General features: G+C 66.2%; 110 protein-coding genes, 3 tRNA genes, 1 pseudogene and 1 riboswitch (2 of these 115 running past the window's edge). Of the genes and pseudogenes, 41 read left to right on the top strand and 73 right to left on the bottom strand.

Annotated features, from left to right (window positions below; genetic code table 11):
* The 5 genes from LFT49_RS03360 to LFT49_RS03340 all read right to left on the bottom strand — a co-directional run.
* On the bottom strand, positions 1 to 736 hold the 5' portion of the coding sequence (locus LFT49_RS03360; RefSeq protein ID WP_237429744.1) for a hypothetical protein. The gene continues 212 nt to the left of window position 1, outside the view; 736 of the gene's 948 nt are visible here — the first part of the coding sequence; the start codon lies at positions 734 to 736; its stop codon lies off the left edge, out of view.
* The gene (locus LFT49_RS03355) at positions 733 to 1,284 is read right to left on the bottom strand and encodes an RNA polymerase sigma factor (protein ID WP_237429743.1); all 552 of its coding nucleotides are present in this window, start codon (positions 1,282 to 1,284) and stop codon (positions 733 to 735) included. Before LFT49_RS03355 ends, LFT49_RS03360 begins: the two co-directional genes overlap by 4 nt.
* A 134-nt stretch (positions 1,285 to 1,418) precedes the next feature.
* Positions 1,419 to 1,658 (bottom strand): hypothetical protein, encoded by a 240-nt coding sequence (locus tag LFT49_RS03350; protein WP_237429742.1) that lies wholly within the window; start codon positions 1,656 to 1,658, stop codon positions 1,419 to 1,421.
* A 173-nt stretch (positions 1,659 to 1,831) separates the two neighbouring features.
* Entirely contained in the window at positions 1,832 to 3,121 is a 1,290-nt protein-coding gene (locus LFT49_RS03345; RefSeq protein ID WP_142131297.1) for an adenylosuccinate synthase, read from the bottom strand.
* A 247-nt stretch (positions 3,122 to 3,368) separates the two neighbouring features.
* Complete coding sequence (locus LFT49_RS03340; RefSeq protein ID WP_237429741.1) at positions 3,369 to 4,451, bottom strand: M14 family zinc carboxypeptidase; 1,083 nt, start codon at positions 4,449 to 4,451, stop codon at positions 3,369 to 3,371.
* A gap of 216 nt (positions 4,452 to 4,667) precedes the next feature.
* Positions 4,668 to 4,772, top strand: a riboswitch (SAM riboswitch).
* 13 nt (positions 4,773 to 4,785) lie between these two features.
* Here LFT49_RS03340 and LFT49_RS03335 point away from each other — a divergent pair.
* A complete protein-coding gene (locus LFT49_RS03335) occupies positions 4,786 to 5,994 on the top strand; it encodes a cobalamin-independent methionine synthase II family protein (RefSeq protein ID WP_236800911.1) in 1,209 nt (402 codons plus the stop codon).
* Positions 5,995 to 6,198: 204 nt separating this feature from the next.
* Entirely contained in the window at positions 6,199 to 6,828 is a 630-nt protein-coding gene (locus tag LFT49_RS03330) for a uracil-DNA glycosylase (protein ID WP_236800910.1), read from the top strand.
* A gap of 11 nt (positions 6,829 to 6,839) precedes the next feature.
* Here LFT49_RS03330 and LFT49_RS03325 read toward each other — a convergent pair whose 3' ends face one another.
* The 5 genes from LFT49_RS03325 to LFT49_RS03305 form a co-directional block, all read right to left on the bottom strand.
* Positions 6,840 to 6,980, bottom strand: coding sequence for a hypothetical protein (locus LFT49_RS03325; protein ID WP_236800908.1), 141 nt, complete (start codon positions 6,978 to 6,980; stop codon positions 6,840 to 6,842).
* Between the two features lie 156 nt (positions 6,981 to 7,136).
* Complete coding sequence (locus LFT49_RS03320; protein ID WP_237429740.1) at positions 7,137 to 7,559, bottom strand: DUF3151 domain-containing protein; 423 nt, start codon at positions 7,557 to 7,559, stop codon at positions 7,137 to 7,139.
* The gene (gene fbaA / locus LFT49_RS03315) at positions 7,560 to 8,579 is read right to left on the bottom strand and encodes a class II fructose-bisphosphate aldolase (protein WP_237429739.1); all 1,020 of its coding nucleotides are present in this window, start codon (positions 8,577 to 8,579) and stop codon (positions 7,560 to 7,562) included.
* A gap of 186 nt (positions 8,580 to 8,765) precedes the next feature.
* A complete protein-coding gene (locus LFT49_RS03310; protein WP_237429738.1) occupies positions 8,766 to 9,527 on the bottom strand; it encodes a hypothetical protein in 762 nt (253 codons plus the stop codon).
* A 233-nt stretch (positions 9,528 to 9,760) separates the two neighbouring features.
* Positions 9,761 to 10,420, bottom strand: coding sequence for a TrmH family RNA methyltransferase (locus tag LFT49_RS03305; protein WP_236800901.1), 660 nt, complete (start codon positions 10,418 to 10,420; stop codon positions 9,761 to 9,763).
* A 70-nt stretch (positions 10,421 to 10,490) separates the two neighbouring features.
* Between LFT49_RS03305 and LFT49_RS03300 the strand changes: the two genes are divergently transcribed.
* A complete protein-coding gene (locus LFT49_RS03300) occupies positions 10,491 to 11,327 on the top strand; it encodes an HAD-IIA family hydrolase (RefSeq protein WP_236800900.1) in 837 nt (278 codons plus the stop codon).
* Here the strand turns inward: LFT49_RS03300 and LFT49_RS03295 are convergent.
* The 5 genes and pseudogenes from LFT49_RS03295 to LFT49_RS03275 all read right to left on the bottom strand — a co-directional run.
* A complete protein-coding gene (locus LFT49_RS03295) occupies positions 11,324 to 12,364 on the bottom strand; it encodes an alpha/beta hydrolase (protein ID WP_236800899.1) in 1,041 nt (346 codons plus the stop codon). The genes LFT49_RS03300 and LFT49_RS03295 overlap by 4 nt on opposite strands.
* 68 nt (positions 12,365 to 12,432) lie before the next feature.
* Complete coding sequence (locus LFT49_RS03290; RefSeq protein WP_237429737.1) at positions 12,433 to 13,053, bottom strand: hypothetical protein; 621 nt, start codon at positions 13,051 to 13,053, stop codon at positions 12,433 to 12,435.
* Positions 13,054 to 13,134: 81 nt separating this feature from the next.
* On the bottom strand, positions 13,135 to 13,881 hold the full coding sequence (locus LFT49_RS03285) for a GAF and ANTAR domain-containing protein (protein WP_236800897.1): 747 nt from the start codon (positions 13,879 to 13,881) through the stop codon (positions 13,135 to 13,137).
* Between the two features lie 119 nt (positions 13,882 to 14,000).
* Complete coding sequence (pyrE, locus tag LFT49_RS03280; protein WP_200830744.1) at positions 14,001 to 14,585, bottom strand: orotate phosphoribosyltransferase; 585 nt, start codon at positions 14,583 to 14,585, stop codon at positions 14,001 to 14,003.
* Positions 14,586 to 14,681: 96 nt separating this feature from the next.
* Positions 14,682 to 15,839, bottom strand: a pseudogene (locus LFT49_RS03275) (FAD-dependent oxidoreductase); the annotation flags it as partial.
* 120 nt (positions 15,840 to 15,959) lie between these two features.
* On the opposite strand from LFT49_RS03275, the gene nadE reads away from it, so the two are divergent.
* Positions 15,960 to 16,814 carry an ammonia-dependent NAD(+) synthetase gene (gene nadE, locus LFT49_RS03270; protein ID WP_237429736.1) on the top strand — a complete coding sequence of 285 codons (855 nt, stop codon included), beginning with the start codon at positions 15,960 to 15,962 and terminating at the stop codon, positions 16,812 to 16,814.
* 104 nt (positions 16,815 to 16,918) lie between these two features.
* Here the strand turns inward: nadE and LFT49_RS03265 are convergent, their stop codons facing one another.
* The gene (locus LFT49_RS03265) at positions 16,919 to 17,713 is read right to left on the bottom strand and encodes an IclR family transcriptional regulator (RefSeq protein ID WP_237429735.1); all 795 of its coding nucleotides are present in this window, start codon (positions 17,711 to 17,713) and stop codon (positions 16,919 to 16,921) included.
* Positions 17,714 to 17,879: 166 nt separating this feature from the next.
* On the opposite strand from LFT49_RS03265, the gene LFT49_RS03260 reads away from it, so the two are divergent.
* The 4 genes from LFT49_RS03260 to LFT49_RS03245 are packed head-to-tail and all read left to right on the top strand — an operon-like array spanning position 17,880 to position 21,978.
* The gene (locus tag LFT49_RS03260; RefSeq protein ID WP_237429734.1) at positions 17,880 to 18,596 is read left to right on the top strand and encodes a CoA transferase subunit A; all 717 of its coding nucleotides are present in this window, start codon (positions 17,880 to 17,882) and stop codon (positions 18,594 to 18,596) included.
* Between the two features lie 59 nt (positions 18,597 to 18,655).
* Positions 18,656 to 20,095, top strand: coding sequence for a short-chain fatty acid transporter (locus tag LFT49_RS03255; protein WP_237429733.1), 1,440 nt, complete (start codon positions 18,656 to 18,658; stop codon positions 20,093 to 20,095).
* A 30-nt stretch (positions 20,096 to 20,125) separates the two neighbouring features.
* Positions 20,126 to 20,797 carry a CoA transferase subunit B gene (locus LFT49_RS03250; protein ID WP_237429732.1) on the top strand — a complete coding sequence of 224 codons (672 nt, stop codon included), beginning with the start codon at positions 20,126 to 20,128 and terminating at the stop codon, positions 20,795 to 20,797.
* A complete protein-coding gene (locus tag LFT49_RS03245; RefSeq protein WP_237429731.1) occupies positions 20,794 to 21,978 on the top strand; it encodes an acetyl-CoA acetyltransferase in 1,185 nt (394 codons plus the stop codon). Before LFT49_RS03250 ends, LFT49_RS03245 begins: the two co-directional genes overlap by 4 nt.
* Before the next feature lie 179 nt (positions 21,979 to 22,157).
* On the opposite strand, the gene LFT49_RS03240 is transcribed toward LFT49_RS03245, so the two are convergent.
* Positions 22,158 to 22,721, bottom strand: a complete 564-nt coding sequence (locus LFT49_RS03240; RefSeq protein ID WP_237429730.1) for a GlcG/HbpS family heme-binding protein — start codon at positions 22,719 to 22,721, stop codon at positions 22,158 to 22,160.
* A gap of 196 nt (positions 22,722 to 22,917) precedes the next feature.
* On the opposite strand from LFT49_RS03240, the gene LFT49_RS03235 reads away from it, so the two are divergent.
* The 4 genes from LFT49_RS03235 to LFT49_RS03220 all read left to right on the top strand — a co-directional run bounded on the left by LFT49_RS03235 (position 22,918) and on the right by LFT49_RS03220 (position 25,554).
* Complete coding sequence (locus LFT49_RS03235; protein WP_237429729.1) at positions 22,918 to 24,126, top strand: sensor histidine kinase; 1,209 nt, start codon at positions 22,918 to 22,920, stop codon at positions 24,124 to 24,126.
* Positions 24,123 to 24,749: a response regulator gene (locus LFT49_RS03230; protein WP_237429728.1), complete on the top strand. Its 627-nt coding sequence runs from the start codon at positions 24,123 to 24,125 to the stop codon at positions 24,747 to 24,749. The genes LFT49_RS03235 and LFT49_RS03230 overlap by 4 nt, the downstream gene beginning before the upstream one ends.
* A gap of 133 nt (positions 24,750 to 24,882) precedes the next feature.
* Complete coding sequence (locus LFT49_RS03225; RefSeq protein WP_009357211.1) at positions 24,883 to 25,086, top strand: cold-shock protein; 204 nt, start codon at positions 24,883 to 24,885, stop codon at positions 25,084 to 25,086.
* 132 nt (positions 25,087 to 25,218) lie between these two features.
* Positions 25,219 to 25,554, top strand: coding sequence for a hypothetical protein (locus tag LFT49_RS03220; protein ID WP_237429727.1), 336 nt, complete (start codon positions 25,219 to 25,221; stop codon positions 25,552 to 25,554).
* 31 nt (positions 25,555 to 25,585) lie between these two features.
* Here LFT49_RS03220 and LFT49_RS03215 read toward each other — a convergent pair whose 3' ends face one another.
* The 5 genes from LFT49_RS03215 to LFT49_RS03195 all read right to left on the bottom strand — a co-directional run bounded on the left by LFT49_RS03215 (position 25,586) and on the right by LFT49_RS03195 (position 30,218).
* Positions 25,586 to 26,578 carry an SDR family oxidoreductase gene (locus tag LFT49_RS03215; RefSeq protein WP_237429726.1) on the bottom strand — a complete coding sequence of 331 codons (993 nt, stop codon included), beginning with the start codon at positions 26,576 to 26,578 and terminating at the stop codon, positions 25,586 to 25,588.
* Positions 26,579 to 26,688: 110 nt separating this feature from the next.
* On the bottom strand, positions 26,689 to 27,330 hold the full coding sequence (locus tag LFT49_RS03210) for a DedA family protein (RefSeq protein WP_237429725.1): 642 nt from the start codon (positions 27,328 to 27,330) through the stop codon (positions 26,689 to 26,691).
* Positions 27,331 to 27,341: 11 nt separating this feature from the next.
* Positions 27,342 to 28,118, bottom strand: a complete 777-nt coding sequence (locus LFT49_RS03205) for an enoyl-CoA hydratase (RefSeq protein ID WP_236800882.1) — start codon at positions 28,116 to 28,118, stop codon at positions 27,342 to 27,344.
* Positions 28,115 to 29,119, bottom strand: coding sequence for a 3-hydroxyisobutyrate dehydrogenase (mmsB, locus tag LFT49_RS03200; RefSeq protein WP_237429724.1), 1,005 nt, complete (start codon positions 29,117 to 29,119; stop codon positions 28,115 to 28,117). The genes LFT49_RS03205 and mmsB overlap by 4 nt, the downstream gene beginning before the upstream one ends.
* Positions 29,112 to 30,218 (bottom strand): enoyl-CoA hydratase/isomerase family protein, encoded by a 1,107-nt coding sequence (locus LFT49_RS03195; protein WP_236800880.1) that lies wholly within the window; start codon positions 30,216 to 30,218, stop codon positions 29,112 to 29,114. The genes mmsB and LFT49_RS03195 overlap by 8 nt, the downstream gene beginning before the upstream one ends.
* Before the next feature lie 162 nt (positions 30,219 to 30,380).
* Between LFT49_RS03195 and LFT49_RS03190 the strand changes: the two genes are divergently transcribed.
* Positions 30,381 to 31,187: an exodeoxyribonuclease III gene (locus LFT49_RS03190; RefSeq protein WP_237429723.1), complete on the top strand. Its 807-nt coding sequence runs from the start codon at positions 30,381 to 30,383 to the stop codon at positions 31,185 to 31,187.
* A gap of 34 nt (positions 31,188 to 31,221) precedes the next feature.
* Positions 31,222 to 32,112 carry a hypothetical protein gene (locus tag LFT49_RS03185; protein WP_237429722.1) on the top strand — a complete coding sequence of 297 codons (891 nt, stop codon included), beginning with the start codon at positions 31,222 to 31,224 and terminating at the stop codon, positions 32,110 to 32,112.
* Positions 32,113 to 32,160: 48 nt separating this feature from the next.
* Here the strand turns inward: LFT49_RS03185 and LFT49_RS03180 are convergent, their stop codons facing one another.
* From LFT49_RS03180 to LFT49_RS03160, 5 genes are all read right to left on the bottom strand, one after another.
* Complete coding sequence (locus LFT49_RS03180) at positions 32,161 to 33,216, bottom strand: LacI family DNA-binding transcriptional regulator (RefSeq protein ID WP_236800877.1); 1,056 nt, start codon at positions 33,214 to 33,216, stop codon at positions 32,161 to 32,163.
* 150 nt (positions 33,217 to 33,366) lie between these two features.
* Positions 33,367 to 33,615: a hypothetical protein gene (locus LFT49_RS03175; protein WP_236800876.1), complete on the bottom strand. Its 249-nt coding sequence runs from the start codon at positions 33,613 to 33,615 to the stop codon at positions 33,367 to 33,369.
* The gene (locus LFT49_RS03170) at positions 33,612 to 34,511 is read right to left on the bottom strand and encodes a carbohydrate ABC transporter permease (RefSeq protein ID WP_237429721.1); all 900 of its coding nucleotides are present in this window, start codon (positions 34,509 to 34,511) and stop codon (positions 33,612 to 33,614) included. Before LFT49_RS03170 ends, LFT49_RS03175 begins: the two co-directional genes overlap by 4 nt.
* Positions 34,508 to 35,545 (bottom strand): carbohydrate ABC transporter permease, encoded by a 1,038-nt coding sequence (locus LFT49_RS03165; RefSeq protein WP_236800872.1) that lies wholly within the window; start codon positions 35,543 to 35,545, stop codon positions 34,508 to 34,510. Before LFT49_RS03165 ends, LFT49_RS03170 begins: the two co-directional genes overlap by 4 nt.
* A gap of 7 nt (positions 35,546 to 35,552) precedes the next feature.
* The gene (locus LFT49_RS03160; RefSeq protein ID WP_236800870.1) at positions 35,553 to 36,842 is read right to left on the bottom strand and encodes an ABC transporter substrate-binding protein; all 1,290 of its coding nucleotides are present in this window, start codon (positions 36,840 to 36,842) and stop codon (positions 35,553 to 35,555) included.
* Between the two features lie 140 nt (positions 36,843 to 36,982).
* On the opposite strand from LFT49_RS03160, the gene LFT49_RS03155 reads away from it, so the two are divergent.
* Complete coding sequence (locus tag LFT49_RS03155; protein WP_237429720.1) at positions 36,983 to 38,827, top strand: glycoside hydrolase family 13 protein; 1,845 nt, start codon at positions 36,983 to 36,985, stop codon at positions 38,825 to 38,827.
* Positions 38,828 to 38,879: 52 nt separating this feature from the next.
* Here the strand turns inward: LFT49_RS03155 and LFT49_RS03150 are convergent, their stop codons facing one another.
* The 8 genes from LFT49_RS03150 to LFT49_RS03115 form a co-directional block, all read right to left on the bottom strand.
* Entirely contained in the window at positions 38,880 to 39,491 is a 612-nt protein-coding gene (locus LFT49_RS03150; RefSeq protein WP_237429719.1) for a hypothetical protein, read from the bottom strand.
* On the bottom strand, positions 39,488 to 40,126 hold the full coding sequence (locus LFT49_RS03145) for a hypothetical protein (protein WP_237429718.1): 639 nt from the start codon (positions 40,124 to 40,126) through the stop codon (positions 39,488 to 39,490). Before LFT49_RS03145 ends, LFT49_RS03150 begins: the two co-directional genes overlap by 4 nt.
* Positions 40,123 to 40,518, bottom strand: a complete 396-nt coding sequence (locus tag LFT49_RS03140; protein WP_237429717.1) for a hypothetical protein — start codon at positions 40,516 to 40,518, stop codon at positions 40,123 to 40,125. The genes LFT49_RS03145 and LFT49_RS03140 overlap by 4 nt, the downstream gene beginning before the upstream one ends.
* Complete coding sequence (locus LFT49_RS03135) at positions 40,515 to 40,706, bottom strand: hypothetical protein (RefSeq protein WP_236800865.1); 192 nt, start codon at positions 40,704 to 40,706, stop codon at positions 40,515 to 40,517. Before LFT49_RS03135 ends, LFT49_RS03140 begins: the two co-directional genes overlap by 4 nt.
* A complete protein-coding gene (locus LFT49_RS03130; protein WP_236800864.1) occupies positions 40,703 to 41,152 on the bottom strand; it encodes an Asp23/Gls24 family envelope stress response protein in 450 nt (149 codons plus the stop codon). The genes LFT49_RS03135 and LFT49_RS03130 overlap by 4 nt, the downstream gene beginning before the upstream one ends.
* A 119-nt stretch (positions 41,153 to 41,271) precedes the next feature.
* Positions 41,272 to 41,344, bottom strand: a tRNA-Phe gene (locus tag LFT49_RS03125).
* Between the two features lie 48 nt (positions 41,345 to 41,392).
* Positions 41,393 to 41,466: transfer RNA gene (locus tag LFT49_RS03120), tRNA-Asp, on the bottom strand.
* A gap of 90 nt (positions 41,467 to 41,556) precedes the next feature.
* Positions 41,557 to 41,629: transfer RNA gene (locus tag LFT49_RS03115), tRNA-Glu, on the bottom strand.
* 163 nt (positions 41,630 to 41,792) lie between these two features.
* Here LFT49_RS03115 and LFT49_RS03110 point away from each other — a divergent pair.
* The gene (locus LFT49_RS03110; protein ID WP_237429716.1) at positions 41,793 to 42,809 is read left to right on the top strand and encodes a PHP domain-containing protein; all 1,017 of its coding nucleotides are present in this window, start codon (positions 41,793 to 41,795) and stop codon (positions 42,807 to 42,809) included.
* A gap of 92 nt (positions 42,810 to 42,901) precedes the next feature.
* On the opposite strand, the gene LFT49_RS03105 is transcribed toward LFT49_RS03110, so the two are convergent.
* Positions 42,902 to 43,585 (bottom strand): DsbA family protein, encoded by a 684-nt coding sequence (locus LFT49_RS03105; RefSeq protein ID WP_237429715.1) that lies wholly within the window; start codon positions 43,583 to 43,585, stop codon positions 42,902 to 42,904.
* A 78-nt stretch (positions 43,586 to 43,663) separates the two neighbouring features.
* Here LFT49_RS03105 and LFT49_RS03100 point away from each other — a divergent pair, with 78 nt between their 5' ends.
* The 4 genes from LFT49_RS03100 (at position 43,664) to LFT49_RS03085 (ending at position 47,716) form a co-directional block, all read left to right on the top strand.
* Positions 43,664 to 44,644 carry a DMT family transporter gene (locus tag LFT49_RS03100; RefSeq protein ID WP_442863727.1) on the top strand — a complete coding sequence of 327 codons (981 nt, stop codon included), beginning with the start codon at positions 43,664 to 43,666 and terminating at the stop codon, positions 44,642 to 44,644.
* A 9-nt stretch (positions 44,645 to 44,653) separates the two neighbouring features.
* The gene (locus LFT49_RS03095) at positions 44,654 to 45,082 is read left to right on the top strand and encodes a metallopeptidase family protein (protein ID WP_236800861.1); all 429 of its coding nucleotides are present in this window, start codon (positions 44,654 to 44,656) and stop codon (positions 45,080 to 45,082) included.
* Positions 45,083 to 45,092: 10 nt separating this feature from the next.
* Positions 45,093 to 46,013 (top strand): cation diffusion facilitator family transporter, encoded by a 921-nt coding sequence (locus LFT49_RS03090; protein WP_236821166.1) that lies wholly within the window; start codon positions 45,093 to 45,095, stop codon positions 46,011 to 46,013.
* A 182-nt stretch (positions 46,014 to 46,195) separates the two neighbouring features.
* Complete coding sequence (locus LFT49_RS03085) at positions 46,196 to 47,716, top strand: C40 family peptidase (RefSeq protein ID WP_237429714.1); 1,521 nt, start codon at positions 46,196 to 46,198, stop codon at positions 47,714 to 47,716.
* Positions 47,717 to 47,776: 60 nt separating this feature from the next.
* Here LFT49_RS03085 and LFT49_RS03080 read toward each other — a convergent pair whose 3' ends face one another.
* The 5 genes from LFT49_RS03080 to LFT49_RS03060 are packed head-to-tail and all read right to left on the bottom strand — an operon-like array spanning position 47,777 to position 54,790.
* A complete protein-coding gene (locus tag LFT49_RS03080) occupies positions 47,777 to 48,637 on the bottom strand; it encodes an ABC transporter permease (protein ID WP_237430461.1) in 861 nt (286 codons plus the stop codon).
* A gap of 13 nt (positions 48,638 to 48,650) precedes the next feature.
* Positions 48,651 to 49,628: an ABC transporter ATP-binding protein gene (locus LFT49_RS03075; RefSeq protein ID WP_237429713.1), complete on the bottom strand. Its 978-nt coding sequence runs from the start codon at positions 49,626 to 49,628 to the stop codon at positions 48,651 to 48,653.
* A 44-nt stretch (positions 49,629 to 49,672) separates the two neighbouring features.
* Positions 49,673 to 50,830, bottom strand: a complete 1,158-nt coding sequence (locus LFT49_RS03070) for a LolA family protein (RefSeq protein WP_237429712.1) — start codon at positions 50,828 to 50,830, stop codon at positions 49,673 to 49,675.
* Positions 50,831 to 50,839: 9 nt separating this feature from the next.
* Positions 50,840 to 53,695, bottom strand: coding sequence for a PEP/pyruvate-binding domain-containing protein (locus tag LFT49_RS03065; RefSeq protein WP_237429711.1), 2,856 nt, complete (start codon positions 53,693 to 53,695; stop codon positions 50,840 to 50,842).
* 54 nt (positions 53,696 to 53,749) lie between these two features.
* Positions 53,750 to 54,790, bottom strand: a complete 1,041-nt coding sequence (locus LFT49_RS03060; protein ID WP_236800856.1) for a universal stress protein — start codon at positions 54,788 to 54,790, stop codon at positions 53,750 to 53,752.
* A gap of 473 nt (positions 54,791 to 55,263) precedes the next feature.
* Here LFT49_RS03060 and LFT49_RS03055 point away from each other — a divergent pair, with 473 nt between their 5' ends.
* Positions 55,264 to 55,902, top strand: a complete 639-nt coding sequence (locus LFT49_RS03055) for an NAD(P)-binding protein (protein ID WP_236821967.1) — start codon at positions 55,264 to 55,266, stop codon at positions 55,900 to 55,902.
* Between the two features lie 55 nt (positions 55,903 to 55,957).
* Here the strand turns inward: LFT49_RS03055 and LFT49_RS03050 are convergent, their stop codons facing one another.
* Entirely contained in the window at positions 55,958 to 56,593 is a 636-nt protein-coding gene (locus LFT49_RS03050) for a copper resistance CopC family protein (protein WP_237429710.1), read from the bottom strand.
* 111 nt (positions 56,594 to 56,704) lie between these two features.
* On the opposite strand from LFT49_RS03050, the gene LFT49_RS03045 reads away from it, so the two are divergent.
* A complete protein-coding gene (locus LFT49_RS03045; protein WP_237429709.1) occupies positions 56,705 to 58,147 on the top strand; it encodes an NCS2 family permease in 1,443 nt (480 codons plus the stop codon).
* Positions 58,148 to 58,225: 78 nt separating this feature from the next.
* Here LFT49_RS03045 and LFT49_RS03040 read toward each other — a convergent pair whose 3' ends face one another.
* Positions 58,226 to 59,530, bottom strand: a complete 1,305-nt coding sequence (locus LFT49_RS03040; RefSeq protein ID WP_236800851.1) for a cation:proton antiporter — start codon at positions 59,528 to 59,530, stop codon at positions 58,226 to 58,228.
* Positions 59,531 to 59,735: 205 nt separating this feature from the next.
* Between LFT49_RS03040 and hutG the strand changes: the two genes are divergently transcribed.
* Positions 59,736 to 60,722 carry a formimidoylglutamase gene (hutG, locus tag LFT49_RS03035; protein ID WP_236800850.1) on the top strand — a complete coding sequence of 329 codons (987 nt, stop codon included), beginning with the start codon at positions 59,736 to 59,738 and terminating at the stop codon, positions 60,720 to 60,722.
* 39 nt (positions 60,723 to 60,761) lie between these two features.
* On the opposite strand, the gene LFT49_RS03030 is transcribed toward hutG, so the two are convergent.
* Together LFT49_RS03030 and LFT49_RS03025 are read right to left on the bottom strand one after the other, a co-directional pair.
* Positions 60,762 to 61,427 (bottom strand): response regulator, encoded by a 666-nt coding sequence (locus tag LFT49_RS03030; protein WP_236800849.1) that lies wholly within the window; start codon positions 61,425 to 61,427, stop codon positions 60,762 to 60,764.
* Positions 61,424 to 63,004 (bottom strand): sensor histidine kinase, encoded by a 1,581-nt coding sequence (locus LFT49_RS03025; protein ID WP_236802766.1) that lies wholly within the window; start codon positions 63,002 to 63,004, stop codon positions 61,424 to 61,426. Before LFT49_RS03025 ends, LFT49_RS03030 begins: the two co-directional genes overlap by 4 nt.
* A 318-nt stretch (positions 63,005 to 63,322) precedes the next feature.
* Between LFT49_RS03025 and LFT49_RS03020 the strand changes: the two genes are divergently transcribed.
* From LFT49_RS03020 to LFT49_RS03005, 4 genes are read left to right on the top strand one after another with little or no spacing between them, the layout of a single operon-like run.
* Entirely contained in the window at positions 63,323 to 64,333 is a 1,011-nt protein-coding gene (locus LFT49_RS03020; RefSeq protein WP_236800848.1) for a Bug family tripartite tricarboxylate transporter substrate binding protein, read from the top strand.
* Positions 64,330 to 64,833 (top strand): tripartite tricarboxylate transporter TctB family protein, encoded by a 504-nt coding sequence (locus LFT49_RS03015; RefSeq protein WP_236800847.1) that lies wholly within the window; start codon positions 64,330 to 64,332, stop codon positions 64,831 to 64,833. Before LFT49_RS03020 ends, LFT49_RS03015 begins: the two co-directional genes overlap by 4 nt.
* Positions 64,833 to 66,440, top strand: a complete 1,608-nt coding sequence (locus LFT49_RS03010; RefSeq protein WP_237429708.1) for a tripartite tricarboxylate transporter permease — start codon at positions 64,833 to 64,835, stop codon at positions 66,438 to 66,440. Before LFT49_RS03015 ends, LFT49_RS03010 begins: the two co-directional genes overlap by 1 nt.
* A complete protein-coding gene (locus LFT49_RS03005; protein ID WP_237429707.1) occupies positions 66,437 to 66,829 on the top strand; it encodes a universal stress protein in 393 nt (130 codons plus the stop codon). The genes LFT49_RS03010 and LFT49_RS03005 overlap by 4 nt, the downstream gene beginning before the upstream one ends.
* A 1-nt stretch (position 66,830) precedes the next feature.
* On the opposite strand, the gene LFT49_RS03000 is transcribed toward LFT49_RS03005, so the two are convergent.
* Positions 66,831 to 67,721 (bottom strand): fumarylacetoacetate hydrolase family protein, encoded by an 891-nt coding sequence (locus tag LFT49_RS03000; protein ID WP_236800843.1) that lies wholly within the window; start codon positions 67,719 to 67,721, stop codon positions 66,831 to 66,833.
* A gap of 192 nt (positions 67,722 to 67,913) precedes the next feature.
* Between LFT49_RS03000 and LFT49_RS02995 the strand changes: the two genes are divergently transcribed.
* A complete protein-coding gene (locus LFT49_RS02995) occupies positions 67,914 to 68,174 on the top strand; it encodes a hypothetical protein (RefSeq protein WP_236800842.1) in 261 nt (86 codons plus the stop codon).
* Between the two features lie 132 nt (positions 68,175 to 68,306).
* Here LFT49_RS02995 and LFT49_RS02990 read toward each other — a convergent pair whose 3' ends face one another.
* From LFT49_RS02990 to LFT49_RS02970, 5 genes are all read right to left on the bottom strand, one after another.
* Positions 68,307 to 68,552: a hypothetical protein gene (locus LFT49_RS02990; protein WP_236800841.1), complete on the bottom strand. Its 246-nt coding sequence runs from the start codon at positions 68,550 to 68,552 to the stop codon at positions 68,307 to 68,309.
* A gap of 162 nt (positions 68,553 to 68,714) precedes the next feature.
* Positions 68,715 to 70,307, bottom strand: a complete 1,593-nt coding sequence (gene hutH / locus LFT49_RS02985) for a histidine ammonia-lyase (RefSeq protein WP_237429706.1) — start codon at positions 70,305 to 70,307, stop codon at positions 68,715 to 68,717.
* Positions 70,308 to 70,398: 91 nt separating this feature from the next.
* On the bottom strand, positions 70,399 to 72,105 hold the full coding sequence (locus tag LFT49_RS02980) for a urocanate hydratase (protein WP_237429705.1): 1,707 nt from the start codon (positions 72,103 to 72,105) through the stop codon (positions 70,399 to 70,401).
* Positions 72,106 to 72,229: 124 nt separating this feature from the next.
* A complete protein-coding gene (locus tag LFT49_RS02975; protein WP_237429704.1) occupies positions 72,230 to 73,072 on the bottom strand; it encodes an IclR family transcriptional regulator in 843 nt (280 codons plus the stop codon).
* 138 nt (positions 73,073 to 73,210) lie between these two features.
* Entirely contained in the window at positions 73,211 to 74,656 is a 1,446-nt protein-coding gene (locus LFT49_RS02970; protein ID WP_237429703.1) for a hypothetical protein, read from the bottom strand.
* A 431-nt stretch (positions 74,657 to 75,087) separates the two neighbouring features.
* On the opposite strand from LFT49_RS02970, the gene LFT49_RS02965 reads away from it, so the two are divergent.
* Positions 75,088 to 76,548: an amino acid permease gene (locus tag LFT49_RS02965; RefSeq protein WP_442863737.1), complete on the top strand. Its 1,461-nt coding sequence runs from the start codon at positions 75,088 to 75,090 to the stop codon at positions 76,546 to 76,548.
* Here LFT49_RS02965 and LFT49_RS02960 read toward each other — a convergent pair.
* From LFT49_RS02960 to LFT49_RS02950, 3 genes are all read right to left on the bottom strand, one after another.
* A complete protein-coding gene (locus LFT49_RS02960; RefSeq protein WP_236821151.1) occupies positions 76,545 to 77,477 on the bottom strand; it encodes a hydroxymethylglutaryl-CoA lyase in 933 nt (310 codons plus the stop codon). The two genes, LFT49_RS02965 and LFT49_RS02960, sit on opposite strands and share 4 nt — an antisense overlap.
* Positions 77,477 to 78,718 (bottom strand): CaiB/BaiF CoA transferase family protein, encoded by a 1,242-nt coding sequence (locus LFT49_RS02955; protein WP_236821150.1) that lies wholly within the window; start codon positions 78,716 to 78,718, stop codon positions 77,477 to 77,479. The genes LFT49_RS02960 and LFT49_RS02955 overlap by 1 nt, the downstream gene beginning before the upstream one ends.
* Before the next feature lie 252 nt (positions 78,719 to 78,970).
* Complete coding sequence (locus LFT49_RS02950) at positions 78,971 to 79,744, bottom strand: IclR family transcriptional regulator (protein WP_236821149.1); 774 nt, start codon at positions 79,742 to 79,744, stop codon at positions 78,971 to 78,973.
* Positions 79,745 to 79,975: 231 nt separating this feature from the next.
* Between LFT49_RS02950 and LFT49_RS02945 the strand changes: the two genes are divergently transcribed.
* From LFT49_RS02945 to LFT49_RS02935, 3 genes are all read left to right on the top strand, one after another.
* Positions 79,976 to 80,815, top strand: coding sequence for an ABC transporter ATP-binding protein (locus LFT49_RS02945; RefSeq protein ID WP_236821148.1), 840 nt, complete (start codon positions 79,976 to 79,978; stop codon positions 80,813 to 80,815).
* The gene (locus tag LFT49_RS02940; RefSeq protein ID WP_237429702.1) at positions 80,812 to 81,675 is read left to right on the top strand and encodes an ABC transporter permease; all 864 of its coding nucleotides are present in this window, start codon (positions 80,812 to 80,814) and stop codon (positions 81,673 to 81,675) included. The genes LFT49_RS02945 and LFT49_RS02940 overlap by 4 nt, the downstream gene beginning before the upstream one ends.
* A gap of 66 nt (positions 81,676 to 81,741) precedes the next feature.
* Positions 81,742 to 82,824: an ABC transporter substrate-binding protein gene (locus tag LFT49_RS02935; RefSeq protein WP_236800828.1), complete on the top strand. Its 1,083-nt coding sequence runs from the start codon at positions 81,742 to 81,744 to the stop codon at positions 82,822 to 82,824.
* A 95-nt stretch (positions 82,825 to 82,919) separates the two neighbouring features.
* Here LFT49_RS02935 and LFT49_RS02930 read toward each other — a convergent pair whose 3' ends face one another.
* Positions 82,920 to 83,783, bottom strand: a complete 864-nt coding sequence (locus LFT49_RS02930) for an SDR family oxidoreductase (protein WP_236821146.1) — start codon at positions 83,781 to 83,783, stop codon at positions 82,920 to 82,922.
* A gap of 119 nt (positions 83,784 to 83,902) precedes the next feature.
* Here LFT49_RS02930 and LFT49_RS02925 point away from each other — a divergent pair, with 119 nt between their 5' ends.
* Entirely contained in the window at positions 83,903 to 84,277 is a 375-nt protein-coding gene (locus LFT49_RS02925) for a winged helix-turn-helix transcriptional regulator (RefSeq protein ID WP_236800826.1), read from the top strand.
* Between the two features lie 166 nt (positions 84,278 to 84,443).
* The gene (locus LFT49_RS02920) at positions 84,444 to 84,707 is read left to right on the top strand and encodes a hypothetical protein (RefSeq protein ID WP_236800825.1); all 264 of its coding nucleotides are present in this window, start codon (positions 84,444 to 84,446) and stop codon (positions 84,705 to 84,707) included.
* 18 nt (positions 84,708 to 84,725) lie between these two features.
* Here LFT49_RS02920 and LFT49_RS02915 read toward each other — a convergent pair whose 3' ends face one another.
* On the bottom strand, positions 84,726 to 85,475 hold the full coding sequence (locus LFT49_RS02915) for a 3-hydroxybutyrate dehydrogenase (protein ID WP_236821145.1): 750 nt from the start codon (positions 85,473 to 85,475) through the stop codon (positions 84,726 to 84,728).
* Between the two features lie 61 nt (positions 85,476 to 85,536).
* A complete protein-coding gene (locus LFT49_RS02910) occupies positions 85,537 to 86,913 on the bottom strand; it encodes an MFS transporter (protein WP_236821144.1) in 1,377 nt (458 codons plus the stop codon).
* 127 nt (positions 86,914 to 87,040) lie between these two features.
* On the opposite strand from LFT49_RS02910, the gene LFT49_RS02905 reads away from it, so the two are divergent.
* Positions 87,041 to 87,958: a LysR family transcriptional regulator gene (locus LFT49_RS02905; protein WP_236821143.1), complete on the top strand. Its 918-nt coding sequence runs from the start codon at positions 87,041 to 87,043 to the stop codon at positions 87,956 to 87,958.
* A gap of 46 nt (positions 87,959 to 88,004) precedes the next feature.
* Here the strand turns inward: LFT49_RS02905 and LFT49_RS02900 are convergent, their stop codons facing one another.
* The 11 genes from LFT49_RS02900 to LFT49_RS02850 all read right to left on the bottom strand — a co-directional run bounded on the left by LFT49_RS02900 (position 88,005) and on the right by LFT49_RS02850 (position 100,159).
* On the bottom strand, positions 88,005 to 88,967 hold the full coding sequence (locus LFT49_RS02900; protein WP_236821142.1) for a spermidine synthase: 963 nt from the start codon (positions 88,965 to 88,967) through the stop codon (positions 88,005 to 88,007).
* Positions 88,968 to 88,999: 32 nt separating this feature from the next.
* The gene (gene rfaE2, locus LFT49_RS02895) at positions 89,000 to 90,535 is read right to left on the bottom strand and encodes a D-glycero-beta-D-manno-heptose 1-phosphate adenylyltransferase (RefSeq protein ID WP_236821141.1); all 1,536 of its coding nucleotides are present in this window, start codon (positions 90,533 to 90,535) and stop codon (positions 89,000 to 89,002) included.
* Complete coding sequence (locus LFT49_RS02890) at positions 90,532 to 91,983, bottom strand: aldehyde dehydrogenase family protein (RefSeq protein WP_236821140.1); 1,452 nt, start codon at positions 91,981 to 91,983, stop codon at positions 90,532 to 90,534. Before LFT49_RS02890 ends, rfaE2 begins: the two co-directional genes overlap by 4 nt.
* Positions 91,984 to 92,086: 103 nt before the next feature.
* Entirely contained in the window at positions 92,087 to 92,803 is a 717-nt protein-coding gene (locus tag LFT49_RS02885) for an SDR family oxidoreductase (RefSeq protein ID WP_142131363.1), read from the bottom strand.
* A gap of 46 nt (positions 92,804 to 92,849) precedes the next feature.
* A complete protein-coding gene (locus LFT49_RS02880; protein WP_237429701.1) occupies positions 92,850 to 94,247 on the bottom strand; it encodes a PfkB family carbohydrate kinase in 1,398 nt (465 codons plus the stop codon).
* Positions 94,244 to 94,909: a D-sedoheptulose-7-phosphate isomerase gene (locus LFT49_RS02875; protein WP_237430459.1), complete on the bottom strand. Its 666-nt coding sequence runs from the start codon at positions 94,907 to 94,909 to the stop codon at positions 94,244 to 94,246. Before LFT49_RS02875 ends, LFT49_RS02880 begins: the two co-directional genes overlap by 4 nt.
* 56 nt (positions 94,910 to 94,965) lie before the next feature.
* Positions 94,966 to 96,240 (bottom strand): glycosyltransferase, encoded by a 1,275-nt coding sequence (locus LFT49_RS02870; protein WP_236821137.1) that lies wholly within the window; start codon positions 96,238 to 96,240, stop codon positions 94,966 to 94,968.
* Positions 96,237 to 97,271, bottom strand: a complete 1,035-nt coding sequence (locus tag LFT49_RS02865; RefSeq protein ID WP_237429700.1) for a glycosyltransferase — start codon at positions 97,269 to 97,271, stop codon at positions 96,237 to 96,239. The genes LFT49_RS02870 and LFT49_RS02865 overlap by 4 nt, the downstream gene beginning before the upstream one ends.
* Positions 97,268 to 98,356, bottom strand: a complete 1,089-nt coding sequence (locus LFT49_RS02860) for a glycosyltransferase family 9 protein (RefSeq protein ID WP_237429699.1) — start codon at positions 98,354 to 98,356, stop codon at positions 97,268 to 97,270. Before LFT49_RS02860 ends, LFT49_RS02865 begins: the two co-directional genes overlap by 4 nt.
* On the bottom strand, positions 98,356 to 98,892 hold the full coding sequence (locus LFT49_RS02855) for a D-glycero-alpha-D-manno-heptose-1,7-bisphosphate 7-phosphatase (protein ID WP_237429698.1): 537 nt from the start codon (positions 98,890 to 98,892) through the stop codon (positions 98,356 to 98,358). The genes LFT49_RS02860 and LFT49_RS02855 overlap by 1 nt, the downstream gene beginning before the upstream one ends.
* Positions 98,893 to 99,202: 310 nt before the next feature.
* Complete coding sequence (locus tag LFT49_RS02850) at positions 99,203 to 100,159, bottom strand: sigma-70 family RNA polymerase sigma factor (protein WP_237429697.1); 957 nt, start codon at positions 100,157 to 100,159, stop codon at positions 99,203 to 99,205.
* 147 nt (positions 100,160 to 100,306) lie between these two features.
* Here LFT49_RS02850 and LFT49_RS02845 point away from each other — a divergent pair, with 147 nt between their 5' ends.
* Complete coding sequence (locus LFT49_RS02845; RefSeq protein ID WP_237429696.1) at positions 100,307 to 101,347, top strand: NAD-dependent epimerase/dehydratase family protein; 1,041 nt, start codon at positions 100,307 to 100,309, stop codon at positions 101,345 to 101,347.
* Positions 101,348 to 101,398: 51 nt separating this feature from the next.
* On the opposite strand, the gene LFT49_RS02840 is transcribed toward LFT49_RS02845, so the two are convergent.
* Positions 101,399 to 102,106, bottom strand: coding sequence for a hypothetical protein (locus tag LFT49_RS02840; protein ID WP_237429695.1), 708 nt, complete (start codon positions 102,104 to 102,106; stop codon positions 101,399 to 101,401).
* 126 nt (positions 102,107 to 102,232) lie between these two features.
* Between LFT49_RS02840 and LFT49_RS02835 the strand changes: the two genes are divergently transcribed.
* The 5 genes from LFT49_RS02835 (at position 102,233) to LFT49_RS02815 (ending at position 106,274) form a co-directional block, all read left to right on the top strand.
* On the top strand, positions 102,233 to 103,237 hold the full coding sequence (locus LFT49_RS02835) for a hypothetical protein (RefSeq protein WP_237429694.1): 1,005 nt from the start codon (positions 102,233 to 102,235) through the stop codon (positions 103,235 to 103,237).
* Positions 103,237 to 103,668, top strand: coding sequence for a phage holin family protein (locus tag LFT49_RS02830; RefSeq protein WP_236800420.1), 432 nt, complete (start codon positions 103,237 to 103,239; stop codon positions 103,666 to 103,668). Before LFT49_RS02835 ends, LFT49_RS02830 begins: the two co-directional genes overlap by 1 nt.
* Positions 103,665 to 104,327 (top strand): DUF3618 domain-containing protein, encoded by a 663-nt coding sequence (locus LFT49_RS02825; RefSeq protein WP_236800806.1) that lies wholly within the window; start codon positions 103,665 to 103,667, stop codon positions 104,325 to 104,327. Before LFT49_RS02830 ends, LFT49_RS02825 begins: the two co-directional genes overlap by 4 nt.
* 104 nt (positions 104,328 to 104,431) lie before the next feature.
* On the top strand, positions 104,432 to 105,667 hold the full coding sequence (locus LFT49_RS02820) for a YihY/virulence factor BrkB family protein (RefSeq protein ID WP_237429693.1): 1,236 nt from the start codon (positions 104,432 to 104,434) through the stop codon (positions 105,665 to 105,667).
* Positions 105,668 to 106,016: 349 nt separating this feature from the next.
* Positions 106,017 to 106,274: a hypothetical protein gene (locus LFT49_RS02815; RefSeq protein WP_236800804.1), complete on the top strand. Its 258-nt coding sequence runs from the start codon at positions 106,017 to 106,019 to the stop codon at positions 106,272 to 106,274.
* A gap of 110 nt (positions 106,275 to 106,384) precedes the next feature.
* Here the strand turns inward: LFT49_RS02815 and LFT49_RS02810 are convergent, their stop codons facing one another.
* From LFT49_RS02810 to LFT49_RS02795, 4 genes are all read right to left on the bottom strand, one after another.
* Complete coding sequence (locus LFT49_RS02810) at positions 106,385 to 107,179, bottom strand: glycosyltransferase (protein WP_237429692.1); 795 nt, start codon at positions 107,177 to 107,179, stop codon at positions 106,385 to 106,387.
* A complete protein-coding gene (locus LFT49_RS02805; RefSeq protein ID WP_237429691.1) occupies positions 107,176 to 108,555 on the bottom strand; it encodes a bifunctional PIG-L family deacetylase/class I SAM-dependent methyltransferase in 1,380 nt (459 codons plus the stop codon). The genes LFT49_RS02810 and LFT49_RS02805 overlap by 4 nt, the downstream gene beginning before the upstream one ends.
* Positions 108,549 to 109,637, bottom strand: a complete 1,089-nt coding sequence (locus LFT49_RS02800) for a hypothetical protein (protein ID WP_442863726.1) — start codon at positions 109,635 to 109,637, stop codon at positions 108,549 to 108,551. The genes LFT49_RS02805 and LFT49_RS02800 overlap by 7 nt, the downstream gene beginning before the upstream one ends.
* 62 nt (positions 109,638 to 109,699) lie before the next feature.
* Positions 109,700 to 109,830: the end of an O-methyltransferase gene (locus LFT49_RS02795; RefSeq protein WP_237429690.1), read on the bottom strand. It continues 553 nt past the right edge of the window; only the last 131 of its 684 coding nucleotides appear in the window; its start codon lies off the right edge, out of view; its stop codon occupies positions 109,700 to 109,702.

Here is a 109,830-nt window from a genome sequence, read left to right as displayed (position 1 = left end):
CGGCCGATCCGGCGGTGTCCTTGCCGCTGCCGGCTCCATTGTCCTGTGCAGCTGCCCCGGACGCACCCTTATCCCCGGTCGCACCGCACTTCGCTGTACCTGTTTCGGATTCATGCCTTACCGGGCCGGTGCATGGCGGGAGGTTGGTGCGGCCGGACAGGCCTGCGTGGCCCCGCAGGAGGCGTGACGCCAAATTTGCGGCGTCGGCAGGCCCGGCAGGAGCAGCGGAAGAAGCCGTCTCCCCGTCTGTCGCCATTTTGGGGGCACCGTGACCCGCGCCGGCGGCCCCGGCACCGTCCCCAGTGGCTGACGCGTCAGCGGCGGGCCGGCTCCACGGAACCCACTCCTCCAGCACTTGCTCCATGCTGCTGCCGTCCGGGGTGGTGGTGCCGGCAGCAACTCCGCCAACACCGAGTCCCATCCCGGCAACCAGTACCAGACCGAGCGCCGTGGGGCGATGGCGGCGACGGCGGCGGGCGAGTTCGTCGTGCCGCTGGTCACGGGGCTGCTCGTGCGGCAGCTCAGCAGTCGGCTCATCCGAATCAGGCACTTCAGCCGTTGGCGGCACACCCGCAGCAAGCAAGGCGGCCAGCTCCCCGGTGGGCGCGGGGACGGGCAGCGATGCCATGGTGCCGAGCGAGAGCAGCACGTCACGAAGTTCCGCGTCCTGGCCGCAGCCTGCGTCCTGAAGCACGTCGTCCACAAGGATGGCGAGGTTATCCGAGGCGGATGTCATGGCGTGAGATACTCCTTAACTGCCTTAAGTTCCCGGAGTTTGAGCAAGGCGCGCCGCTGCAGTTGTTTTACCGCTCCGGCGCTCTTATCCATGGCTTCCGCCGTCTGTTCTATCGAAAGGCCGCCCACCAGCCGAAGCGACAGCACTTCCCGCTGGTCCTGGGGCAGTCCGTCCAGCAGCCCAAGGACTTCCCGGGGCGAGATGCGCTGCAGGGCTTCATTCTCCGCAGAGGTATCTTCGCGCTGATCGAGTTCGGGCTCGAAAGACAGCTTGACTGGAGTCCGGCTTTGGCGGCGGTAGTCATCCACCATCCGGGCGTGGGCAACGGAGAAGATGAACGTACGCAGCCCGGCTTCTCCTCCGTGGACGGTGTTGAGCCTGGGCAGCACCGAAAGGAATACTTCCTGCATGGCGGCCTCCGGATCCTCGACTCCCCGGGCCGTGAGATAGCCCAGTACCTGTGATGCGTATGTCTTGTAGACGAGGCTGAAGGCAGCGGTCCCGGAAACTGGCTGGTCCGGAGCCTCGTCTGTCTGTGCATCGGTCACTGACGTAGTGCTTTCCGTCAAAGAGGGTGTTGGCAAGGCAAGCGCTCAGTACATCCGGAACGCTGGCCCCACTCTACCCTTCGGTAACCACCCCGCCAGAACCGCCACGGCCCCGTGGACGGGCCAGTGCGGGGTCACGCCGGGGGAAGCTGCACGTGGGGAAAGACAAAAGAGCCGGTCTGGAACGTGATGGGGGACAGGTTCCAGACCGGCACTTCATAGGGGTAATCGCCGACGCTGCCGGGAGGGTTACGCGTTTTCAAAAAAAATTCCTCGTAGGGTCCCGAGACCGCGATCACTCCCCCGTCAGCAGCCAAGAGCCGGAACCGGAAGAACAAATCAGCATCAATGAATGCTTCGAATTTTCCAGCCATGACGGTCCTTCCTTGGGCACCAGGGGGTATTACCGAGTGTGGCTTCCCCACCATCGGCCTCACAAGACCGGCCGCGTTAAGCCTGTGTAAATTGCTTCCCCACGCCAAAGCCAACGGCAGGCCACCTGCAAAGGTGGCCTGCCGCCGTCGTTATCCTGCGCTCTAAGCGCGGATTAGTCGTTGATGAGGTCGTTCACCACGATGGTCTGGTCCCGGTCCGGGCCCACGCCGATGGCGGAGAAGCGGGTGCCGGAGAGCTTCTCCAGCGCCAGCACGTAGTTCCGGGCGTTCTCCGGCAGGTCCGCAAGGGTGCGGGCGCCGGTGATGTCCTCGGTCCAACCGTCGAAGTACTCGAAGATGGGCTTGGCGTGGTGGAACTCGGTCTGCGTCATGGGCATCTCATCGTGCCGAACGCCGTCCACGTCGTAGGCCACGCACACGGGGATCTGTTCGATGCCGGTGAGCACGTCCAGCTTGGTCACGAAGTAATCCGTGAAACCGTTCACGCGCGAGGCGTGGCGGGCCAGCACGGCGTCGTACCAGCCGCAGCGGCGCGGGCGCCCGGTGTTGACGCCGAATTCGCCGCCGGTCTTCTGCAGGTACATGCCCATCTCGTCGAAGAGTTCCGTGGGGAAAGGTCCGGCGCCAACGCGGGTGGTGTAGGCCTTGATGATGCCGATGGAGCGCGAAATCCGGGTGGGCCCGATGCCGGAGCCCACCGACGCGCCGCCGGCCGTGGGGTTGGAGGAGGTCACGAACGGGTAGGTGCCGTGGTCCACGTCCAGGAAGGTGGCCTGGCCGCCCTCCATCAACACCACTTTGCCCTCATCCAGGGCGGAGTTCAGGACCAGGGTGCTGTCGATGACCAGAGGGCGGAGCCGCTCGGCATAGGACAGGAAGTACTCCACGATCTCGTCCACCACCACGCTGCGGCGGTTGTAGACCTTGACCAGGAGCTCGTTCTTCTGCCGCAGCGAGCCTTCCACCTTCTGGCGGAGGATGGATTCGTCGAAGACGTCCTGGACGCGGATGCCCAGCCGGGCCACCTTGTCCATGTAGGCGGGGCCGATGCCGCGGCCGGTGGTTCCGATGGCACGCTTGCCGAGGAAGCGTTCGGTCACCTTGTCCAGGACCTGGTGGTACGGGGCCACGAGGTGGGCATTGGCGGAGACGCGCAGTTTGGAGGTGTCTGCACCGCGGGCCTGCAGGCCGTCGATTTCCTGGAAGAGGGCCTCGAGGTTCACTACGCAGCCGTTGCCGATGATGGGAACGGCATTGGGGCTGAGGATGCCTGCCGGCAGCAGCTTGAGTTCGTACTTTTCACCGCCCACGACGACGGTGTGCCCGGCGTTGTTGCCGCCGTTGGGCTTGACGACGTAGTCAACACGGCCGCCCAGCAGGTCGGTGGCCTTGCCTTTTCCTTCGTCGCCCCACTGGGCTCCTACGATCACAATTGCTGGCATGGGATCCTCCCCCATTCGTTCGGGCTGCCGGGTTACCACGAGGTGGCGGGCCATGCAGCACCGTTCATGAGAATGCCCCGAACATACCGGCCTTCACACAGCCGCAGCACGGCACGGCGAAGGAAGAGTTCCGGGGCTCTTACCACCCAAGTTTAGCCGATGGGGCACTTGGTCCTTCGTTGGCCCCGCCGCGGCCCGTCATGCGGGAAGGGCCGCGGCGGGCCTGGTCAGAACCGCCGCCGCGCTGCTATTCGTCCTCAGCCTCCCCGGCGGCCCGGGACGTCTGCTCGGCGAGGGTGTCCCAGAAGGAAATGTCGGCGTCGGCAATCGAACCGTCAGCAATGGCGGCGGCGGTGGACGTCAGCGTGGTGACCGTCTGCTTGATCAGATAGCCGTTGCTGCGCTGGCCCAGTGCGTAGCCGTCCAGGTAGTGGTCGGACATGCCGCGCATCTCGAAGAGCAAGGTGGCAATGCCGTATTCCACGGAGATGCCGTTGCGGCTGATGGTTTCGGCGCTGCCGCCCTGGTATTTGCCCAGGTGGCCCCAACCGGTGGAGTCGACGTTGTTGAAGACCACGGCGCCCAACTGCTTGGACTTTTCGACGACGGCCGGGTCGGCGTTGGGGGTGGTGGGGTACAGGATGGAGCCGGAAACCAGCTTGCCGTCGCGCTCCGCCCGGGTGCCCTGGTGGTGCAGGTCGATCATGTAGTCGATCCGGTACTTGCGCATCACGTTGTTGTGCAGCGCCTGGGTCTCCGGCTGGATCTTGGCCACGTGGTCGCGGTTCAGGTCCACGCCCTCGGCGTTGTAGCGGGTGAGGTGCCGGTCCCCCTTGGCGAGGTAGTTGTCCAGGGAGAAGTTCACGTCCCCCATGGCGCCGTCCGCGTTGAGCATGGGCACCACCAGGATGTTCGCGCCTTTGAGGATGTCCGCCGACTTGCCGGTGCCCAGGTGCTTGATGAGCTCCATGGCGCCCTCGGTGGTGAGCTGTTCGTTGCCGTGCTGCTGGGTCAGGTAAAGGATGGTGGGCTTGGCCGGGTCCGAGATGTACTTGACCAGGTGGATGTCACGGCCCTTGACGGTCTGGCCGATGACTTCCAGTTCCATGGCGGGCTGGCGGGCGTCCTGGTCCTTCAGGAAGGAAACCATCTGGTCATAGGTGGCCAGTTTTGTTGTGGTGATCTGGCCGTTGCCGTCATAGCTGGGGCCCTCGCCCACTGCATTTGCCAGCGGGGCCGGTCCCGCCACGACGGCGAGCGCCAGAACGCCGGAAAGGGCAAGGTTCCGAAGGTTTGCCAGGGGTTTGTTCACGGTGCATGACCTCTTCATTGAGTGCGGTGGTTCTTTGGGTCGAGTGGGTGGCAGCCGCCATGTCCCTCATTCGGCTGTGACAAGAAGCCAACCAAGCTGGACATAATCTGTCAATACGCTGGACGAAACCTGTAAGGATGCAAACGGGAGTGCAGGAGTAAAAGAAGGCCTGCCTGGCGCGACACAAAGTGGACCGGACTTGCCCGCGTGGAGCGTCTCGATTTAAGTGGGAGGGAACCATCCGGAGCGGCCGAGAGACCTGGCTCGATGACGCCGCAGCAACCCCGGTCCGGCAGGATTCCTGCCGGCCGAAGGTGCTACTGCCAGGACCGATGGAAAGGAAGATTCCAGCATGTCACTGAACACCGACCACATCCGCGTCACCCACGCCGGTTCCCTGCCCCGCACCCCGGAACTCATCGCGGCGAACGCCGCCAAGGAAGCCGATGGCATCACCCCGGAATTCCTCCAACTGCTTGAGGCCTCCGTGGTGGACGTGGTGCAGCGCCAGAAGGACCTAGGCATCGACATCCCCAACGACGGCGAATACGGACACGCCATGTCCAGTTCCGTGGATTACGGTGCTTGGTGGAACTACTCCTTCGCACGCCTCGGCGGCCTGGAGCCCACCAATGTGGACCGCTGGGCCGAAGCCGGGGTCCGCCGCTCGTCACCCGGCCATGTGGTCCTGACGTCCTTCCCCGACCGCCGGGATCGGCAGGCGTTCAACGAGGCGTACAACGATCCTTCCTCCGGCATCCTCACCCACCGCAAGAGCGTCGCCCAGCCCAAGATCGCCGGGCCCCTGACCTACACCGGCCAGGATCTGGTGGCATCGGATATCAGGAACTTGAAGACCGGGCTCGCCGCCGCAGGCCTCTCAGACGGTTTCGTGGCGTCCCTCTCCCCCGGCTCCTGCGCCAGGGTAGCCAACGAGTACTACAAGTCCGACGAGGAACTCGTCTACGCCTGCGCCGACGCCATGCGGGAGGAATACAAGGCGATCATCGACGCCGGGCTCACCGTGCAGCTTGATGACCCGTCCCTGGCCGAGAGCTGGGACCAGATCAACCCCGAGCCCTCCTTGGAGGACTATCTGAAGTTCATCCAACTGCGCATCGAGGCCACCAACTGGGCCCTCCGGGATCTCCCCCAGGAACAGATCCGGCTGCACGTCTGCTGGGGATCCTGGCATGGCCCGCACACCACGGACATCCCCTTCGCGGACATTATCGGCTCCGTGCTGCAGGTCAACGCCGGGGCGTACTCCTTCGAGGCCGCCAACGTGCGCCATGAACACGAATGGCGGGTCTGGGAGGACACCAAGCTGCCCGAGGGCAAGGTCATCATTCCGGGCGTCGTGTCGCATGCCACCAACGTGGTGGAGCACCCTGACCTGGTGGCGGACCGCATCGTGCGTTTCGCCGACGTGGTGGGCCGGGAGAACGTCATTGCCTCTACCGACTGCGGCCTGGGCGGCCGGGTGCACCCGCAGATCGCCTTCGCCAAGCTGGAAGCGCTGGGCGAGGGCGCCCGTCGGGCCACCAACCGGCTCTGGTAATCCGCTTGCCATCCGGGGCGCCGGCTGTTCCTTCCATCACCGGAAAGGGGCGGCCGGCGTTTCGCTTCCCGGGTCTTGCTAAACTGGGGAAGGCCGGCGAGGTCCGGCCCACCCCAACCAACCGCTGCTGATGCGTTTGCGCTTGCCCGCGCCCTCATCTGCCGGCGGCAGCAACGCCAATCCCCGCAGGAGAACCAGCACTTCATGACAGCCCTGGCCCCCGAAACATTCCACGAACAGCTCATGAGCCGCCGCTACGAACCCAGCGTTGCAGCCGTCAACGAACTCTGCGATTCCCTGCGGGAGACCAAACCAGGAACCGTGGTCCCCTACGTCGACCCCATGCACGACGTTGAGGAATGCCGCATCATCAGCCTCTACTCCAACATCGGCGAGGCGGATCCGTCCGGCTTCATCACCGCCGGCGACCAGGACGCCGCAACCCGGATGCTGGGCATCCAGTGGAAGCTGGGCCTGCGCCCCGAGTTCGTGATGCCTTGGAACGTCCACCCCTGGCACGTTCCCGGCGAAGCCAACGGGAAGTTCACCCCGGACCAGGTCCAGGCCGGCCTCAAGCCCCTGCTGAAGTTCCTGGCCTTGGTCCCCCGCGCATCGGTCATCGTGGCGCACGGCACCGAAGCCAACCGCCTGGCCAACCTGCTGCTGAAGACCGAGGTTCCCCTGCTGTGGCGCCGCGGCCTGAAGACCTACAAGGTCCGCTCGCTAAGCGGCCGCGCGTTCGCCGGTTCCCCTGCACGCCAGGAGGAGTTCCTCGAGGACATGCGGACGGCGTATGCAGACGCCATGGCCCGGACCGGCATCGCGAAGCCCTGAATCGTCGGCGCTCAGCCTGTGGCGTCGGAGTCGGTAAACGAAATTCCCGGTGCCGATTCGTCTTCGGCTTCAACCCAGGTGGTGAAGTCGGCGTACGACATCCAGGAGTAGTAGTCACAGAACCTGAGACACGCTTTTTCCTGCTTTCCCACGCTTCGCGCAGCTCCTCCTTTCTTCCTCTAGCCCTTTGATTCTTTTAACCGAAATCAGGGACGGCGCATTCCAGTCCAGGGACGACGGCGGGCGGTCACCTTTTCGCCAAAAGGTGACCGCCCGCCGTCGTCATATATGGAACCCTCGGTGGGGACTTAGGAGCCTTCGATGGCTGTCTTTGCCTTGGGGTCGGAATCGTTGAGGAACTTCTCGATCCGCTCCGGTTCGTCCGCCTCACCGATGGCGGCCGACGCCCTGCCCAGGGAGTAGAGCGCGCGCAGGAACCCCCGGTTGGGCTCGTGCTCCCACGGGATGGGTCCGACGCCGCGCCAGCCGTTGCGCCGCAGCGCATCCAGGCCGCGGTGATAGCCCACCCGAGAGTAGGCGTAGGAGTCGATGGTGCGCCCCTCCGCCCATGCTTCCTCGGCCAGGATGGCCCACAGCAGCGAGGACGTGGGGTGCCTTTCCACCAGGTCCAGGGCTTCCTGCCCGGCCTCCAGCTGTCCGTACACCTCGGTTTCGGCGGGCAGGAGCGTGGGCTCCGGCCCCATCAGGTTCCGGCGGAACTCGTCCGACATCTAGAAGGTCTTTCCGGCCGAGCCGAGCTGCTTGGTGGCTTCCACCACGCGGGCTGCGAGGCCGGCTTCGGCGGAGGCGCCCCAGACACGGGGGTCGTAGGTCTTCTTGTTGCCCACTTCTCCGTCAACCTTCAGGACGCCGTCGTAGTTCTTGAACATGTGGTCCGCCACCGGGCGGGTGTAGGCGTACTGGGTGTCGGTGTCGATGTTCATCTTGATCACGCCGTACGAAACAGCGTCCGCGATTTCCTGGTCCGAGGAGCCGGAGCCGCCGTGGAACACCAGGTCAAACGGGTTCTGCTTGCCGATCTTGGCACCAACCTGGGCCTGGATGTCCTTGAGGATCTCCGGGCGCAGCTTGACGCCGCCGGGCTTGTAGACGCCGTGGACGTTGCCGAAGGTGAGGGCGGTGATGTAGCGGCCGTTCTCGCCGGCGCCCAGGGCATCGATCGTAGCCAGGGCGTCCTCAACCGTGGTGTACAGCTTGTCGTTGATGGCGTTCTCCACGCCGTCTTCCTCGCCGCCGACGGTGCCGATTTCAACCTCGAGGATCATCTTGGCAGCCGCGGTGCGGGCCAGCAGGTCACGGGCGATCCGCAGGTTTTCCTGCAGGGTCTCGGCGGAGCCGTCCCACATGTGGGAGTTGAACAGCGGGTTGCGGCCGGCCTTGACCTCAGCTTCGGAAGCCTCGAGCAGGGGCAGGACGAAGCCGTCCAGCTTGTCCTTGGGGCAGTGGTCCGTGTGCAGGGCGACGTTCACGCCGTAGTTCTTGGCAACCTCGCGGGCAAAAGCCGCGAAACCCAGGGAACCGGCCACCATGTCCTTGGTGGACGCGCCGGACCAGTAGGCCGCACCGCCGGTGGAAACCTGGACGATGCCGTCGGACTCGGCCTCGGCGAAGCCACGGAGGGCTGCGTTAAGCGTCTGCGAGGACGTGACGTTCACGGCCGGGTATGCGAAGCCGCCCGCCTTCGCACGGTCGATCATTTCGGAGTAGATCTCTGGGGTTGCAATGGGCATGCTGGCTCCTCTGCTGAGTTTCGTCTGTGGGTGGAAGACCCTCAAGTAGACCGCTTACGGCTTGGCACCATCCTAGCCATTAGCGGGCCGGGAGTGCTCTGGGTTACGCCCCACCGGCCCACCTACCACCTCCACCCACCCCCGCGAGATGGCACTTGACGGCAATGCCGGGGGCGGGGATTGCCGTCATCTGCCATCTCGCGTCCAGCCGCGGCTCTGCAGCGCCTCCCGCACCTTGCGTACGACGGCGGGCCTGTCACCTTCCAGGTGTTGCTCCTCCCCTGCGTGGTGCCCGCCGTCGTACTGCAGCGCGATGCCCCACTGCGGATAGGCAGCGTCAGGCCAGAGCGAAGGAATCCCCCCTTGGTCGAACAGGACGTGGTTCAGGACCGGTTCCGGCAAGCCGGCGTCAATCAGCGCGAGCCGCATGTGTGTTTCCGGGGCGGAGTCGGCGCCTACCCGCACCAATTCGATCGCTTCCCGGGCTGTCTTTATGCCCCGCATGCCCCCATGCCTGCTGATGACGTCCCGGAGTGCGTCAAGGCCGCACAGCGCCTCCCTCGGACGCGGAAAGCCCGGCCCGTGGGAGCACACCAAGTAATCTCCAGCGGCCACAAGGTCCTGCACCGCCAGCACGGAGGCCAGGTCCAGCCAGGTCCGCGCAGGCGAGGTGACCCTGACGCCGTCGTACTCCCGTACCTCGTCCGGCAGGAAAGAGAGCAGATGGCCCACGACGTTGGAGCGGCGCGGGAAGCTGAATCCGCGCCGGCGGGCCAAGTGGATCCGCCAGTCGCCGCCCGGCCCTGGCGGCAACGGTACTCCCCAAACATGTGCGGCAGAGAGGGACGTCAGAATGGACGTGTCATCAAGTTCTGTGTACGCGCGCAACGCTGCAGCACCGGCGGCACCGCAGTGGACCGGCATCCGGATGCCCCTCGAAACGGTCACCAAATCCTTCGCCGCGGTTCGCGTGCGCGTGACCCCCGCCTTATCGGAAGCACGCAGCGAAAAAGTTCCTGTGGTCAGATGCTCTGGAAGGCTCGCCCTGCGCATGCCCCATTCTGGCGCGTTACGGAGGCCCCGCAGAGGTTATCCACAGGCTCGCGGACGACGGACCCGCGAGTTGGCACTTAACGGCAATCATCGGCTCCGCGACTGCCGTTAAGTGCCATCTCGCGGGGTTAGGAGACGTGCTGGTTGAAGACGTGCCGGCGGATCCAGGCGTGCATGGCGATCGCGGCGGCGGAGGCGGCGTTGATGGACCGGGTGGAGCCGAACTGTTCGATGGACAGGGTGGCGACGGCGGCGTGGTGGACTTCCGGGGTGAGGCCAGGCCCCTCCTGTCCGAAGACCAGCACGCAGTCGCGGGGCAGTTCGTACGTTTCCAGGGGCACCGAGTCCGGGAAGATATCGATCCCGATGATCGCCAGCCCTTCCCCCTGCGCCCACTGGACAAAGTCCTCGACGGTGGGGTGGTGGCGAACATGCTGGTAGCGGTCGGTGACCATGGCGCCGCGCCGGTTCCACCGCCGTCGACCGATGATGTGAACTTCCTTGGCGAGGAAGGCGTTGGCGGTGCGGACCACGGTGCCGATGTTCAGGTCGTGCTGCCAGTTCTCGATGGCCACGTGGAAGTTGTGCCGCCGGGAGTCCAGTTCCGCGACGATCGCCTCGTGCTTCCAGTAGCGGTATTTGTCCAGGACGTTGCGCCGGTCGCCGTCGGCAAGGAGGTCGGGGTCCCAGTGGTCGCCTTCGGGCAGTTCCCCTTCCCAGGGCCCGACGCCGACCTCCGCCTTTGCGGGTTCGGCCTCCCCGGGCGCGTGGTCGGGTTCGTCTGTCATGCCGGGCGTTTGGTTCACCCTTCAACACTAGACTGGACTCTTCGGGCAACCATCACAGGCGGAGGCAGGCATGGCAGAAGCAGACGAGGTAACAGGCAACCCGGCGGTATACCGCAGCGGCCAGGAGATCGAGTGCTGGCTGACGGACATGGACGGCGTCCTGGTCCACGAAAACCAGCCCATCCCGGGAGCCGCGGAACTGATCCAGCGCTGGGTGGATACCTCAAAGCGCTTCCTGGTGCTGACCAACAACTCCATCTTCACTCCCCGCGACCTTGCCGCCCGCCTCCGCTCTTCCGGCCTGGAGATTCCGGAAGAGAACATCTGGACGTCGGCCCTTGCCACGGCCCAGTTCCTGAAGGACCAGGTGTCCGCCGGGGGCTCGGAATCCGGGAACCGCGCCTACACGATCGGCGAGGCAGGGCTGACGACGGCGCTGCACGAGGCGGGCTTCATCCTGACCGACCAGAACCCGGACTTCGTGGTGCTCGGCGAGACCCGCACGTACTCCTTCGAAGCGATCACCATGGCTATCCGCCTGATCCTCGCCGGTGCCCGGTTCATCGCCACCAACCCCGATGCCACGGGCCCTTCCAAGGACGGCCCGATGCCCGCCACCGGCGCCATCGCGGCCCTGATCACCAAGGCGACGGGCCGCGAGCCGTACATCGTGGGCAAGCCGAACCCCATGATGTTCCGCTCAGCGATGAACCAGATCGACGCCCATTCCGAAACCACCGCCATGATTGGTGACCGGATGGATACGGACATCATTGCCGGCATGGAGGCAGGGCTGCACACGGTCCTGGTCCTGAGCGGCATCACGCACAAGGACGACATCGCTGCATACCCGTTCCGGCCCAACCAGGTGCTGAACTCGGTGGCGGACCTGAAGAACCAGATCTAGAAGATGCTGACCCGGGAACCGCCCCGGGGCAGGGGGAAGTACTCGTCCAGCAGTTCCGTCAACAGGGGCCGGTAGATCTGCGGATTCCAGCCCGGGCTGGCGTGCGCGGGGGCAGCCCCGATGGTCTGCAGGTTGCTGGAAACCATGTTGTCCTTGAACACCACGGCCCAGGTTTCGGAGGCGGTCTCGTAGTCCACTGTGCCGTCCTTGGGGTTGCCGATGTAGGCCATCTTGGCTGTGCCAAGATGGCCGGCAAACTGGCTTCCCTCGAAGTGGTAGATGTAGGCGGACTCCGTCTGGACCAGGACATTGGACGGGGCGATCGGCGACAGCTGCTCCAGCGTCTGGTTCAGGATCTGGCGCCAGCTCCGTTCGTCCTTGTGGATGATCCGTTCCCCCAGTTCATACCCGCCACGGAGGGTGGACGGGAACCTGACACCGCTCTCGTAGAGGAACACCACGCCGTCGAACCAGCTCTGGTCCAGGACGTCGTGCGCGCTGTAAGGGCTGGAGTCCAGGAGGATGAACTGTACCTGGATTTCCTGCAAGGCCAGCAGCCGCGCAGCCACCTGCGTTGCCAGCATCCCGCCAAAGCTGTGTCCGTAAAAGAACAGCTTGGTGATCTTCTCCGCGGCAACGTAGTCGGTGATGGCGTTGACCACCTCGGTGATGTTCAGGCCCAGGTTGGAATATCCGACGGCGGCGAGCCGGGCCCGCTTGTTCAGCGAGCCCCGCATGGTGTTGAGGATCCACTGAGCCTCTTCCCAGCTGGTTTTGTAGCCCGGGAACAAGAACCAGCTGGCGTCCGGATAGTAGGCGTCGGCGAAGTCGTCGGCCACCGTGAGGATCCTGGTGCTGCGGCGCTGCGACTGCACTTGGCGGGTTACCAGCATGTCCGCCGCCAGCAGTCCGGACGCCCCCGCACCGGCCAGGAAGCTGCGCCGCGAAAAGCGCTTCAGGGCAGCCGCGTCCGCCAGCAGCCGGGCGTCTGAGACCCAGCGCCGGCCCTGCGGACCAACCTCCCCCTCATACGGCACACTCCTACCGTAAGCCCAGGGAAAGTTACCGCCGCAACGGGCGGAGGTAAACGTTTAGTGACGGGAGGTCAGCTGGCAGCTTGGCCCTCCGCAGCGGGGAACGGCGCGTGGGGTTCCTGCCGGCGGCGGAGGATTTCCAGGCCGATGTCGTTGTAGCGGCCCAGCAGGTCCGCGCCGTCGAGGGCTCCCGGGGTGTCCAGGAGCGCGAAGACCGCGTCACTCCCCTGGAGCAGTTCCTCGTCCGAGTATTCGGTCAGCGGGCGGCCGTACAGTTCCTCGATCCACATGACGGGCAACTGGGGGAACTCGCCGGCAAACTCGCCGCCGGGGAAAAGCTCACGGACGTCGTCGTCCATCAGGAGCGGCTGGCGGCTGCCGGCGTCCTCCGGGGCCCAGTCATGCGCGGCGGGGGCGAGCTGAAGTCCCACTGAGGCGGAAGGAGCCCCCAGCAATGAGTTGGTGGCAATAGCGTTGAGATCTGTCCGAAGCCCTGCCAGTGCGGAGGACTCAATAAGCTCGGCCTGCGAAAGGTCAACGCAGATGCGGCATCGGATGCCCATCCTCCGGACACGGCGGATGATGCGGACCAGTTCAGCACGGGTGTCGTGGTGAAGGGCCCCCCGGACTTCAATCCGGACGATGTCGGCAGGGACATCCAGGTTAACGAGTGCGTCTAATGCGCGGTCCATAGGTACTCCAAAAGAGGTCTATGGCCGACGGCTCAACCTCCGCAAGCGTAACCCCCGTGGGAGCCCCCGCACAACCCGCCCTCACGCGCCGGGGCCCGACCCGACCTTTCCCGGCTCCTGGTAGTAGGTGCGTGTTCCGGCGCCGCCCACCGAATCAACCAACGACTTGGCGATGTCCCGCAGCTTGGTGTTGCTGTTGCTCGACGCCTCGGTGAGGATTTCCACGGCGGCCTCCTGGCTGCAGCGGTTCTGCGCCATGACGATGCCCACTGCGATGTCGATGATGGTGCGCGATTCGAGGGTGGCTTTGAGGTTGGTCGCGCTGTCCGCGTGCAGGGAGAACCTGACGGCCAGGCGCAGGGCCTGCGAGATCTCCCGGGTGAAGTCCCTGGCCCTCTCCGCCGCCTGCCCGTCGAACTTGTGGTCGACGTCTGAGTATAGGTTCAGGGCCGCCCTGGCTTCCCCCTGCAGGTTGAAGGGCAGGGAAAAGACGGAACGCAGCCCATAGGAGGCAACCGCCGTCGCGTAATCGGGGCCCCAGCGGTCCTCCTGCAGCAGGTCCGGAACGTAGACTTCCCGTTCTTCCTTCGCGGCAGTCAGGCACGGACCCTGGGATAGCGAGTACTGGATTTCGTCCACTTCCCGTGCGGAGGGGCTGCTCCAGCCAATGGTGGCTGCCTTGCGGTCGCGGAGCAAAGTGATGCCGCACAGGGCATCGTCACCGTCCCCTGCCATCTGGTGGGCAGAGAACCGGGCAAGTTCGTTAAGGAAATCCTCGAAATCAGCGCTTTCCAGGATCAGGTTCTGCACCTGGTCGGTCGCGCTCAAGGGCTGTTCTGGGGGGAGCAAGATGCGTGGTCTCCAAGCAACTAAAAAGTGTTAACGCACATCATAAATCAGCGCCAACACAGCAGCCAATGGCTGGCAGCGTGCGCCCACGCCTCTGGCTAGTCCAGACCCAGTTCGTCCTTGCCGAACGCGAACAGGTAGGGCACACCGGTTTCGGCTTCAATCTTTTCCTTGGCGCCGGTGTCGCGGTCCACAATCACGGCTACCGCCACGACATTGCCGCCGGCTTTCCGGACGCCTTCCACCGCCGTCAGCGCGGACCCGCCCGTGGTGGAGGTGTCCTCCAGGACCAGCACTTTGCGGCCCTCGACGGACGGGCCTTCAACCTGGCGGCCCATGCCGTAGGACTTCTGCGCCTTGCGGACCACGAACGCGTCAACGGTGCGGCCGGCGTCGGCGGCGGCGTGCATCACGGCGGTGCCCACGGGGTCCGCGCCCATGGTCAGCCCGCCGGCGCACTCAAAGTCGATCCCGGCGTCGTCCGCCAGCGCCAGCATGACCTGGCCCACCAGCTTGGACGCCTCGTGGTGCAGCGTGATGCGGCGAAGATCGATGTAGTAATCGGCCTCGGCCCCGCTGGAGAGGATCACCTTGCCGCGGACCACGGCGAGTTCCTTGATCAGTTCGAGCAGTCGGGCGCGGGCAGCTGCGGTGTCTACCGCAGTGTCAGTGGGCGAAGTCATGGCTTCAAGTTTAGTGGGTGGCCGGGCCGTGAGCGGGCGCGCGAAGGCCGGCGCATGCTCCGGTCGCGGTCCGAACGCGATGACGCGCGGGAGGAGACGCTTCACTACGGGGTTGTGGCGCAGGATAAAGAAGATCGCACGCTGGATCAGGAACCTGGCGCCCGACCCCTTGCCGGCCAGCATGTCGCCGGACAGCTTCCCGTCGAAGAGCGGAACGAACACCACCCGGTGCATGATGCGCTGCACGGTCTGCACCACCACCGTGGGCATGCGGCGGCGGCGCTGGATGGCTGCCAGGGTTTTGGTGCGCACATAACCCCGACGAAGGTCCGGGGCCAGCCGCTCCGCTGCCGCCACCGCATCCTGGATGGCGAGGTTGATGCCCACTCCTCCGGCTGGGGACATCGCGTGCGCGGCGTCCCCAATGCACAGGAAGCCGTCCACGTACCAGCGCCGCAGTCGGTTTAGTTTCACGTCCAACCAATGCAGGTCCTCCACGCTGCTGATGGAATCGACGCGGTCGGCAAGGTCCGGGCGGAGAGCCGCCACCCGCTGCCGGAACCGGTCCACCCCGCCAGCCCTGATCCTGGCATCAGAACCCTTCGGGGCAAGGTATCCCATCTGGTAATAGTTGGTGCGGTTGAGGGCAATCATGGCATCCCGGTTACCCAGCGAGGGCACCACTCCCGCCACTTCGCCCCTTTCTGAGGCGTGGCGCGGGAGCCTGAACCACCAGGTGTCAAAAGGCACCGGGTATTCCCGGGGGCGCATCCCCGCCGCCTGGCGCAGCACCGAATGCCGGCCGTCCGCCGCCACCACCACGTCCGCGTGCAGGACGTGCTCACTGGAAGTACCGACCTCCCGGTAGCGCACTCCGGTGACCCGCCCGCCGTCGAACTCCAAACCTGTTGCCTCACTCTCCATGAGCAGCGTGAACGTTGGTTCCTCGGCGGCTGCTGAGGCGAGGAAATCCAGGAAGTCCCACTGGGGCATCATGGCCACGTAGTTGTACGGGGGCTTCAGGGAGTCAAAGGCCGCAAGGGTGACCAGTCCGGCGCCGGGCACCGGGACGGCGACATTGCTCAGGCGGCTTTGCGGCAAGCTACGGAATCCTGCCCCCAAACCCAGTTCGTCGATCAGCCGGACGGTGGACGCGTGCACCGTGTCGCCGCGGAAATCCCGCAGGAAGTCACGGTGCTTCTCCATGACCGTCACGTTCACTCCGGCCCGCGCCAGCAGCAGGCCCAGCACCATTCCCGCCGGGCCGCCGCCCACCACGGCACACCCCGTCCGCTCCATGCGATTACGCTACGCCGCACAGGACCTCCCTGGAACAGTTGAGGGTTGTTGACAGTGCTGGCTAGGCTGGACCACATGCGCGAACTCCAGGCCAAGATCATTGAAGAAATGGGCGTTCAGCCCCGGATCGATCCCGCAGGGGAGGTGCGCAAACGCGTCACATTCCTCAAGGAATACCTCAAGGCCATGGGCACCAAGGGCTTTGTCCTGGGCATCTCGGGCGGCCTGGATTCATCCCTTGCCGGGAAGCTTGCGCAGCTGGCAGTGGATGAACTCGAGGCTGAAGGTATTGAGGCCAACTTCGTGGCCGTCCGCCTGCCCTACGGGGTGCAGCACGATGAGGAAGACGCCCAGGCAGCCCTGGACTTTATCAAGGCCAAGACGGAATGGACCTTCAACATCTCCGCGGCGGTGGATGGTTTCGAGGACGAGTTCGAGAAGACCGTGGGCTCGGAGATTTCCGACTTCCACAAGGGCAACACCAAGGCCCGCACCCGGATGATCGCCCAGTATGCGCTGGCCGGGGAGTTCAACTACCTGGTGCTCGGCACGGACCACGGCGCCGAGTCCGTCACGGGGTTCTTTACCAAGTACGGCGACGGCGGCGCGGACATCCTGCCCCTGTTCGGCCTCAACAAGCGGCAGAATCGGGCCCTGCTGGCCGAGCTGGGAGCGCCGGCGCGGGTCTGGGAGAAGGTCCCCACGGCCGACCTGCTCGATGACCGGCCGGGCCGCACGGACGAGGACGAACTGGGCCTCAGCTACGACCAGATCGACGACTACCTTGAAGGCCGCGAGGTTCCAGACGCCGTGGCCGAGTCCATCGAGCAGAAGTACCTGCGCACGCGCCACAAGCGCACGGTGCCGGTGACCATCTTTGACACCTGGTGGAAGGAAGAGGGCCCGGAGGAGCCCCGCGCGGGACTGTAGCCATCCCCCGGCACTGATTTTCACCACCTTTGGGGAGTACGACGGCGGGCCGCGCCGAAAAAGTGCGGCCCGCCGTCGTCGTTCGCTGCCATAGTTGGCGAGACTCAGCGGGTGCGCCGGCCGCCGTCGCCCCCGCCCAGCTGTTGGGTAATCCGGTGCGCCTCCGCCATCAGCAGGCCACCCAGCTCCTCCTGCCGCTCGGGCTTGAACCTCGGCTCGATGCCGGTCAGGGACAGCGCCCAGGCCGGCTTCCCGGACCGGTCGAAGACCGCGGCGCCCATCCCCCAGCTGCCCTCCAGGACCAGCCCGGGGTTCACCGAGTAGCCGGCCAGCCGGGTGCGGGCCAGGTTTTCCCGCACCAGCTGCGGAGTGTGGTGCGCGGCGAAGGCGCCGGCGTGTTCGCTCCAGCGGCCCAGCAATTCCTCCTGTTCGGCTTTCGGCAGGAAGGCCAGGATGGCCGTCCCCGCCGACGCTACTCCCAGCGGGAACCGCACCCCCTCGTGCAGGACGAAGGACCGGACCGGGAAGGTGCCTTCCTCACGCAGCAGGCAGACCGTCTCCGCCCCGCGGCGGATAGAGAAAAAGGCGCTCTCGCCCGTTGCCTGTGCCAGCCGGCGCAGGCTGGGCCGGGCAATGTCCTCCATGGGAAAGCGCGCCGAAGCCACCGACCCCATCAGCAGTATTTCCGGCCCCAGCACCCAGTTGCCCGTCACGGGGTCGTGGTCCAGGAGGCCTTCCGCGGCGAGGGATGCCAGGAGCCGGTGGACCGTGGGCCGGGTTAGGCCCGATTCGCGGACCAGGCCTGCCAGCGGCATGCCTTCGGCGCTGCGGCCCACCAGCCGCAGCAGTCCAGCGATGCGCGCCACCACCTGGGCACCCTGTACCGGCGTGCCAGCCATGAATCCTCCTTGTTGTCCACAATATGGATGCTTTTCATCCTAGTGTCCATACTGTAAGGCCGCAGCCAGTGATTCTTGACACTTCTGGCCAAGCGCCCGTAGTCTCCAAACTCAGATCCCAGGCGTCCACTTAGTGGACGACCGCCGCGCTCAACGAGGAGACGTCATGAAGAAACTCCAGGCTTCTGCTGCCACCGCCCTGGAAGGAGCCCTGCAGGACGGCATCACCCTCGCCGTCGGCGGGTTTGGCCTGAGCGGCATTCCCGCCGACCTGATCGAAGCCGTCCGGGACTCCGGTGTCCGGGACCTCACCGTGGTGTCCAACAACATGGGCGTGGACGGCAAGGGCCTGGGGATCCTGATCGAGGCAGGCCAGGTCCACAAGGTGATCGCCTCCTATGTCGGCGAAAACAAGCTGTTCGCCGAGCAGTACCTCGCCGGCAAGCTCGAGGTGGAGTTCACCCCGCAGGGCACCCTCGCCGAGCGGCTCCGCGCCGGCGGCGCCGGTATCCCGGCCTTCTACACCAAGACCGGCGTGGGCACCCTCGTGGCAGAAGGCAAGCCGCACCAGGTGTTCGACGGCGAAACGTACGTCCAGGAGCGCGCCATCCGGGCCGACGTCGCACTTGTCCACGCCCACACCGCGGACACGGACGGCAACCTGACCTACCGCTACACTGCCCGGAACTTCAACCCCGTTGTGGCGACCGCCGGAATCCTCACCGTCGCCGAGGCGGAAGTGATTGTGGAGTCCGGCCAACTGGACCCCAACCTCATCGTCACGCCCGGCGTCTTTGTCCAGAGGCTGGTGCAGGCAACGGACCGGGTCAAGGACATCGAGCAGCGGACCGTCCGGCAGCGCGCCGGGCTCATCCCGGCCTGACCGCCGCCTAAAGCGCGCCGCGCGCCCCACACCACGACTCGATGGAGAGAATCACCCTCATGACCGCCGTGCAATTCAACGACCAGGATGTCCGCCAGAAGGGCTTGGCCCGGATGGCTGAGAGGCTGGCCGGGTGGACACAGAAGTGGTTCCCTGACGCGTACATCTTTGCCCTGGCAGGCGTACTGCTGGTGGCCATCGCGGCGCTGGCCATCGGCGCCTCACCCAAAGCCGTGGTGGATTCCTTCGGCAACGGGTTCTGGGACCTCACCGCCTTCACCCTGCAGATGGCCATGGTGGTGCTGACCGGCTACGTTGTGGCCACCTCCCCGCCGGTGGCCCGGCTGATCGAGCGGCTGGCACAGGTTCCGAACTCGGCACGTTCGGCCGTCAGCTTCGTAGCCGTCCTGTCCATGTCCGTTTCCTTCGTCAACTGGGGATTGAGCCTGATCTTTGGCGGGCTCCTGGCGCGCGCGGTGGCCCGGCGAGCGGATCTGCATGTCGACTACCGGGCCCTTGGTGCGGCGGCCTTCATGGGGCTGGGCGCAGTCTGGGCGCTGGGCATGTCCTCCTCCGCCGCCCAGCTGCAGGCGACCAAGGCCTCCATCCCGCCGGCGCTGCTGAAGATCACCGGCGTCCTGGACTTCGGAACCACCATCTTCACCTGGCAGTCCCTGCTGACCCTGGCCATCCTGATGCTGCTGACCACCGTCATTGCGCACTTCTCCGCCCCAACCGGAGCCGGCGTCAAAACGGCAGCCGACCTCGGCGTCGACCTTGATGACCAGCCCGAACCGCCGGCCGAAAAGTCCCGGCCAGGCGAATGGCTCGAATACAGCAGGGTCCTGCCCATCCTGGCCGGCGTGCTGACCCTGGGCTGGCTGGTGTCCCAGCTGCTCACCCTGCCCATCCTGAGCGTTGTCAGTTCACTCAACGGATACCTGCTGGTCTTCCTGATGCTGGGACTGGTGCTGCACGGAACGCCGCGCAAGTTCCTCCAGTCAGTGACCAAAGCCGTCCCCGCCACTGCAGGAATCCTGGTGCAGTTCCCGCTCTACGCGGCAATGGCCGCCATCCTGACCAAAGCCACCGGCGCCGGCGGCCTCTCGGTGTCAGAACACCTGGCCCACTTCTTCACCAGCATCGGCGGCAACGGGGCATTCGCCGTCATCATCGCCATCTACACCGCCCTCCTGGGGATGTTCGTCCCCTCCGGCGGCGGAAAATGGCTGGTGGAGGCACCCTACGTCATGCAGTCCGCCACGGACGTGAACATGAACCTCGGCTGGACCGTACAGATCTACAACATGGCAGAGGCGCTGCCCAACCTCATCAACCCGTTCTTCATGCTGCCGCTGCTGGCCGTGCTGGGCCTGCGCGCCCGGGACCTGGTGGGCTTCACCTTCCAGCAGTTCCTCTTCCACCTTCCGGTGGTCCTGCTGCTGGCCTGGCTGCTGGGGATGACGTTCGATTTCGTGCCACCGGTAATACCCAACTGAGTACAGCTAACAAGACTAAGGAGAAACCCCATGGGATGGACCAGGGATGAAATGGCCGCCATCGCGGCGGAGGAACTGAACGACGGCGACTACGTGAACCTGGGAATCGGCATCCCCACGCTGGTGGCCAACAACCTGCCCGAGGGCGTGCGGGTAGTGCTCCAGAGCGAGAACGGCCTGTTGGGCATGGGCCCCTTCCCCTTTGAGGGCGAGGAGGACGCTGACCTGATCAACGCCGGCAAGCAAACCGTCACCGTTCTGCCCGGCGGGAGCATCTTCGACTCGGCCACCTCCTTCGGCATGATCCGCGGCGGCCACGTCAAAGTGGCCATCCTGGGCGCCATGCAGGTCTCCGGAAACGGAGACCTGGCCAACTGGACCATCCCGGGCAAGATGGTCAAGGGCATGGGCGGTGCCATGGACCTGGTGGCCGGCACCCCGCGCGTCGTGGTCCTCACCGAACACAACGCCAAGGATGGCACGGCCAAGATCGTGCGCGAATGCACGCTTCCGCTGACCGGGCTCAGCTGCGTGGACAGGATCATCAGCGACCTCGCCGTCTTCGACCTGAACAAGATGGACGACGGCGGGCGGCAGCTCACGCTGACCCGGCTGGCTCCGGGGGTCACGGTAGAGGAGATCCGGGAAAAGACCGAAGCCGGCTTCGAAGTGCGGCTCGATGAGAAGGAAGTGGCGGCATGAGCCTCAAGGAACAATTCGGCAAGGATGTCCTGATCACCGGCTGGGGCCACAGCCGGTTTGGCAAGCTGACGGAGGAAACCCTGGAGTCCCTGATCGTGCAGGTGGCTACCGAGGCCATCAGCACCGCCGGGATTGAGCCCGGCCAGATCGACGAAGTCTACGTGGGCCAGTTCAACTCCGGCATGATGCCACTGGCGTTCCCGTCCTCGCTGGCGCTGCAGGTCTCACCGGACCTGGCCAACGTCCCCGCCACCCGGGTGGAGAACGCCTGCGCCTCGGGATCGGCCGCGTTCCAGCAGGGCACCAAGTCGCTGCTGGCGGGGACCGCAAAGACTGTCCTGGTCATTGGCGCGGAAAAGATGACCCACGCCGGCGCCGACGTGGTGGGCGCCGGACTGCTCGGGGCCGACTACGACATGGCCGGCAAGCCCTCCACCACAGGTTTTACCGGCCTCTTCGCCGAGGTCGCGAAGCACTACGAGAAGCGCTACGGCCCGGTGTCCGACGTGCTGGGCACCATCGCGGCGAAGAACCACCGCAACGGCGTCGACAACCCCTATGCCCAACTCCGGAAGGACCTTGGCGAGGAATTCTGCCAGACCGTCTCGGACAAGAACCCGATGGTCGCCGATCCGTTGCGCCGCACCGACTGCTCCCCCGTGTCCGACGGCGCTGCCGCCGTCGTCCTCTCTAGGTCCGCCACCGGCGGCACCAACCCTGCCGTGCGGCTCGCCGGCTTTGGCCATGCGAATGACTTCTTCCCTGCCGCCCGCCGGGACCCCACCGCCTTCGAAGCCACCCGGGTTTCTTGGCAGCGCGCCCTGGCGATGGCCGGTGTTGGCATCCATGACCTGGACCTCGCAGAGGTCCACGACTGCTTCACGATCGCCGAACTGCTGATGTATGAGGCCATGGGCCTGGCAGAACCCGGCCAGGGCGCCCGTGCGCTGGAGGAAGGCTGGGTTTTCAAGGACGGAAAGCTGCCCGTCAACGTGTCCGGCGGCCTCAAATCCAAGGGCCACCCGGTTGGCGCAACCGGGGTATCCCAGCATGTCCTGGCAGCCATGCAGCTCACGGGGACCGCCGGCGACATGCAGCTGGCGGCTCCACGGCGGGCAGCCGTGCAGAACATGGGCGGCGTGGGTATCGCCAACTACGTCAGCATCCTCGAAGCCGTCTAGCTGGGGATATCCGCCCGTCGCGGGGCACTTTGATGCGGTACACCGGCCGTCCGGGGAATTACGACGGCGTGTCCGCGCCAAAGTGCCCCGACTCGGCATGGGAAGGGGCGGGTCAGGCGGAAGGCTGCGATTGACGTCCGCCTGACCCGCCGCATCCCTGCAGCCTACTTGCCTGCGTCCTACTTTCCTGCGCCCGCGATGGCTTCCGCGCCGGCGGTGGCGCAGGCTTCATCCAACGCGCCATCGGGAGCACCACCGACGCCGATGCCCGCCACGGACACGCCGTTGACCTTCAGCGGGACGCCGCCCGCCAGGAACAGAGTGCCTGGCAGGTCTGCAATGGACGGGCCGTTCCCAATAATCCGCTTGGCCAGTTCACTCGTGGGCGCACCGAACGCCGCGGCCGTGTACGCCTTCTGCTTTGCGGCTTCGATGGTGTGCTCCGCGGCGTTGTCCCCCCGGAGCAGGGCCTGGATGGTGCCGAACCGGTCCACGAGGGCCACGGTGACAAACGGGATCTTATCCGCCTGGCATTTGGCGAGGGCGGCGTTCACCGCGGTGAAGGAGGCGCCAACGGAAATCCGGTTCTGCTGGACAACAGTCCCGGGCGCAGGCTGGACGTCGACGGCGGGAACGGCCGCGGGCGCGGGTCCCGGCCCGGCGTTGGCGGCCGCCGTGGCCCCTGCGGTCAGGACGAGCGCGCCTGCTGCTGCGGCGGCGAATACTTTGTGGGACTTCTTCACGGTGACTCCCTGGAATCGGATTGGCTGGAGGATACGCATCAACCCTTCCGGGGGCGGCGTCGCCTGCCATCGGGCCTTAGGTTGCTTCCCGTTCAGACCAAAGGCCAGCCGTATCAGCCAAAAGGCTGAGGACCAGCAGAGGCGGGGGCAATAGCATGGAGACAGCGTTCCCACCACGAAGAACAGGCGGCGTCCCATGCGCACCGGAGTTCCCACCGCCACGCCTGCTGATCACATCAGGCAGGGAGTCCGGCCCCACCCTGCCGCCGGCACCAGCCTGGGCAGCATCGGTACAGCGGTGCACCTCGGGTTCGCGGTGCTCCTGGTTGCATCACTGGTCCGGTACATCATGCGTCACAGCCCGGCGGATAACTTGCTGGTCCTGGGCCTGGCGGCCGCGGCAAGCCTGCTGTATGCCGCCGTCGCGGTCCTGGCCAGGCGGGGCAGGCCAGGGCTGCCGTGGATGTTCACCCTGGTGGCTGTATGGGCGGTGCTGGTGGTGGCGGCACCGAGCTTCGCCTGGTGCTCGTTCGCGCTCTTCTTTCTGTGCCGCAGCGCCCTTGCCGGAAGGGCGGCGTACATTGCGGCGGGGACGACGGCGGCTGCTACGGCGGCAGGCCTCTACAGGTTGAGCGGTGGCACCGATCTGGCGATGCTTCTGGGGCCGGTTGCGGTGGGCCTCATGCTGACACTGGTGTACGACCGTATCCAACACGATGCGGAGGAGCAGCGGCGCCTCAACGCCGAGGTTTCGCTCGCCCAGGACCAGCTGGCGGCCAGCGAGCGTCGGGCCGGCACCATGGCCGAGCGTGAGCGCGTGTCCCGGGAAATCCACGACACCGTCACCCAGGGCCTGGCCAGCAGCCTGCTCCTGCTCGAAGCGGCGGACCGTTCCTGGCCTGCCCCTGGCGCACAGGCGGATCTCAGACAGGCCACCGCCCTGCTGCGCATCAACCTGTCCGAGACCCGCAGCCTGGTGCACGACCTGGCCTCACCGGGAATTGACGCGACCCCCTTGCCGGACGCACTGTGCCTCGCCGCCCGGCAGTATGTGCCCGGAGCCACCCTGCTCGTGACGGGCGAGCCCCGGCAAGTTCCACCAGAGGTCCGCCACGCCTTGCTTCGGGTGGCGCAAAGCGCAGTGTCAAACATTGCGCTCCATGCGGACGCCAGGACAGCCGCGGTGACCGTGGGCTTCCTGCCGGACTCCGTCACTTTGGATATTTACGACGACGGCGCCGGCTTTGATCCGTCAGCGGCAACTCCGCCATCGAATGCAGGAGGGTACGGCCTGCGGGCCATGCGGCAGCGGGTAGAGCAGCTGGGTGGAAGCTTCTCGGTGCAAAGTGCCCCGGGCGAAGGAACCATAGTGGCGGCGCAACTGCCGGTGGAAGGAGGCAGATGAGCACCATCACGGTCCTGCTGGTGGACGACCATCTGGTGGTGAGGAGCGGCCTGCGCGCGCTGCTGTCCACCCAGCCCGACATCGAGGTGGTGGGTGAGGCTGCGTCCGGCGAGGCAGCCGTGCAGCTGGCCCAGATCCACTCCCCCGCCGTGGTGGTGATGGACCTGGCCATGGGGCCGGGCATGGACGGGCTCGAAGCGATCAGGCGGATCAGGGACCTTAACGGCCGGCAGGCCATCCTGGTGTTCACCACCTACGATTCCGACGCCGACATTGTCCGTGCAGTGGACGCCGGCGCGATGGGTTACCTGTTGAAGGATGCTGCCCCGGAAGAAATCTTCGCCGCCATTCGGGGCGCCGTCCAAGGCAAAAGCGTCATGAGCCCGCCGGTGGCATCCCGGTTGTTTCAGCAGCTCCGCAACCCGGACGAAGTCCTGACACCGCGCGAAGCCGAGCTGCTGAGCCTGCTCACCGAGGGGCTCAGCAACCGCGAACTGGGCCGCCGGCTTTTCATCTCCGAGGCCACGGTAAAAACCCATCTGGCACACATCTACGCCAAGCTTGGAGTTGATACCCGGGCGGCAGCCATTGCCACCGCAACCCGCCGCGAAGGCATGCGTTGAGGTGGCTTTATCGCGAATACCCTTGCACCCAGGCCCTCCGCCCCGTACGTTTGGGGACAGTGGGGGATTACCTCCCGCGCACTCCGGGACGATCCCCGGGGAGAGAATCAGAGTCACATGAAGGAATGCAGCCATGGCAACAGGCACAGTTAAATGGTTCAACGCCGAAAAGGGTTTTGGCTTCATTGCCCCCGATGACGGGTCCGCTGACGTTTTCGCCCACTACTCGGCAATCGCCACCAGCGGTTACCGCTCCCTGGACGAGAACCAGAAGGTCGAATTCGATGTGACCCAGGGCCCCAAGGGCCCGCAGGCAGAGAATATCCGCCCGCTCTAAGTCTTCGGCGGCCTCCGGCAGCTGCCGGGACCCCATTCAGCGGCCCCTCCACCCCAGGGTGGAGCGGCCGCTGTTTTCATGCACCGCCTTGGCTGCCCCCCCTCCGCTTCTACAGTTTGGGATAATGGGGGCATGACGGGACAGGACCAGGACCGGGATCCGTGGGAGGAGTTCGACTCCCTCGGACCTGCCGCGCCGGACCGCGTCCCCGGCCAGCCCGGCGGGGAGCCGCACGGGTTCGGGTTCCGGACCGGCGTACGCAGCGCGCGGGTTGCGGTCGGCTTCGCCGTTTACGCGCTCGCCCTGGGAACCATCCTGGCCTTGACCGGGTGCATAGTCTTCATCACCCGGCAGCAGTGGCTGCTGATGGGCCTCATGCTGCTGTTCGAGGCAATCTTTGTTTTTGCGTTCACGCGCCTGGTTGCCCAGGCCAGGCACCGTACACCCCGGGACCGGCACGCCAGGTGACTCCGCTGGCGCCTGCCGGCCATTGCAGGGTTCAGGCTGCGGGGTGCGTCAGCTGCCTCCGGCTCCAAAGCACGACGACGGCCCCCGCCACCGTGCCTGCGGCCACCATCCTGCGCCGCGCCGTCCGCCGCCTCCCCTGCCAGCCGCCGCTGACGGAAGCCTTGCGGCTGTGGCCTGACGGCTCGTGGAGGGTTCCCGTCGTGGCAGCTGCCGGCTTCTTCCGTGACAAGTGGGTCTTATCCACCTGCGCGGCCATGGCGGCTTCCACCTTGGCCGGCGTGAGCTTGTGCTGAAGGACCATCAGCCGTCCGGCGGGGCCCACCACTGCCTCGCGCCGGGGCTTGGCGGCCAGGCTGACGATGGTTCCTGCCACGCGTTCCGGGGTGTAGACCGGCGGCATCGCTACCACTTTCCGTCCGGTGTAGTTTGCCGCATGTTGGAAGAAGGGCGTGTCGATGGCCGCGGGCAGCACCGTGCAGACCTTCACTTTCCGCACTCCGTCCAGCCGCAGTTCGGACCGGATGCTGACGCTCAGGGCCCGCACCGCAGCTTTGGACATGGAGTACGCGGCCGTGTAGGGCTGGGATATCTCGCCCACGATGGATGCGACGTTGATCAGCACCCCTGATCCCTGTGCACGAAGCCGGGGCAGCGCGGCGCGGGCACCATGGATGTAGCCCCCGATGTTGACCTCCAGCACGCGCCTGATGTCTGCAAGAGGAATATCGGTGAGGCGGCCAAAAACTCCGACGGCGGCGTTGTTCACCCAGATGTCCAGCCGCCCAAACTCCTTCACGGCCCGGTCCGCAAGTGCTTCAACGCTTGCGGCGTCCGTGACATCCGTCGGGACGGCAATGGCCTTGCCTCCCCGCCTCCTCACCTCATGAGCCAGGCTTTCCAGGGCAGCGGCGCTCCGTGCGGCGAGGACCAGCCGGGCACCCTTGTCCGCGAAGGCCAGCGCCGTTGCACGGCCGATGCCGCTTGAGGCTCCGGTGATGACCACAACTGCCTTTTTGACCCGCATCCCGACTCCGTTCCGTGCCCCTGCAGGCACGGCCATCAACACTAAGTATGCTTACCAATGCGATGGTACCGAGAGGCCCCAGTCGCTGACAACCTTTCACGCGCCAGTTGTCAGCGCCTGGCCTTGGCGCGTTTGGTCCGCCGGACGACGAGTAGGACCACGGCAACGGCCAGCGCGGCGTAGACGGCGTAGTTGAGGTAGTGCGAGTACTCCTCGATGAGCCTGTACTGGGTGCCCAAAAGGTAGCCCAGGCCGATGAGGGCGCCGTTCCAGAGGCCGCTGCCGGCGAGGGTGAAGAGGCTGAAGGTTCCCACGGGCATGGCTGCCGCTCCCGCCGGCAGGGAAATAAGGCTGCGTACCCCGGGCAGCAGGCGGCCGAAGAAGATGGAGGACCTGCCGTGGCGGCGGAACCAGCCCGCCGCGTGCTCAAAGTCCTCCCGGTCCACGAGCGGCAGCTTGGACAACCACCGGATGGATCTGTCCAAACCCAGTTTGGCGCCCAGCCAGTAGAGCAATAATGCCCCCAGGTACGCACCAAGGGTGCTGGTGGCGAAGACGAGGAAGAGGTTCAGGGAGCCCTGCTTGGCGAGGTAGCCCGCCAACGGGAGTATCACCTCGCTGGGGATCGGCGGCACCACAGTCTCGGCGAGCGTAAAGGCGCCAACGCCCCACTCGCCCAGGGTATCAATGGCCCTCGCCGCAAAGCCCACGACTCCCGTAAGCCCCTCCGTGGGGCTGGCTGCACCGGTCATGGTTGTCCACACTACCGGTGCTTGAACTCGGGCTGGCGCTTCTCGGTGAACGCCGCCATGCCTTCCTTTTGGTCCTCGGTGGCGAACAGGGAATGGAAGAGCCGCCGTTCGAACTGGACTCCTTGGGCCAGGCCGGTTTCGAAGGCCGCATTGACGGCTTCCACGGCCGCCATCGCCGCGGGCTTGGATTTGCCGGCTATCACCCCGGCCACCGTGAGTGCCTCGGACACCACGTCCGCCGCCGGAACCACGCGCGACACCAGCCCGCACCGGTCCGCTTCCTCGGCGTCTATGAACCTGCCGGTGAGGATCATGTCCATGGCCTTGGCCTTGCCCACAGCCCGGGTGAGCCGCTGGGACCCGCCCATGCCCGGGAGGACGCCCAGGTTGATTTCGGGCTGCCCGAATTTCGCATTGTCGCCGGCAATGATGAGGTCGCACATCATGGCCAGTTCGCAGCCGCCGCCCAGGGCAAAGCCCGACACTGCGGCGATGGTGGGAATCCGCAGCCGGGCGAAGTCCTCCCAGCCCCGGAACCAGTCAGCCAGGTACATGTCCATGTAGCTCTGGTCCGCCATCTCCTTGATGTCGGCTCCCGCGGCGAAGGCCTTGCCCGAGCCCGTGATCACTACCGCCCCCACGCCGGGATCGGAGTCCATGGCGGTGACGGCTGCCACCAACTCTTCCATGGTGGCTTTGTTCAGCGCGTTCAGCGCGGAGGGCCTGTTGAGCGTCACCAGCCCTACCCTGCCTTGCTGCTCCACCAGGATGTTGGCGTACTCCGTCATTCGGGACTCCCGTCGTCGTGTGCTGTTGTACTGTGCCTGCCGGGCGACTCCCCGGGGGATTGCTCCCCGGCTACCGCGTCCAGGGCAGGCTTGCCGGATGCCCGGCGGATCTCGGTGATGATGGCGGAGAAGTCACGGCCTGCGCCGCCCTCCGCGGCAAACCTATCGTAGATATGGGCGGCGAGCGCCCCCATTTCCCCCGCCACCCCCGTGCCGTTAAGCGCGTTGACCGCGAGGTTCAGGTCCTTGGCCATCAGTGCTGAAGCAAAACCCGGCTGGTAGTCCCGGTTGGCAGGGCTGGCGGGAACCGGTCCCGGCACCGGGCAGTTGGTGGTCAGCGCCCAGCACTGGCCGGACGCCGCGGAAGCGACGTCGAACAGTGCCTGATGGGTCAGGCCCAGCTTCTCGCCGAGGACGAAGGCCTCACTGACCGCGATCATGGAGACGCCCAGGATCAGGTTGTTGCAGATTTTGGCGGCCTGGCCGGCGCCGTGTCCGCCGCAGTGCACCACCCGCTTGCCCATGACCTCCAGGAGCGGCCGCACGGACTCGAAGTCCGCGTCGTCCCCGCCGGCCATGAAGGTCAGGGTGCCGGCCTCGGCACCCACCACACCACCGGAAACGGGGGCGTCGACGGACCGGTGGCCTGCTTCGATAGCCAGGCGGGCAGCTTCGCGGGCCTCATCCACGTTGATGGTGGAGCAATCCAGGAACATGGTTCCCGGCTGTGCTGCTGCCAGCAGGCCAGGTCCCCCACTGGCGCCCCGGTAAGCGTCCAGGACGTGTCTGCCGCTGGGAAACATTGTCAGGACCACCTCGGCGCCGGCCAAGGCGTCAATGGCCGATCCTGCCACTGGAACGCCCTGGGCCTGCGCCGCTTCCAGTGCCGCCGGCACCACATCAAAGCCGGTCAACCGGTAACCGGCCCTGATCAGGTTTATGGCCATCGGGTTCCCCATGTGCCCCAGCCCCAGGAAAGCAACGCGGCGTGTGTCAGGCATGGTCCGTCGCCTTCACCTGCAGGTCCAGTTCCCCACCGTCCAGCGGTTGGAAGAACCGGTCCACATCCTGCGGAAGCACCTCGGCGAGGGTGGCCGGTTTCCACTGCGGGTTCCGGTCCTTGTCCACCACCTGGGCGCGGATTCCCTCACGGAAGTCTGGTCCTCCCAGAAAGCGGATTCCTACCCGGTACTCCTGGGCCAGCACTTCATCGAGGGTCAGGCTTGAAGCGCGGCGCAGGGACGCCAGGGTGACCTTGACCGACGTCGGCGATTTGGCCTCGATGGTGTCTGCAGCCGCCGTGGCATCGTCCTGCCCGGGCCCGGTCCACGCGCGGAGACGGGCGACAATGTCCCCGGCATCGTCCGAGTCGTAACAGGCATCAATCCATTCCCGCTGGCCGGCAAGCACCGAGGCAGGGGGTTGCCCGGCGTAACGTGCGACGGCGTCTTCCGGGCTTTCGGTTTCCAGCGCCGCCATCAGGCTGGGCACCGAGGATGACGGAACGTAGTGGTCTGCAAGGCCCAGGAACAGGGCATCTCCGGCTCCCAGGTGTGCGCCTGTGAGGGCCGCGTGGGTTCCCGTTTCTCCCGGTGCGTGGGAGAGCAGGAAGGTCCCGCCGACGTCGGGGGCAAACCCGATGGTGGTTTCCGGCATCCCCATCCTGGTCCGCTCCGTGACGACGCGGACGTTCCCGTGCGCCGAGACACCAACCCCGCCGCCGAGGACCAGGCCGTCCATCAGCGCAACGTATGGCTTGGGGTACCTGGAGATCAGGGAGTTCAGGCGGTACTCGGTTTGCCAGAAACCCGCCGTCGCGTTTCCACCTTGCAGCATGTCCTGGTAGATGGCCACGATGTCTCCGCCCGCGCACAGGCCCCGCTCCCCGGCGCCCTGCACCAGGACGGTGGCCACGCCGTCGTCCCCTGCCCAGGTGGTGAGTTGGCGCAGCAGCAGGTCCACCATTTCCGCGGTGAGCGCGTTGACCGCCCGGGGCCGGTTGAGGATTGCCACCCCCAGCCTGCCGCGCCGTTCAAAAAGTACGTCCGCTCCCCCGTTGCCTGCCGTGCTGTCCGTTGTATTCCCCGTGGCTGCCGTCATGGGCTGGGTGCTCCTTCGCATGGTGGCCGGATGAGTGATCCAAGTCATTCTGTTGGCGAATATACCCGCCCCTTCCGGTCCGTAACCAACCGTACGGGCACCATGGGGCGGGGCCGGCGAAGGCTTTACCCCGCGTGCAGCTGCCAAGGTAAGTTAGGAACCGTGAAGATAGCTACCTGGAATGTGAACTCGCTCCGTGCCCGCGCCGACCGCGTCGAAGCGTGGCTGCAGCGCAGCGACTGCGACGTCCTGGCCATCCAGGAGACCAAGTGCAAGGACGACAACTTCCCCTGGGAACTCTTTGAGCGAATGGGTTACGAGGTGGCCCACTTCGGCGTCAACCAGTGGAACGGCGTGGCCATCGCCTCCCGGGTGGGGCTTGAGGACGTGGAGCGGACATTCCTGGACCAACCGTCGTTCGGCAAGGCCGGCAAGGATCCCGTGCAGGAAGCCCGGGCCATGGCGGCCACGTGCGGCGGCATCCGCGTCTGGAGCCTTTACGTCCCCAACGGCCGCTCCCTGGACGATGAGCACATGCCGTACAAGCTGAAGTGGCTGGACAGCCTCAAGACCCACGCCCAGACCCTGATCACGGACGATCCCCAGGCTCAGGTGGCACTGATGGGCGACTGGAACATCGCACCCTTCGACGAAGACGTCTGGGACATCGACCTGTTTATCAACAACCGGTCCACCCACGTCAGCCCGCCCGAGCGGGAGGCATTCCACGCATTCGAAACCGCCGGCTACACGGACGTGGTGCGGCCCTACACCCCCGGCCCCGGCGTCTACACCTACTGGGACTACACCCAACTCCGGTTCCCCAAAAAGGAAGGCATGCGGATCGACTTCGTTCTGGCCTCCCCCGCCCTGGCAGCCCGCGTCACCGGCGCCTCAATCGACCGCGAGGAACGCAAGGGCAAGGGCGCTTCCGACCACGCGCCCGTGCTGGTGGAACTGGCGGACTGATGACCGTGGCCTGGACCCATGCAAGGAGACCGCAATGACGGGAAACCTCTACCGGGGCCAGGCCGGCCTGCCTTTCTCCTCCACCCTGCGCGTCTACGAACCCCTGGAAGCCTTTCCGGAGGAACAACGCCCGGCCATCGAGGCAGCCGGGGCGCAGGCAGTCTCGCGCGCCGCCGTCGAAAACGCTGAACTGCTGGCTTCGCTGGGACGCATCACCCGCTCCGGCGGGGACCCCTTCCCCACCGGACGCACCGACCTGGTCCGCGTCACCACGGCGCCGTCACCGGAAGGCGGAACGGCCGACGACGGCGCTGACGCCGGCTCGGAGCCGGTCCTGCTGTACTGTCCCAGCCAGTTGGTCCTGCGCGCCGGACTGGCAGCCAATGCCCTGATGGAAGGCATCCACGGTCCGTTGGCCGAGCTGCTGATCCCGGAGGAACAGCGGGACCGGCACCAGGAGCGGATCGATCTGGTGAAGGCCAGGGACGGTTCCGTCCGGGTGCACACGCGGGCGTCGACATGGGGCATCCCGTTCAGCTGGTTCTCACTGTTCGCTGAATCCGACCGCAAGGATGTGGTGGAAGCCGGCGGACGGATCCTCACCGTTCGGGTGTGGACGCCCATCACCGAAGCCCTGGAACGGGCCCGCTATGCCGTGGCCAACCTGGCCCTCGCCGCCCCGGACCTCGACATGCTTGACGACCTGGCCCAACTGACGGAATGGCTTGAGCTGTTCCACGTGAACTCCATGGTGGAGCTGGACTACGGCGCAGTGGCGGACAAGGTCTACCCGGACGAGTCCCCGATGGATATCAGGCTGGGCATCGAGTGCCTGGCGGAGGGTGACATGACCGGCGCTGCAGCGGCCTACCGGCGGCTTGCCTCGCGCTGGATCCCTATCCGGCAGCTGGCCCGCGCCTCATAACGGTTCCCTGGCTGTTAGAGGTGCAGTGCCCTTACAGGTAGTGGGCTGTTAGAGGTTTTGCGGCGGCGCCGTGGTGCGCCGGACAATCAGTTCATGGGGTGCCACCGCGGAGCGGACAGCTCCTGCCTGGCCATCCAGTTCGTCGAGCAGCATCTTGGTGGCCAGTTCGGCCTGCTCGTCCGGCCGTTGGCCCACGGTGGTGAGGCCCATGGCTTCTGCGAAGTCGTGGTTGTCGATACCCACCACTGACAGGTCGCCCGGAACACTGACGCCGGCGTGGTTGGCTTCGAAGATCACTCCCATGGCCATCTCGTCGGAAGCGCAAAAGATCGCCGTGGGCTTCTGCCCGGGCCGGGACCACAACCGGCGGAAGGCCTCCTGGCCGCTGCGGACGGTGAAGTCTCCCCATTCGTCCCATTCCGGCCGCGTCGGCAGGCCGGCCGCCGCCATGACGTCCTTGAACGCCAGGATGCGGACCCGGGGGACGTCGAAATTCAGGTCGGTCTCGTCGTCGCCATGCAGCAGGGCGATGTCCCGGTGCCCCAGGTCGATAAGGTGCCGGACGGCGGTGGAGGCAGCGGCGTAGTCATCGATGCCAATGTAGGGGCATTCCTCCACATGCCCTCCCACCACAACCAGCGGGATATCGATCTTCTGCAAGTGCTCGATCTCTTCATGGGTGAGCGCCATACAAAGGACCAGCAGGGCGTCAATCTGCTTGTAGACCATGGTCTTGCTGAACAGCCGCTCCCGGTTGCTGCCGTGGCCGCCGAGGTTGAACAGCGAGAGGTTGTAGTGGCGGGCATGGAGCTCACGGTCAGCGCCCTCGATGGCTTTCGAGAAGAACCAGCGGCTCACGAACGGGGCCAGGACGCCAATGGTCTTGGTCCGTCCGGTGGCCAGCCCCGAGGCTGAGGAGGATGCCACGTAGCCAAGATTCCCGGCCACTTCCAGGATCTTTTCCCGGGTGGCGGGCGAAACCCGCGGCAGTCCACGGACTGCGCGGGAGACGGTGGCTGTGGAGACTCCGGCGGCCGCCGCAACGTCCTCGATGCTGACGCCGTTATGGCCGCCCCGCTGGGACCTTTCCGTTGTCCGTGCCACCGTGTCCCCTCTGTAACTCCTTTTCGGCGTAGAGCCAGCCGGCCCTGCGTGTACCCTGGCCCTGTATTTTCCATTGCGCGGCCAGGGAATGAAAACTTAGACAGCGCAAATCCACGCAGTTGCCGCGAAGGCGGATGCGCGCGTCAACGCCTACCTGCGGGCCGGCAGCTTCCTGCGCAGCCGCACCATGCCATACAGCGCCAGCAGTGTTGCCAGCAGGCCCAGCGCCCAGCCAAGGGCCGGCTGGGCGGTAACTTCCATCCACACGGTGACCACCAGCAGGACCAGTGCCCAGAACGCGAGGAAGCCGATGATGATGTCGAAGTCCTCGCCCGATCGGACCAGCCGGCTGCGGTTTCCCGCCCCCGGAGTGCGGGGGCGGGAACCGTTGTCCGTCACTTGACTGCACCTGCCGTGAGGCCGGCGACAATCTTGCGCTGGAAGACCAGCACCAGGATCACCAGCGGGATGGTGACGATGGTGCCTGCGGCCATGATGGCCGTGTAGGGGATCTGGTTGGGCTGGGCGCCGGCGAAGTTGGCGATAGCCACCGTCACCGGTTGGGTTGCGTCACTGGACAGCTGGCTGGCGATCAGGAACTCGTTCCACGAGGAAATGAAGGCCAGGATTGCCGTGGTGAAGATAGCCGGTGCCGCCAAGGGCATGATGACCTTCCGGAAGGCCTGCCCCTGCGTGCAGCCGTCCACGCGGGCCGATTCTTCAAGCTCCCACGGCATTTCCCGGAAGAACGAGGTCATGGTGTAGACCGTCAGCGGGAGCACGAAGGAGATGTTCGGAATGATCAGCGCCTGGTACGTGCCCATCCAGCCGATGTTGGTGAACAGCTGGAAGAGCGGGGTGATCAGGGCAACGCCGGGGAACATGGAAGCCCCAAGGATGAACCCGAGCACCAGGATCTTGCCTCTGAAGTTCAGCCGGGCCAGCGCGTAGGCCGCGAACACACCGATCAACAGGGACACGATGGTCACCACGCCGCCGATAAACACACTGTTCAGCAGCGCTTGGCCAAACCGGTTCCCGAAGGACGTATCAAACGCCGTTTTGAAGTTGTCCAGGGTGACATGCGTGGGCAGGATCGAGGTGTCGTAGGTGAACCCCACATCGCGGAACGCCGTGACCACCATCCAGTACGCCGGAGCCAGGCACCAGAGCAGGATGATCGCTGCGCTGAGGTAGGTGCGTCCCTGGGCCCACTTCTCACGGTTCTGCGCAGCCTTGCGGCCCTTGTCCTGCCGGGCGCGCAGCGCTGAGGCGTCTGCTGTTGCCGTGGTCATTTCTTCCCCTTTCCTGTGGCGCCGCTCTGTTCAACCACGTTCGCCCCGAGGAAGCGAACGAAGATGAAGGCGACGAGGAAGATGATGATGAAGGTAATGGTGGACAGTGCAGCTGCCGAGTTGAAGCCTTGCCTGATCTGGTTAATCACCAGGATGGACAAGGTGGTCGTATTGTTCGCGCCGCCGGTGAGGATGTAGGGCAGGTCGAACATGCGCAGCGCATCCAAGGTACGGAACAGGATGGCCACCATCAGCGCCGGCTTTACCAGCGGCAGGGTGATCAGCCGGAACCGCTGCCAGGCAGTGGCGCCGTCCACTTTGGCGGCTTCATAGACTTCCGCCGGAATCATTTGGAGACCGGCGAGGATCAGCAGCGCCATGAACGGCGTGGTCTTCCAGACGTCCGCAATGATCACGGCCCATTTGGCCGGCCACTCGCTGCCCGTCCACAGGATGGTGGTGTTGAACAGCTTGTTGGCGATGCCTTCGAACGCGAAGATGAAGAACCAAAGCTTGGCCGTAACGGCGGTGGGGATGGCCCAGGGCACCAGGACGGCTGCACGGACCAGGCTGCGTCCGCGGAACGTCCGGGCCATGATCATGGCCATCCAGAAGCCCAGGACAGTCTCCAGTGCCACCGTCACTACCGTGAAGAAGAAGGTAGTGGCCGTGGCAGACCAGAACTGGCCGCCCAAGGTGCCGGGGGGACAGGCGACGGTTCCGCCGTTTGGTGCTGCACACTGCTGCGCCAGCCAGTTCACGTAGTTCTGGATGCCTGCCGGGCCGCCCTGGGTGAAGAGTCCGGTAGCGGGGTCCAGGCCGGCGTCCTTCTGGAAGGACATGACGATGGCGCTGATGATCGGGTAAACAATCACCACCGCGAGGGCCACGATGGTGGGGGCGAGCAGCCAGGAAGCCCAGCGCCCCTGGCTTGCGATCCTGTTGTCCTCCCCTACGCCTTTGGGGGCGTGATGGACGGGGGTACCGCCCGACGCCGGTGACTTGACCGGCGTCGGGCCTAGTTCGGTTGCCATGGCAGAACTACGATCCCGCACCAGCGGATTCGATGGACTTCTGCATGTCAGAGAGTGCGCTTTCCACTGACTTTTCTCCCTTGATTGCCGGGTATGCGTTGTCTTGGATTGCTTTGGTGACCGCCGGGTAGAACGGTGTTACGGGACGCGGCACGGCGTTCTCGATGGACGTCTTCAGGACCGGCAGGTAGGGCAGCTTGGCAACCAGTTCCTTGTCCTCATAGAGCGAACCAAGCACCGGAGCCAGCGAACCCTGGGTAGCGTAGAACTTCTCAGTTTCCTCGGAGGTCATGAACTTCAGGAAGTCCAGCGCGGTGGCCTTGTTCTTGGAGTAGACGCTGACGGCGAGGTTGTGTCCGCCAAGCGAGGAGGCACCGGGGCCGTCCTTGCCGGGCAGGGCGGCCAGGCCCGTCTTGTCCTTCACTGCGGACGAGCCTTCAGTGGTGATCAGGTTGAAGGCGTAGGGCCAGTTGCGCAGGAACAGGAGCTTTCCGCTCTGGAAGGCCTGCCGGCTGTCCTCTTCCTTGTAGGTGATGGCTTCCTTGGGGATGTTGCCATCGGCGTAGGCCTTCGCCAGGTTTTCCAGGCCGGCTTTGGCCTCGGGGGTGTTCAGGTTGGGCTTGCCATCCTTGTTGAGGACGGAGCCGCCGGCCGAGTTGATGGCCTCGGAGGCGTTTACGGTGAGACCCTCGTACTTGCTGAACTGGCCGGCGTAGCAGCCGATGTTGTTCTGCTTGGCGATGGAGCACATGCTCATCATCTCGTCCCACGTTTTGGGCGGGGTGGGAACGAGGTCCTTGCGGTAGTAGAGGATGCCACCGTCAGAGGTCTGCGGGGCAGCGTACAGGGTGCCCTTGTAGGTTCCGCTCTCCACGGTTGGCTTGAGCATGGCGCTGGTGTCAATCGCCATCTTGTCCTTCAGCGGCTGCAGCCAACCCTTGGCCGCAAACTCCGCGGTCCAGATAACATCCACATCCACAACGTCGTAGTCGGACTGCTTTGCCTGGAAGTGCTGGACGAGGTCGTCGTGCTGCTGGTCGGCCTGGTCGGTCTGTTCCTTGAACGTGACCTTTTCGTTCGGGTGCGCAGCGTTCCACTTATCGACCAAGGGACGGACCACGTTGCTGTTGTCCTTGCCCTGGACGTAGGTGATGGGCCCGCGGCCGTCGAGGTTGGCGTCAGCGTCACTGCCTCCACCGCCCGTGGTGCCCCCTCCACCTCCGCCGCCGCAGGCGGACAACGTAAGGGCCAGAATGCCGGCCGTGGCAGCCGGAAGCAGGAATCTCGGGGTTTTCATTAGCTTGAAGCTCCTCGCTGAGTGACAAGTAAGTCGACAGTGCGCTTGCTAGGTGAGGTTGATGTGGTGACAGTCACACTAGTAAGGTAGCTGTCGGGAATGCAAGCGTTTACATCAAAAAGTTATCAGAGGGGAACCAAATGCCAGACCCGACCGTTCCGGCACCCAGTCCAAGTCCCTCTGCCTGGTGGGCCGACGCAGTCGTGTACCAGATCTACCCCCGTTCCTTCGCAGACGGCAACGGCGATGGCATGGGAGACCTGCGCGGCGTCCTGGACCGGCTCCCCTACCTCGAACGGCTGGGTGTGGATGCTATCTGGCTGTCGCCGTTTTACAAATCACCGCAGGCCGACGGGGGATACGACGTAGCGGACTACCGTCAGGTCGACCCGCTTTTCGGGTCTCTGCCGGACTTCGACGCCATGTTGCAGGAGGCTCACCGCCGGGGCATGAAGGTCATTGTGGACCTGGTGCCCAACCACACTTCCGACGAACATGTCTGGTTCCGCGAGGCGCTGGCCGCAGCACCGGGCAGCCCCGAACGGAACAGGTACATTTTCAGGGACGGCAAGGACGAGGTGCCCGGATCCGGCGACGGCAGGCGGGCGCCCAACAACTGGAAGTCGGTGTTCGGCGGCCCGGCGTGGAGCCGGGTGGCCAACCCTGACGGGTCGCCGGGACAGTGGTACCTGCACCTTTTCGACACCAAGCAGCCGGACCTGAACTGGGACAACCCCGAAGTCCACGAGGAGATGCGTTCGGTGCTGCGGTTCTGGCTGGACCGGGGCGCCGACGGTTTCCGCGTGGACGTTGCCCACGGCCTGGTGAAGGAGGCGGGACTGCCCGACTGGGACGGAGTCGCTGCCATGGTGGAGGGAACGTCCGTTCCGCACCCTGAAAGCCACCTCCCAGGGGATGCACCCCATGCCCACACCGATGCCGAGGAACCGCACAGGGCAGTCTCCCCGATGTATCCGCCGTCGCCGTTCTTCGACCAGGACGGTGTGCACGCGATCTACCGCGACTGGAACCAGGTCCTGGCCGAATACGGCGGAAACCGGATGATGGTTGCCGAAGCATGGGTGGAACCGGCTGAGCGGCTGGCTCGCTACGTCCGGCCCGATGAGATGCAGCAGGCCTTCAACTTCGATTTCCTGCTGGCCGGCTGGGATGCCGAACGCATGGCTGACGCCATTGACGCCTCGCTGGCAGCGGCAGCATCAGTAGGTGCTCCCTGCACATGGGTGCTCAGCAACCACGACACGGTGCGTCATGCCACCCGGTTCGGGCTGACGGATCCCACCACTTTTCCAAAGGGCATTGGCCCTGACGACGAACAACCGGACGCATCCCTGGGCCTGGCCCGGGCCCGGGCCGCCACGCTGGTTGCACTGGCCCTGCCGGGTTCGGCCTACCTTTACCAAGGTGAGGAGCTGGGACTTCCGGAGCACACTACCCTCCCTGCGGAGGCCAGGCAGGACCCGACGTTCTTCCGGACCCACGGCGCAGAAATCGGGCGCGATGGTTGCCGGGTTCCGCTGCCGTGGGCAGGGGAAGAACCCGGTTATGGTTTTTCCCAAGGCGCTTCCGCAAAAGCGCCCGAACCGTGGCTCCCGCAGCCCGAAAGCTTCGGCCCCCTGGCCGCCGACAGACAGGACGGCGAGGACGGCTCAACGCTGGAGCTCTACCGCGCAGCGTTGGCGTTCAGGGCAGCCCAGCGCCTGGGCAGCGGCACCGTGGAGTGGACCGATGAACACTCGCCGGACACCGGGCTGCTGGCTTTCCGCAATGGGGAAACAGTGGTCTTGTCCAACATGAGCTTCGCCTCGGCCCCCGTGCCCGAAGGTTATGCCGTGGTCCTTTCCAGCGGTCCCGAACCCGCCGAAGAGTGGGCCGCCATCCAGGAAATCCCCGTGGACTGCACTGTTTATCTTCAAAGCAGGCAGCGCCTTGAAATCGGCCGGCATCTTCACGGCGGTCGGTAACCGGGAAGGGCGTGCAGTACCGGCAGCAGCGCCCGCCGGCACCAGGGGCAACCTAGCGGACGCGCTCGGCCCGGCTGAAGCGCGTCCGCGCCCCTGCCCCGATGTGGATGAGGACCGGCACCTCCTTGCCCACAACGGACTCCAGCGCGTGCACGAGTCCTGACACCTCGGCCGCGAGCAGATGCGGTGCGACACCCTGGCGCGGAAGAAGACGGACCTTCAATGCGGGCGAGCCCTTCACGTCATAGGCAGTGACCGTGGCACCGGCCAAGTCCGGCCTCCCCTCCAAAGCCTGCTTCAGCGCCTGTTCCGCTACCCCGCCGCCGATGCGGACGTCGCCGGGGGTGTCACCGGGATCGTATTCGGCTGCGAGGAGGTTTGACCGGCCTTTTCCTTGCTGGGCGATCCAGGCCACCATGAGGCCCATCAGCGCCAGCAGCGCCAGTGCCACGACAATCCACAACCAGCTTTCCGACCGGCCCGGGAACCGCGTGGACTCGAAAAGCCGGGTGATCCCGCCCCAGACCCCGCCGGACCAGGCGTGCCACCAGGAAGCAACGGGAGGAACGGCCGTCAGCAGCACCAACAGGATCCCTGCTCCAAGCAGGGCCAGGCCCAGCACAGTGAGCAGGATGCGGTTGAGCAGTGCCGGGGTGCTGTTCATGCCCCAACCACCCCGGAAGTGGTGACGTTGACGCGGGGAACGGGAGCAGGTTCCAGCAGCATCTGGTCCAGCTCGTCGCGGACGGCGTCCAATACCCTGTCCTGGTCCACGGGGATTCCTGACGTGGGACGCACGTTGACCAGCACCTGTCGCTGGGAAACAACCACCATGACCTGTTCAGGCGTGACGTTGGCGGCCAGGCGCGCGCGGCGGGCAAGCGAGGATGCAATGACCTCGTCATCCACCACCACGGCCGGGAGGCCCTCGCCGGGTGCACCGGCCAGCAGGTGGCGGGCGCGTTTTCCTGGGAGGACCCCATTAAGGAAGAAGATCAGGCCCAGCATGGCAAGGACGGCGCCAATCGCTGACAGCAGCAGCGGGGAGATCCCGGCCGGAAGGTCCACGATGCGCTGGGCGGCAACCTGCGGCTCAATGAGCCAGGCGGGCTGGCCCACGGCGTGGACCCCGGATTCCAGCACGCCGTAGGCGGCCAAAATTAGGACGAGGGCAGCGGCGGCAATGGACACGGAGGCACGGGAGGAGTGGGTCTCACGGTAAAGGACCCTGCGCATGAGGGTCCCGGTGCTCCCCTGGGTCTCCTCAGCCGCCCCGCGGTCTTCCACGCTGCTGCTCACCGCACCCGCCCTCCTGCGCTGGTCCTTGCTGTGCTGATCCTTGCCCCGCTGATGCGGATATCCACGCGGCTCAACCGGGAACCGCTCAGTTCGGAGACTGTTGCCAGGATGGTTGCCTTGGCCCTGACGGTGCGGTCCCAGACGGACCCGCCGGCCGCCTGCACCCGTGCCGGCTCCAGCACCACGGACTGCAAAGGCGGGATGCTGATGGGGGCAACGAGGGATAAAGCCAGCAGGCCGTCGTCGTCCGTCCAATCCGCCCGAACATCCTGGGCGTCGACGCCCAAGGCCTGCGCCGCCGCCACCCTGGCAAGGCTGGTCAATGCCTGGGTGCTGATCCGGTTATGGCCGCCGAGCGCCTGCCCAGGCATAACGGGTGCGGGTGTTGTCATGAGGAGGAACGCCGGCCGGTGATGGCATCTAAGACGCCGCGCAGGTCCAGTTTCCCTTCCGCAGCCCGGCCCAGGAGCGCTCCGATGGCCATGAAGAGCAAGGAGACAAGGAAGCCCCACAGCCCGAACTGCAGGGACATGAAAGCCACGAAGGCGCCCATCGCCACGCCTGCCACCGTGAGGCTCACAGCAGTGCCTCCCGTTCGGCCGTGGCGGGCGGGGTGGTTTTGACGGGCGGGGGCACGTAGACGTCCGCTATTTCCACGTTAACCTCGATGACCTGCAGGCCCACGAGTTCCTCGACGGCGCGGTAGACAGCGGCGCGGACCGCATTGGCCAGTGAGTGCAGGGGTGTTCCATAGCTTGCCACCAGGGTGATGTCCACTGCTACCTGGGTTTCGCCCACTTCAGCCCGGACACCGGCGGCGTGGTCGGAGCTTCCGACGGCGTCGCGGATGGCGCCCAGGGCGCGGGACGGACCCGACCCAAGGGAATAGACGCCCGGAACTGCCCGCGCGGCGATTCCTGCGACCTTGGCCACCGCAGTCTCGGAGATGACGGTCCGTCCGGGGCCCGGGGCCGGGCTTGCGGCGGGACGGCTTGGCACCACGGGTTGTGGGTTCTGGTATTCCATCAGGCACTCCCCCTTCTGTTGCTTCCACCCTATCCCCAGCCTGTGACACTGCGCTGGAAGAGACATCAGGGGTTAAAGCAGAAAAGCACCAGTTCCGAAGAACTGATGCTTCCCAGTCGTGGCTCCGACCGGCGTCGATCCGGTGACCTTTCGATTTTCAGTCGAACGCTCTACCAACTGAGCTACAGAGCCTAGGTGACTAGTCACCATGACAGCCGGAATCTCTTCCAACAATCAGAGCGACCCTGACGGGACTTGAACCCGCGACCTCCGCCGTGACAGGGCGGCGCGCTAACCAACTGCGCTACAGGGCCTTGCGTTTCTTGCTTCGCAGTATCTCTACCGCTTTTTTCAAGGCTTCCAGCCTACCAGACTTTTTTAGCCTGCTTGACCAGTTCCTTGAGTACCCCCAACGGGATTCGAACCCGTGCCGCCGCCGTGAAAGGGCGGTGTCCTAGGCCGCTAGACGATGGGGGCCAGAACCTGTCCGGAGCAAAATAAAAGGCGTCAAGCGGGGCTTTCCGTCTTTGTCCTTTGCGTTCTCCGAACGGGACTCCACAACTATAGGGGGTAACCGGGAATATTCCAAAATTGGCGCAAGACCCCACTTTTCCAGCGCCTTACGGGTAAAGATGGACGGATGGATGCCGTCGCAGCGCTCAACGAGATTGCTTTCTGGCTGGAGCGCGGACGCGCCGCCACCTTCAAGGTCCAGGCCTTCCGCAAGGCGGCAGCTGCCATCAACCCCCTTGGCCCTGACGAAGTGGCATTGCGGGCCCGCACCGGCCGGCTCAAGTCCATGAAGGGAATCGGCGACCGGACCTACGCTGTCATCCGGGAGGCCGTGGACGGGCAAGTGCCCGGCTACCTGGCAGACCTCAGGGAGAAGGGCACCCAGCCGTTGGCATCCGGTGGGGCAGACCTCCGGGCGGCGCTCCGTGGCGACCTGCACAGCCACAGCGAATGGTCCGACGGCGGCTCCCCCATTGAGTTGATGGTGGCTGCTGCGGAGGTGCTGGGCAGGGAGTACCTGGCCCTGACCGACCACTCCCCCAACCTCACCATCGCCAATGGACTGTCGGCCGAGCGCCTGGTGAACCAACTGGACGTAGTGGCCGGCATCAACAGCAACGGCGGGGCCACCCGGCTCCTGACCGGGATCGAAGTGGACATCCTGGAGTCCGGCGAGCTCGATCAGGAGCCGGAACTGCTGGACCGCCTGGACATCGTGGTGGCCAGCGTACACTCAAAGCTGCGCGCCGACCGGAAAACCATGACCACCCGGATGCTCGGCGGCATCCAGGACCCGCAGACCAACATCCTGGGCCACTGCACCGGGCGGCTCGTCGAGGGCTCGCGCGGAACCCGGCCGCCGTCGGACTTCGACGCCAAGGAAGTGTTCGCAGCGTGCGCGGAACACGACGTGGCCGTCGAGATCAATTCCCGCCCGGAGCGGCAGGACCCACCGGACGCCCTGATCCAGTTGGCGCTGGAGGCAGGCTGCCTGTTCTCCATCGACAGCGATGCCCATGCGCCGGGGCAACTGGACTTCCTGCAGTACGGCGCGGAGCGGGCAGCCCGCAACAACGTGCCGCCCGAACGGATCATCACCACCTGGCCGGTGGATAAGCTGCTCGCCTGGGCTGGCGGACAGTAGGGACGGCAAAAGTAGTCGCTGGGGAAAGAAGGGGTCGGCGTAAATACAGGGCGGCCTTCCCGCCACGGCAGCACCAGCCCGCTGCAGCTCCGTTATTTGGCGGCGTCGGCCAGCTTCTGCCGGAAATCCGCTTTGGTGCTTAGCGTCAGCTTCTCCCCGTTGAGGAAGAAGGTGGGCGTGCCGTTGACACCAAGGGCATTGCCGTCGGCGATATCGGCCAGGATGCGGTCTTCGGTTTCGGGGTTGGCGACGGCGGCATCGAACTCCGCGATGTTGAGCCCCAACTCCTGCGCGTAGGTGCGGAACAGGGGCGCCTGGGATTGTTGGTTTCCGGCCCATTGGGACTGGTGTTCGAACAGCTTGTTTGCCATCTGCCGGTACTGGCCCTGTTGTGCGGCCGCCTCCACAGCAAGCGCTGCCTGGCCGGAGTTGGGGTGGGCGGACAGCGGAAAGTACCTGTTGACGAACGTGATCCTGTCCCCGAACTCCGCTTTGAGCTCCTCCACAAAGGGGTGCACGGCCCCGCAGGAGGGGCACTCGAAGTCGAGGAATTCCACCAGCTCCGCCTTTTCTTCGGGGGGTGCGGTGAGCCGGTGGCTGTCCGCGCGCACGAGTTGTTCCTGGCCCGCTGCCGGGGATGCGGACTGCGGGGGCTTGGTGGCAGTGAAAAGGGCATACCAGGCCACCCCGCCCAAGACGATGACAGCCATTGCGATCCAGATGACTCTCCGGATAAGGCGCGGAGTATCACGGGCGGGAACCTGGGGGGAGAGCATAGTCCGCATCCTAGCCGAGGGCACCGACGTGGCCGATTCCCGCCAGTCCGACGCCGGCATCCGCCGTAGATTTATCTCATGCCTTCCACCAGTCCCGCGCGTCAACCTTTTCCTCCGCAAGCTCCAGCTGCTGCTCCCGTCAAGGCACTGGGCGTGGCGGCCATGGTGGTCACCGTGGTCCTGTGGGCCTCGGCGTTCGTGGGCATCCGGGCCATCGGCCCGCACTTCTCCCCCGGCTCCCTGACACTGGGCAGGCTGGCGATTGCCGCCGTCGTCCTGGCTTTCCTGGTGGTGCCACAACTGCTCAAGAGCCGGCTGTTGCCCCAGGGCCGCGAATGGCTGCCCATCCTCGCCTACGGGGTGATGTGGTTCGGCGGGTACAACGTGGCATTGAACGCAGCGGAGCACATCCTGGATGCCGGCACCAGCGCCTTGCTGATCAACGTCAACCCCATCCTGGTGGCCATCATGGCGGGCATCTTCCTCAAGGAAGGCTTTCCGCGCTGGCTGCTGATCGGCAGCACGGTGGCGTTTTCCGGGGTCGCGTTGATCGCCTTTGGCTCGGGCCGGCCGCGCGTACCTGGGGAAAGTTCGACGGCGGACCTGGCGGGTGTGGCGCTTTGCCTCCTTGCAGCGGTGCTCGCCGCGGTCAGCGTCATCATCCAAAAACCGGTGGTGCGGAAATTCCCCGCGGCCCAGGCCACGTGGTTCGGCATCGTGGTGGGAGCCCTGTGCTGCCTGCCCTTTGCAGGGCAGCTGGTGTCCGAAGTGCAGGCCGCCCCGCCGCAGGCCACGCTGGGGCTGGTGTACCTGGGCGTTTTCCCGACCGCCATCGCCTTCACCACCTGGGCTTACGCGTTGTCGCTGGTGGATGCCGGGAAACTCGCCGCCACCACCTACATGGTCCCCGGCACTACCGTCCTCATCTCCTGGCTGCTCCTGGGCGAGATCCCCACCGCATGGGGGCTGGTGGGCGGGCTGGTGTGCCTGGTGGGAGTGGGGCTGACCCGGCGCAGGACGCCGGCGGACCGCATCCGGCATCAACGCTTCCAGCGGTAGGGTCTGGGCATGACAGCCAACCTGCCGCCGGGCCTGCCGATCGTTCCCGACGGAGGGCATGAGCCTTCCGGTTTCACTATGTCCCCCGACGACTTCGAGGCCGCTGTCCAGGACGCCCTCGACAGCATTCCGGAGCGGCTGGCCCGCGCCATGGACAACGTTGCGGTCTTCATTGACGACGATTACGTGCCCGGGCCCGGGGAAGACCCGGACACCGTGCTGCTGGGACTGTACGAAGGGGTTCCGCTGACGGAGCGCGATTCGTGGTGGGACGCCGGTTCCCTCCCGGACCGGATCACGATCTTCCGCGAACCCATCCTGGAAATCTGCGCCTCCCGGGACGACGTAATCCACGAAGTTGCCGTGACCGTAGTCCACGAAATAGCGCACCACTTCGGGATCTCCGATGACCGGCTGCACGAACTGGGCTGGGGCTAGCCTTGTAATCATGGGACATGACCACAGTCACAGCCACGGGATCACCGGCACCGGGCGGCACCGGAAGCGGCTTGTGGCCGTCCTGGGGATCACCCTTGGCGTGGTGGCCATCCAGATCGTGGGTTCCATTCTCTCCGGGTCGCTTTCCCTCCTGGCGGACGCCGGACATATGCTCTCCGACGCGGCCGGCGTCACCATCGCCCTGCTGGCTGCGTGGATCGCGGGCCGCCCCGCAAGCGATCAGCGGACCTATGGCTTCCAGCGCGCGGAGGTTCTCGCGGCACTGGCCAATGCGCTGATCCTGATCGTGATTTCCGTTGTCATTTTCACCGAAGCCATCAGGCGGTTCGGCGCACCCCCGGAAGTGCGGACGGACATCATGCTGTTTGCCGCCATCCTCGGCGCCGTCGCCAACCTGGTATCGCTGCTGGTCCTGCGAACGGCGCAGGAGGAGAGCCTGAACATCCGCGGCGCCTACCTGGAGGTGCTGGGCGACCTCCTGGGCTCGGTGGCCGTAATCATCGCAGCGGTGGTGATCATGCTGACCGGCTTCCAGGCAGCGGACACCATTGCCTCCGTCCTGATCGCGCTGATGATCCTCCCGCGGGCTTGGAGCCTGCTGCGCGACGTGGTGGACGTCCTCCTGGAAGCCAGCCCCAAAGGAGTGGAGGTCCAGATGATCCGGGAACACATCCTTTCCGTGGCGGGTGTGACGGACGTGCACGACATCCATATCTGGACCATCACGTCAGGCGTACCGGTGTTCTCCGCCCACGTGGTGGTGGAGGACGGAGTACTCAACGCCCGGGGCGCCGACCAGCTGCTGGACAAGCTCATCACCTGCCTGGGCTCGCACTTTGATACCGACCACTGCACCTTCCAACTGGAGCCCGCCAGTCACTCAGAACATGAGGAACGCCAACACGCCTGATCCGACACACCCCGCAAATTCTGCCCCTAATGACACTGTTGTGGTTTATGTTATTGATGTGACTGCTGTTGCTAATGTGCAAAGGGTCACGTAACCTCGGACTGCTGGCGAGCAGCTGAGGGGCACGGTTGTGCCACATCCAGAACCTCACTCCCAGCCTTACCGTTGCGAGGTCTCTGCAGATGGCTTTATCCGGATCCGGCCGCAGGACGGCCGTGCTGTGCGCCGCCGTCGTCCTTTTTGCTTCCGTGGCAACACCTGCAGCCGCGGTCCCGGCGCCATCCCTTCCCTTGACCGTTCCGGCGTCGCCCGGGATTCCCTCGCCCGAGGACATTGCCGCGGCCAAGGCCAGCGAGTCCGCGACGGCGGATAAGGTCACCGACATCGAGCGCATCCTGGCCGACGCGTCCACCGCGCAGCAGGCCGCGTTCGCCGTGGCCATGCAGGCCAATAACGCCTACAGCGAGGCATTGGTGGAACTGCAGCAGCGGACCGAAGCGGCGTCGGTGGCCTCGGCCAAGGCCGGCTCCGCCCGGGAACAGCAGGACAAGACCCGCAAGCAGGTGGGCCAGCTCGCCGGTGACCTGTACCGGAACGGAGGCCTGAACCCCACCCTCGGAACGCTGGCCAGCGGCGGTGAAAGCCTGCAGCAGGCCGCCACGCTTGAGGCCCTCTCTGCCAGCCGCAGCCGGGCCTTCGAAGCTGCCGACGCCGCAGCCACTGCCTACCGTTCGCTGACCGCGGCTGCGGAGGACGCCACCAAGGCCGCCGACGATGCGGCCAAGACTGCGGAGCAGCGGAAGTCCCAGGCGGAACAGGCGAATGCCGCGCAGGCGAAGGCAGTGGCCGACGCCAAGGCCCAGCGGACCGTCCTGGTGGACCAGCTCGCACAGCTCCGCAACACCACGGTGGCGCTTGAGTCAGCGCGCGTAGATGCTTTGGACCGGCAGCGCGAGGAGGCCCGCCTCGCCGCGCTGTCCGCCGCCGCGGACAAGGCCGCAGCGGACAAAGCCGCCCAGGATCAGGCAGCCCAAAACCAAGCTGGGCAAAACCGGGGTGCCGGCCAGAACAACCGCAGCCAGGACGTGGCACCTGCGGCTCCCGCTCCGGCAGCAGCGGCCCCCGCAGCGCCTGCCGCACCGGCGCCTGTTGCCCCCGCACCGGCGCCTGCTGCGCCGGTTGCTCCGGCACCTGCCCCTGCTGCCCCCGCACCCGCGCCCGTCGCTCCCGCACCCGCGCCCGTCGCTCCGGCACCCGCACCCGCGCCCGTCGCTCCGGCACCCGCACCCGCGCCCGCTCCGGCGCCGGCGCCTGCACCTTCAACGGGTTCGGGCACGTATGAAGCAGCAATCTCCGTGGCCCTGGGAAAGGTGGGCGCTCCGTATTACTACCAGTGGGGCGGAACCGGCGTCTATGGTTTCGACTGCTCCGGATTGGTGCAGAACGCCTTCGCCGCAGCCGGCACCTACCTGCCGCGCACCGCTTCCCAGCAGTACGCGGCCGCCCCGGTCCACGTCCCGATTTCACAGGCCCGCCGCGGCGACCTGCTGGTCTGGGGCTCGGCACCGAACTTCTACCACGTGGCGATCTACCTGGGCAACGGCCAGGTGGTGCAGGCCCTCAACCCGCAGGAAGGCATCACCGTGTCCAGCATCAGCTCGATGGTGGGCATGGAGCTTTACCCGTACGCGGCCCGCTACTGATCCTCACCCACGCGGACCGTCCGCCGGGCGGCGCGGCATTGAAATCCGCCGCCGCCGTCGTCAGCTCAGAATGTCCTTGGTGACGAACCGGCCGTAGGCGAGCGCCCCGAACACTGCCACGTAGCCTGCCTGGAGCAGCGCGTTGCTGGCGAAAGAATCCCACACCACCGGCTGGCGCAGCATGTCGCCGAAGCCAAGCCAGTAGTGGCTGAAAAGCCACGGGTGCAGCCACTCCAGCTGCGGCAGCTGGTCGGCGACCTGCGACACTACCGAGACAACCACGGTGGCGGCCATTGCCCCGACGGGAACCACTGTCAGGGTGGACAGGAACAGCCCAATCGCGGAAAGGCCCGCCAGGGATATCGCCAGGTAGGCGGCGATCAGCACGATGCGCAGGGCAGCTTCGCCCGGCTGGACCACGCCCCCGGAGAGCAGCGTCACCGGGCCTACCGGGAAAAGCGCGGCTCCGATGGCCGCACCGGCTGCGCCCACGGTTAAGGGTGCCGCGACGCAGAAGGCCAGCGCGCCTGCGTACTTGACCAACAGGAGCCGCACCCGTCCCGCCGGCGCCACCAGCAGGTACCTGAGGGTTCCCAGGTTCGCTTCCCCGGCGATGGTGTCCCCGGCCACCACGCCCACCGCGAGCGGCATGAACAGCGGTACGGAGACCAGCATCGCGGTGAAGGCAACGAACAGGCCGTTTTGGGTGATCCGGTCAAGGAAGGCGGGACCCCGGCCAGGCGGAACGTTGGAGGAGACCCTCACGGCGATGGCGATGAGGACCGGGATTGCGGCCAGGGCCAGGAGCAGGGCCCAGGTGCGCCGGCGCCCGAACAGGACCTTGAGCTCGGACCCAAGCAGGGAGAATCCGGAGATTCGCGGGACTGCTGCCGGCCGGGCCGTTCCGGCGGCTTCGGGCATGTCGGCGGGCACGCTACTGGGCAACGTCGAATCCTTCCCCGGTAAGGGCAACAAAGCGGTCTTCAAGGCTTTCACGCTCGACGGCGAAGCCCCGGACCCGGACGCCGGCCTGCACCAGGTGCGCCACAACGTCCTCCGGGAGCACCCCCGGCTGTTGGGCGCCGGTTTGAAGCACCGCTACAACAGTCTCCCCGTCGGGTTGAGAACGCGGTCCAGCCTGTCCGGGTTCAGGCGCCAGCCCGAGGCGGGCCAGGACCTCCCGGGCCCTCCCGCCGTCGGGTGTCACCAGCCGGAGCGGGGTGGACCCGGCTTGCCGCAGTTCAGCGAGCGGCCCCTGCGCCACGAGCCTGCCCGCGCTCATGACGGCGGCGTGGGTGCACATCTGGTCCACCTCGGCCAGCAGGTGGCTGGAGACAAAAACAGTGGTGCCCTCATGCGCCAGCGACCGCACCAGGTTGCGGACTTCCCTGGTGCCCTGCGGATCCAGCCCGTTGGTGGGCTCGTCCAGCACCAGCAGGTCCCGCGGCGAGAGCAGGGCGTTGGCAATGCCCAGCCGCTGCTTCATTCCCAGCGAGTACGCGTGCACCCGTTTGCCTGCGGCGTGCTCCAGGCCAACGCGTTCCAGCGCCTGCTGCACGCGCGCCTTCCGGGTGGCGGGCACAGTATGCCGGCTGGCTGAATCCAGCCGGTGGAGGTTGGCGGCGCCGGAGAGGAAAGGGTAAAAGGCCGGCCCTTCAACCAGGGCCCCCACGCGCGGCAAGACCTCGTGGAGTTTGTCCGGCATCTCGCGGCCCAGCAGGCTTACCGTCCCGGCGGACGCAGCCGCCAGACCCAGCAGCATGCGGATGGTGGTGGTCTTGCCGGATCCGTTGGGCCCCAGGAAGCCGAAGACCGTCCCGTGCGGAACGGCCAGGTCCACGTGGTCGACGGCGGCCTGCTGGCCAAAGTGCTTGCTCAGGCCATGGGTTTCAATCGCCAGCGCGCCGCTCACCGCACCAGCCCCCGCCCGGCCACCACTCCCCGTCCGGCCACCACTTACTGGGCCGCTGCTGCTGACTGCAGCCGTTCCGGCGGCACCATTCCCGCGAAGATCCGTCCGTCGTCGGTGACCAGGACGTTGACGAGTGCCGTGGAGAGCAGCCGGCCGCCGGGTACGGCGACGGCAGCCTGGGACATCAGCGGATCCTTCAGGACGGATTCGGCAGCCGAGGCATTGCCATGCGCCGTGCCCACCACGGTTTCCCAACCGGTGCCGGTGACGGACACCTGTCCCTTGGCACCCTTGTGCATGGCGTCCTGGTGGGAACCGTCCGGACGCTCACGGGACTTGTCCGGAACGGGGAGTTCCTTGACGGTGCTGCCCGGCGGCGGGGTGAAGGCGAAGACGGACTGGTCGGGGACGGCCAGGGAGAGGCTGGTGAAACCAGAGCTGAAAGCGGGCTTGTCCGCTCCACGTGCGGTCACTTGGACGGACAGGGGCAAGCCGTTGCGACCGTCGACGGCGATGGCCACCTTGCCCACCAGGGTTGCGTCGCTGCGTGGTTCGATCAGCAGGTTGTATGCTGCCCGGCCGGCAACGGAAACGTCCGGCCCCACGGAAACGGCGGTGGTGGGGTCAACCTTGGACAGGAACTGCTGGGCCACCTCGGCCGGGGTATGCACCCCGCCCGCCCCTTGATGGTTTTTTGACTGTGCAGGGTCATGGGCGGGCAACGCCAGGTGCGCCGCCGTGTTGTCCTTCGACGAATAGAACCACACGTCGCTGCCGTGGCGGACCACATCCCGCTCGGCCAGTTGGTCCATCACCTGGACCCTGGCATTGTCCTTTCCATCCAGGAAGACCCGCGCACTGTGTTTGCCGGACAAAAGCTCAATCACCGAAGCTACGCTGCCCGGGGAGGCAGGCGTGGACGGCTTTCCGGCAGGCAGCTCTGGCAGCCCCAGGTCGGCCGACTGCTCCACGGTCCCCGAGAGTGCCTGGACCTGGTGGCTGGCTGCCAGTTCCAGGACCTGGGCGGGCGTCTTGGCAGGCAGGGGGTCGCTGGCCCCTGCCGGGAGGGATCCAGCGAGGGCGCCCGCGGCTATGACTGCCGGGGCCGCCACGGCAGGCAGCCACCGCAGCCACACCCGGCGGCCTGGTGCTGTTTTATTGACTTGCAAGCGTCCGCTGGAACCCAGCCTGTTGGAGCCCATAAAGAAAGACTACGCCTGTGCTGGTGGCTCCGCGCCCCTTGGCAGCCCTCCATCCCGGAGCGTTCCTGGATGTTCCGGGATGACGGTTCCCGCGCCGCCGTCGACCGTTATTCTTTGGCCTGTGCTGATGCGCGCGGTGGCGTCCGCGACTCCCACTACGGCGGGAATGCCGTACTCCCTTGCCACCACGGCGCCGTGTGAGTTCGCTCCGCCCATCTCCATCACCAGCCCTCCGGCCGTGAGGAACAGCGGTGTCCAGCCGGGGTCCGTGGAGGGCGCCACCAGGATCTCGCCCGGCTCGAGGCGGGCGCCGACCGGATCCAGAATGACCCTTGCCGGGGCAGTGACCATACCCGCCGAAGCCGGGCTGCCGGCCAGAATTCCATTCCCGGAAGCTCCGTCCCCGGAGTTTCCGACGGCGGCCCGCACCGCTTCCGGTTCGGTCCCGTCCGAGAGCAGCACCCTGGGGATGTGCCGGCGTCTGAGCTCCCTTGCGTACTCCTGGCGGCGGGCTGCGACAACCCGCCGAAGGCCTTGGCCCGGCCCTTCGGTGTCCCGGGCCTTGTCCTCCAGTGCTTGACGGGCCTCAGCGAAGTCCAGGAAGAAGACGTCCTCCCGGCACTCAAGGGTGCCCGCCTGCTCCAGCTCCCTGCCCACCAGGAGCAGCTGCCTGCGGACTTCCCCGAGGCCGGTCACCAGCAGGTACTTTGGCAGCTCCCGAAGGCCGGCAAACAACCGCGCCCTCCGCAGCGCAGCAGCCACCAGCATGCCCCTGATCCTGCCACGGGCGGCGGCCCGGGCGACCAACCGGGCCACCTGCACTTCCGCGTCCTCGGCTGCCTTGCCGAACTGGGCATCAGGTGCCAGGGCCGGGTTATCCAGCCGGAGGTAGTTGGCAAGGACTCCCAGGATGTGTGCCGGCTCCTCCAACCATCGCGGCAGTCCGACGTCGATTTCACCCACTGACCGCTGGCCGTACCTGTCCAGGAACCTTCCCAGGCCGGCGTCCAGTCGGGCCGGCAGCTCCCCGGCATGGAAAGCGGCCGCCAGGTCGGATGGATTCTCCGTCAGGAGCGCGGTGCGTGAGTCAGCATCTTCCTGGATGGCCGTTGCGAGGCGCCACAATTCCAGGTCCATTTCCGTGGTGACATTGTGCGGCAGGCCCCGGATCACCGGCTGCAGTTCGTCCCAGGCATTCCCGCCAAGCAGCTTTCCGGCAAGGCCCAACATGGCGAAGCCCAGGGCGGGAAGGGGCAGGATGGCCGGCACAATCAAGAACAGGCGTGACCCAACCAGCGATTCGGCGTGGTCGAGGCGCGCCATGGTGTCAACGCCCGTATCGGGAGCCAGTGAGGCCTCAAAGTCCCGGGTGAACTGGTCCAGCCGGTGCAGTGCCGCGCGGGGCCGGAGGAGGGCATGGACGAGAGTGGTGGGAACCTTGGCGCGGATCGCCACCGGCGCGACGTGGCGCAGCAACCCGAACGGCGTCCTCCTGGTTACCGAAAAGGCCGGGTCCTCCATCAGGCGGCGCATGACGGCGGCGGTCCGTGCTTCCATGATGTCGAAGACCCGGGGAATGATGCGCCGGCCTATGGCGCTGCGGATGGGGGTGGTGAAGTCGACGTAGATCCGTTGCCCGGCCTCGGCGTAGGGTGACGGTCCGCTCCGGGGATCAGGAACAGGAAAGCCGGCGGCCGTGGCCACGGAGGAAGCAATCAGGCGGACAGCCGCGAGCCCCATGGGGGTGAGCGGCCGGGTCAGCCCCTGGGCCAGGCTGAAGCAGAGGTACGCCCTGGTGCCGGCAACGGATTTCGCCCGCGGAGCCAGGCCCGCGGCACCGTTGCTCCTCGGAACCGGGTACAGCGTGGTGATCGGCCGGGACTGGGTGAGCCAGAGGACGCCTGCGTGGTCTATGGCCCACTCAGTGTCCTGCGGGGCGCCGAAGTGCTCCTGGGCCTGCAGGCCCAGGCTGGCAAGCGCACGCAACTGGCTGCCCGTCAGGCAGGCAGCAGCATGGCCTTCCGGCAACTCCCGGATCTGCGTCCCGCCACCAGGAAGTGGCCGCACCTCGATGCCCTTGGCGCCCAGTTCCTGTTCCACCACCCTGCCGGTCAGCGCATCGACCACGAAGTGGTCCGGATTGACCGCGCCGGAGACCACCGCCTCGCCCAGGCCTGGACTGGCGTCCAGCATTACCTGCCGGCGGCTGCCGGTGAGGGGATTCGCCGTGAACATGACACCCGCGGTCTCGGCATCCACCATCCGCTGCACCACCACCGCGAGCGCCACCCCCGCAGGGTCAATCCCCAGGCTCGCCCGGTACGCCGTTGCCCGGTCTGTCCACAGCGAGGCCCAGCAATGCCGGACGGCCTCCAGCACCGCAGGCACTCCCACCACGTTGAGGTACGTGTCCTGCTGCCCGGCAAAACTGGCGAAGGGCAGGTCCTCAGCGGTGGCCGAAGACCTGACGGCGACCGGTACGTCGGGACCGAGGGCGGCGTAAGCCTGTTCCACGGCCTGGGCAACGGTGCCCGGAATTGGAGCTGCCAGGATTGCTGCCCGTGCGGTTCCGGCCAGCCCGGCTATGTCGGGTGGGTCCTCGGCGCCGGCCCGTGCTGCCTCCCCCAAGGCTGCGTAGACCCCTGCCAGCGCGGGAAGCAGGGTGTCTGAAGCGCCGATGGCCTGCCGGTACCCAACGGTCGTCAGGCAGAACCCGTCAGGGACCGGCAATCCTGCAGACAACAGCTCACCGAGGTTGGCTGCCTTGCCGCCCACCAATGCCAGCATTCCGGCGCCGAGGCCGCGCAACTCCAGCACCAGCGCATCCGCGCCGGTGCCGGCCAACGGCGGCCCTTGCTGCGCCATCTCCCAGGTGCCGTATGCCTGAAAGCCGTGCTGCCTGGCAGTCCCGGGCCTGGCCTAGGCGACGTCGCCCAGGATTGGGCCGAACCGTCCCCGGTCCGCCATGCGCGGGTCCTCCCTGTCCGGGACCACCATGACCGGTCCCTTGGCGTGGTGAAGCACGCCGTCGGACGTCGAACCCAGGAGCATCCCGGTGAAGCCGCCGCGGCCGCGGGTGCCCACTACCACCAGCTCCACGTGGCGGCTTTCTTCAACGAGCACGTCAACCGGCGAACCGTCCTTCAGCTCGTACTCGGCCTCAAGGTGGGGGTAGTGGCTGCGAAGCCAGGCCATGCCGGCCTCCAGGGTGACCCGGATGTCGTCGAACAGGGCCTTGCGGTCCATCGGCGCCGGCACCCAGGCCAGGGAACCGCTGTACTGGGGTACGGCGCACACCACGCGCAGGGAGGCGCCAAGACGTTCGGCCTGGTCAGCTGCTTCGAGGACGGCAACGCGCGCCTGCTCGGAACCATCCACCCCGACCACCACAACGTTCTCCACTTGCCGGTGCCCGGACTTGGCCTGCTCAGCCTTGACCCGGCGGTCCTCAGTGGTCTCGCCGAGCCGGTCCGAGCAGAACAAGGGCACCGTCACTGTGGGGCATTTGGCATGGGCGGGAAGTGCACTGCTGACCGAGCCCAGGAGCCGGCCCACGAAACCGCCGCGGCCGCGGGTTCCCACCACCAGCAGTTCCGCGCTTTCGGAGATCTCCAGCAGCACTCCTGCCGCGTCACCGTTTTCCACGGAGGAAGTCACGTCCACGTCGTACGGCGCAATCTTCTCCAGCGCCTGCTTGAGGATGGCCTCGGCACCTTCACGGATGACGGAATCGTCCACCGTGGCGTAGCCGCCGTCCAATCCGGACGCGGCGAAGATCGGGACAGAGTAGGCGGTGACGATATGGAGGGGACGACGGCGGCGCTGGGCTTCCCGTGCGGCCCACACCAGGGCGCACTGGCCATGGTCCGAGCCGTCAACGCCCACCACGATGCCATGGGGAGCGTCAGACGCACCGCCACCATCCCGGGCCGGGTCCGGATGCAACTCTCGTGAGCCCATGGGGGCCGCCTCCTCGCGATACGCCTAATGTTGCGGCTATTCTGCCAGAAAACGGCCCCTCCCCCGCACATCCCGATTCCGGGCTGCACCGGCAGGAAAAGACTGTTTCCCGTTTCCCACTATTCTCCGTCCCCACAGGCTTAGCAAGCCTGTTCAGAGGCGATTGAACCCGGTTATCCACAGGCTCGGCCAGGCTGCTCAGGCGTCGTTGGCTCCAGCTATCCACAGGCTTTCCGGCGGCCGCCGGAAAGCGCCTTCACGGCCGCAGGAATGTTTTCTCCATTGGGCTATTCACAGCCGCTTTTGTTCTGTAGTCTTCAGGACATTGTTGGTCCGGGACGCCAAGCGCAACTTCCTGCCAGGACGTTTCCGGCCATACTCTGCGTCCGGACTTTGGGAGTACCGGGACGCGGGCCGGCGAGGATGCCGGCGCCTGCTGAAAGCTTCGAAGGAGGGAAACTGTAGTGTCAAGCGTGCCTGGGGATGCGGGGACCGAACAGACCACCACGGTGATCATTGGCACGGGCCTGTCCGGGCTGGCCGTGGCCGCCGAACTGAGCCGCCACGGGGTGGACTCCATCGTGGTGGACGGGCTGGACATCCTTGGCGCCAACCAACCCGCCAACACCTCCTCACTCCAGCGCTGCGATGCGGCAGACAGCGATACCCTCCGGGAACGGAACGAGATCCTCCGCCATCTCCGCAACTACGCAGCAAGCCATCGTGTCGATGTCCGGAACACCACCCGCGCCGTGCAGCTGACCATGCTGGAAGGCCCGGGACACGAATCGACCCCGCAGTGGCACGTGCACACCCCCACAGGCGTCCTGGTGGCCGACCACATTGTGCTGACCCGGTGCGCCCACAGCCAACTGCGGCGCATGCTCAATGACTTCGGCATTACGGTTGGCCGCAACGTGGCCGCGGCTATGCGGGCCATCGGCATCTACCTGGTGGGCGTGGGCGAACTGATTACGCCCTCGCCCAAGGAAGTACTGCGCCAGGCCAAGACCGTGGGCCAGGCAATCTCCGCCAAGGTCAACCAGGGCACCGCCCAACTACCAGGCGGTACCTTCCCGGCAACGGGGAGCCTTGCGGTGCTGAGCTGCTGACGCTCCGCCCCCTTCCCGCCGTCAGGCCCGGGCCTTCCGGCCCTGCTTGCGGCAGCTACTCCCCGCTTTTCCCTCCCGCGTCCCCGTCGCCGTTCAGCCGGCGCCGGGCCAGCACCCCAAGGGCCACCAGCAGCCCCACCGCGACGAGGGCAAAGATCACAATGCTCCATTGGAAGGGCTCCCCCGTCTTAGCCGGCCTGGATGGCTCTTCCGTTACTCCGGGCTGTGCCGTGCCCATGCTCGGTACCGTACCCGCCGCCGTCGAACTTTTCGCCGGGGAAGTTGAGGAGGGGGCAGCCCCAGCTGCGCCGGCGGCCACTGTGAAGGTGAAAGTGCCTTCGATGGGGTGGGAGTCCGAGCCGACCACGCGCCACGCAACGGTATACGCACCCGACGGGCCGCCCTGCCGAAGCTTCTGGGTTGCCACGTTGTCGACAATCCGGACGGAGCCGTCAGCCCATTCCGTGCCGCCCGCATCCTTGATTGAGAAGGACGATCCGATGCCCAGCGGCGTGTTGCTGAAGGTCACGGAAACCTCCTCCGGCGGCGCGGCGAGCGAAGCGCCCTGGGCGGGACTGGTGGACTCTGCAGCATCATGGGCCGAAGCCGGGCCTGCCAGCCCCAGCGCTGCGGCGGCAAAAACAAAGGATCCGAGCACGAGGCCCAGCAACTGGCGGCGGATTTGGCGCATGTTTGGGCTGCTCCTTGTGTTGGCTTCCTTACAGACTAGGCGAATTTGGCGCCCCGCCCCGGGCCGCACCATTAGGATGCAGGTATTCCCACACACTCCCCCGGAGGACTAATGCTTAAGCAAGGCTCTGCCCTGGACCGGTATTTCAGGGTCACCGAGCGCGGTTCAAACCTTTCCCGCGAGGTCCGCGGCGGGTTCGCCACGTTCTTCGCAATGAGCTACATCGTGGTTCTGAACCCCCTGATCCTGTCCGGGCCGGACTCCAACGGCACAACGCTCGGCTTCACCGCGGTTGCCGCCGTGACGGCTCTCGTGGCCGGCGTCCTGACCATCCTCATGGGGGCATGGGGGCGGCACCCCTTCGCGCTGGCCACCGGCCTGGGCGTCAACGCTTTCGTCGCGGTCACCGTGGCCACCAACCCCGGCCTGACGTGGCCGGACATGATGGGCCTGGTGGTCCTCTCCGGCCTCACCATGCTGATCCTGGTCCTCACCGGTTTCCGGACCGCGGTCTTCAAAGCCGTACCGGAGGGACTCAAGACCGCCATCGTCGTGGGCATCGGGCTTTTCATCGCCTTGATTGGCCTGGTTAACGCCGGCTTCGTGCGGCGCATCCCGGACGTTGCAGGCACCACCGTTCCGGTCGGCCTGGGCTTCGAAGGCAAGCTTCTGGGCTGGCCCACCGCCGTGTTCGTGTTCGGCCTGATCCTGACCATCGCCCTGGTGGTGCGCAAGATCAAGGGCGCCATCCTGATCGGCATCATCACCTCCACGGTGCTGGCCGTCATCCTTGAGACCACCCTGCACATCGGGCCCAGCTTCGACGGCAAGAACTTCAACCCGCAGGGCTGGTCCCTGGTGGCGCCCGCATTCTCCGGCTGGGCCGCACCTGATCTCTCCCTGATCGGCAAGGCGAACCCCTTCGGTGCCTTCGGCCACCTTGGTTTCGTGGCCGCCACGCTGCTGGCCTTCGTCATCCTCCTCAGCATTTTCTTCGACGCCATGGGCACCATGGTGGGCCTGGCCAACGAAGCCGGCACGGTGGACGAGCATGGCAACATCCCCGACGTCGACCGTGTGCTCCAGGTGGACGCACTCGGCGCCATCATCGGCGGCGGCGCCTCAGTATCTTCCAACCAGATCTATGTTGAAGCCGGCGCCGGCATTGGAGAGGGTGCCCGGACGGGCATCGCTTCGATCGTGACCGGCCTGCTGTTCCTCGTGGCCATGTTCTTCACCCCGCTGATCAACCTGGTGCCGTTCGAGGCAGTGGCTCCGGCCCTGGTGGTAGTGGGCTTCATGATGGTGTCCCAGGTGGGCAAGATCGACTGGCAGGACTGGGGCATCGCCATCCCGGCGTTCCTGACCTTCGCCCTGATGCCGTTCACCTACTCGATCGCCAACGGCCTGGGCGCCGGCTTCATCAGCTACGTCATCATCCGCACCGTCCAGGGCCGCGCCAAGGACATCCACCCCCTCATGTGGGCCGTGGCGGCAGCCTTCCTGCTGTTCTTCTCCATCGGAACCATCGAGGCCGCACTGGGCATGAAGTAACCCTTGCCTGCAGAAGGGGCTGGTGCGGCGGATGCCGTACCAGCCCCTTTGTGTATGACCGGGTTTCTGCAGGCGCGCCTACACCGGGGTGTTCGGGGCCAGCCCCTCGTCCCCGGATACTGCCAGGGCTTTGCGCTGCCGCAGCCGGTCGAGCCGGTTCATCAGCGGTGATGTGGTGGCACCGTGGATCACGATGGACAGTGCAATGACCAACCCAATGAAGGACCAGAGCCAGCGTGCCTGGTCCGTGAAGTGGCCCTCCGCCAGCGCAAACGCAACGTAGTACACGGAACCGATTCCGCGGATGCCGAAGAAAGACAGTGCCACGCGTTCCCGCGGGCCGGTCTTGCCGCCCAGCAGGCCCAGCCAGCCTGCCAGCGGCCGAACCACCAGCAGGAAAGCCAAGGCCACCAGCACTTCCGCAGGGCCGACGCCGGCAAGCAGCCCGCGGGCAATGGCTCCGCCGAGCAGGACCAGGATCACCACTGTCAGAAGCCGTTCCAGCTGCTCAACGTAGGAGTGCAGCACGCGGTGGTAGCCGTGGGTACGTTCTGCAGCGCGGATGGTCACGGCGCAGACAAACACTGCGATGAACCCGTAACCCTCCACCATGTCCGTCAGCCCGTAAGCCAGGAACGTCGCCGCCAGTGCCACGAACCCTTCCGAGTGGTTTGACAGCCGCAGGCTTTCGGCGCGGGCCGAAAAGAACAGCTTGGCCAGCAGCTTGCCGGTGAGGAAGCCGCCGAGAAGCCCGATGGCCAGCCGCCACAGCACGTCCAATCCAAACCATTCACCGAACCAGGCGGACGGGCTGGCCCCGGCGACGCTGATGGCAATGGCCAGGTATACGAACGGGAACGCCAGGCCGTCGTTGAGCCCGGCTTCCGAAGTAAGGCCGAACCGGACCTCATCCTCCTTGTCCGCGTGCTCGTCCTGGTCTGCGGGCTCGCCCACCTGTACCTCCGAAGCGAGCACGGGGTCGGTGGGCGCGAGGCTGGCGGCCACCAACAGCGCCGCGCCCAGCCCCAGGCCCAGGAACCACATACCCAGCAGGGTGAGTCCCACGATGCACAGCGGCATGGCGATGCCCAGGAGCCGCCAGGTGGTGGCCCAGCGCTTGCGTCCCACCGGGCGGTCCAGGGCAAGCCCGGCACCCATCAGCGAGATGATCACGCAAACTTCGGCAAGGTGCATCACGAAGTCGCTGTGTTCCACCGGGTTCGGGTCCGGCAGCGAGGGGATCAGGGCGAAGGCACCCATTCCTGCGCCAAGGAAGACCATCGGCATGGACAGCGGCATATTGCGCAGCAGCTTGGGCAGTACCGCGGCGATGAAAACGGCCAGGCCGGCCGCAGCAAAAAGGATGTCGGGGGGTTCAAACATGGGCTCTCCAGCCTGGAATTGTTGGGGTTGACGGCCGGCAGGAATTGCATGCTGCCGCGGACCCGCTGGGTCTCACCCTATTCCCTGTACCCATCGCGGGCGCGGTTTCCCGCCAATGACTGGCCACCGACAGGGTTCTTGGATCCCGGACAGGACGACGGCGGTATTGCTGGTTTTCGCCGCCGGCATGCGATGAGCTTGGAGAATGTCGTTCCAGCTCTCCGCACTAGATGTCCCGCCCCAGCCTTGGACAGGAAGGTACGACGGCGACGGTCCCGGCCACCGCCGCTGGTGGCAGGCTGTGAATTCCGGCAGTGCGTCGTGGCAGGGAGCGGCCGGGGCTCCGGACAAGGGGTTGCCTCAGCCTGCCAGCCGGAAGCCTGCCGCCTTGCTGGGTTTCGCCAGCGATGAGGGCGTACGGCGCAACAAGGGCCGTACCGGGGCCTCCGCGGCCCCGGCTGCCCTGCGGAAAGCCCTTGGCCCGCTGGCCTTCCACCTGGACCGCGCGGTGGCTGACGTTGGTGACGTGGTGGTGTCCGGGGAAGGCCTGGAAGCCGGCCAGGAACGGCTTGGCCGGGCGGTGGCGGCCCTGCTCGACGCCGGGCACCAGACTGTCGTGCTGGGCGGTGGCCACGAAACTGCCTACGCCAGCTACCTCGGCGTCGCCGCATCGTCCGCCGTCCAAGGTGGGCAGCGCCTCGGCGTCCTGAACCTTGACGCACACTTCGACCTCCGGGACGAGCCCATTCCCAGTTCAGGGACCCCGTTCCTCCAGATGGCCCGCGCGGAAGCGGACGCCGGCCGCGGATTCCGTTACGCCGTCGTTGGTATCTCGGAACCGAACAATACGCAGGTCCTGTTCGACACCGCCGACAAGCTGGGCGTCCGGTACCTGCTGGACGAGGAGTGCGACGCGGACCGGGTGCGGGACTTTGTCGACGGCTTCCTGGCAGACATTGACGTCCTGTACCTGACCATTGACCTGGACGTGCTGCCTGCCGCCGTCGCGCCCGGGGTGAGCGCACCTGCGGCCTACGGCGTGCCGCTGCCGGTCATATCGGCGGCGTGCCGGCAGGTGGCGCAAAGCGGGAAGCTGCTGCACCTGGACGTAGCGGAACTCAATCCTGCGTTCGACATCGACGGCCGCACCGCCCGCACCGCGGCGCGGTTGGTGGACACCCTCCTGCGCTGACGGCCTGTCGGGCTTGGCAGCCTCTTCCCGTTGGCCCGGTCAGGCCTTGAGCACGTACCGGCGCTCCGGACGGCCCACGCCGTACTTGAGCCGCACGTCCAGCGTTCCTTCGTCATGCAGGTACTCCAGGTAGCGGCGCGCGCTGACCCGGGAGGTTCCAAGTTCCTCGGCCACTTCCGCCGCAGACACGTCGCCGGTGGCAGCGTTCAGCGCGGCCTCCACCAGCCTGAGCGTCTCGATGCTGCAGCCCTTGGGGAGTGGACGTTCGGCGCGGTCCAGGCCGAACACCCGGTTGACGTCAGACTGTTCCGCCACGTCCTTGGACGCATCCAGGCTTTGGTAGGCGTTGCGGTAGTGCTCCAGCCGTTCCTGCAGGTCCGACTGCGAAAACGGCTTGATCAGGTAGTGGACAATGCCGCCGCGCAGGGCCTTCCGCACGGTTTCCACCTCCCGGGCGGCGCTGATCACCAGCACGTCCAGCTCGGGAGCCACGTCGCGCAGGCGCTGCATCAGGTCCAGGCCATTGATGTCCGGGAGGTGGATGTCCAGCAGCACCAGGTCGGGCTGGAGCCGTCCGGTTTCCGCGATGGCCTGGGCGCCGGTATGCGCCGCGCCCACCACGGTGAAGCCCGGCGTGCGCTGGATAAAGCCGGCATGCACCTTGGCCACCATGAAGTCGTCGTCGACGATCAGGACCTTGATCATGGCTGGTTGGTTCCTCGTTTCAGCACAGCGGTAAAGACAGCCCCATTATCGTTGGCCACGGTCAGGTTCCCGCCAGTCCGGCGGCAGACCACCCGGGACAGCGCCAGGCCAAAGCCGCGGCTGCCGGCGGGGCCCGGTTCCTTGGTGGTGAAGCCCTGGCGGAAAATACGGTCGGTGGAGCCACCCGGAACGCCGGGACCGTTGTCCCGCACCGTCACCACCACGTCTTCACCGGCCCTGCCGTCCACCAACACCCTCACGGCTGCGTGCGGGAGGCCCGTGACGGCGTCGAACGCGTTGTCCACGAGGTTCCCCACCACTGTGGTGAGGTCCCGGGACAGCGCGTCATCGACCCTGTCCAGCACTGAGTCCGGGTCCAACTGCAGGGCTGCGCCGCGTTCGGCGGCAAGGCTGGACTTGGCGATGAGCAGGGCCGCGAGTGCCGGGTCCTTGATCCGGCCGGTCACCTCATCGTTGAGTCGGGTCCGGTCCACGGTGGCACCGTTGACGAACTGGACCACGGAATCGTACTCACCGATCTGGATCAGGCCTGAGATCACGTGCAGTTGGTTGGCGAACTCGTGGGCTTGGGCGCGGAGGGTGTCCGTGGCGGTGCGGGTGGTTCCCAGTTCCTGTTCCAGCTCGGAAAGTTCCGTGCGGTCGCGCAAAGTGGTGACGGAGCCGATCACGCGGCCCCGGGATTCGAACGGCAGCCGGTTCATCACCACCAGCCGGTCCCCCACCAGCAGCAGCTGGTCCGGGCCGGGCTGCTCGCGGGTGAGGACTTCCTTCAGGGCAGGTTCGACGGCGAGTCCCGCCACGCGCTTGCCCACACAGTCGGGCGGGAGGCCCAGCAGGGCACGGGCGCTGTGGTTGGCCACCGTGATCCGGTCGTGCAGGTCCAGCGCAACCACGCCTTCCTTGAGGCCGTGCAGCATGGCCTCGCGGTTTTCCACCAGGCTGGTGATTTCGCTCGGCTCCATGCCCAGGGTCTGCCGTTTCACCCGGCGCGACAGCAGCAGGGACCCGGCCACGCCCAGGACACTCGCCACGCCCAGGTATGTCAGGAGGTTGGGGACGGCCTCGCCCAGCCGCTCAAGCATGGTGGGATAGCTGCGGCTGATGGAGGCGATCCCGATCATGTGCCCGGTGTCATCCAGGACCGGGACGTGCGCGGACAGCAGCGGGGCCGGCGTCCCGCCCACCACTCCGGTCCAGGCCCTGCCTTCCATCACCCTGCTGGCACCGAGCTCCAGCGGCTCGCCCAGCAGGCTGGGATCCGAGGACGCCACCACGGTCCGGTCGATTCGCGCCAGGGCCACCCTTGAGGAGCCCGACACGATGCGCACCGATTCCGCCACTGCCGGCAGCACGGCGCCGCCGCGCGGTTCCGTCTCGGGGAGGAGTTCACGCACCACCGGGTTTCCGCCCAGGGCTTCTGCAGCGGACAGGGCCCGCCTGCCTTCTGTGCGCTCGAAGGCGGCAGCGGACTGAGCCAGCGAAATGGCCACCACGCCCACCAGGACCGCGAGGACGATGAGCAACTGCAGCAGCAGGTATTGCCCCGCGAGGGACATTCCTCGTCGTCGAGTCACAATGGTCTTCCTGGTGGTGCGGCAGGGCGGGTTCTCCGGCACGGCGGGCTGGCGGGCGAAGTGCGCGCAGCAGCATGGGCGCAGGGCCGGGTGGTACCGGGAACTATATCCCAAAGCCGCGCTCCCGAAGCTCGGTCGGGGCGCCGTGGGGTTTTGGAAACGTGAACGCAATGAACACAACTTTCTCTGCGTACACAAGAGTGATCGGCGTCACGGCCGCCCCTAGCATCGGAACCGCAAGGCGTCGGAAACACAAGTCAACTGATGCTGATCAGATTTGTTTTGAGAGAAGAGGAACACATGCGCCAGATCCGCGCATTGCGAATTGCCGCCGTTGCTGCCGGCATCGCCCTGATGGCCACCGGCTGCGGTGCCACCGGCAAGAGCTCCACCGGTTCGGAAAGCACCGGCGCCGCCGCCGGACCCATCACCGGCCTGCAGATCATGGTCCCCAACTCCCCGGGCGGCGGCTACGACACCACGGCCCGCGCCGCCGCCAAGGTCCTGGACGACGCGAAGATCTCCACCAACACCGAGGTCTTCAACCTGGCCGGTGCCGGCGGCACGGTGGGCCTGGCCCGGATCGTCAATGAGAAGGGCAACGGCGACCTGGCCATGCTCATGGGCCTGGGCGTCGTGGGTGCCAGCTACACCAACAAGTCCGAGTCCAAGCTGACCTCAACCACCCCGCTGGCCCGCCTCATCGAGGAACCGGGAGCCATCATGGTCGGCAAGGATTCGCCCTACAAGACCATTGACGACCTGGTGAAGGCCTGGAAGGCCGATCCCGGTTCCATCGCCGTGGGCGGCGGTTCCTCCCCCGGCGGCCCGGACCACCTGCTGCCCATGCAGCTGGCCGGTGCCGTGGGCATCGATGCCACCAAGGTCAACTATGTGGCCTACGACGGCGGCGGCGACCTCCTGCCCGCGATCCTGGGCAACAAGCTGGGCTTCGCCGCCTCCGGCGCCGGCGAGTACCTGAAGCAGATCGAGTCCGGCGAAGTCCGCGTCCTGGCCACCAGCGGCGAGAAGCGGCTGGACGGAGTGGACGCACCCACGCTGAAGGAATCCAACATCGACCTGGTGTTCACCAACTGGCGCGGCGTCGTGGCCCCTCCGGGCATCAGCGACAAGGACAAGGAAGCACTGATCGCCGCCCTGGAGAAGATGCACGGCACCGACGGCTGGAAGGAAGCGCTGAAGACCCACAGCTGGACCGACGCCTTCATCACCGGTGACCAGTTCAAGACCTTCCTCACCGAGCAGGACAAGCGGGTGGCGGACGTCCTCACCAAGCTTGGGTTGGCGTGACCTCCCTGACCACAGGTCTCAAAGGCCGCTCCGAGCTGGGAGTCGCACTCCTGCTCGGGGCGGCCGGCGTCCTGGTCTTCCTGGACGCCAACGGCCTGGCAACCCCGTATTCGAAGTCTGACCCGGTAGGACCCAAGACCGTCCCGTTCATCGTGGCAGGCATGCTGGTGGTCTGCGCGGTCCTGCTGGCCATCAACGTCCTGCGCGGCGGCAAAGGCGAGGCCGAGGGCGGCGAAGACGTGGACCTGGACCACCCCGCCGACTGGAAGACCATCCTGCCGCTGGCAGGGGCCTTTGTTGCGAACATCCTGCTCATCGACTGGGCCGGATGGGTAATTTCCGGGACCGTCCTGTTCTGGGGCAGCGTCCTGGCCCTGGGCAGCCGCCGCTACATCCGGGACGGACTGATCTCCGTGGCACTGTCCCTGCTGACCTTCTACGGCTTCTACCTCGGCCTGGGCATTGCGCTGCCGGCCGGCCTCCTGGAAGGAATCCTCTAATGGACGTCTGGTCCTCCCTGATGGACGGCTTTGCCACCGCCCTGACCCCCATGAATTTCCTGTACGCCGTCATCGGCGTCATCCTGGGCACCGCCGTCGGTGTCCTCCCCGGCCTCGGCCCGGCCATGACCGTCGCCCTGCTGCTTCCGGTCACCTACGCCCTGGAACCCACCAGCGCGTTCATCATGTTCGCCGGCATCTACTACGGCGGCATGTACGGCGGCTCCACCACCTCCATCCTGCTCAACACCCCTGGTGAATCGTCCTCCGTGGTTACCGCCATTGAAGGCAACAAGATGGCCAAAGCAGGGCGGGCGGCACAGGCGCTTGCGACGGCGGCCATCGGCTCGTTCGTTGCCGGCACCATCGGCACCGCGCTGCTGGCCGTCTGCGCACCAATTGTGGTGAAGTTCGCCGTCAGCCTGGGCGCCCCCAGCTACTTCGCCATCATGGTCCTGGCCCTGCTGGCCGTCACCGCCGTGCTCGGTTCGTCGCGGCTGCGCGGCTTCGCCTCCCTGGGCCTTGGCCTGGCCATCGGCCTGGTGGGTATGGACTCGGTCACCGGACAGCGCCGCCTGACGTTCGGCCAGCCGCTCCTGGCGGACGGCCTGGACATCGTGGTGGTGGCCGTGGCCATCTTCGCCGTGGGCGAGGCCCTCTGGGTGGCGGCGCACCTGCGCCGGACCCCGATGCACATTATTCCGGTGGGCCAGCCGTGGATGGGCAAGAAGGACTGGCAGCGGTCATGGAAACCGTGGCTGCGCGGCACGGTCTTCGGGTTCCCTTTCGGCGCGCTGCCCGCCGGCGGCGCCGAGATTCCCACCTTCTTGTCCTACGTCACCGAAAAGCGCCTGACCAAGCACCCGGAGGAATTCGGGAAGGGCGCCATCGAGGGCGTGGCCGGTCCGGAAGCTGCCAACAACGCGGCAGCAGCCGGTACGCTGACCCCCATGCTGGCACTGGGCCTGCCTACCAACGCAACGGCCGCCGTCATGCTTGCAGCTTTCACCAGCTACGGCATCCAGCCCGGCCCGCAGCTGTTCGAAAGCGAAGGGCCCCTGGTGTGGGCGCTGATCGCCAGCCTGTTCATCGGCAACCTGCTGCTGCTCCTGATCAACCTGCCGCTTGCCCCGCTCTGGGCCAAGTTGCTGCAGCTCCCGCGGCCGTACCTGTATGCAGGCATCCTGTTCTTCGCCACGCTGGGCGCCTACTCGGTGAACCTGCAGGCGTTCGACCTGGTGCTCCTGCTGGTGCTGGGCGCGCTCGGGTTCATGATGCGGCGCTTCGGGCTGCCCGTGCTGCCGCTGATCCTCGGCGTGATCCTGGGCCCGCGGATCGAAGGCCAGCTCCGCAAGACCCTTCAGCTGAGCGCGGGCGATCCGGCAGGGCTCTTCAGTGAGCCGATCGCCGTCGTCATCTACGTCATCATCGCCCTCATCCTGCTGTGGCCCTTTGCGTACAAGCTGATCCGGCGCAGCCGGGCCGCAGCTCCTCCTGCGGGCGGGGCAACAACTGCTGCCGGGGCATCAGTCCTTGCCACGGACGCCAATGATGCGGTCCACTCGAACCACGATGCCGTGTATTCCGACCATAAGGAGCGACCATGACCGTTGTTGTGGGATACGTCCCCACCCCTGAAGGCGAAGCTGCCTTGACCCAGGCCATCACCGAAGCCCGAAAGAACAACACCACCCTGGTGCTGATCAACTCCTCGAAGGGCGAGGCAGCGGTGGACAGCCGTTTCGCGCCCGAAGGCGGGATCCAGGACATTGAGCAGCGGTTGGCCAGCCAGGGCATCCAGTACCTGGTCAAGCGGCCCGTTCGGGGCCACGACGCCGCGGCCGAGGTGCTGGACGCCGCCGAAGAACACAAAGCCGAACTGATCGTGATTGGCCTGCGCCGCCGCACCCCCGTGGGCAAGCTGATCATGGGCAGCACGTCCCAGCGCATCCTGCTGGAGGCGGACTGCCCGGTCCTGGCCGTCAAGGCCGGGTGAGTCAGGCCAGTTGGGCTTTAGTGGCCGCCGGCGTCCGGAACAACTCCTGGCGCTGGCGGCCCAGGCCCTCCACCTCTACTTCCACCACGTCGCCCGGCTGGAGGTAGGGGAAACGGCCGCTGAGGGCCACGCCCTGCGGAGTTCCGGTGAGGATCACGTCGCCCGGTTCCAACCGCATGTACTGGCTGCAGTGGTGAACCAGTGTGGCGGCGTCAAAGATGAGTTCAGCCGAGGTGGAATCCTGCCGCGGGTCGCCATTCACCCAGCTGCGCAGCCGCAGGTTTCCGCCGTCGATCTCATCTGCCGGAACCAGCCACGGCCCCAGGGGCGTTGACCCGGGAAGCGACTTGCCCTTGGTCCACTGCCCGGCGGCCCCGGGCAACTGGTACTCACGCTCGGAGTAATCGTTGGCCGTGACGTAACCGGCAATGCAGCCTGCCGCTTCGTCAGTGGAGTGGAGGTAGCTGGCTTCCCTCCCGATAACGATGCCCAGTTCCACTTCCCAGTCGTACTGGGTGGAGCGCGGGGGCATCGGGGCGGGGTCGCAGGGGCCGGTGACGGTATTGCTTGGCTTGAGGAACACGACGGGTATGGTGGGCGGCTCTGCCCCGGATTCCGCGGCGTGGGCGGCGTAGTTCATTCCGATTCCCACCACGGAGCCCGGCCGGGCCACCGGTGAACCGATGCGGAGCACAGCGGCGTCTTTGATCTCCGGCAGCTCCCCCGACTCCAGCGCCTTCCGGGCCTTGTCCAGGCCGCCGGAACCAAGGAATGCTGCGTCCACATCCCGCGTTACGGGCAGCAAGCTGAAGTACCGGTCGGTTCCGTCCGGAGAGGAAACCAGCACGGCGGGCTGCTCACTGCCGATATCGCCCAAGCGCATGATCTTCATACCGAATTCTCCTCAAGGTCTTGGTGGGACTTCCGGGCCGTGGAGGGCCATCTCCATGGTCCTTGATCGCCCTCCGGCACCGCGAATGAACGGTTTATGACCGGCAGCCAAAGGACGGACATCTGACATATATCCGGAGCAGCCGGTAGAATGTTGGAGCCATCTTGGCACGAAACACAGAAAGTTCAGTACATGACTACAGCCACTTTGGAGCGCACCCCCGCCGCTGCCGAGACCACCGAAGGGCCTGCTCCGCGGTCCATCAGCCTGGAGTTCTCCAGCGCCAGGGAGGTCCACGCCGGACTCGAAGAAGCCGTCGCCCAGCTGATCGAGGTTGCAGCAAAGGACGCCGCCTGCGGCATCCTTGTTACCAGGCTGCACCCTGGAAGCTACACGGTAGCCCTGGATGAAACGGTACCCTTCGGCGAAACCTACGAGTCCTTCGCCGCCTGATCCAGGCCTGATCACTTACGCGCCGGCGACCGCCGGCGCCTCCATCCCCGCCGCCTCCATCAAGGGGCGGCGGGAGCAAAAAATCCCCGCACGCCGTCTGGGCAGTGCGGGGATTTTTCGCTGCTGGCGGGACTACCCGCGGCGAACCTGGACGCCGTCGGACTTCAGGAAAAGCTCCTTCTCCGCCGGACCTGACGGGCCGGCGGGAACCAGCCAAAGGACGTTGCCGCTCTGCGATACCTCTTCCACTTCCCCGGCTGCCACCACATGCGCATGCTTGATGATCTCGACGCGGTCCCCGGCCTGGAGTGACTTCCAGTTGGACACAACAGCGGAATGGGCATTGCGCCTCGACAGGACTGCCCCACGTGCTTTCATTTGAACTTCTACCCCTTTGTATCGTTCTGCTGCCACAGCTTCTTTGATGTGACTTTCACTACACCTTCAGTTCTACTACACTCCCGGCGCCGCGGCAGGCCATGGCGCCGGAAATTCCGCCTTTCGGACGCGAGTGCGGCAGGGGCTGAAGATCCTTCGGCGTCAGGCGAGGGGTCCGACGGCGGATTCGGCCGCCCGGAGCACGTCCCCTGAGGCCACCAGCCGGTCAGCCGCTTCCAGTTCGGGGGACAGGAACCTGTCGGTCCCCGGTCCCTCCACCACTTCCCGGAGGGCGGCCACGACGGCGGCCCCTGCAGGTCCCGGCGTCAAGACCCCTCCTGACAGCTGGGTCCGGATGTCCAGGGCCCGGGCCGAGGTCACCAGTTCGATGGCCAGGACCCTGCGCAGGTTCTCCACCGCCTTCCGCAGTTTCCGTGCGGCGTGCCATCCCATGGACACGTGGTCCTCCTGCATGGCGGAGCTCGGGATCGAGTCCACGGATGCCGGAACAGCCAGCCGCTTGTTGTCCGAGACCAGGCCGGCCTGGGTGTACTGGGCGATCATGAGCCCGGAGTCCACCCCCGGATCCGCGGCGAGGAAGGCGGGCAGGCCGTGCGAGCGGGCGGGATCCAGCATCCGGTCCGTGCGGCGTTCTGCAATGGAGGACAAGTCTGCAACGGCGATGGCCAGGTAGTCCAGGACGTAGGCCACCGGTGCGCCGTGGAAGTTGCCGTTCGAGCTGACCCGGCCGTCGGGCAGCACCACCGGGTTGTCGATGGCTGCCGCCAGCTCGCGGGTGGCCACCAGCTCCGCGTGGTCCACGGTGTCACGCACAGCGCCGGCCACCTGCGGGGCGCAGCGCAGCGAGTAGGCGTCCTGCACCCGGGAGTCCCCCACCTTATGCGAGGCGACGATCGGCGAAGCCGAAAGCACGCGCAACATGTTGTCCGCGCTGGCCGCCTGGCCGGGATGCGGCCGGAGGGCGGCGTGCAGCTCGGGCAGGAACACCTGGTCGGTGCCCAGCAGCGCCTCAACGCTGAGCGCGGCGGTAATGTCCGCCGTCGACAGCAGGCGGCGGAGGTCCGCGATGGCCATCAAGAGCATGCCCAGCATGCCTTCGGTGCCGTTGACCAATGCCAGCCCCTCCTTTTCGGCGAGGGTGACCGGCTCGATGCCGTGCTCTGCCAGCAGCTCAGCGACCGGCCGCTCTCCCCGCCCGCCGTACGTGACGCCGTCGGGCCCTTCCGCTTCGCCTTCACCCATCAAGACCAGCGCACAGTGTGACAGCGGGGCGAGGTCGCCGGAGCAGCCCAGGGACCCGAACTCGCGGACGATGGGAGTGATGCCGGCGTTGAGGACGTCCACCATGTTCTGCAGGACCACCGGGCGGACACCGGTACGGCCGGAAGCGAGTGTCTTGGCGCGCAGGAACATGATGCTGCGGACCACCTCACGTTCCACCGCCGGGCCCATGCCTGCCGCGTGGCTGCGGATCAGGGACTTCTGCAGCTGGGTGCGCAATTCGTTGGGGATGTGCCGGTTGGCCAGGGCGCCGAACCCGGTGGAAATGCCGTAGGCGGGGATGTCACTGGAGGCGAGGTCATCGATATGGGCCCGGACCTTGGCGACGGTCGCCAAGGTTTCGGGTGCGATGGTTACCTTGGCGTCGTGGCGCGCGACGGCGAGCACATCCCCGGGCGTGACGCCCGCCGGGCCAAGGGTCACGGTGAGCGGTTCGTGGGTAGTCAGGGTCATGATTCCTACTTTTTGTGGGCTTATGGGGATCGATTGCTCCGTACCTGTCGTTTTCGGAGTCCATAACGACAGGTACGGAGCAATCGATGGGCTATTTGGTCACGGAAGGCTCTTGCATGGGGATGCGGACGCCGCGTTCCTTGGCGACGTCGAGGGCTCGCTCATAGCCGGCGTCGGCGTGGCGGATGACGCCCATGCCGGGGTCATTGGTGAGGAGGCGCTCAAGCTTCTGCGCGGCGAGGTCGGTGCCGTCGGCCACGGAGACCTGGCCGGCGTGGATGGAGCGGCCGATGCCTACGCCGCCGCCGTGGTGCAGGGACACCCAGGTGGCGCCGGAGGCGGTGTTGAGCAGGGCGTTCAGCAGCGGCCAGTCGGCGATGGCGTCCGAACCGTCCGCCATGGCCTCGGTCTCGCGGTACGGGGAGGCGACGGAACCCGAATCCAGGTGGTCGCGGCCGATCACGATGGGGGCCTTGACCTTGCCGTCCTTGACCAGCTGGTTGAAGAGCAGGCCGGCCTTGTGCCGTTCGCCATAGCCCAGCCAGCAGATGCGTGCCGGGAGTCCTTCGAACTCCACCCGCTCCTGGGCGGCGTCGATCCAGCGGTGCAGGTGCTTGTTTTCCGGGAAGAGTTCCTTGATAGCGTCGTCGGTGACGCGGATGTCTTCGGGGTCGCCGGAGAGGGCAACCCAGCGGAACGGGCCGAGCCCCTCGCAGAACAGCGGCCTGATGTAGGCCGGGACGAAGCCGGGGAACTCGAAGGCACGGTCGTAGCCGCCTTTGCGGGCTTCGTCGCGGATCGAGTTTCCGTAGTCAAAGACCTCGGCGCCGGCATCCTGGAACTCCACCATGGCCTGGACGTGCCTGGCCATCGATGCCTGGGCCTTCTTGGTGAAGCCTTCCGGATCGGCTTCAGCCTCGCGGTGCCATTCCGCAACTGAGATGCCCTCGGGCAGGTAGGACAGGGGGTCATGGGCGGAGGTCTGGTCGGTAACGATGTCCACCGTCAGTTCGCCGGCCTTGTGGCGGCGCAGGATCTCGGGGAAGACCTCGGCAGCGTTGCCAACATAGCCCACGGACCAGCCGCGGCGCTCCTCCTTGGCCTTGAGCACCTTGGTGATGGCGGCGTCGAGGTCTGTTTCCACCTCGTCCAGGTAGCGCTTGCCGGCGCGGCGGCGGAGGCGGGACTCGTCGACGTCGACAATCAGGCAGGCGCCCTCGTTCAGGGTGACGGCGAGCGACTGGGCCCCGCCCATGCCGCCGCAGCCGCCGGTGAGGGTCAGCGTGCCGGCAAGGGTACCGTTCCCGTCTCCGGTCAGCTTGCGGGCGATCGCCGCGAAGGTTTCGAAGGTGCCCTGCAGGATGCCTTGGGTGCCAATGTAGATCCAGGAGCCTGCGGTCATTTGGCCGTACATCATCAGGCCCTCTGCCTCGAGGCGGCGGAACTCGGGCCAGGTGGCCCAGTCGCCCACCAGGTTGGAGTTGGCCAGGAGCACGCGGGGGGCCCATTCATTGGTGCGGAAGACGCCGACGGGCTTGCCGGACTGGACCAGGAGGGTTTCGTCCTTTTCCATGGTTTCCAGGGTGCGGGTGATGGCGTCGAAGGCGGCCCACGAGCGAACGGCGCGACCTGTGCCGCCGTAGACCACCAGGTCATCGGGGCGTTCTGCCACTTCGGGATCCAGGTTGTTCATCAGCATGCGCAACGGCGCTTCAGTCTGCCAGGACTTTGCGGTGAGCTCGGTGCCGCGGGCTGCTTTGACCGGGCGGGCACCGGTGGTGAAATCGGCGGGTGCCATGGTGGGCTCCTTCGGGTGGTGTCTGTTGGAGGAAAAAAGTTCTGTATCAACTAAAGCCCCTGGAAGAGCACCGTCACAGGGCTTTTCACCCTGCGGTGTCCGGTATTCCAGACGACCCCGAAGGCTATTTGACGGGGCGTCCGTGGATCCGCGCGGAGAGCTCATCCGCAACCTTCTGGACGCGGGTGGCCAGCACCGGCCACTCCTCCGCTGGCAGCTTGTCCTCCAGGAAGGTCACGGCAACGGCGGCTGTTGGCCAGCCCAGGTGATCGGTAACCGCTGCGGCAATGGAGCCGAAGCCGGGTGTCACTTCGCCGTGCTCGGTGGCATACCCGCGCTGCCGGACGTGGTCCAGGTGCGACGACAAGGCCGAGTACTTCATGATCGCTCCCTCCACCTCATGGCGCGCACTGAAGGCCGCGGCGTTCGGATAGAGCGCACGCACCTGGGATTTGGGCAGCGCGGCCAGGATGGCGCGGCCGCTGGCGGTGAGGTGGCTGGGAAGGCGGACGCCGACGTCGGTCACCAGGGACGGGCGGTTCTTGGCACGCTCCTCCACGATGTAGAGCACGTCCCGCCCGTGCAGCACGGCAAGGTGCGCGCTCTCGCCAATAGCGTCCACGAGGCTCGCAAGCAGGGGCCGGCCAAGACGCGACAACGGCTCCTGTCGGGAATAGGCAGAACTGAGCTCGAAGGCGCTGATGCCCAACCCGTACCGCTGCTCCTCATGGAGATGCAGGACGAAGCCGTTGGCCTCCATCACCCCAAGCAGGTGGTAGACGCTCGACCGCGGCAGGTCCAGGCTGGACGCGATCTGCGACGCGGCCATGGGACCCCGCCGCGATGCCAGCAACTTGAGGATGCGCAGGGTATTTTCCGCGGCGGGAACTTTTGACGTTGCCTTGGCCGCGGCGCGCGGTGCTGGCGTTTCGGCGCTTCTTGCGTCGTCGCTTAGTGCAGTGCTCATGAGGTGGAAGGGTCCTTCTGGGTAGCTGTGTCCGGTATCCCGTACTTAAGCTTGCGCCCTCCCTCGGCCCTTTGAGGCCTGTACAGCCGGCGTTGCTGTCTGGAATTCCGGACAGTCGCCGCAGGGGTTTGTTCCGGCCTAGCCGCCGGACCTGGGTGCGAGGAGGATCTGTACTGCCTCAACCCGCTTGCCCATGCCCGTCGTGCCTGCCGTTCCGCCGTCGGCGACCCATGGCTGCCAGCCCGCATCCTGCACGTGGGCGCGATAGTAGATCCGGTAATGGATCGCCATCGCCCCGCTCAGCCTGATTTCAAAGGCCTCCAAACGCAGCCCCTGCCCTACGGTGCCGATGGGGTTGGCCGAGGACGTCCATGGCTGCCACCCGATGACCTGCACATGCCCCCGCCACTGGATGTCGCCGGAGTAGGCCGTGCTGGACACGTTGAGGCGCAACGCCTCCAACCGAAGGGCCTGACCAGTGGTCCCGGCGACGGTCCCATCCGAGACGTTGGGCATCCAGCCGAGGTTCTGGACGTGGGCGGCGTACACGGCGGTGAATGCCGGCGCGACCTTCGGAACCAGCTCGATCGTCACGGCCTCCATCCGAAGACCTTGGCCGACCGTGCCGGCCGTCGCGCCGTCGAGCGCGTACGGCTGCCATCCGACGTTCTGGACATGGGCGCGATACCTGATGCTGTACTGCGAGGCCAGATTCCCTGTCAGCCGCACTTCGAACGCTTCCAGGCGCAGACCGAGCCCGCTCGTTCCAACCGGGGATGCCGACGTCGTCCACGGCTGCCAGCCGATGTTCTGCACGTGCCCCCGCCACAGGATGTCACCCGACAGGCGGTCTCCTGCCACGGACAAACGCAATGCCTCCAGCGGCAGTGCCCGGCCGGTCGTTCCTGCGGTAGCGCCGTCCGAGATGCTCGCCTGCCAGCCGATCGTCGCAACGTGGGCCTGGTAGACCCCGATGCACGTCATGTCGTGATCGTAGGTCCCGTCGGTCCATTGCGCGAGGTGGACTGTGCCACCGGAGAAGCTGGGGTTCACGCAGAGGTCCGATGCTTCACTTGGGAAGTCGAGACGGCCCGCCGGTGACCAGACGGGCTCGTCGGGAAGCTGCCACGAACCTGTGATGGCCTCCCAGGCGCTCGCATAGGAGTAGATCCCGTGCGGGTACCCGGCATCGGCCAGCGCGGCCAGGAGCCCGGAGACGACGTACCGGTTCTCCTGCCGCTGGGCTGCGGTGGAGCTGGGCCAAGGCTGTTGCGGACGGGGCTCGACGTCTACCCAGATCCGCTCCGGCCGCCATCCCACTTCCGCGAGGGACGCGAGAGCCGCGCGGCCCTCGGCGTATCCGACGTTGTACAGCCGGTCCGGCCTGGTGTTTGCAGGCAGGGGGCCATCGTCGCCGTAGGTGTCGTATTGCTCGGGGGTCGGGAACGTACCCATGGCGTAGGCCTGGGCCCGGACACCGTGGTCGCGCACCCACTGGTACTGGCCGTCCAGGCAGGGGTTTTCAGTGAACGCGAGTCCCCTGGTCAGCCCCACGACCACGAACCCGGTGTCCTCCGGAGGCATCGGAAGACCGCCGGGACACTGGGGCCACGAAACGTCATGTCCATAGTCCACTGCCCGGGAGGGTATAGCGAGCAGCACGCTGAGTCCGAGTACCACTAACACCGCCAGGAACCGGGCCATAGGTGCCCGGGAGCGGCGGCCAGGTCGAAGAACACCAAGGCCGGCCATCATGGCCCCCTACTCGAAGGATGACCAAATTATCCCACCCGGTCATGCTCGCCGCCAGCCGGGAGTGCAGCACTGGCCCGTTGCCCCCAGTTTCCAAAACCGGGTTCCCGGAACTCCTTGCGCGAGAGGCCCCAAGCGGATCCTGCGGCCAGTCTGGAACCGAAGACACCAACCCAGCGTGAACCTCATCACGGCAGGGCCGAAAATGGTCTGCTGGTTACCGGCTCCCCTCCCAAAGACGAGAAGGTAACTCTGTGCAACCCATCCCAACCCGGACCGACAGTCCTCTGGAAAAGCAAAAGCCGGCAGCCGTCGTCGGACAAGCCCTTAACCGTGGCCTGAATGTGCGGCACATCCGCTTCATGGCCCTCGGCTCGGCAATCGGCACCGGCCTCTTCTACGGCTCAGCCTCGGCTATCCAGAAAGCCGGTCCGGCAGTGCTGCTGGCCTACATCATCGGCGGCGCAGCCGTGTTCATGGTGATGCGCGCACTCGGCGAAATGGCGGTGCGGCATCCGGTCTCCGGCTCCTTCAGCCAGTATGCGAGCCGTTACCTGGGCCCCCTTGCCGGCTTCATCACCGGCTGGACGTACGTTTTCGAGATGGCGATCGTCGCCATCGCCGACGTCACCGCCTTCAGCATCTACCTGGGTTTTTGGTTCCCGCAGGTGGACCGCTGGATCTGGATCCTGGCCGTCATCTGCTTCCTGGCGGCACTGAACCTGCTCAGCGTGAAGGTCTTCGGCGAGCTCGAGTTCTGGTTCTCGCTAATCAAGGTCGCTGCAATTATCGCCATGATTGCCGGCGGCGCCGCGATCATCGTTTTCGGCTTCCAGACCGCCGATTCCCCGGTCGCCCCAGGCCTGGGCAACCTGGTTGGGCACGGCGGCCTGTTCCCCAACGGCTTCGAGGGCCTCCTGGCATCCTTCGCCGTGGTGATGTTCGCCTTTGGCGGCGTTGAGACGCTGGGCATCACTGCGGGCGAGGCTGCCGATCCGAAGTCGGTCATCCCGAAGGCGGTCAACACCGTCCCCGTTCGCGTGCTGCTGTTCTACGTACTCACCCTGGGCGTACTCATGAGCCTCTTCTCATGGGACCAGGTGGGCACCAGCGGCAGCCCGTTCGTTCAAATCTTCAGCAGCCTGGGCGTCCCGGCTGCACCGCACATCCTCAACGCGGTGGTCATCACAGCCGCCCTCTCGGCCATCAACAGCGACATCTTCGGCGCCGGACGCATCCTCTTCGGACTCTCCAACCAGGGCCACGCGCCCGCCGCCTTCGGCAAGGTCTCCCGACACGGCGTCCCCTGGATGACAGTGGTCATGATGACAGGCATCCTGCTGGTGGGCGTGGTCCTCAACGCCGTCATTCCGGAAGACGTATTCCTGGTGATTGCCTCGATCGCCACCTTCGCCACGGTCTGGGTATGGGTGATGATCCTGGCGTCCCACGTGGCCATGAAGCGGGAAATCGCGCGGAAGGGCCTGCCCGCGTCGGAATTCCCGTCACCGTGGTGGCCTGCCGCTTCCGCGCTCACCATCGCCTTCATGGTGCTGGTGATCGCCGTCCTGGGCGCTTTCGAGGACACCCGGATCGCCCTCTATGTCGGCGCGGTGTGGCTGGGGCTGCTGGTCCTGGCTTACCGCCTGTGGGTCAAGGGTGACGGACGACGCCGGGCCTACCTTGAGGACGAAACGTCGCCTCTGCCGGTGGTCTCCCCCTAGGCGGCGGCCTTGGGGAACACTCCTGCTCCGGCGAGGCCGGAGCGGGGAGCCGTCTCCACCTTGGCGCAGATCCAGCGGCCCAACTCCGTGGCTGCACGGGGGTCGATGGACGTGGAGTAGCCTGCCCGCTCCAACATCCAGGCCAAGTCCTCGGTGGAAACATTCCCGGCCGCGCCGGGCGCGAAGGGGCAACCGCCCAGGCCTCCCACGGCACTGTCAAAGACGCTGACCCCGGCAGCCATGGCCGCATAGGTATTCGCCAAAGCAGTGTGGCGCGTCTCGTGCAGGTGGGCGCGGAGCGGCACGTCCGTTTCCGATGCCAGGGCGGCAAAAACCCCGCCCACCTGCCAGGGGACGGCGCAGCCGATGGTGTCTGCTAGGGCAACTTCGGCCAACTGCGCCCTTTGAAGTGCGCTTCGAACGACGGAAAGAGCCTGTTCCCCGGGCACGTCGCCCTGGTAGGGGCAGCCAAAGGCGACGGCGGCCGTGACGGTGAGCGGGATGGCCGAAGCGGCAGCAATTCCGGACACTTCCTCAAGGGCACCGAGGGCGGCGGCCACCGTGGTGTTCTGGTTGGCCGCCGCGAAGGCATCCGTTACGGGCAGGACGTAGTTGATCTCGTCCACCCCTGCATCCACCGCCCTGTACGCGCCCCGGGTGTTCAATACGAGGCCGATGTAGCTGGCTCCCGCATCCCGCGGCACCCCGGCCATGACGGCGTCGGCGTCAGCCATCTGCGGAACCTTTTTGGGATTCACGAAGCTCACTGCCTCGATCCGCCTGGCCCCCAGGGCGATCAGCTCGTTGATCAGGCGCAGCTTGTCGTGGGTACTGACGGGAACCTTTTCATTCTGCAGCCCGTCCCGGGGACTGACATCCACGATGGAGACTGCGCCCCTGGACTTATCGCTTCCCGCAATTCCGTTCATCAGATCGCACCTTCATCCTTGGCATCCTGCAGTTCTTCGGCGCTGAGCTTGAGTAGGCCCGCGTAGACGTCGCTGTTGTGCGAACCGGGCGCCAGAGGCCCGTTCCATGCGATGCCGCCACTGGTCCGGGACAGCTTGGGGATGATGCCCGGCTGGACCACCGTCCCCAACTGTTCATCCGCAACGTCCACCAGCATCCCGCGCGCCCGCAGCTGGGGGTCCTCGAAAATGTCCTCGATGGTGCTGACGGTGCTGTTGGGAACAGAATGCCGGTCAAGGCAAGCCACCAGGTCGCCATGGCTAAACCCTGCAGCCCATTCGGCAATAAGCTGTTCCAACTCGTCCTGGTTGGCCCCGCGGGAAGCGTGGTTGCTGTAGAGGGGGTCGGAAGCCAGCTCCGGGGCGCCCATCGCGGCAGCCAGCCGCACGAACACCGAGTCCTGGTTGGCAGCGATCACCACCCACTTTCCGTCGCTGGAGCGGAAAATATTCGACGGCGCTATCCCCTTCAGTCCGGAACCGCTGGGGCCCGGCACAACGCCCGCAGCCGCGTAATCGGGCACGGCACTTTCCAAAAGGGAGAAGCAAGCCTCTACGAGGGACACGTCCACAACCTGCCCCGTCCCTCCCTTGGCATCCCGCCAGTACAGAGCCAACAGGATTCCCTGCAGCGCGTAGAGCGACGCCAAGCTGTCCCCCAAAGAGATGCCTGTCCGTGGCGGGGCCTGGTCCGGGTATCCGTTGAGGTGGCGCAGGCCGCCTCGCGCTTCGGCCACGGAAGCGTAGCCCGGCTTGTCCGCATCAGGCCCGGTCTGGCCATAGCCGGAGACCCTGGCGATCACCAGGCCGGGGTTGCGCTGCCAGAGCACTTCGGGGGAAAGGCCAAGTTTTTCGAGCGTTCCCGGGCGGAAATTCTCAAGGATGACATCGGCTTCCTTGCAGAGTTCCAGGAACAGGTCCCGCCCGCGAGGCGACTTGAGGTCCAACGTCACGCACTTCTTCCCCCTGGACTGGACTGACCACCAGAGGGTGTGGCCCTCGATCCGTGCCCGGCCCCATTCGCGCATGGGATCGGGACGGTCGGGAGACTCAATCTTGATGACCTCCGCACCGAAATCGGCCAGCTGCCGTCCCGCAAACGGGCCCGCGATGAGGGATCCGAGCTCCAACACACGCACACCGGCCAACGGGCCGCCGACCGCACCTGCGGCGGCAGCGGGATCAGGGGTAACGCCGGACATAGCGGCAACGGGCCGGGTTCCGGTCCGGGGCGCAGCTCCAGAATCCGGGTTCTGAGCACCGCGCATTTCCCCAGCGGGTGCGGATTGTGAAATTTCCACCATCTTTGGAACTCCTGTTCTGCCGGCACCCGGGCCGGGCCGCGTTGCCCGGGTTGCCCGGCCTGCCGCGGGATCGCGAAGCATCGTTGGCACGACGACAATTCATATTGTGGACTGAAATCCACGATGTGGATAGAGGGAGGCGGAAAACAGCTACTGCGGGATGGTGCCTCCGATGACCCTGGTGGACTCCTCGGCCGCAGCCAGGACCTGTTCCACCCAGGACGCGCAAACGTCATAGGGCATCCTCAAGGCGGGCCCCATCACCGTAAGTGCCCCAAAAAGTTCGCCTTGGGGTCCGAAGATAGGCGCCGAAATGCCACTGGCACCGGACACCCGCTCACCGGTGGTGATGGCGAAACCATCTGCGCGGGCTTTGGCCACCGCCTCCTCCAGGCTCGCGGCATCGGTGATTGTCTGGTTGGTGAGGGATTTCAGGCCCGACCGGTACACGCGCTCCGCGACCTCCGGATTCCAGGCGAGGAGGACGCGCCCTGCCGCGCCGACGTGCAGCGGCATGATTTCACCCACGCTCACCACGCGCCGGAGCATGCGACGGGTCTCGGCCAAAGCGATGCACACCCGCTTCCCTTGGGACTCGCGAAAAATGCACGCTGTCTCGCCCAAGTCATCACGCAGCCTGCGCAGCACCGGGGTCAGCAGCTCCAGGAAATCCAGCCCCTGGGTTGCCGGCGCCGCCCAATGGGCCATGCGAACCCCCACCCGGTACCGGTCCCCGTGCCGGTCCAGGATTCCCTCCTGCACCATGTTCGCCACCAACCGCTGCACCGTGGAGTGCGGCACGCCGGTACTGGAACGGATCTCGGCCAGCGACAGCTCGGGCCGGGCGAGGGAGAAAGCATCAAGGATGGCGGTGATCTTCCGAAGGACCAACAAGGGGGTGGCCGAGGTTTCGCTGGAGCTCATGGGGAAAGTGTATGAGTCGCGGAGGCGTTGAGTGTGACGGAAGTAACTGTTAGCATCAGGTCCACATCATGATGGAGAACCCACGATGTGGCAGGAAATCAACCTGCATTGAGCAAGAACACCGGAGTCCGCAAGCGGTTCTCCGTACGCGGACCGATAAACCACTTTCGTGCCGCAGACGCGAACCAACAGGGGGAACAAGCGGCCGGAGCCGGCCGGGAAGAGGCAAAGATGCCAGCTGCACAGCCAGGCACGTCCGGATATGCGGTGGAGCTCACCGGGTGCACTAAACAATTTCCAACGTCCGGAGGCGAGACCTACTTCGCCGTGCGGGACATCGACCTGAAAGTCGAGCCCGGCCGCTTCGTCTCGATTGTTGGCCCTACGGGATCCGGCAAGTCCACCATCCTCAACATGGCGGCCGGCCTGCTGACACCCAGCTTTGGGGAAGTCAGGAGCTTCGGGGAACCCGTGACCGGCGTGAACCGCCGGGCGTCCTACATGTTCCAGCAGGACGCCCTGCTGCCGTGGAAAACCGTAATCGACAATGTCAGCCTCGGATTGACTATGGCCGGTGTCTCCAAGGCGGAGGCCCACGCGGAGTCCCGGCGCTGGCTGGAAAAAGTGGGCCTCAAGAATTTTGCGGACCGCTACCCGCACCAGCTCAGCGGCGGCATGCGCAAACGCACAGCCATAGCCCAGGCCTGGATCGTGAACCCGGACATCCTCCTGATGGACGAGCCCTTCTCTGCCCTGGACGTCCAGACCCGCCAAATCATGGAGAACGAACTTCTGCAGCTTTGGCAGGAATCCGGCAAGGCAGTGGTATTCATTACCCACGACCTCGACGAAGCGATCGCGCTGTCCGATGAAGTGCTCATCCTTGGAGCAGGCCCCGGAAGCACTGTGGTGGGAAGCTACGACATCGACATTCCCCGCCCGCGCGATCTGCTGGACATTCGGGACGACCCCCGCTTCGTGGCCCTGCACCGGGAAATCTGGGGCCGGCTGAAAGTCGAAGTCTCAAAGACCTACGAAAGTGCGCTCGCCGAGGAAGGTGAGGCCGCGTGACAATCCTCGGCTCAAGGAAAACAGGTTCAAGGAAGAACGGTTCCTTTGCGGCACAGGACCGACACACCGGCAACCGCCAGCCACGTCGAGGTGAGATGTCGGCGCTGGCCATGCGGAGCATCCAACTCCTCCTCACGGTCCTCGTGCTGGGAGCGTGGGAGGTCCTGGGCCGGGCCGGGGTGATTGATGAATTCTTCTTCCCCCTTCCCTCCGACATCTTCCAGACCGTGTGGCTCTGGGTGTCATCAGGGTTTGTGTTCCCCCATCTTTGGGTGACCATGCAGGAGGCCATCCTCGCCTTCCTGGTGGGGGCCGCCGTCGGACTCCTCCTGGGTTTCATCCTTGCCCGGGTCCGTTTCCTGGAACGGTTGCTGGACCCGTTCCTCCAGATGTTCAATGCGCTCCCGCGCGTGGTCCTCGCTCCGATCTTCCTCCTCTGGTTCGGACTGGGTATCTGGTCGAAGGTGGCGTTCGGCTTCACCCTGGTGTTCTTCATCGTCTTCTTCAACACCTTGGAAGGCGTCAAGAGCGTCGACCGGGTCCTGGTGGACAACGCCAAAATGCTGGGGGCCAGCGAAAAGCAGCTCCTGCGCCATGTCTTCATTCCCAGTGCCCTCACGTGGATCTTCTCCAGCCTGCACATCAGCGTGGGCTTCGCCATCACCGGCGCAGTGGTGGGTGAGTACCTGGGCGCCTCAGGTGGCATGGGCTACGCCATTGCCCAGGCCCAGGGCGTCTTCGAAACCAAGGGCGTCTTCGCCGGGATGTTCATCCTCATGATTGTGGTCCTCATCATCGACCTCCTCGTCAACCGCCTGGAGCGGCACCTCCTCAGATGGCGCCCTGTCCGGTCCTCCTGACCAGGTGCCACAGCCCAAAGCCGCCTACCAGCGCCAACTTTCCGTAACCGCCTGAAAGGGATACCCATGACAGACAAATCAACCCGGCGCCGTGGCCGGGTCCTCCTCCGGCCGCTGACCCTGATTGCTGCAGTTGCCCTGGCACTCTCGGCCTGTGGTGCCCCCGCCGCAGCCCCTCCCGGCCAGAGCGGATCAGCCGCGGCCGGCGGAGGCGGCGGGGGCGGCAAGGTGGTTATCGGCGTGGGCGGCCAGACCCTCCTGACCTACCTTCCGACGACGCTGGCCCAGCAGCTTGGGTACTACAAGGATGAAGGCGTGGACGTCGAACTCCAGGACCTCCAAGGCGGCTCGAAGGCCCTGACCGCCATGGTTGGTGGCAGCACCAATGTGACCAGCGGCTACTACGAGCACACCATCCAGATGCAGGCCAAGAACCAGCAGATCAAGGCCTTCGTGGACATGGGCCAGTCTTCCGGCCTTGCCCTGCTGGTGGCGCCGAAGAACGAAGGCCAGATCAAGACAATTGCCGATCTCAAAGGCAAGAACGTGGGGGTGACGGCGCCGGGCTCCTCCACGGACATGTTCGTGAAGTTCCTGCTGGCCAAGAACAACATGCAGCAGTCCGATGCAGCGGTGTCCGCCATCGGCGCGGGATCTTCCGCCGTTGCCGCTGTTGAGCAGGGCCAGGTTGACGCAGCCGTAATGCTCGAACCGGACGTATCGGTCCTCACCAAGCGCATTGGCCACAATCCTGTAGTCCTGGAGGACGTCCGCACGGCCGAGGGGCTGAAGGAAGTGTTCTCCACTGATTCCTGGCCTTCCGCCTGCCTTTACGCCAAGACGGACTGGCTGAACCAGAACAAGGACACGGCCGCCAAGCTGGCCAAGGCCATCAAGCGCACCCTTGAGTACATCAACGGTCACTCCGGTGCCGAAATCGCGGCCAAGATGCCGGAAAGCTTCGCCGGCGGCGACAAGGATCTCTACGCGAAAGTCATCGACGACCTCAAGAAGACCCTGAGCAAGGACGGTACGTTCACCGAAGACGGCGTCCAGGCTGTCCTGAAAACCCAGCAGGTAGCCAACCCGGACGTGGGAAACAAGGACATCAAGCTTGCCGATACGTACACCAACGACCTCGTGAAGTAGCTGCTGCCGACGGCAGCGAACCACGCCCGGGGAGCAGCTTAAAAACGAAAGGTGCCCGGTCCCCCAAAGGGGCCGGGCACCTCGCCGTTTCTGTCCTAGGCGGAAGCAGCGGCGGAGCTGACCGCCTGGCCCAGCGACGTCGTCGGGCGCCCGATCAGCCGACGCAGGTCGCCGGTGCTGACCAGGAGATCGCCGCGCGCGATGCCAAGGTCGGAATCCGCAAGGATTTCAGCGAAAGCCTCCGGTACGCCAACACCAGTGAGCACGCCAACGTATTCCTCCGCGGGCAGGTCGTTGTACTTAATGGCCTTTCCGGTTGCGGCGCTGATCTCCGCCGCCAGGTCCGCCATGCTGAAAGCGTCATCGCCGCCCAGTTCGTAAACCTTGCCGGCCTGGGCGTCGGCCACCAGGACTGCAGCGGCCGCGTGCGCGTAGTCCACCCTGGCGGCCCCGCTGACCTTGCCCTCGCCGGCACTGCCCGCGAGAGCGCCCTGGGCAAGGGTTCCGGGCAGCTGCTCCGTGTAGTTCTCCAGGTACCAGCCGTTGCGCAGCAGCACGAAGGGCACTCCGGATTCGCGCAGCAGCGCCTCGGTTGCCTTGTGTTCATCGGCCAGCTTCATGGCCGTGGTGTCCGCGTTGGCGATGCTGGTGTAGGCCAGCAACTCCACGCCCTCCGCCTTGGCGGCTTCAATGACAGTCCGGTGCTGCTGGACCCGCTGTCCCACTTCGCTGCCGGAAATGAGCAGCACGCGCCGCGCACCCTTGAGGGCGGCTGCGACCGAGCCTGCATCGGCGTAGTCCATGGGCTTGACCTGCAACCCGCGCCCGGCGAAGTCCGCGAGCTTGTCCACCGAACGGCCGGCCGCCACGATTTCCTCCGCAGGTACTCCCCGCTCCAGGAGGGCTTCCAGAACGTGCCGGCCCAACTGTCCAGTGGCGCCTGTAACAACAATGCTCACGATGATTCCTTTCGGGATTTTGCTCTGTCGAAGAGCACAACCGCCGCCCGCGGACAAAACTTCCCAAAAGGGAGTACGCACTTCTAAGTAAGGTACTGACCTTTAGGTAAGCTACCGGTATGAAAGCAGCTCCCCTGCCCTTGGCGTTTGACGACGGCGTGTTCCCGGCAGGGTGCCCCAGCCGTGTGGTGCTGGACCACATCACCAGCAAATGGGGTGTCCTGATCCTGCTTGCGCTGTCCGAGGGCGAACAGCGCTGGAGCGATCTGCGACGCCGGGCCGAGGGCATCAGCGAGAAGATGCTGGCACAGACGTTGAAGACACTCGAGCGTGACGGCCTGGTGAGCAGGAACGCGCAGCCCGTCATTCCGCCGAGGGTGGACTACAGCCTCACCGAGCGGGGCTACGAGTTGAGCGCGCTCCTGGTACCACTGGTGGCGTGGGCATTCGAGAACGCGGAGGAGATCGTCAACGGGACCGGAGCGGGCAAGTAGCGGGTCTTCGAAACGCGAGTACCTGTTACTGGTGTGACTGGTGTGAATAGCACCTAGCGTAGGAGTACGGTGGCGGCCGGAATGGGAGGACCATCCTCTGCTGGGAGCGTTCCGCCGACCAGCACCGTTAGCAGGCGGCGGGCTGCCGCTTGAAGGAGTTGGTCACGTGGCCAAGGACTATGCGCAGGATCTTTCGGAGATGGGACAGCCCGTCAGCCTCGGCACTGTCCTCGCGGCAGCCTGGGGCCGGACGGTGGCGGCCCTCGGACCCCGTTGCCCTTACCGGGTTGGGGACACGGTGATAGGCGACGACCCCTTCAGCGGCAGGCGCGAAGGGGTCGTCGTATGGCAGGACCGCCGGTCGGTGGGAGTCAAGACGCCGTACGGTGTCTTCTTTTTCGACCACCGGATGGTCAAGCCCCTGGACTAGGGTGCCAGGGGGCCTGCGCTAGCGTGCGGACCAGCCGCCGTCCATCGTGTAGCTGGCGCCGGTGACCATGCCGGCGTCGTTCGACGCCAGCCACGCCACCAGGGAGGCCACCTCTTCCGGTTCCACCAGGCGCTTGATGGCGGATTCGGTGAGCATCACCTTGGACAGCACCTCGGATTCGGGGATGCCGTGCACCTGGGCCTGGTCCGCCAATTGTTTCTCCACCAGCGGTGTGCGCACATATCCGGGGTTGATGCAGTTGGAGGTGACTCCGTGCGGGCCGCCCTCCAGCGCCGTCACCTTGCTCAGCCCCTCCAGGCCGTGCTTGGCGGAGACGTACGCGCTCTTGAACGGGGAGGCACGGATGCCGTGCACCGAAGACACATTGATGATGCGGCCGAAGTTGTTGGCATACATATGCGGCAAGGCTGCCCGGATCAGCAGGAACGGCGCCTCCAGCATCAAAGTAACGATCCGGCGGAAGTCCGCGGGATCGAACTCCTGGATGGGGTTGATGCGCTGGATTCCGGCATTGTTGACCAGGATGTCGCAGTCCAGGCTCAGGGTGGCCAGTGCGTCTGTGTCCAGCAGGTCAACGCCCCATGCGCTGCCGCCCACCTCGTCCGCGAGCGCCTCGGCAGCGGCGGCATCGACGTCGGCCACCACCACTTTCGCGCCGCGCGCCGAGAGTGCGCGCACGCAGGCGGCACCGATTCCACTGGCACCACCGGTGACCAGGGCCTTGCGTCCATTCAGCGTGTTGTCCATTCCAGTTCTCCTTTATATGCCCTCACGATTCGTACGCCCCGCACGGTTGAGCGGGTTTCAGTCAGCGTGCGGCGGTCAGCAGCCCTTCGCGGGCAGCATCTTCCTTGTCAACGTCCTCCAGCGCAACACCCTTGGTCTCCTTCAGGCTCAGCACGGCCACTGCGGTGATGACGCAGGCGACCACCAGGTAGATGGCGGTGGGCAGCCAGGACCCGGTGTCCTTGAGCCACTGGGTGGCCAGCAGCGGCGCCAATGACCCGGCAAAGATGGACGTGACCTGCGAGCCCAGGGAGGCACCGGAGTACCGCATGCGGGTGGGGAACATTTCGGCCATGATGGCTGGCTGCCCGGCGTACATGAGGCCGTGCAGGATGAGGCCGATGGTCACGGCCAGGACGATCACCACGGCGTTGCGGGTATCGAACATGGGGAACGCGAAGAACGGCCAGGTGGCTCCGAGGACGGCGCCGGCCAGGTAGACGGGCTTGCGGCCGATCCGGTCCGCCAGGCGGCCGTACTGCGGAATGATGGCGAAGTGGATGATGTGCGCGATCAGCAGCGCCAGCAGCAGCGATGAGGTGTCGTACTTGTGCACGCTCTTGAGGTAGACAATCGAGAAGCTGACCACCAGGTAGTACATGATGTTTTCCGCGAACCGCAGGCCCATGGCCTGGAAGATGCCCTTGGGGTACTTACGGAGCACTTCGAACACGCCGTAGCTGACGGCCTGTTCCTTTTCGACCAACTCCTTGGCCTCGAGGAAGATGCGCGACTCGCTGACGTTGGTGCGGATGTAGTAGCCCACGAAGACGATTACGGCGGAGAGCCAGAAGGCCACGCGCCAGCCCCAGCCGAGGAAGGCCTCGCTGCTGAGGGTGGTGGACATGATATAGAGCACCAGGGTGGCCAGCAGGTTGCCCACCGGGACGGCGGCCTGCGGCCAGCTGGACCAGAAGGCGCGGGTCTTGTTCGGGCTCTGTTCGGCCACGAGGAGGACTGCTCCGCCCCATTCGCCGCCCAGCGCGAAGCCCTGGATAAAGCGCAGGGCCACCAGCAGCGCCGGAGCCAGGTATCCGATGTCGGCGAAACCGGGGAGGCAGCCCATCAGGAACGTGGACACGCCGATGATGACGATGGTCAGCTGCAGGGTGGGCTTGCGGCCCAGCTTGTCGCCAATCTGGCCGAACACGATGCCGCCCAGCGGGCGGGCGATGAAGCCCACGGCATAGGTCAGGAAGGCCTGGATGATTCCGTCCAGGTCATTCCCCGTGGCGGGAAAGAAGTACTTGCCGAATACCAGGGTGGCGGCAGTGGCGTACAGGAAGAACTCGTACCATTCCACCACCGTGCCCACCATTGATGCGGCAACAACCCTCTTCAGTCCCGATTCCTTGGGTGCATGCCCGGCGTCGATTGCCCGGCCTTGCTCAATGCTCATGGTTCTCCTCAGTGTCCACATTGACACGCGCTGTGATCTCCAGCACAAGTGACTCAGATGAGTATTGCTGCACAAAGAAGGCACTTCAATGGCCAAAAGAGCACTAAGTATGTGCACAATTGCAGATATGAACGCGAATCCCGATGACCTGCTGGTCCTGCTTGCGGTGTCACGCTCGGCAAAATTTACGACGGCGGCACAGGCTTTGGGCCTGAACCACACCACGGTCTCGCGCAGGGTAGCCGCGTTGGAAAAGGCGCTCGGCGGCAGGGTCCTGTCCCGGGCCGCCGGAGGCTGGGAATTGACGGAGCTTGGCGAACAGGCGGTGCGGGCGGCGGAACAGGTGGAGGCGGTGCTGGGCACGCTGGGACCGACGGGCCAGGCACCCGACGCGATTGCCGGCGTCGTACGAATGACCGCGACGGATGGCTTCAGCGCCTATATTGCCGCCCCGGCCGTGGCACGGCTGCGCCGGGACCACCCCGGCCTCAGCGTGGAAGTGGTCACCATGACCCGCCGGGCCCTGCAACAGCGGTCGGGGCTGGACATCGAGGTGGTGGTGGGCGTACCCCAGGTGCACCGGGCCGAGGCCATCCGGCTGGGCGACTACCGGCTGGGCATGTACGCCTCCCGCACCTACCTCGAGGAGCATGGGATGCCGGCCACCGTGGCCGAACTCAACCAGCACCCACTGGTGTACTTCGTGGACTCGATGCTGCAGGTGGACGACCTCGACGCACCTCGCCGGCTGGTCCCGGCCATGCGCGACGGCCTTACCTCCACCAATGTGTTCGTCCATGTGGAAGCCACCCGGGCCGGCGCCGGCGTGGGATTCCTGCCGTGCTTCATGGCAGACCTCCACGATGACCTGGTCCGGCTGCTGCCCGACAAGATCGGCGAACTGCTCCCCTACTGGATGGTCCTGCGCCCGGACTCGCTGCGCCGTCCTGCCGTGGCTGCCGTCGTACAGGCGCTCCAGGACCGGATGGCGGAGCACCGCGAAGCGCTCCTGGGGAAGCAGGAATCCTCATCGACTGCTGGGTAACTGCCGTTTTGGACGCTGAAATTAAAAAGGGCCCACGCCGGCAGGGTTACCTGGCCGAACTTGTGAGGTCAGGGGGCCGGTGGGGATTAATCGGTGGGGGCGGGACGGGGTCGTGGCGGACCGGCGTGCCGGCGGCGAACGCCCGCACCTGGGCGTCGTCCCAAAGGTGCGCGGGGACGGCACCGCCCAGGAGCCGGCGGCGCAGCTGGGGGTCGTCGCCGAAGGGCACGTCGCTGCCGGCCATCACCATGTTCCCGTAGCGCCTGCCCTTCAGCATGGCGGGGTCGGCGATGATCACCGTGTGCTTGAACGCGGCCGCGATGGTGGCGGCATCCTCCCGTGCGTTCCTGAGGTCCGGGGCATCGCCGGAGTTGGCCACGTACAGGCCGCCCGGCGCCAGGACCCGCTTGGCGTGGGCAGTGAACTCCGCCGTGGTCAGCGGGCGCGGGGTATGGGCGCCAGCAAAGACGTCCCGGATGATGAAGTCACGGGTCTGGGCGGTGAGGGTTTCGGTCACGGCGCGGGCCTCCCCCACGCGGATCCGCAGCAAAGGCGCCTTGGGAAGGTCGAACCACCCGCGCACGTACTCCGCCAGCTTCCCGTCCAGTTCCACCACCACCTGCCGGGCGTCCGGGTAGGCAGCGGAGAAGTAGCGCGCCATGGAGCAGGCGCCACCGCCCAGATGCAGCCCACGGAGTTTGTGGCCGCCCCCGGCAGGGGAACCGGCAGCGGACGACGGCGGCCACCGCGACTCGATGAGCGCCGCCATCCACCGCATGTACTCGAAGTCCAGGAACAGCGGATCAGCCAGGTCGATGTGCGAGCTCATGACGCCGTTGATCTTCAGGAGCCAACCGGTGGAATTGTCCTGGTCCGCCACCAGCTCGCAGTCACCGGTATCGATGTAATAGACACCCTCCACCGGACCAGTGGGGGCAGCACCCTTGGGCACCTCCACCACTCCCGGTGCGGGCCGGCCCCGGCCGCCTGACTTTCCGCGTTTGCCCATTACCCTTGCCCCGCTTCAGTCATGCCTCAACCCTAGTTGACCGGGCTGGCTGCCCCCTTGCCGTCCCGGATCCGGTTCACCACGGCCGTGGTGGACCGCTCTGCCACATAGTCCAGGATGGCCACCCGGCCGCCATACTCCTCCACGGCCGGTGTCTCTTCCAGCATTTCGGGGGTGTAGTCCCCGCCCTTGGCGTACACCTCAGGCCGGAGCCTGCGGATCAGCGGCGTGGCCGTAGGGGTGTCGAACACCGTCACGTAGTCCACGCAGCTGAGGGCCGCCACCACCGCTGCCCGGTCCACCTCGTTGTTGATGGGCCGGCCGGCACCCTTGAGCCGGCGCACGGAGTCGTCGCTGTTCAGGGCCACCACCAGGACGTCACCCAGCTGTTTGGCCTGGTTCAGGTAGCGGGTGTGACCGCTGTGCAGCACGTCGAAGCAGCCGTTGGTCAACACGATCCGCTGGCCCTGGGCCCGGTGCAGCTCCATCTGCCGCTCCAGCTCATCCGCGCTTAGCGCCGTGTCCGCGAAAGCCTCCAGATACCGGCTGAGCTGGGCGGTGCTGCACACGGAGGTGCCGGGCTGGTGCACCACCACGTCGGCAGCCGATTGGGCGAGGTCCAGGCTGGCGGTCAGCGGCAGCCCGGCTGCGCGGGCCAAGGTCAGGGCCGCCACAAAGGTATCGCCCGCCCCGGATGCCTGTTTCTCGGCTGCCGGCCGTGCCCACGTGCGGTGCCGCACGCCGTCGGACGTCAACAGCACGGTGCCGTCCCGGTCCAGCGTGACCACCACGGCGCGCGCGCCGGTTCCCTGGAGCAACGTTGCAGCCTCGGCACCCACCGCGTCCACCCGTTCCTGGCCTTCCGGCAGTTTCCGGTCCAGCAGCTGCGCGGCCTCCTGCGCATTCGGGGTCACCAGGTCGGGCTGCAGGGCGGCCCACGGGCGGGGGTCATGCGCGTCAACCACCACGAGCGGACGGTCGGTTCCGGCAGTGCCGCTGCCAAGGACCTCGGCAAGAGCTGTGCGGACGGGGTCCGCCACCACGCCGGTTCCGTAGTCGCACACCAGGACAGCATCCCGGCGTTCGACGGCGGCACCCACCGACGCGGTGAGCGCGGCGAGGGCGTCGGCAGGGACAGTTTTGGCCGAGTCGTCGAGGCGCAGCATCACCTGGCCCCCGCTGCTGATCCGGATCTTGGTGGTGGTAACCATGTCCGGGTGCGTGTGCAGGTGCTGGACATCGATGCCTGCGGCGGCAAGCTGCCCGCGCAGGTCCTCACCGGCGTCGTCGGCGCCGATGATCCCGGCCACCGACACCTTCGCGCCCAAGGCAGCCAAGTTCATGGCGGTGTTGGCCGCCCCGCCCGGAACCGATTCACGGGTCTGGATGTCCACCACCGGCGCCGGGGCTTCCCGGCACAGCCGTTCAATGTTGCCGCTCCACCAGCCGTCCAGCATGACGTCACCGATTACCAGGATCGAAGGCTGCTCCGCGGCCAGCCGGCCGGGCAGCCAGTCGGACAGTGCCCGCTGGGTGGAGAGATCGGCATGTTCCGGGGACGCACTCATGGCAGGTCCTGTTCCTCGGGGACGGAACCGGCTCCGGAACCTGCCGGTGCCGGCGGAGCTTCGATGTGCACCACCTTGACCTGGGTGAACTCGTCCAGCAGCTCGGGCCCGTAGCCGAACCCGGCACCGCTCTCTCCGCGTGGCTGGGCAGCACCTCCGGGTGCGCCGCCAAACACTGCGTTGACCTTCACGGTTCCCACGGGCAGCGCGGCCACTGCCTGCTGGATGTGTGCGATGTTGCCGCTCAGGACGGTGGCGGCCAGGCCGTACCTGCCGCTGCAGGCCAGGCGCAGGCCGTCGTCGAACGTGTCCACCACCTGCACCGGCGCCACCGGACCGAACGTCTCTTCGGCCATGACCTGCATATCATCGGTGCAGTCCAGCAGGACCGTAGCGGGGTAAAAGGAACCGGGCCCGTCCGGCACGCTGCCGCCCTCGACGGCGCGCGCGCCCTGCGCCAGGGCGTCGGCAACGTGGGCGTGGACGGCGTCCCGCATCCGCAGGTCCACAAGCGGTGCCACGGTGCCATTGTTGTTCCGGAGCGCCGCCTCTGCCTCCAGGGCGTTGCAGAACTCCTTGGCGATATCGCGGTGGACATAGATCCGTTCCACCGAAGTACAGATCTGCCCGCTGTTGGCGAACGCACCGATCGCGGCCTGCTCCGCCGCCCAGGCCGGGTCGACGTCACGGTCCACCAGCAACGGGTCATTGCCGCCGTTTTCCCTGATGACATGGGCGCCCGTGAGGGCTCCTGCCTGGGCTATCCGGGCACCGGATGCGCTGGATCCAACATGGGCAATGACGTCCACCTCCGCCTGGGACAGGGCGGCACCTACTCCGGCCGCGCCGGAAATGGTCAGGAAGACACCGGAGGGGAAGGCCGGGGCCAGGACCTCGCCCAGCGCCTCGCCCAGGCGCGGGCAGCGCTCACTGGGTTTGTGGATCACCGCGTTGCCTGTGACCAGCGCGGCGCCGATGAGTCCGCAGGCTACGGCTACGGGGTCGTTCCACGGGGTCAGCAGGACTGCCACCCCGCGCGGTTCAGCGATGGTGTAGTCGGTGGCTGACCGGCTGCCGCGGAGGCTGTGGCCGCGCTGGACCGGGCCCAGTTCGGCATACTGCTCCAGGGTGGAGACACCGGCGGCGATGCCTGCCAATGCCTCGGCTTCCGGCCGTCCGGTTTCGCTGGCGTTCAAGCCCGCGAGTTCCTGTGCAGCTGCTTCGAGCGCCTTGGCGGCGGCACGGAGGGCTGCACCGCGTTCGGCGGGAGCTGTTGCTGCCCAGCCGGGGGCAGCCCTGCGGGCCACGCTCACGGCATCGTTCACTGCGTCCGGTTCCGCTTCGGGAACTGTCCAAAGCACCTCCCCGGTTCGCGGGTCCTGGATGGTGACGCCGGCGCCCTGGGCTGTTTCATTGCCTGCGGTTGTTTCGATGGCTGTGGTGGGCATGGTGTTCCTCCCGCCTTTCGGTGCTGGATGAGTTGCTGCTGGTGGTCCTGCTGTGGCCGCACCAGGTGGTGTGGCCGGAGCCGGTGGTGTAGCCGGTTCCGGTTTAGGGCCAGGAACCTTCTTCCTCGTGGCAGATCAGCATTTCGCGGACTTCGCAGCCCGTGGGCTGGTTGAGGGCGAACAGAATGGCCTGGGCCGTGTTGGCGGGGTCGTTGAGCCGGGAGTCATCCTGCGGCTTGTACTGCTCCGTCCGGTCATCGAAGAAGCGCGTCTTCATGCCGCCGGGGATCATGGTGGTCACGCCGATTTCGCCGCCGGTTTCCGCGGCCAGCGCGTGGCTGAAGCCCACAACGCCGAACTTGGAGGCGCAGTAGGCGGTGGCATCGGCCACGGCGCGCTTGCCCAGGGTGGAGGCCACGGTGACTACCCGGCCGTGGGTTTCCTTGAGGTAGGGCAGGGCCGCGCGCACGGTGGAAACGGTGCCCATCAGGTTGACCCCGATGACCTTCTCCCACTCGGTGGCTTCGACGTCGGCCAGCTTGCCGCAGCGGTCGATCCCGGCCGCGGTGACCACGGCGTCCAGGCCGCCCAGGGTTTCCGCGGCTTCGCGGACGGCGTGCTCCACGGCGGCGCGGTCGGCCACGTCCACTTCGAACGCCTTCACGCCGGAGACGCTGCTGATGTCGCGGTCCAGGACCACGGGGGTGCCGCCTGAGCGGAGGACGGCTTCGACGACGGCGGCGCCCAGTCCGGAGGCACCTCCCGTCACCAGGACGCGGCCGGGCGTGGTGGAGGCAGTTGCAGTAGGTTCTGCAGTCATGGTGTTCCTTTCAATGGGGAAAACAAGTTTGAAGGGGTAAGCAGGATCAGCTGACCTTGGCGAGTGCGTCCGCCAGGCCTGTGGTGGAGCGGGCGGGGTGGAAGGGGACGGTGAGGCAGCGTCCGCCCCAGCTTTCCACCAGGTCCGATTCGGGGAGGCGGGCGCCCTTGTAGTCGCCGCCCTTGACCCAGATATCGGGGCGGAGCCGGTCCAGGACGGCCTCGGGGGTGTCCTCGTCGAAGACCATCACCGCGTCCACGCATTCCATGGCCAGGAGCAGTTCCGCCCTGTCGTGCTGGCCGATGATGGGCCGCTCGGGGCCTTTGAGCCGCCGCACGGAATCATCGGAGTTCAGGCATACGATCAGGCAGTCGCCCAGTTCCCGGGCTGCCGTGAGGGACCGGATGTGGCCTGCGTGGATCAGGTCGAAGCAGCCGCCGGTGGCCACCACCTTTCCACCGCTTTCGCGCACCGAGCGGGCCAGCAGCAGCGGCTCCGTGGTCCGCCGGGCCGGCGCGGGGCGCGGACCCGCGGCGTCATTGGTTTCACTTGTCTCCGGCAGTGCCGCCACCCCGCCGGCAGCCAGGAAATCCGCGGCGTCATGGACAGCCAGGGCCGCTGCCTCCGGCAGGTCGCGGCCGGCCAGGAGGTGCACCGCAAGGCTGGCGGCCAGGCGGTCGCCGGCGCCGCAGGGATCGCCCGCTTCCACCCGCGGCGCGGGAACGGTGCGGGAAGTGGCCTCCCCCTGCTGCAGCAGGACGGCCCCCTCCTCGCCCTTCGTCACCAGGACGGCCTGGCTGCGCCAACGCTCCAGCAGGACCTCCGCAACGGCGGCCGCAGGGTCATCCCGGTCGGTAAGGTTGCCGGCTCCGGACTGCACTGCCTTGGTGGCTTCGGAAATGTTCGGCGTCACGACGGCGACGCCCGGCACCGGTTCGGGCCCGGAGGGGTGCGGATCCCAGATGATGGGCACCTCGCCGGCAAGCCGTGCGAGCACGTCCCGCAGCTGTTGGTTGGCCGCCAGTCCCCTGCCGTAGTCGGCAACGATGACCACGCCGGCTTTCTCCACTGCACGGAGCATGGCGGGGCTGACGTCGGGGACCGGTGTCTTTTCGCAGCCCTGGTCGAAACGGACCACCGCATGGGACCCCGCCCGCACGCGGGTCTTGACCGGCGAGGGGTAGCCGCTCGCCCCCGCCACGAGCCGCACCCCGGCGAGGTGCGCACGGAGCTGGTTGCCGGCGTCGTCATCCCCCAGGACTGTCACCAAGGTGACAGGCCAGCCGTCCTGCGCGAGCATGCGCGCCACCAGGCCCGCACCTCCCGCACGGCGGCGGACGCCCGAAACGTCCACCACGGGAACCGGCGCGTCAGGGCTGAGCCGGGTTGCTTCACCGGAAAGGTCGACGTCGAGCATCACGTCGCCCACCACAACGATCCTCATCGCGGGCCTCCTTTTGCCGGCCCGGCGGCCAGGGACGGAGTGTGCCGGGCAACCTCAAGGTCGAAGGCACGGCAGACGGCGTGCAGCGCGATCAGGTGCCCTTCCTGGGCATTGGCGTTCAAGGCGTCAACCATGACCGCCTCGTCGCAGGCCTCGGACAAGGGGTTGGGTCCGGAGCCGGTAAGCGCCCAGGTGGTCACGTTGAGGCGGGAGGCAGCTCTCGCAGCCCGCAGCAGGTTGGGGCTCTTGCCGCTGGTGGACAGCAGCATCAGCACGTCGCCCGAACGGCCGTGCGCCCGCACCTGCCGGGCAAAGACGTCGTCGTACCCGTAGTCGTTGGCGATCGCGGTGACGGCGGACGACTCGGCATGCAGGGAAATTGCGGAGAAGGGCACCCGCTCGGAGTCGAACCGCCCCACCAATTCGGCGGTCAGGTGCTGCGCCTCCGCGGCCGAGCCGCCGTTTCCTGCCGCCAGGAGCCGATGCCCGCGAAGCAGGCGCTGGGCCAGCTCCACACCCCAGGCGGCAAGCCGGCCGGACTGGCTGCGCAGCGATTCGAGTGCCGGAAGCACGTTGTCCAGGTGGGTGCGGACGGCGTCCGCACTGGCGGGGTCCACGAACGTGGCTCCCGGGAGCACCGCAGGCAGCGCCGGCGGCACCATCAGTGTGCGGAGGTCTGCTTCGCGCAGGCTTGATTCACGCAGGGATGATTCGGCAGTCACAGTGCGGCTCCTTCCATCGGTACGATCCCGGCCGGAGCGCCCGCCTGGGCGCTTTTCTGGACGCCGGCCACGGCCAACTGGTAGGCCTTTTCGGTTTCCGCTGCCACCCGGTCCCAGGAGTAGCGGGTGCGGGCCCGGCGCTCGCCGGCCTGGCCGAGCTTGGCCCTGAGGTCGGGGTTTTCCAGAAGCAGCGACAGGGCCGACGCAATGGCTTCAGGGTCCTTGGGCGGCACATGCAGGCCCGTGGCATGGTCCACCACCGTGTCCCGGAGACCGCCCACCGCGGCTGCCACCACGGGCACACCGCAGGCCATGGCCTCCAGCGGGACGATGCCGAAGGGCTCGTACCAGGGTGCGCACACGACGGCGTCGGCGCTGCGGAAGATGCCGGGCATTTCAGCCCGGGACACCTGGCCCTGCAGGGTTACCTGCTCCGATACGCCAAGCTGGGCCGCAAGGTCCATGAGGCGGCGGATTTCCGGGTCGGCGTGCATCCCGTTCGAGTCGCCGCCGCCCACGATCAGGAGTTCGACGTCCTCGAATCCGGCCGCCTTGAGGTACGGGAGCGAACGGATGACCAGGTCCACGCCCTTGCGGGGCACCAGCCGCCCTACGGACAGGATCCGGTAGCGGCGCTTCCGCGCGGCGGCCGGACCCTCCGGTGAGAAGAAGCCAAGATCCACACCGCAGGGCGCGATGGAGATCTTGCCGGTGGCGATGCCCATGGCCTTGAGCTCGAAAACCTCGTCCGAACAGGTGGCGATAATCCGGTCCGCAGAGCGGCCCACCCCTGGTTCCAGCCAGCGGCGCGCCTCGGGGCTGGTGTCCTCGGCACCCTGGTGCCTGCGCTTGACGGTTCCCAGCGCGTGGAAGGTCTGCAGCATTGGCACCCGGTAATTGGTGTCCGGCCGGCGGGCCGCGTCGAGGGCGGCAAGGCCGGACATCCAGAAGTGCCCGTGCACCACGTCCGGCGGCCGCTGGCCCCAGTCGGCGGCCACACCGTCAGCGAGTTCGCCCATGTAGGGCAGCAACTCGTCCTTGGGCACGTGCCGGGCAGGGCCGGCGTCGACGTGGACCACCTCGAGGCGCCGTCCCACCCGCACCCTCCCGGGGAGCTCCGTTCCGTCCCTTCGCGTATAGACGGTGACGTGGTGGCCCCGCTTGGCAAGGGCTTCCGACAGCGCGGCAACGTGCACGTTCTGTCCGCCGGCATCCACCCCTCCAAGTGCCGCCAGCGGACTGGCGTGCTCGGAAATCATGGCGATCTTCATGGGGTCTTCCTCTCCCGCGCCGGAACGAGGATCCGCTCGCCCGGACGTCCGTTGTCGGAGTGCCGGGGCCGGGTCCGCAGGTCCGCCAGGAGCTCATCCCAGCGGTCCTGGAACTTGCCCAGGCCGTAACGCTCCAGCGCCGCCTCACGGGCGGCAAGTCCCCGCCGTCGGGCTTCATCCGGATTGGCAACCAGCCGCGCTGCGCAGCGGAGCAGTTCGTCGACGTCCGCGGAAACAATGCCGGCTTCCTGCGGCACCGCCCGGGGGGCCTCCGTGGCCGCCAGCACCACCACCGGCATGCCCAGATGCATGGCTTCCAGGAGGGACAGGCCCAGCGAGGTCCAGCGCATCGGATGGACGTAGACCCGGCAGCGGGCCAGTTCCCGGTGCAGCTCAACGGTTTTCAGGTCGCCCCGGGCTGTCAGCAGTGAAGGTTCGATTCCGGTGGCTTCGGCCAGGCCGTCCGTCTTCATGCCGAACACCTGCAGCGGTGCCACAGAGGCAAAGGCGGGCAACAGGTCCGTACCAGTAACGCGGCCGCGGCGGACGGGTTCGTTGATCACGACGCCCAGTTCGGGCAGCTCGCCGGTGTAGAGCTGCCCCGGGTCGGGGATGCCGTGCTCGATCACGGTGGTGGGAGCGGAGCCGTTGTCCCAGGCCAACCGGTTGAAATGGGTCACGTGGACAACGGGGATGCTGTTTTGGCCAGCGAGCGGATGGCTGATGTTCGGGAAGTTGCCCTTGGGGGTGTTGTGTTCGACGAACACGGCCGGAAGGTCGACGCCGGGCATGCGCCCCAGCGTGCGGACCACTTCGTCGATCTCTTCGGGCCGTTGAAGGACGACGGCGTCCACGGCGTCGGCGTCGAGCGTCGCCAGATCCACCTCCCGCGCGGAGTCCGGCCAGTCCCTCCCGGCGCGGCCCAGTCCCCAGGTCCCACCTTCGGGCAGGACGGGGAGCAGGTACTCATGACGGCCGCGGACAAACGCGTCCGTCCAGGAACCGTGAACATGCCAGAGCAGGATTCTCATCTGTTGCGGGCCTTTCTACGGGTACTCACATGGGTGCTGAAGGAGCTCACCCCGCTGATCAGGCGCTCCACCGCGGCCACCACTTCTTCCGGCGGGACCGAGTCGAGGCAGGGGTGGCCGGGGACGGGGCAAACCCGGGCGCGGGACATGCGGCAGGGGGCGTTCTGGTCCCCGAGGAGTTCCAGGGGCACGCCGTAGGGCGCCCAGCGGATGGCCGGGACCACGGGGGAAAACAGGCATGCCACGGGGGTTCCCACCGCAGCTGCCAGGTGGGCAGGCCCGGTGTTGCCGCTGACCACGGCATCGGCGCCGGCCATCACGCCAGCCATAGTGGAAAGATCGGTGCGTCCGCCCAGGTCCAGGGCCGAGGGGCCGGCCACCGTGGCGGTCAATGACTTTTCCGCCGGGCCGCCGGTCACCACCACGCGGTACCCAGCGCCCTGGAGGAGTTCGACGGCGGCTGCATGGTGCAGCGGGGGCCACGCCCTTGCGGGGACGGCCGCTCCGGGGTGGACCACAACGTAGGGCTCGTCGCCTACCAGGTCGGTTACGTCGGGGACGGAGTCGACGTGCAGCTTCCCGTCGTCCCCGGCTGGCAGCCGGAAACCGGCGGCCTCGGCAATGCCCAGCGCCCGTTCCGCCTCGGGTTGGTCTTCCGGAAAGTCCTCACCGGGCTTGAGGCGTACGTCCAGCAGTGAACCTGCGTAGTCAGTTGAGGCCCCCGTGATGCGCTCCACTCCGGCCAGCCGAAGCAACAGCGCCAGCGGCAACGGTGACTGGTGGAAGGACGTAAGGATGACGGCTTCGGTGATCCGGGAATTGCGGACATATTCGATCAGCCGGTCGGCATGCGGGCCGGTCATCCTGGGCGCCGGGTTCATGATCCAGGGGCTGTCCCAGCTGTAGACATCTGCGGCCCCAGGGAGCATCGCGGCCGCAGCTTCACCCTGCCGGCCGCACAGCATCACCACGTGGTTGGTGCTGCCGCCGTACTGTGCCCGCCCGTTTGCCACTGCCCGGACAGCGGGACCGGCCAGCAGGACGTCGCCCATGCTGTCCAGCCGGGCCACCAGGACGCGCCCCATCAGGCGGTCCCCTGCAGCAGTCCGACGGCGGAGGCAAGATCCGGTGCGACCAGCCGCGCAGCGGCTACCTCTTCGACGCGTGTCACGGGGGTGGGCACCAGTACTCCGGTGGCCCCTGCCGCTTCCGCGGCACCCACGTCGGCACCGATGTCCCCGATCAGGGCGGCTTCGGGTTCTGTGATACCAAGTTTGCGGCAGGCGCTGTGCACCATCCCGGGAGCAGGTTTGCGGCAGTCGCAGCCATCCTGTTCGGCATGCGGACAGACCTCCCACACGTCGAACGGTCCCAGCAGTTCTTCCACGCGTGCATTGACCTTTGCCACGTCCTCGGCCGTAATCAGCCCGCGGGCAATGCCCGACTGGTTGCTGATCACGCCGGTGGCAATGCCGTCCGCCCGCAGGCTGTCCAGCACAGCCTTGGCGCCGGCCATGGGCCGTACTTTGCCGGGGTCCCCGTTGTAGGGCACATCGACCACCAGGGTCCCGTCCCGGTCGAACAGGACAGCCCGGAGCTTGGAGGTTTCAGAGCTTCCCATAAACAACCTGTTCCCTCCTGCTCCTGCTCCTAAACAGCGCCGCAGGCTTTTTCGGCTGTAGAGGCTTGTTCTGATACCCGTTTGAACAGGCAAGATAGGGATTGGGGCGCTGCAGTTGCTCCTTTCAGGGCTCTTCCAGCCTTTCCGCCCAGGCCCGCACCGGCGCCTTCGAAACGGCGTACCGCCGTCGTAACAAGCTGCTCTGTCCCCAGAAAGTGCACTGTCCTCAGAAACCCACTGTCGCCGGAAATTCCGCCATGGCCACACTCCCGAGGGCGTGCTGGGGGGACTGCTGCCACCTGATCCCCTGCTACCGGGTCCGCGTGCCGCCGAGGCGGCGGCCGCCAGTGCGGGCAATGCCCTGGTGCCCTGCGTTCCGGGCCTGGCGGAACGGCGCAACCGGACTGCCCATACCGCCGGCTTGCCCGGCGTGGGTTGAGGTTCCATTGCCGGCCATGTCCTCAGGCCGGGAGAACTGGGCGCTTGTCTCCAAGCGCCGCTGCAGTTCCACCAGCACCTTCGCCAGGCGTCGGGATACCTGCATCTGGGACATCCCCAACCGCTTCCCCAGCTGCACCTGCGTTTCCTCGCAGAAGTAGCGCCGGTACAAAAGCTCGCGGTCCGAGTCGTCCAGGTCCTGCATGGCGTCCCGCAGGCATGCCAGTTCCTCAAGCCGCTCGAGTGGCGTGTCCGGGCATGCCAGCACTTCTCCGATGGAGGGTGCGTCGGAGTTCGGGTTCACCGCGTCCAGGGAATCCGGATGCATGCTGCTCGACGCCGAAATCGCTTCCTGCACTTCCGCGGGATCAGTCCCCAGCTCGCCGGCCAGTTCCGCAACGCTGGGGTTCCGGCCCAACGACTGGGTCAGCTCGGGCTCCGCCCGGAACAGCCGGGTCCTCAGGTCCTGGATATGGCGCGGCGGGCGAACAACCCACGTCCGGTCCCGGAGGTACCTCTTGAGTTCCCCCGTGATGGTGGGAGCGGCATAGGCGGGGAAACTTTCGCCCTTGGCCTGGTCAAAGCCGCGGGCCGCTTTCACCAGGCCCAGGTAGGCCACCTGGTTCAGGTCTGCGCGTTCCCTCCCGCGGGCTTCAAACCGCGCAGCGAGGGCTTCGGCGAGGTCCAGGTAGCGCAGGACCAGGTCGTTTTCGAATGTCTCCCGCAGCCGCCCTGAAGTGGCGGGAGGACTTTGTTGTTGTGCCGGTTCCGGCTGTTGGCGATGGACAGGCGCAGCATCCATGGCAAGTGCGGCAAAGGATTCGGGCATGAGTGTTGGTTTCCCTCGGTCTGGTTCCGAAAGCCTGCGGCAAGACTTAGAAGCAGCAAATCATAAGGTTGCTTATAAAACAATCCTTCTCCGCTGTAGGCTCGGAATATAAGCGGCGACCGGACCAACCCGCCAAGGAGTTTTGCCATGCGCATCGCCATCACCGGAGCAAGCGGAAACGCCGGAACAGCACTGCTGCGCAACCTGCAGGGCCAACTCGCCCGGAAGCCCGGCAGCCTGCAGCTTGTGGGCATCAGCCGCAGGCTCCCCGACACCTCACTGGCGCCCTACGCCGGCGTGGAGTGGCACACCCTGGACGTGGGCCTGGAGCAGGACGGGCAGAAGCTGGAAAAGGCCCTCGCGGGCGTTGACGCAGTGGTCCACCTGGCGTGGCAAATCCAGCCGAACCACAACCTGGACCTCCTGCACCGGACCAATGTCACCGGCACGAAGAACGCGCTGGAAGCTGCCGGCAGGGCAGGCGTGAAGCAGGTTGTCTGCGCGTCCTCCGTGGGCGCCTACAGCAAGTCAAGCAAGGAGCCGCGCAGGGACGAGTCCTGGCCGGCAACCGGAATGGCAGGCTCCCACTACAGCCGGCACAAAGCCGAGCAGGAAAAACTGCTGGATGAATTCGCCGCCGCACATCCGGACGTTTCGGTGGCCCGGCTCCGGCCGGGCCTCATTTTCCAGGGCCGGGCGGGAAGTGAGATCGGCAGGTACTTCCTTGGGCACATTTTTCCGCGGCTCGTCCCGCGGAAACCTTGGCTCCCGCTGCTGCCGGCCCCGGACAACCTGGTTTTCCAGGCAGTTCATGCGGACGACGTCGCAGAGGCTTACTGGCGGGCCGTGGACCAGCGGGCCAGTGGCGCCTTCAACATCGCCGCAGAGCCCGTCCTGAATCCCCAGGAACTGGCCCGCATCCTCGGGGCGAAGAGAATATTGCCCATCCCCATGCGGCTGCTCCACGCGGTGGTGGACCTGACGTGGCGGGCAAGGATCCAGCCCACCGATTCAGGCTGGGTGGAGATGGCCGCCGGCGCACCCATCATGGACACCAGCCGGGCCCGGCGCATCCTGGGGTGGGAACCGCAGGTGTCCTCCATCGACGCCGTCAAGGAACTCCTCCAGGGCATGGGAACGGGGGAAGGGGCAGCCCCTTCCCCCGTCCTGAAGCCGCGCAAGCCTTAGCTACGCCGCAGCGACTATCCCGCGGTTGATTCCACCACCGGGACAGCCGGACTAGATGCGCGGATTTTCCTCTCCCCGTACATCCCGCCCGGCGGAAGTGTTCCCGGGGCCAGGCTGACGCCTCAGCCCGGATTCATCCTCAGGAATTTCCGCATTGGCACCTGCAGCTGTCGCTTCCCGGTGTGCGCCGCGGCCAGGCTCGACGTCGGACTGTCCGATGTTCGATTGTCCAGCGTTCGTCTGGCCGGCATCTGGATTTCCAGTGTTCGGATGCGCGGTGCCGTCAGGTGTATTGTCCACGTACCGCCTGTCGCTGCCGGCAGGAGTATCGTGGCGCCGGCTGCGGTCCACTCCGGCGTCGGGGTCGATCTCGTCCGCCTTGCGGGTATGGCTGGCAACATCTCCGCGCAGGGACTGCGCCTCGTGGCTGCGCTGTTCAGCTTCTTTTTGGAGGCGCGCCGCGTCAACCTTGGCCTGTTCGGCGTCCGCACGGGCCCGAATGGCCTTGGCCTCCCGTTCGCGGGCATCAATTTCCATATTCTCGGCTTCGCGCCGGATCTCGGCAGCCTTTTCCCGGTGCTCCTGGTCCCGCTTCTCCTGCATTGCTTTCCGGCGCCTTCCTCCGGCCAGAAGCAGCACCACGATGAGCACCACCACAACAACGGCAACTATCACCCATACCCATGGAGCTGTGTCCATTTTTCCCACCACTTTCCACTTCGCTGTGACCGGGCAGGCCATGGCCATTCCGGCTGACATTTTTGGAACGGTTATAACTCGCTTAGCAAGGGTACTTACCTTTTATTAGTAATCATGCTTATCATTTTACGGCCAGTATTGCTGGTTCTTGATTCAACAACCGGCCTTCTTGGAAAGAGAGCGAAGATGACAGAGAACCAATGGTCCGAGGATCCCGCTTACACGGCCCCTCCGGCCAGCACAGGAATTCCTGGCGAGCGGGAGCCCGCCACCTTCCCGTCCACCGCCACTCCCCTCACCGGCGAGAGCCAGACCGGCTACGCCCAGGCCAGTGACGCCCAGGCCGGGGACGCCGCTGGTTCATCCCGAAAGGATGCAGCCAAGGAAGAAGCAGCCGACGTAGCCCGGACCGCCAAAGGATCGGCGCAGAACGTGGCGGAGACGGCCAAGAGCGAGGCCGCGAACGTGGCGCAGGAGGCGAAGTCCAATGCGCAGGATTTGCTGCACCAGGCCAAGTCGGGGCTGACCAGCCAGGCCGGCACACAGAAGCAGAAAGCGGCCGAAGGCATCCGCAACATTTCCAGCCAGCTGCACAGCATGGCCAGCGCCCCGGACCAGCAGGGCATGGCCAGCGACTTGGTCCGGCAGGCAGCTGAACGCACCTCCTCAATAGCGTCCTGGCTGGAGAACCGCGAGCCCGGTGACCTCCTGAACGAGGTCCAGCGCTTCGCCCGCAACCGCCCCGGCACCTTCCTGCTCCTCGCAGCAGGCGCCGGCGTCCTGGCCGGACGCCTCACCCGCGGCCTCACCGCAGGCGCGCCGGAGGCCTCCCCCTCGTCTGCCGGCACCAGTGCCGGAGGCCTGTCCGGACAGTACTCCGGCAGCACGTACGGGGACCAGTACAGCCAGTCCTACCCCGTTGCCGGTGGAACCGTCCCTCCCCCGCCCGTGCAACTCCCCGCCCCGGCCACCACCACGGCAGGCTACGACGGCGGCGCACCGGGCAGCGGCTACTCCGAGTCCGCCGGTCCGGCCAGTGGGCTCGACAGCCCGCAACTGGTGGAGGAACCCTGGTCCGGCAACCAGCTGTCCGACGACCCGCTGCGGGACCGAGCGCTTGCTGACGATCCCATGGCGAACGATCCCCTCACCCAGGACCGCACCCGGGGTGGCCAGACGGGTGGTCTGTGATGAGTAGCCAGATTCCTGAGCCGCCGCCCAGCGCGGCGCATGTGAAAGCGGACAACGCGTCCCTGGGCGATCTGCTCGGTGATGTGACCCGGGACCTGTCCACCCTGATGCGCCAGGAAGTGGAGCTGGCCAAGGCCGAACTCAAGCAATCCACCTCCCGGGCCGGCAAGGGCGCAGGCATGCTCGCCGGCGCCGGCGTAGGCGGACACTTCGTCCTGCTCTTCCTCTCCCTTGCCCTGATGTGGGCCCTGGGCGCCGTCATGGCCCTGGGCTGGGCCGCGTTGATCGTCGCCGTGATCTGGGCGATCATCGCCGCAGTCCTGGCCTCGATCGGCCGCAAGGAACTCAAGCAGATCAAGGGCCTGCCCCAAACAGGCGAAACCCTCTCAGAAATTCCCCCAACCCTAAAACCAGGTGAGGTAAACCGATGAGCGAAAACCCTGACGTCATCCGAGCAGACATCGAAGCGACCCGGGCACGCCTGGGCACCAACGTCGACGCCGTAGCCGACAAAGTCACCCCGTCCAACATCGTGCACCGCCAAACCGACAAAGTCCGCGATGCCGTCACCGGGGTGAAGGAGAAAATCATGGGAGCAGCAGACACCGCCACCACCAAGGTCCACGACACAACCTCCGCCGGCGCCGGACACACCAGCAACGCCATGAGCTCGGCCGGGGACAGCCTGCACCAGGCCACCGACACCGTCTCGGCCAAACTCTCCGACGCCGGCCACACCGTCAGCGCCGCCCCGGACCAGGTCAAAGCCAAAACCGCCGGCAACCCCCTGGCCGCCGGACTCATCGCCTTCGGCGCCGGGCTGCTGGTCTCCTCCCTGATCCCGCCAAGCCAGAAAGAACGCGAAGCCGCGGACCAACTCAAAACCGCAGCCCAGCCCCTGGCAACCCAGGTCACCGACGCCGCCAAAACCGTCGCCCAGGACCTGAAGGAACCCGCCCAGGAAGCCATGGAAAACGTCAAGGCCACCGCCACCGACGCCGCACAAAACGTCAAAACCGAAGGCCAACAAGCCGCCACCGACGTCAAAGACCGCGCCACAGACGCCAAAGACAACGTCCAAAACACCTAGCCCGCCTGGCTAGGCACCGCAAAGGCAATAGCCCTGTCCAACAGGCCGGCACCGTTTCCCGGGGTCGGCCTGTTGGCTTCGCCCCCTGATTGAGAGGACGCCCCATGGCCACTCACGACGATTCCGAGACCAGTACCGCGAAGGCGGCCCAGGCTCCGGCACCCGACGACGCAAGGAAGCCCGACAGCCCCAGGGATCTCTACAAGCCGTCCTGGAAGTACATCGCTAAGAAGACCTTGCGCGAGTTCAGCAAGGACCAGTGCCCGGACCTGGCTGCGGGTTTGACGTACTACGCGGTCCTTTCCCTGTTTCCCGCCCTGCTGGCGCTGGTCTCCCTCCTTGGCCTTTTTGGTGATCCCCAGAAGACCACCAATGCCCTGCTTGAGATCGTGCGCGGCTTCGCCCCGGCAGAGACGGTCAGCACGATCAGCGGCCCCATTACTGAACTGACAAGCGCGCCGGCGGCCGGGTTCACCCTGGTGATCGGCATTGTCACCGCCCTTTGGTCCGCTTCAGGCTACGTGGGTGGTTTTGGCCGGGCCATGAACCGGATCTACGAGGTGGATGAGGGCCGGCCGTTCGTTAAGCTTCGGGGCACGATGCTTGCCGTCACCCTCCTCGCCGTGGTCATCGTGGCGCTTCTGGCCGGCATGCTGGTCCTCAGCGGCCCGGTTTCCGAGGCAGTGGGCGGACTGATCGGACTCAGCGGCGCCTTCCTCGCCGTCTGGAACATCGCCAAGTGGCCGGTGATGGTCATCCTGATCATTGCCATCATTGCGGTCCTCTACTACGCCACCCCCAACGTCAAGCAGCCCAAGTTCCGCTGGATGAGCATGGGCTCGGCCATCGCCCTGGTGATCTTCCTGGTCGCCTCGCTGGCTTTCGGCTTCTACGTTGGCAACTTTGGAAACTACAACAAGACCTATGGAGCCCTGGGCAGCGTGATCATCATGCTCCTGTGGCTCTGGATCCTGAACATGTCGCTGCTGTTCGGCGCAGAGTTTGACGCCGAGGTGGAGCGGGGACGCGAACTCCAGGCCGGCATCAAGGCGGAGGAGACCATCCAGCTGCCGCCACGCGACACCAAGAAGAGCGAAAAGCTGCAGCAGCAGATCGAGGATGACATCAAGCACGGCCGTGACCTGCGGGAGAAGTACGCCGCCGAGAACGGCCAGCAGGGCCAGAACGGTTCCGATGGGGACCAGGACGGACAGTCCGATGTCGACGGGCAGAACGGCCAACGGCCCGGGGAGAGCCACCGCGACAGGATCCGCGAGAAGGTGCAGCACCGTGCCGGCAACACAGGGTCCGACGGCGGCCCAAGGGGCGGAAGCGCCTAGGAGGACAGGTGTACGCCCCGGCTAAAGGGGCCAACAGAGGGACTAGGCAGGACCTTCAGGATGGAGGAAAATTCATCTTGAAGGTCCTGTTCAGTTTTCCGGGTTGCACCGAACCCGGGGCGAAGCGGGGTCGGCGGTGAGATGGCCTCTCCTGAGACCGAGGCCAGTCCCCCCAGTCGCCGTCGGCCCCCTCAAACTCCCATGGCTTGAGGCCGCACTGGACAGGTTCGACTGGACAAATCGCAGCGAGCTGCAATACTTTCTTGAATACCTCGCCGGGATCCTCTGGATACCGGCAGGTCCGCTGAAGCAGACGGCGGCATCTCGGTCAACCCTTAAATGAGCGGACATGCCTGCTACCCATTTTGAACAGTTTCTTGCCGAAGCAGTTATCCCCGATAAGGAGCCCGGCCTGGGCCTGGGACGCGACGAGCTATACGGCCTTTATACCAGTTGGTGCCTCCTGCAGAAGGTTGAACTCCATGAGCCGGCCGCCCTTTGGGAGGCCATGCACGAAGCCGGTATCAACCCCGACAGCAACAACCTTTCCATGACCGGGCCAGCCGCGGCTGACTACATCGTTTCCAGCGCTCCCGATTTGGTCTAAACCGGGGATGACGATTCAGTCGTGAGATTGACTTTTTGACCGCAAAAGGGCTGTTGCCTAAAGGCAACAGCCCTTTTGCGTGCCCCGATCCGGGCTTCCTGTGGCAAGGGCTACGATCGGGCCAACGACAAAAGATAGGCGGCAAAACCCTTGGGCGCCCGTCCGGAGATCCGTCCAGACGTAAGAATGCGCGTCGTATCTGTAGCAGTAATGCCGGCGCCGCTGGCACGGAGCCGGTTCACCAAGCCGCGGTCTTCATCGAATGCGACACCGGGGAACCCGCCCGCGGCGAGGTAGGACGAGGCGCGAACCCCGAGGTTGGCCCCATACACGTGCGGATGGTCCTCCCCATGGTCATGCCGTGCACGCCACCGGGCAATGAGTTCGTGGGGCATACCGTGCGGGTCCGGGTGCACAGTGCCAAGGACAGCGTCGCTTCCGGCTGCGGCCAGTTCCAGCTGCCGGACCAGCCAGTGCCCGGGCACCGACGAATCGGCGTCGGTGTTCGCCACCCAAACCCGCTGCATCGGATCACCCGCAGCCGCCTGGCCGTCGTGGGAACGGGCACGCAGTCTCTTCAGCGCTGCATTGACGCCGGCCTGCCGGCTCTTTCCGACACTGCCAAAGCTGACGGGCAGGATCCGGAATCGGGTGTCGGCTTTCGCCATTGCCGCGGCTATGGAAGGTGACCGGTCTGTGCAGCTGTCCAGGACAATCATCACCTGCACCTCAACACCTGGACGTTGGGACCCAAGCAGGTCTGCGGCGCAGTCCACGGCGGCAAGCGCGGGCCGGAGGTGTTGCTCCTCGTTGTGCACCGGAATTACCACTGCCACCTGCTGGATGCTGCGTGGATTGAAGCCTACGGAAGCCGCTTCATCCCCCACCGGGGGCGACAACGTCATGCCGGTGCCTTCTGTCCGGGGGCAATCAATACTTCCAGCACAAAGTCGCGTTCCTGGTAGAGCCCTGCCGTTCGCCAGCCCAACCTCTGCCGGGCCAGCGAATGGACTGTGTCGCCGTCGAGTTCCCAGCCGCTGATCGGGTGCCGCCAATGGCACAGGAGCAGGGTTGCCCCCGGTTTCAGGGACGCCTCCACCCGGTCCCACAGTGCGGCGAGCTCCCCAGGCGCCAGGTAGTAGCCCACTTCGGAAACCACCACCAGGTCGTAGTTACCCTTCGGCCAGTCGCCCGGAAGGATGCGCTGTTCCACACGGACACCGGGGCTGCCCTCCAGCAACTGCCCGGCTTGCCGCACCGCGGACCCACTGGCGTCCACGGCCAGCAGGTTGCGGCACCGGGCGGCCAGCTCGGCCGTAAGGGTTCCGATGGAACACCCCACTTCCAGGCCGTTTTCGTAGGAAGTATCGGGAAGTGCGGCAAGGGTGAGTGCCCGTTTGCGGCGCTCGTACCAGCTTCGGGTGTAGTTCCACGGATCTGTGGAGCCGTCGTGGACCCTGTCAAAGACCACCTCGGCATCACTGCTGGAGTGCACCTGTTCCGAGGTATTTACCGCGGGTGTCCAGGCAAACACCTCGAAGCTGCGCGAGAAGTGCTCCAGGAATTCTTTGCTGAGCAGTGTTTCGTCCCCGCGCAGCGGTGATAGCGGCCGCACCTGTGTTGTGTGCTCAGCCATGGCCCGCCCTTTGGCTTGGCGAGCGGATTCGGCCAGGTGGTAACGGGCCCAGCCCCGCCACTCCTGGTCCTGGGTGGTCGCCCAATGCCAGAACCAGATGGGATATTCCAGCAGCGCGTGCCCATCCTCCCGGGCTACCTCCGCGGCCACCGCGCCTACCGCGTCATGGTCCCCGTGCCCGTCTGCCCGGTACGGCGCAACGAGGACCAACGGTTGGGCTGCACCGCGCAGCCGCCGCGCAGAGTCGCGGACAGCGCGGGCGATCGTTTCTGACTGCCCGGCAAGCCCGCGGTCCGGCAGGTCGAGGAACGTCCAGTGATCCTTCAACCCGAGGACTGTGAGGGCTTGTGAAAACTCAGCCAGCCGGACCTGCGCCAGCTGTTCAGGAGTGGTGGTGGGTGAATCCGGGTGTGACCCCTCCCCCGCGGTGCAGAGCAGGACTTCCACCTTGGCCCCCAATGCCACCATCGAGGCCATGAACCCTCCGGCGCCGAGTGTCTCGTCGTCGGGATGTGCCGCGAGCACGATAAAGCGCATGGCCGCCAACTCGGTGGGATCGAGCGGCAGCTCGGGCGTTGCGGACAGGCCGCTGGCAGCCCAGGCGGCCTCGCTGGTTCCTGCGTCTGTGTGCGAAAAGGTCACCACGGGCAGTCTCCTTTGAGCGTGAGCCGCCCCAGCTGGGCGTCATCGCGTGCGCCATGATGCTGGCGTACGTAGAGTGCCAGGTCCGCCATTCTCTTGGCATACGGTTCGTCGAAGGCGAGCGGGCCTGGACCCCGGTTGGAGCCGACCAGGGTGAGGACACGTTCGACGGCGGCGGCTACAGTTCCACGGACCCGCTGGGCCTCGCTCCACGTGCTTTGGTTTGCCCCGCCACCGAGGGTCCCGTCATCCAAGCGGGCGGCAGTCCAGGCAAGATACTGCAGCGCGGCAGTAAGGGTGCGGTCAACCTCCCCAAGTGCGGCGAGGGCCACCTGGTCAGGTTCCCGGCCCGTGCCGGAACCCGCCTGCAGGCTGTCACGGTAGTCCCGCGCCACTCCTACTGCGCCGCCCAACCAACAGGCTGCGACTCCCATCCCGCCCCACGCGAAGCCCGGGCGACTGTGGTACCAGCCGCTTCCACCTAAAGGCAATGCCGGGACCTGCTCGAAGCGGACACTTCCGCTGGGTATCTCCCGCAACCCGCGCGCAATCCACTGCGGTTGCTCGCACGCTACCCCGGGGTGGCGAAGGCTGACGGCAAAAGCCGCCCGGCCGCCGTCGTCCGTGTGGGCTGTGACGACGGCGCAGTCCAGGTGCGCTGCAAGTGAACACCAGGGCTTGGACCCGGTGAGGACCGCACCGGTGCCGGCGGGGAGCGCCTCAAGCTTGGCGCCGGGGGCTTCCGCGGCGAACACACCCCAGGCTTCGTCTTGGGAACCCTCCTGCCCGGGCCCAAAATCAGGGTACGGCTGTCCGGCCTGGGCGAGAATCGCTGTTGCATCGAGGTGCGGCTCGAACACGCGCGCGGCGGCCACATCAATGGCAGCCACCGAGGCCAGGAGTTCCCACAGCACCGCGGTCCGCCCTCCCCCGGGTTGCGGCCAAGTCCGGCCGGCCTGAACAGCCAGCGACAGCAGGCCAGGGATGTCACCTACGGCAGCAGCGACGGAATCGAGGGTCGAAATCCAGGGGGACAGATCGGCGGTGGTGGAGCTAAGGAGCACAGGGGTAGGTGCCGCGCGCAAGAATTTCCTCCATTAATGATGGCCGGCAGGGCGCCGGTCTCATCTCCACAGCTTACTTACTGTTATTGCGGAAGAATGCGGGCCAGCGCGAAGCCATCCCAGCCTTTTGACCCGACGGTCTGGATAACAGTGGCATCCAACCGTGGATGGTCCCCGAGCATCTTGAGCGCATCGATGATTCCCGGCGCATTCA

This window comes from Arthrobacter sp. FW306-06-A, assembly GCF_021870055.1.
Taxonomy (GTDB): Bacteria; Actinomycetota; Actinomycetes; order Actinomycetales; family Micrococcaceae; genus Arthrobacter.
Note: the sequence above shows the minus strand (reverse complement) of the source record. Positions and strands in the feature narration are given on the sequence as shown.

Excerpts from the sequence above, each read along its gene's own strand:
- LFT49_RS02850 (WP_237429697.1), bottom strand. The coding sequence starts at position 100,159 with ATGCCCGAATCCTTTGCCGCACTTGCCATGGATGCTGCGCCTGTCCAT.
- LFT49_RS03210 (WP_237429725.1), bottom strand. The coding sequence starts at position 27,330 with ATGACCGGTGCAGCCAGCCCCACGGAGGGGCTTACGGGAGTCGTGGGC.
- LFT49_RS03300 (WP_236800900.1), top strand. The coding sequence starts at position 10,491 with ATGGCAGAAGCAGACGAGGTAACAGGCAACCCGGCGGTATACCGCAGC.
- LFT49_RS02885 (WP_142131363.1), bottom strand. The coding sequence starts at position 92,803 with ATGACTGCAGAACCTACTGCAACTGCCTCCACCACGCCCGGCCGCGTC.
- LFT49_RS03085 (WP_237429714.1), top strand. The coding sequence starts at position 46,196 with ATGGCTTTATCCGGATCCGGCCGCAGGACGGCCGTGCTGTGCGCCGCC.
- LFT49_RS02910 (WP_236821144.1), bottom strand. The coding sequence starts at position 86,913 with ATGAGCATTGAGCAAGGCCGGGCAATCGACGCCGGGCATGCACCCAAG.
- LFT49_RS03025 (WP_236802766.1), bottom strand. The coding sequence starts at position 63,004 with ATGTCCCTCGCGGGGCAATACCTGCTGCTGCAGTTGCTCATCGTCCTC.
- LFT49_RS03255 (WP_237429733.1), top strand. The coding sequence starts at position 18,656 with ATGACCGCCGTGCAATTCAACGACCAGGATGTCCGCCAGAAGGGCTTG.
- LFT49_RS03150 (WP_237429719.1), bottom strand. The coding sequence starts at position 39,491 with ATGAACAGCACCCCGGCACTGCTCAACCGCATCCTGCTCACTGTGCTG.
- LFT49_RS03205 (WP_236800882.1), bottom strand. The coding sequence starts at position 28,118 with ATGACGGAGTACGCCAACATCCTGGTGGAGCAGCAAGGCAGGGTAGGG.
- LFT49_RS02925 (WP_236800826.1), top strand. The coding sequence starts at position 83,903 with ATGAAAGCAGCTCCCCTGCCCTTGGCGTTTGACGACGGCGTGTTCCCG.
- LFT49_RS03140 (WP_237429717.1), bottom strand. The coding sequence starts at position 40,518 with ATGACAACACCCGCACCCGTTATGCCTGGGCAGGCGCTCGGCGGCCAT.
- LFT49_RS03335 (WP_236800911.1), top strand. The coding sequence starts at position 4,786 with ATGTCACTGAACACCGACCACATCCGCGTCACCCACGCCGGTTCCCTG.
- LFT49_RS03250 (WP_237429732.1), top strand. The coding sequence starts at position 20,126 with ATGGGATGGACCAGGGATGAAATGGCCGCCATCGCGGCGGAGGAACTG.
- LFT49_RS03050 (WP_237429710.1), bottom strand. The coding sequence starts at position 56,593 with ATGCGCCAAATCCGCCGCCAGTTGCTGGGCCTCGTGCTCGGATCCTTT.
- LFT49_RS03165 (WP_236800872.1), bottom strand. The coding sequence starts at position 35,545 with ATGGCAACCGAACTAGGCCCGACGCCGGTCAAGTCACCGGCGTCGGGC.
- LFT49_RS02875 (WP_237430459.1), bottom strand. The coding sequence starts at position 94,909 with ATGGTGCCGCCGGCGCTGCCTGCGGTGCTCCCGGGAGCCACGTTCGTG.
- LFT49_RS02905 (WP_236821143.1), top strand. The coding sequence starts at position 87,041 with ATGAACGCGAATCCCGATGACCTGCTGGTCCTGCTTGCGGTGTCACGC.
- LFT49_RS02870 (WP_236821137.1), bottom strand. The coding sequence starts at position 96,240 with ATGAAGATCGCCATGATTTCCGAGCACGCCAGTCCGCTGGCGGCACTT.
- LFT49_RS02995 (WP_236800842.1), top strand. The coding sequence starts at position 67,914 with ATGACTACAGCCACTTTGGAGCGCACCCCCGCCGCTGCCGAGACCACC.
- hutH (WP_237429706.1), bottom strand. The coding sequence starts at position 70,307 with ATGACCCTGACTACCCACGAACCGCTCACCGTGACCCTTGGCCCGGCG.
- LFT49_RS03130 (WP_236800864.1), bottom strand. The coding sequence starts at position 41,152 with ATGGAATACCAGAACCCACAACCCGTGGTGCCAAGCCGTCCCGCCGCA.
- LFT49_RS02960 (WP_236821151.1), bottom strand. The coding sequence starts at position 77,477 with ATGAACGGAATTGCGGGAAGCGATAAGTCCAGGGGCGCAGTCTCCATC.
- LFT49_RS03230 (WP_237429728.1), top strand. The coding sequence starts at position 24,123 with ATGAGCACCATCACGGTCCTGCTGGTGGACGACCATCTGGTGGTGAGG.
- LFT49_RS03020 (WP_236800848.1), top strand. The coding sequence starts at position 63,323 with ATGCGCCAGATCCGCGCATTGCGAATTGCCGCCGTTGCTGCCGGCATC.
- LFT49_RS02890 (WP_236821140.1), bottom strand. The coding sequence starts at position 91,983 with ATGCCCACCACAGCCATCGAAACAACCGCAGGCAATGAAACAGCCCAG.
- LFT49_RS03005 (WP_237429707.1), top strand. The coding sequence starts at position 66,437 with ATGACCGTTGTTGTGGGATACGTCCCCACCCCTGAAGGCGAAGCTGCC.
- LFT49_RS03040 (WP_236800851.1), bottom strand. The coding sequence starts at position 59,530 with ATGTTTGAACCCCCCGACATCCTTTTTGCTGCGGCCGGCCTGGCCGTT.
- LFT49_RS03010 (WP_237429708.1), top strand. The coding sequence starts at position 64,833 with ATGGACGTCTGGTCCTCCCTGATGGACGGCTTTGCCACCGCCCTGACC.
- LFT49_RS02835 (WP_237429694.1), top strand. The coding sequence starts at position 102,233 with ATGACAGAGAACCAATGGTCCGAGGATCCCGCTTACACGGCCCCTCCG.
- LFT49_RS02935 (WP_236800828.1), top strand. The coding sequence starts at position 81,742 with ATGACAGACAAATCAACCCGGCGCCGTGGCCGGGTCCTCCTCCGGCCG.
- LFT49_RS02855 (WP_237429698.1), bottom strand. The coding sequence starts at position 98,892 with ATGGGAAGCTCTGAAACCTCCAAGCTCCGGGCTGTCCTGTTCGACCGG.
- LFT49_RS03340 (WP_237429741.1), bottom strand. The coding sequence starts at position 4,451 with ATGAAGAGGTCATGCACCGTGAACAAACCCCTGGCAAACCTTCGGAAC.
- LFT49_RS03100 (WP_442863727.1), top strand. The coding sequence starts at position 43,664 with ATGCCTTCCACCAGTCCCGCGCGTCAACCTTTTCCTCCGCAAGCTCCA.
- LFT49_RS02810 (WP_237429692.1), bottom strand. The coding sequence starts at position 107,179 with ATGACGTTGTCGCCCCCGGTGGGGGATGAAGCGGCTTCCGTAGGCTTC.
- LFT49_RS03290 (WP_237429737.1), bottom strand. The coding sequence starts at position 13,053 with ATGGACCGCGCATTAGACGCACTCGTTAACCTGGATGTCCCTGCCGAC.
- hutG (WP_236800850.1), top strand. The coding sequence starts at position 59,736 with ATGTCGTTCCAGCTCTCCGCACTAGATGTCCCGCCCCAGCCTTGGACA.
- LFT49_RS03070 (WP_237429712.1), bottom strand. The coding sequence starts at position 50,830 with ATGGGCTCCAACAGGCTGGGTTCCAGCGGACGCTTGCAAGTCAATAAA.
- LFT49_RS03155 (WP_237429720.1), top strand. The coding sequence starts at position 36,983 with ATGCCAGACCCGACCGTTCCGGCACCCAGTCCAAGTCCCTCTGCCTGG.
- LFT49_RS03060 (WP_236800856.1), bottom strand. The coding sequence starts at position 54,790 with ATGGGCTCACGAGAGTTGCATCCGGACCCGGCCCGGGATGGTGGCGGT.
- LFT49_RS03065 (WP_237429711.1), bottom strand. The coding sequence starts at position 53,695 with ATGGCGCAGCAAGGGCCGCCGTTGGCCGGCACCGGCGCGGATGCGCTG.
- LFT49_RS02945 (WP_236821148.1), top strand. The coding sequence starts at position 79,976 with ATGCCAGCTGCACAGCCAGGCACGTCCGGATATGCGGTGGAGCTCACC.
- LFT49_RS02915 (WP_236821145.1), bottom strand. The coding sequence starts at position 85,475 with ATGGACAACACGCTGAATGGACGCAAGGCCCTGGTCACCGGTGGTGCC.
- LFT49_RS03195 (WP_236800880.1), bottom strand. The coding sequence starts at position 30,218 with ATGACGGCAGCCACGGGGAATACAACGGACAGCACGGCAGGCAACGGG.
- LFT49_RS02950 (WP_236821149.1), bottom strand. The coding sequence starts at position 79,744 with ATGAGCTCCAGCGAAACCTCGGCCACCCCCTTGTTGGTCCTTCGGAAG.
- LFT49_RS02955 (WP_236821150.1), bottom strand. The coding sequence starts at position 78,718 with ATGTCCGGCGTTACCCCTGATCCCGCTGCCGCCGCAGGTGCGGTCGGC.
- LFT49_RS02825 (WP_236800806.1), top strand. The coding sequence starts at position 103,665 with ATGAGCGAAAACCCTGACGTCATCCGAGCAGACATCGAAGCGACCCGG.
- LFT49_RS03305 (WP_236800901.1), bottom strand. The coding sequence starts at position 10,420 with ATGACAGACGAACCCGACCACGCGCCCGGGGAGGCCGAACCCGCAAAG.
- LFT49_RS02860 (WP_237429699.1), bottom strand. The coding sequence starts at position 98,356 with ATGGGGCGCGTCCTGGTGGCCCGGCTGGACAGCATGGGCGACGTCCTG.
- LFT49_RS03220 (WP_237429727.1), top strand. The coding sequence starts at position 25,219 with ATGACGGGACAGGACCAGGACCGGGATCCGTGGGAGGAGTTCGACTCC.
- LFT49_RS03160 (WP_236800870.1), bottom strand. The coding sequence starts at position 36,842 with ATGAAAACCCCGAGATTCCTGCTTCCGGCTGCCACGGCCGGCATTCTG.
- LFT49_RS02815 (WP_236800804.1), top strand. The coding sequence starts at position 106,017 with ATGCCTGCTACCCATTTTGAACAGTTTCTTGCCGAAGCAGTTATCCCC.
- LFT49_RS03235 (WP_237429729.1), top strand. The coding sequence starts at position 22,918 with ATGCGCACCGGAGTTCCCACCGCCACGCCTGCTGATCACATCAGGCAG.
- LFT49_RS02880 (WP_237429701.1), bottom strand. The coding sequence starts at position 94,247 with ATGAGGATCGTTGTGGTGGGCGACGTGATGCTCGACGTCGACCTTTCC.
- mmsB (WP_237429724.1), bottom strand. The coding sequence starts at position 29,119 with ATGCCTGACACACGCCGCGTTGCTTTCCTGGGGCTGGGGCACATGGGG.
- LFT49_RS03320 (WP_237429740.1), bottom strand. The coding sequence starts at position 7,559 with ATGTCGGACGAGTTCCGCCGGAACCTGATGGGGCCGGAGCCCACGCTC.
- LFT49_RS02865 (WP_237429700.1), bottom strand. The coding sequence starts at position 97,271 with ATGAGAATCCTGCTCTGGCATGTTCACGGTTCCTGGACGGACGCGTTT.
- LFT49_RS03095 (WP_236800861.1), top strand. The coding sequence starts at position 44,654 with ATGACAGCCAACCTGCCGCCGGGCCTGCCGATCGTTCCCGACGGAGGG.
- LFT49_RS02990 (WP_236800841.1), bottom strand. The coding sequence starts at position 68,552 with ATGAAAGCACGTGGGGCAGTCCTGTCGAGGCGCAATGCCCATTCCGCT.
- LFT49_RS03090 (WP_236821166.1), top strand. The coding sequence starts at position 45,093 with ATGGGACATGACCACAGTCACAGCCACGGGATCACCGGCACCGGGCGG.
- LFT49_RS02980 (WP_237429705.1), bottom strand. The coding sequence starts at position 72,105 with ATGGCACCCGCCGATTTCACCACCGGTGCCCGCCCGGTCAAAGCAGCC.
- LFT49_RS03345 (WP_142131297.1), bottom strand. The coding sequence starts at position 3,121 with ATGCCAGCAATTGTGATCGTAGGAGCCCAGTGGGGCGACGAAGGAAAA.
- nadE (WP_237429736.1), top strand. The coding sequence starts at position 15,960 with ATGCGCGAACTCCAGGCCAAGATCATTGAAGAAATGGGCGTTCAGCCC.
- LFT49_RS03260 (WP_237429734.1), top strand. The coding sequence starts at position 17,880 with ATGAAGAAACTCCAGGCTTCTGCTGCCACCGCCCTGGAAGGAGCCCTG.
- LFT49_RS03330 (WP_236800910.1), top strand. The coding sequence starts at position 6,199 with ATGACAGCCCTGGCCCCCGAAACATTCCACGAACAGCTCATGAGCCGC.
- LFT49_RS03225 (WP_009357211.1), top strand. The coding sequence starts at position 24,883 with ATGGCAACAGGCACAGTTAAATGGTTCAACGCCGAAAAGGGTTTTGGC.
- LFT49_RS03215 (WP_237429726.1), bottom strand. The coding sequence starts at position 26,578 with ATGCGGGTCAAAAAGGCAGTTGTGGTCATCACCGGAGCCTCAAGCGGC.
- LFT49_RS03245 (WP_237429731.1), top strand. The coding sequence starts at position 20,794 with ATGAGCCTCAAGGAACAATTCGGCAAGGATGTCCTGATCACCGGCTGG.
- LFT49_RS02845 (WP_237429696.1), top strand. The coding sequence starts at position 100,307 with ATGCGCATCGCCATCACCGGAGCAAGCGGAAACGCCGGAACAGCACTG.
- LFT49_RS03110 (WP_237429716.1), top strand. The coding sequence starts at position 41,793 with ATGGATGCCGTCGCAGCGCTCAACGAGATTGCTTTCTGGCTGGAGCGC.
- LFT49_RS02830 (WP_236800420.1), top strand. The coding sequence starts at position 103,237 with ATGAGTAGCCAGATTCCTGAGCCGCCGCCCAGCGCGGCGCATGTGAAA.
- rfaE2 (WP_236821141.1), bottom strand. The coding sequence starts at position 90,535 with ATGAGTGCGTCCCCGGAACATGCCGATCTCTCCACCCAGCGGGCACTG.
- LFT49_RS03170 (WP_237429721.1), bottom strand. The coding sequence starts at position 34,511 with ATGACCACGGCAACAGCAGACGCCTCAGCGCTGCGCGCCCGGCAGGAC.
- LFT49_RS02900 (WP_236821142.1), bottom strand. The coding sequence starts at position 88,967 with ATGGGCAAACGCGGAAAGTCAGGCGGCCGGGGCCGGCCCGCACCGGGA.
- pyrE (WP_200830744.1), bottom strand. The coding sequence starts at position 14,585 with ATGACTTCGCCCACTGACACTGCGGTAGACACCGCAGCTGCCCGCGCC.
- LFT49_RS03105 (WP_237429715.1), bottom strand. The coding sequence starts at position 43,585 with ATGCTCTCCCCCCAGGTTCCCGCCCGTGATACTCCGCGCCTTATCCGG.
- LFT49_RS02840 (WP_237429695.1), bottom strand. The coding sequence starts at position 102,106 with ATGTCAGCCGGAATGGCCATGGCCTGCCCGGTCACAGCGAAGTGGAAA.
- LFT49_RS03030 (WP_236800849.1), bottom strand. The coding sequence starts at position 61,427 with ATGATCAAGGTCCTGATCGTCGACGACGACTTCATGGTGGCCAAGGTG.
- LFT49_RS02820 (WP_237429693.1), top strand. The coding sequence starts at position 104,432 with ATGGCCACTCACGACGATTCCGAGACCAGTACCGCGAAGGCGGCCCAG.
- LFT49_RS03265 (WP_237429735.1), bottom strand. The coding sequence starts at position 17,713 with ATGGCTGGCACGCCGGTACAGGGTGCCCAGGTGGTGGCGCGCATCGCT.
- LFT49_RS02975 (WP_237429704.1), bottom strand. The coding sequence starts at position 73,072 with ATGAGCACTGCACTAAGCGACGACGCAAGAAGCGCCGAAACGCCAGCA.
- LFT49_RS03080 (WP_237430461.1), bottom strand. The coding sequence starts at position 48,637 with ATGCCCGAAGCCGCCGGAACGGCCCGGCCGGCAGCAGTCCCGCGAATC.
- LFT49_RS02970 (WP_237429703.1), bottom strand. The coding sequence starts at position 74,656 with ATGCCTCCGGAGGACACCGGGTTCGTGGTCGTGGGGCTGACCAGGGGA.
- LFT49_RS03350 (WP_237429742.1), bottom strand. The coding sequence starts at position 1,658 with ATGGCTGGAAAATTCGAAGCATTCATTGATGCTGATTTGTTCTTCCGG.
- fbaA (WP_237429739.1), bottom strand. The coding sequence starts at position 8,579 with ATGCCCATTGCAACCCCAGAGATCTACTCCGAAATGATCGACCGTGCG.
- LFT49_RS03185 (WP_237429722.1), top strand. The coding sequence starts at position 31,222 with ATGACGGGAAACCTCTACCGGGGCCAGGCCGGCCTGCCTTTCTCCTCC.
- LFT49_RS03000 (WP_236800843.1), bottom strand. The coding sequence starts at position 67,721 with ATGAAGATCATGCGCTTGGGCGATATCGGCAGTGAGCAGCCCGCCGTG.
- LFT49_RS03045 (WP_237429709.1), top strand. The coding sequence starts at position 56,705 with ATGCTTAAGCAAGGCTCTGCCCTGGACCGGTATTTCAGGGTCACCGAG.